Below are 115,343 nucleotides of genomic sequence, written 5' to 3' on the forward strand. Positions count from 1 at the left end.
ATCGAAAGCGGACGCTTGGTGGATAACGAGGAAAAACAATCACTTACCGGCGTATTGAAAATCGCCAAAATACACAAAGGGGATTTTCGGATTACCGCGAACCAAAACCTCATCGTGGCGAATGTGGCGGAAAAAGACAAAGCCAAAATCGAAAAAATCGCCCGTCAGTACGGCTTAATTCACGAAGGCATCAGCAAATTACGGGAAAATTCCATGTCCTGCGTCTCCTTCCCGACCTGCCCGCTCGCCATGGCGGAAGCGGAACGGATTCTGCCGGGCTTTATCGACGAATTGGATAAAGTGATGGAAAAACATCATGTCGCCGACGATTACATCGTCACCCGCATCACCGGCTGCCCGAACGGCTGCGGACGTGCCATGTTGGCGGAAATCGGCTTGGTCGGCAAAGCAGTGGGACGCTACAACCTGCACATCGGCGGCGACCGCGAAGGCATACGCATCCCACGTTTATACAAAGAAAACATCACGCTACCGGAAATCGTCAGCGAACTGGACGGTTTAATCGGCAGATGGGCAACGGAACGCCACGCCAACGAAGGCTTCGGCGATTTCGTCATCCGCACCGACATCATCAAACCGGTAGTCAACGCCCCGGTAGATTTCTGGGACGCAAGTAAAATCATCATGCAGACGGCGGCTTAGTCTGCCCATCAATGAAAAAGTGCGGTTGAAATTTGTAATGAATTTCAACCGCACTTTCCTCCAAACCACCTAATGCACCGCGCTCACCACCACATTTATGGTTGTTCTGTGGCCCTGCTCATCGGCGGCAGTAATTTGGTAGTTTCCGCTTTTGGCAGGTCGCCATAAGAACGTTTTCGATGAAGGGCTTTCGCCTAAATAAGCGTTATTGACGAACCAATAAAGACGTTGGATCTCGCCCGAGGTTGTCGCCGTCAGCGGGATGGGATTTTCCGCACTGTTCGGGTTGAAGTAATAAGTACGGTTTTCCAACGGTGACGTAATCTTCAGCGGGTTATGGGTAATTTGTTGTAGCGACTGATTTTGTTGCTCATAAGGGCATTCCGGGTTCACCATCGGATTGCGTTTCATAATGCCCGCCTGAGCGAACAATTTCTGGTAGTCGCTGCTCCAAATTTCGTAAATTTTTTGTTCCGTTTGCTCGTTCGGATCACTTGCGCAAGCCAAAATATCCGAGCCTTTACGCACACGTAACTGCTGATAAATATTGCTTACCTGAATCGGTGATTTGCCGGGAATAAAGAGCGTATTGGTGAGCTGTTGGCAATATTTATTCGGCAAATTACCGTCAGCGGCGCAAACCGGCACGTCCCTCAGTGTTAACTTCTCACGGCTAAGCGGATCGTTCATGTTCGGGTATTGCGCAATAATGGCGTCCGCCAGTTGTAAAAATAACGGCGCGGCGAGGCGGCGACCGATAAAGTGCGGGTTACTTTTATTGTTAAAATTGCCGAGCCACACCACCAGCGTGTAATTGCCGAAATAACCCGCCGTCCAGGCATCGCGCAAACCGTTGGAGGTCCCGGTTTTCCAATAAATCGGCAATTTGGTTTTGATGGATTTGTTATAAATATCCGTGCGAATGTTTTGCGACAATATATCGCCTAACATATAACTGCTTTCCGGGCTTAATAACGTCGTGCTTTGCGTGGCTGGTGTATTTTTCAGCCATTGTAACAGCTGCCATTTCCCGCCGTTAGCAAGGGCGGCGTATAAACCTGCCAGTTGTTGCATGGAAAGCTCCGCTCCGCCCAAAACTAAGGACAAGCCATAATGGGCTTTTTCCTTCGGCAACACAATCTTCGCCAGCTTGAGCAAATCGTAAAGATCGGGATATTTCAAGCGCTGCGCCATTTCCACCGCAGGAATATTGCGACTTTGCAGCAACGCCTGCGTAACGCTCACCGGGCCAAGAAAATTGCCCTCGTAATTTTCCGGCTGATAATCGGCAAAATGCGTCGGAAGATCTTTTAAAATCGTTTTGGGGTGAGCCAAACCTTGATCGAACGCCAAGCCATAAATAAACGGCTTCAAGGTTGAACCATAAGAACGCTTTGCCAACGTGCCGTTAATTTGTCCGCTGATTTGCGAATTGAAATAATCGCCGGAACCCACCAACGCCTTAATCTGCATGGTACGGTTATCCACCAGCAACACCGCCAGATTGTTCACGCCATATTGTTTTTGTTGTTGCAGATAACGCTGGCTGATGCGCTCCACCAAACGTTGCAAGCCGCTATTCAGACTCGTCACGATCTGCCCGTGTTGAATCGCCTCACTTTCCGCATACTGTTGCAGCACTTGGTCGGTAAAGTGCGGTGCAAAAAACGGGAGTTTTTCAAGGGGGCGCAACGGATAATTTAATTTGAAATGGGATTGCCACTGACGATCTTTCGGATGACTTTCCACCCAGCGGGCATAGAGCTTATTGCGTGCGTTAAAGAGCTGCGGATTCAGCTGCTGATTATTCTGTTGAATATAACCGTTCGGGTTTTTCGGCAAAATCGCCAAGGTCATGGCTTCCGCCAAATTCAGATTTTTATTGGCGCGGTTAAAATAAATCAGGCTTGCCGTGCCGGCGCCTTCAATGTTCCGACCATAAGGCGCAAAGTTGAAATAGGCTTCCAAAATGTCATGCTTGGAATATTGCAACTCCAGCTGAACCGCGCGCAAAATCTGTTCCAGCTTCCCGCCGAGGGTACGGCTGTCAATATTCCACAATATCCGCGCCAGTTGCATAGTAATGGTGGAACCGCCCTGCGGCGAACCGCCGAACAAATAGGTTTGCGTCGCCCCACGCAGCAAACCGTAAGGATTCACACCGAAATGATAATAAAACCATTCGTCCTCCTGAAATAACACCGCGTCCACAAATTGCGGAGAAAGCGCCTCCAACGGCGTCCACAGGCGATATTTCTGATCTTTTGCCGTGGTCAACCGTAACAGATTTTGTTGCTCGTCATACACCGCAACAGAATAAGGAAAGCGTTGTTTCAGAGATTCATGAGGTAAAAAATGGATGAGTAACCCTATGCTGAGGAGAAGTAGTAAAAAAATAAAAAAATAGGTTCTTTTATGTAATCGGGGCATAAGGAATGAGGGAAAATAGGTTAAGTGATAGCGCATACCAAAAAGCTATGCGCTACCGATTGATTACGTCAAACTTTTATTTAAAACACTCAAAATTTTGACCGCACTTCATTAACGTTATCTAGCAATAGGATCACTGCCATCCAAAGCAACAGCTACCGGTTTACCACCTTTCAGTTTTGGTATAATGACCTGTGGCTGATCAAAGAAACATTTATTATCAGATAGCATATCACAAGGAATCGCACAAAGAGCAGGAACCGGAGTTGCCTCACAACTTGATCCTCCGCGTTTTCTACAATTCTCAACCGCCATCAATTTAGAGTGGTCAGGAATAATACTGGTACCAAATGAGTCAAACATACCGTTACTATTCTTTCCGGTCGCAAGCCCCAAGCACATATTACTAATAGCCATCATTAATTGACAATTTTGACCACCGTACTCTTTACATTGTTTCAACGCATCATTTTCAGCATCTCTAACATTTTTATAAGCAGCATCTGAAGCCCATAACATTTGATTTTGCTCAGGTGTACGAACAATAGCCGCCCATAAACGTGGTTTCATTTTACGTTTCTTTAAATCTGCAGGAGAAGCAATCGTGACAGCTTCCTGATATTCGCCACAGCCAAATTCTTTTTCAATATCACCAAAGCCGGTAGCATCTCGAATTGAGGTAATCTTATGATTCGCATCAGTAAAGACATAAGTCCATGTTACGCCTCCTGTATAAACCTTATCGGTTCTCAGGAAGATTGTTGTAGAATTGCGACCGACTTCATAAGTTTTTAAATCATAAAGTGCCAACCGATAAGCATGGATAAACTTAAGTTCATTATCTTTGATACAACGATACGATTCATCAGGAAGACGCTTACGGGCAAAAAATTCCGTATCTTCTCTTCCGTTCCAATAAATAGTATCTAACGGGTTATACATAGTTGAGCAAGCGGTTAAAAATAAAGTAAATATTAGTGAAAAAACTAACTTAAGTTTATTTGATAAGAACATTTAAATTCCCTATTTGTTAAGGTTGATATAAAAATAGAAGAAATATAGAGAATGAATCCCTATATTTCATTTCGTATTAACTATTGAACCACTTCAATATAACCTTTATCGGCAGACTGTGCGTTTACCGTGCGGTTATACATGTTTTCTGCGTAGGCGCGCGGAATTTGGAATTTCCCCGCGTTGACGGCTTTTAATTGATAGTTAATCACCGTGGTGGTGTCGCCTACCGAGCCGTAGCTCAACATACGGTCTTCGCGCAGGTCGCGATGCACAAAGTTAAACATGTAAATCACATCGCCTTCTTTCACATTCATGGTTTCGTCGCTGTTGCTATTCACCACTTCAAAACCTGCCGGATAGAGATCGGTAATCACCATGTTGTCTTGTTCGTTTTGTAATGAACGCACTTTAACCTGCACGTTAATCACCTCGCCGAGTTTCACAGAGGTCACCGGTTTGCCTTCTTTATCCAAATAAGTGCGGTCGATTTCCACACCGTTTTTAATGGCTTCGGCAGGCGGTTGTTGCACATAGCCGGATTGGCTGATGGCATACCAGGCCTTTTGCGTACTTTGGTTGACGAAATTGAGCTGTGCTTTGTCCGCTCGAATATCGGCTAACAGGAACGCGCCTTGCACACCGCCGAGATTTTGTCCATCTTGTTGAATATGCAAATTCGCAATTTGTTCAGGATGTTGCTTGCCGTAATCATCCAACGCCAGTAATACCATGGCGGAAGATAAGGTGTTATAACGGTTGTCGTTCAAATCCTGCACGATGCTGTTTAACAACGTATCGGACACTTGTGCCGCCTGTTCAGGGAAGTGACGGGACAACACATAAAACACAGAACTCTTCTCAATTAACGGATCCAAATAATCGCGGTAGAACCATTCGGTTTTCGGTTGCGAATTATTGAATTTCGCCATCACGTTGCTAATCAGACTATCCGCGTCTTCTTCCTGTTTCACTAATTGATAAGCCCCCGCCAACCAAGCGACAGTGAGATCCGATTGCCATTCTTCCGCTTTGAAATTGCGTTCCAACAGACTACGGATTGACATCAAGCTGTCACTCGGCACTTGACCTAAGCGCGCCAATAAATAAGTGGCATAAGCGCGTTGACGCAACATGGCTAAATCATCTTCACTTTCAGGACGACTTAGACGTTCTAACGCCGTGATGGATTTATTAAACAAGCCGTTTGGTGCAGTCCAAGCTGCCGGTAATTGTACGCCGTGCTCTTGCGCTTCAATTAAGAAGTGCGCCACATACGCCGTTAAGAACTCGCTGTCCTCCTCCAAACCGGACCACAAACCAAACCCTTCATTCACGGTTTGACGCGCCGGCAACAAGCTAAAGACACGATTCAAATTACCTTGGATTTGCTGCTTATTGGCTTGAATCGCTTGGTTATCGCCCGCTTGTGACAAGACCCCGAGCAGGCTTTGATATTCCGGATTATTGGCAAACAGCAGATTCGGCATGGCGGCGCTAATAATTTGCTCCGTGCACAGGTTGTCGTAATTGCCCAGATAGCTTGTGATACCTTGCGCCAAGGCTAACGGCGCAGGTGACATCAATGCGGCTTGCTCACGACGCTGCGGGAACAACAGATTCGGCAATTCGCTTTTAACCTGTTGATTTGCCGCCACTTCACCCACTTTGATGAACTGCTGTTTCGCCGTCAGCGGGCGAACGGAAATGCCGTATTTGCGCTCCACTTGCGCCGGTTGTTGCTGTTCATCCAAATAAGCGGCGGTGAAATATAAAATACCGCTGCCAAGAACATCCGTGGCTTTCAGTTTGAAGTCCACCACGCCCTCGCTCATCGGTTCCAACATGATTGAGGTTTGCGCATTGCTCAACACTTGGAATTGCGGTGCGACATTAAGCAGAACCAACACGTTTTGCTTGTTTTTCGTGTTATTGGAAACCGTTAAGCTGACGTTGGTTTCATCATTCGGCGCCAAGGTAATCGGTGCGCTCGGTGACAAAATCATATCGTCACGCACCAAGGTTTCCGTTTGTCCGATGTTCATTTGGGAACCGTCGTTGGTGACGGCAATCGCCATCACTTTGAGGTTGCCGTTAAAGCCTTGCGGAATTTGGTAAGTCACGGTTTTGCTGCCGTCCACATCCACGATATTCGACCAGAACACCGCCGGTTTATCGGTTTTCCGTTTAAACGGATTGGTATTCGCCGCAATGGCTTTTTCTAACGCAGCCGCTTCTTCCGAGTCACCACCGGTTTGGGCGAACTGCAACACTTTACGGAATTCCGGCAAAATCAAATCCAGAATTTGTAAGGTTTCCACTTGTAAGGCATATTTCGGGAAGAAGAACTTCAACGGATCTTCCTGTTTATGCCCCGCCACTTGCAAGATGCCTTCATTCACCGCATAAATGACCGCTTTGCTTGGCTTATCGGCAGATAGGGTAAATTGCACTTTCTCGCCGGATTTCACTTGTTGCGGTGCGGTTAAATTCACGTTCAAGCGGTGGTTATCCACATTCACGCTGAACGGTGCGACACCATAACTTAACGGGCTGGTGAAAATATCATCGGATTGCATATCGCGGGAGAATTGCACGTTAATGTAACCGCTACCTTCAAAATTCTCAGGGATTCTGATTTTTTGCACGGAACGGTTGGTGGTGGATTTAAACCATTGGTGGGCATATACGCGCTCACGTTCGATGGTGATTAAACCGCTACCCGCATAAGGCGCGTTAATCGCCACTTCGATTTCTTCACCCGGCATAAATTGTTTTTTATTCAAATTCAATTTCAGTTCGGTGTTTTTATCCATCGCGACCGTCACATTGCGGTTGCCGATCACCGTGTAAGGAATACGGTTCACAGTTTCGCCGTATTGGTTGTTGATCACCAGTACAAAATCACCGCTACGTTCGGTATTCAAGGCAAAATCCGAACCGTTTTGATCGATATTCAACGGTTTTTCATCCAGTTGGCTTTCTACCATTTTGGATTCGTATTTATACGCACCGGAACGTTGTTCAGTCAGCACGGAGACATATTTGCGCTCCATTAAGACCGCACTTAATCCCTGCACGGAAGTTTTTTGCAGACTTGGATTAATGGCGATTAAATTTACTTTGCTCTCGCCGTTCTCTCTTAAATAATTTAAATCCTGTGCACTGCTATAACCTACCAGCCAAGGTTGCGCGGAAACCAACACCGATTGCACCTTAGACACGCCGCGACCGCTGTTATTTTCATAACCGTCCGCTGTGAAATACAACATTTGTACGGTATTTTCCGCTTCTTGTGCCAAATTCAAGGCAAAAACCGCATTGCCGTTGTTATCCGTGGTTTGATCCTGTAATTCGGTTTCCAACAAAATGGCGTTTTTATTACGTTGATTATCATAGAACTGATAATTTTTGTATTGCGGGAAGCTCGGGAAGATGGAATGCAACATGATGTTTGCACTCACCCGACGTTTTTGCGCCGGCGTGCCGAACAAATTGGTTAAATGCACGGTGGCATTTAAATCCTGCGGTGAAACCCAGCCTAATTGCGGGCTGTTATTAAACATGGTATTGATTTTTAAAGTATCCGGTTCAAATTCCTGCACTTGGAATGTCATGGATCCCACGTCAATTTGCTCTTGCTGCTGCGCGATAGAAATATGCGCCGACCATTCGCCGGTTTCCGCATTTTCCGATAACGGATAGGTCAGATCATTAAAGCCGCTTTCGCTCACGCGAATATTTTTTTGCCATTGGGTCTTGCCGGATGGGGAGGTAATTTCCAAGGTCAACGGTACATTTGCCAGCGATTTTTTCCAATCTAGGGCTTTGCTGATCATGCCGATATACACGGATTCCCCCGGACGATAAATGCCGCGATCGTTAAATAGGAAGGTTTTAATGGCATTTTGTTCCTGCGATATTTCCTGTCCGCGAATATCAAAGCGGGAGAAATCTAAGGTGCGATCCGCTTTATCAATCGGCAGGAAAGACTGATCCTGCCCGCGCGTCACCAAATACATCACCGGCTCAAGTTCCTGTTTGTAATTCTCTAAAGACGGCAACTGAGCGACACCCTGTTTATTGGTGTATTGGCTGGCAATCACTGTGTTATTGCGGGAAATCACTTTCACCAAGGCACTGGAAACAGGCGCACCGCCGGCAATGGATTGCACAAACACGGATTGCGTGCCGTCCGCCGCTTTTTTCGCGATGATGCCTAAATCCGTTAACACAATTAAACGGTAATCGCTTTTTTGTGAATCCGGATCAGAATCAAAGTCGTCATACTCACCGTTATTGTCTTTTAAACTATCGCCTTCAGATTCATCGCTAGAATTGACCGCACTTGCCTTCACCCAGAAGATCCCCTGTTTCGGCAAGCCTTTTTGTGTCAAGTCCACGCTGAGGTAATCGGATTTGCGCGGATCACGATTATTCACGTTTAAGGTTTCTGTTTTGAAGGTCGCAATATCATCAAATTTCAAATTGCCCAAATCCGGTTTTTGGAAGCTGTTACCGTTTAAATTTGCCACATGGCGAAGTTGCTCGCCCTGCACGCGACCAATATCCAATTGCACGCTGTCCGCATTGCGCACGGCAAGGGTCACTTTGCCGTCGCCATATTGCGACAATAAAGATCCTTTGCCCACAAAGCTCACATAGGTCGGATAATTCGGCGCACATTCCAGGCTGCCGATGGCTTTTTTCAATTGGTAACCGCCTAATGCGGTGAATTTATTATCCAATTGCAAATACAGACAACGCCCTTCCGGAATATTAAAACGGAAAGATTGATTAGCAGCATAAGGATGTTCGCTAGGAATGAGTTCCGGTTGAATGCGTTCGCCACGTTTCACCACCGCTTCGGTTAAATTATCCGTTTCCCAGCTTTTACCTTCCGGCGGCTCGGGCAATAACACCGCCGTTAAATTATCGGCGATGTCTTTGCCTTTCACACCGTAATTGAAGTTAAAGGTTAGCACCTGCTCCGCTTCATTTTGTTGATTATTAATGATTTTGAAGCTGTTATAAGAATTTTGCAGACTGTATTTCGACGGCACTTGCACCAGCTTGGTGATCTCTTTTTCTAAAGTATTTACGCCGGTTTTCGCACGCAATGCCTGACTGATTTTGGTTTGTACGAACTGATTCGGTTGGGTCGATAAAGACAGTTCGTCGGAACTGATCCAGGCTTCCAATTTATTGTCGGAATAACGAATTTTGAATTTCAGCGGATTAATCAGATTCAGAGACTGATCCTGATTTTTGTGCACCAAATTTACTTCAACCGCTTTTTCCAGTTCCTTTGGGTCCACCGGATTGGAAAACACCAGATGAGTTAAGGAATGGCGAATATGGGATAAATTTGGATCCTGATAAAACTCCGCGTCGGATTCCACCAAGCTGAAAGGTTGGGTTTTCACGGAATGCGTGCCGGTAACGGATTTCGCATAGGTTAAACTCGGGTTTAACGCGCTTTTGTCCAAGGTGATTTTATATTCTTGCCCCGTCGGCCAATCTTGTGCGGGTGTAAAGGTCAGCAAATAATCACTGGTCCAAACCCACTTCCCTTCAATTGCCGGCTCCATTTTGATGCCTTGGGTAATTTCGCTTTTCACCTTATCAATCGGTGCCGCCGCGCCGCTGAACTCCACATTTAACGGATAAACCGTATTTGTCGCCGCTTGGCTGCCGTAACCTTGACCATAATAGGTTTGCTCAATCGGGTTAAATTTCACTTTAACCGCATTACTTTCATCACTTTTTTGATGTTGATACCAATAAGCGCCGCCTGCTGCCGCTGCAATCACAAGCGCGCCAAGTACCGAAAATTTTATTTTGCCCTGCATAGGACTTCTCCGTTCCTAAAAATCTCTTTTGCTAATCAATTTAACGTCATCGTTAATTCGTCCCGCCTACGGTAATTCGGTCGATTTTCAACGCCGGCTGCCCCACGCCGACCGGCACGCTTTGACCTTCTTTACCGCAAGTGCCCACGCCATGATCCAATTCCACTTCGTCGGCGACCATGGACACATTTTGCATCACTTCAATGCCGCTGCCGATTAAGGTGGCGCCTTTCACCGGTTTGGTAATCTTGCCTTTTTCGATTAAATAAGCCTCGGAGGTAGAAAACACAAATTTGCCGGACGTAATATCCACTTGTCCGCCGCCAAAGTGCGGTGCAAAAATCCCGTGTTCTACGGAAGCCACCAAATCGTCAAATTTATCTTTGCCCGCCAGCATATACGTATTGGTCATGCGCGGCATCGGCAAATGCGCGTAAGACTCACGGCGCCCGTTGCCCGTCGGCTGCACGCCCATCAAACGGGCATTCATTTTATCCTGCATATATTTTTGCAAAATACCGTCTTTAATTAACACGTTATGTTGGCTCGGCACGCCTTCGTCATCCACCGTGACCGAACCGCGACGATCCATTAACGTGCCGTCGTCCACAATGGTACATAGCGGTGATGTCACCAATTCGCCGATTTTGCCGGTGAACAGGGAGCTTTCTTTACGGTTGAAATCCCCTTCCAAACCATGCCCCACCGCTTCATGCAACAACACGCCCGGCCAGCCTGCGCCCAACACCACCGGCATTAAACCCGCCGGCGCCGCCACCGCGCCTAAATTCACCAACGCCTGACGCACAGATTCTTTAGCAAAATAGACCGCTCTTTGCTCGCCTTTATAGCTTTCAAAGAACCACTCCAAACCGAAACGACCGCCCGCACCCGCACTGCCGCGTTCACGCTTGCCGTCCTGCTCCACCAACACGGAAACGGACAAGCGAATTAACGGGCGAATATCCGCCGCCAACGTGCCGTCCGTTGCCGCTACCAGCATTTCTTCATATACCATGCTTAACCCGGCATTCACCTGCACCACGCGCGGATCTTCTGCGCGCGCGGTGCTGTCCACCAAGCGCAATAATTCGATTTTTTGCTCTTGGCTTAAACTGTGTAAAGGATTAATCGGCTGATAACGCAACGGCGCGTCCACCGGGTTAAACTTCACCGGCAGAATAAAATTACATTGGGAAGGTTGCGCAATGCCCCGCACTGCCTGCGCGCATTGCTGCAAATTGGCTAAATTAATTTGATCGGAATAGGCAAAACCGGTTTTCTCACCGCTGACGGCACGTACGCCGACGCCGCGATCAATATGAAACCCGCCTTCCTTAATAATCCCGTCTTCCAAGACCCAACTCTCGTCCCGGCTGAGCTGAAAATACAAATCCGCATAATCCACATTGCGCTGCGCCAAGGTATCAAACACATTCGGCAAATCCGCCAGCGTCAAATGACTCTGCGCCAATAAACTTTCGGTTACTTTTTTTAACATGTAAATCCCGGTTATTTTATCGATAAAAAATTATGCGGAATTATAACGCATTTCCCGCCGAAACCGAAAAGGAAAGTGCGTCAAAACTGCCGATAAGTTTGATGTTTTTTGAGGGAAAAGAGAGGATTAGGCGTAGATTATTTAGGGTATAGATTTAACTTATATTCAAGCATAAAAAACTCCTTACCGAGTTGGTAAGGAGTTTTTTAATAATAATGATGTTGTTAGGATTTTTTAATATCCAGTTTTTTTATTTCATCTAGATTTTCTGTAATGACATCCAATAAGGGTTTCCATAAATCGAAAATTTGATCAGCTAATTCACTATTTGGAATTTTTCTTAAAATTTCAGCATCCCAATTCAATAGATTACTATCTAACCATTTCCACATAGCCCAACGTCTACTGTATCTAAAATTAGATCTTAATTTTGCCTCATCAAAAATACTTCCTAGGAAATCATATAATTCTTCATATTGATTCTTATTACAATACACTCCATAATACCCATCTCTGAAGTGACTAGCCCCAAATTCAATACCAATTCCCCAATAAATATCGTCCTGATCAAAATAAATACCAAATTCTTTAGCTGTAACATCACCAGCAGAATTACATTTCCACCCATAATTCTTTAATTGTTTATAATTACGTTCAAAACGTTCTTGTAATTGCTCTATTAGAGTTTTCACAAGACTTTCATATAGTTTTTCAGTTGAATCAATAATATTCAATGCTGAGTATAAGGCGTCATTATTCTCCATTAAATAATTAACTAACTCATTACTCTTTTCCATATTCCCCATAAGTTCCTCACTTAAAAATTTTTTAAAATCCTGACAAAATTGTTTAACTGCCGGTGCTACAATTAGTGTGTTATCCAGCCAGCCAATTAAGTCGTTGGCTGACAGTAATATAGCCTTTTTTTTACTGATTAGATCTTCCCACTCATTTTTCCGAATAGAGTTTCCGGAGGGAGGTTCTTTAAAGACTGGAAGATAAATAAGACAGTATTCGGCTTCTTTATATTTCTCCAAATCATCACGATAATCTTTTAACTGCTCTTCTTGGTCAGAAGCAAATCTTAGCTTATTTTCAATTGAAACTATCCAACGGCGTACATTATTTAAGAAACCCTCAATAAAAATATCATGACGACGATTTTTACTTGTCGCTTTTTCTACACTTACCTGAATGCTGTCGTATGCTAAAAAATTATGTTTTCCAATAAATTTCAAAAAACTATTTAAAAATAGATCCCCTTGCCCATGGGCTTCTTTTGGATCTAACAGAAAGGCAAGAATTTTTGACAAACCCATTTCATCCGTTCGCATAAACTGAAAGGGATTAAAACGATTCGAATCGTACAGTTCGGTTTTTTCGCGTTGTAATCGAAAATTTTCGATCACTTGGCTGATAGAAATTAAAGAATCGACAATCTGATTGATATTATTTGCCATAGTGGTTCCTTAGTTTAATCAAAATGCGCAGATGATAATCATCCCACCACAAAGATCTACCACAAAAGTGCGGTTGTTTTTCTAAGTGTTTTTCACTTCCCCTAATAATTCCGCCACCACTTGTGGCACGCCTTCGCCTGCCTTCATTTTAACGACCTTGACTCTATGGCGAATAAAGCCTGTGTTCGGGTTGGGGTCGATAAGGTAAATTCGGGCGTTTTTCGGTGCTTCGTTGACTAAACCGTTGGCGGGGTAAACCTGCAATGAGGTGCCGATGAGCAGCACGACGTCTGCTTGTGCGACCAAATTGATTGCCGGTTCCAGCATAGGGACGTTTTCACCGAAAAAGACGATGTGCGGGCGCATGGGGTGTCCGTTCGGGTCTTTGTCCTCCACGGATTGATCGCCCAAGCAAGGCACGATGTAATCGGGGTCAAAACTGCTGCGGGCTTTGGTTAATTCGCCGTGTAAATGCAACACATTGGCACTGCCTGCGCGTTCGTGCAGATCATCCACATTTTGCGTGATAATTTGCACGTTGTAGCCCCATTCTAATTCCACCAACGCCTTATGCGCCGCGTTGGGTTGAGCTTCGGCGCAATTACGGCGCCGTTCGTTGTAAAAATCCAGCACTTTTTTGCGGTTGCGTCGCAGGGCTTCCGGCGTACAGACTTCTTCAATTTTATGTCCCGCCCATAAACCATCTTCCGCGCGGTAAGTCGGAATACCGCTTTCGGCACTAATGCCCGCGCCGCTTAACACGACACAAAGGGGTTTCATGTTTGCCTCCTGAATTAAATCGCCTTCTCCCAATACAACGGCACGTTGCTCCGGCGTGACATCACTTCCACATAAGCTTTCACTTTCGGCGGGAAGTTGATTCCTTTAACGCAGGTGAGGTTGCGCAGGATCGGGAAGACGAGGATATCTTCTAAGGAAAGGGTGCCGTTAAGTGCGGTGTCTTTTTGGATTAAATCGGCAAGTTGGGTTAAATCGGGTGCGAGGCGGGCAAGATAGGTTTCGGTGTTTGCCAGATTTTCGGCGAAATTACCGATGGATTTTTTTTTATTTTCGGTGAAATAATTGACCGCACTTTGGGTGGCGTATTCGGCTAAGCCGAGGCGGGTAAAGCGTGGGATCACCAAATGGTTTTGATAGCCACCCACTTGTTTTAGCCAAACTTCAATTTCCGGACGAACCGTTTCCGATAACACTTTTTCGCCGTAGTTTTCATCAATATAGCGCACGATATCTAAACTTTCCGGCATGGCTTCGCCGTTTTCTTTGACTAAAATCGGCACGACTTTTTTGCCTACCAGACGGGTCGGCGTTTCCACGTCGTCATTTAGGATGGTCACCAATTCCACCGGTACATTTTTCAAGCCGAAAATCATGCGAGCGCGTACGCAAAACGGGCAATGGTCGTAAACGTAGAGTTTCATAAGGTCTCCTTTTGTTGTTGCTGTCGGGAAAGTGCGGTGGGTTTTGTGGGTGTTTTTCAAATATCACACTCCTTCTTCCGCCATCCTTTACGCTATCGAGCGATGTATAAGATTTAGACTTCCCCTCCCCCGTTTACGGGAGAGGGTGGAGAAAATCCGGAGGATTTTCGGAGGGAGAGGGGAATAAACTACAAGCTCCCCTCTCTCTGACGAAAATTGCTGAACGCAATTTCCGTCTGTCTCTCTCCCGCAAGCGGGCGAGAGGAAAAAAACAGCATTCGATCACACTAAGATGTAAAAAACACCGCCAAAACCCACCGCACTTTTTACATCACCACCACATCAAACTGCTCTTGGGTGTAGAACACCTCAGTTTTGACTTGGATTTGTTTGCCGATAAACACTTCCAATTCCGCCAGTAAGCCGTGGGATTCTTCGTTAATCAGGTAGTCGGCGACGGCGTGGGAGGCGTAAACCACAAATTGCTCGCTGGCGAAAACGTGATGCACGCGAATGATTTCGCGCATGATTTCGTAGCACACGGTTTCCACGGTTTTCACCCGTCCGCGCCCTTGGCAGGCGGGGCAATCGTCGCACAGAATGTGTTCTAAGCTTTCGCGCGTACGTTTGCGGGTCATTTCCACCAAGCCAAGTTGAGTGAAGCCGTTGACGTTGGTTTTCACCGGGTCGGAGGCGAGGGCTTCGCGCAAGGATTCCAGCACGCGATTACGGTGCTCTTCTTTTTGCATATCGATGAAATCGATAATGATAATGCCGCCGAGGTTGCGTAGTTGAAGCTGTTGGGCGATGGCTTTGGTGGCTTCGATGTTGGTGTTGAAAATGGTTTCTTCCAGATTGCGATGCCCCACGAACGCGCCGGTGTTGATATCGATAGTGGTCATGGCTTCCGTTTGTTCGATGATCAGGTAACCGCCGGATTTGAGGTTCACCCGCTTATCCAAGGCATTGTGAATGCCGTTTTCCACGCTGTACACATCAAAGAGCGGTTGATTTCCCGAGTATAAAATCAGTTTGTCGGTGAGGTTTGGAATAAATTCTTCGGTGAATTGTTTCACTTCGTTGAAACACAGTCGGGAGTCGATGTGAATACGGTCTAATTTGGCGCCAATAAAATCGCGCAAAATGCGTTGGGTGAGCGCCAGTTCGCCGTAAAGCATGGAGCGGGTCGGGTATTTAGCGCGACGCTCCAACACCTTACGCCATAAGCGTTTTAAAAACTCCGCATCTTGTTGCAAATCCAGCTCGCTGGCGCCTTCGGCGGCGGTGCGAATAATAAAGCCGCCCAGTTCATCACACAACGGCAGTACTAATTCTTTCAAACGGACACGTTCTTCTTCGCTTTCAATGCGTTGCGACACGCCCACATGGCTGTTTTCCGGCATGAACACCAGATAACGGGACGGCAAGGTAATGTCCGTGGTCAGGCGCGCGCCTTTGGTGCCGAGCGGATCTTTCACTACCTGCACAACGATGTCCTGCCCCTCGTGCACCAACTGGGCGATGTCTTTCACCACGAATTGCTTTTGTTCGTTTTCGTCCACACATTCGGTGTGCGAGACGATGTCCGAGGCGTGCAAAAAAGCGGCTTTTTCCAAGCCGATGTCCACAAACGCCGATTGCATCCCCGGCAGCACGCGGGTGACGCGTCCTTTGTAAATATTCCCCACAATGCCGCGTTTGCCTTGGCGTTCAATATGGACTTCTTTTAATAAACCTGTTTCTACGAGGGCAATGCGCGTTTCGTTAGGCGTCACATTGACCAATAATTCAACCGAATCCATAACTTCCCTGATGTTAAAGTTTGATAATTGTCTTGTCGGCTGATTAGTCTAACGAAAAGGAAAATAGAATAATAGGGGCAAATGCGGTAAAATGCGCCTCTTTTCACATTTTTAAAAAGTCTATGTACTAAGTATGTACTAAGGTTGGAACGATGTTTGGGTTAGATCCAACAATTGTCACATTTGTCATTTATATCGTCGGCATGCTCGGTATCGGGATTGCCGCTTACTACTACACCAAAAACTTCTCCGATTACATTCTCGGCGGACGCCGCTTAGGCAGCTTTGTCACCGCCATGTCCGCCGGCGCTTCCGATATGTCGGGCTGGTTATTGATGGGCTTACCCGGCGTTGTGTACCTTTCCGGATTAGTTGAAGGCTGGATCGCCATCGGTTTAACGCTCGGCGCTTACTTAAACTGGTTATTTATCGCAGGACGATTGCGCGTTTACACCGAATTCAACAACAACGCTTTAACCCTGCCCGAATATTTTCATCATCGCTTTGGCACGTCACATAATTTGTTAAAAATCGTATCCGCCACCATTATTTTGGTGTTTTTCACGATTTATTGCGCTTCCGGTGTCGTCGCCAGCGCGAAATTATTCCAGAATCTATTTTCAATCGAATATTCCACCGCACTTTGGTACGGCGCCCTTGCCACTATCGCCTACACTTTCATCGGCGGCTTTCTCGCCGTAAGCTGGACGGACACCATTCAAGCCACTTTAATGATTTTCGCCTTATTGCTCACGCCGATCTTTGTGGTGATCTCCATCGGCGGTGCGGATGAACTGCAAAATGTGTTACAACAGGCGGAAGCCGCCGCGCAAAAAGACTTTACCGATTTATTTCGCGGCACAACTACCATCGGCGTATTAAGCCTTGCCGCTTGGGGATTGGGCTATTTCGGACAACCACACATTCTCGCCCGTTTCATGGCGGCGGATTCCGTGCGCTCACTGAATAACGCACGCAAAATCAGCATGACTTGGATGGTGCTTTGTTTGGTCGGTGCTATCGCGATCGGCTTCTTCGGCATGGTATATTTTTATGCTAACGCAGATACCGCCTCCGCCGCGCTGGTCAACAAAGAACCGGAGCAGGTGTTTATCGAGCTATCCCGCATTTTGTTTAACCCGTGGATTGCCGGCGTGTTGCTGTCCGCCATTCTTGCCGCGGTGATGAGCACCCTAAGCGCGCAATTATTGATTTCCTCCACCGCCATTACAGAAGATTTTTATAAAGGCTTCATTCGCCCGAAAGCTTCCGAGAAAGAACTTATTTGGCTTGGTCGCGCCATGGTGTTGGTGATTGCAGGCATCGCCATTTGGATCGCGCAGGATGAAAAAAGCCAAGTGCTCAAACTGGTGGAATTCGCCTGGGCAGGCTTCGGTAGCGCATTCGGTCCGGTCGTATTATTTTCCTTATTTTGGAAACGCATGACCTCCACCGGTGCTATGGCGGGCATGCTGACCGGCGCAGTGACTGTGGTTGCTTGGAAAAAAGGACTGCCGGCAGACAGCAGTTGGGCACAGGTGTACGAAATGATCCCGGGCTTTTTGTTTGCCGCCCTAGCCATTGTGACAGTTTCCCTGCTCTCTAAAAAGCCTGATGCGGAAATTGCCGAAACCTTTGATAAAGCCCACAAAGCCTATAAAGACGCCTTATCACCGAGAGAATAACATGATTGATTTTCGCCCGTTTTACCAACAAATCGCCACCACCAACCTTTCACCGTGGCTGGAAACCCTGCCGTTACAAATAAAACAATGGCAACAACAAACTCACGGGGAATATGCCAAGTGGGCAAAAGTCTTGGAATTCCTACCGCACTTGAGCGCCGATCGTATCGAACTAAAAAGTGCGGTCAAATCCGAGCGGGATTCTGCGCTTTCCGACGGCGAAAAACAGCGCATTATTTATCACCTGAAACAGCTTATGCCGTGGCGCAAAGGCCCCTATGATTTGCTTGGTATTCATGTAGATTGCGAATGGCGTTCCGATTTCAAATGGGATCGCGTGCTCCCGCATCTTGCGCCGTTGCAGGATCGCACCATTTTAGATGTGGGTTGCGGCAGCGGATACCACATGTGGCGCATGGTGGGCGAAGGCGCAAAAATGGTGGTAGGCATTGACCCGACGGAATTGTTTTTGTGCCAATTTGAAGCGGTACGCAAACTGTTAAACGACGATCGCCGCGCCAATCTGATTCCGCTCGGCATCGAACAAATGCAACCGCTGGCGGCGTTTGATACGGTGTTTTCTATGGGGGTGTTATACCATCGAAAATCGCCGTTAGATCACCTCTCCCAACTGCGTGCGCAACTGGTTAACGGCGGTGAATTGGTGCTCGAAACCTTGGTGGTGGACGGCGACGAAAACACCGTGTTAGTACCGATGGATCGCTACGCCAAAATGAAAAACGTCTATTTTATTCCGTCTGTCGCCGCGCTGATTCATTGGTTACAAAAAACCGGCTTTAAAAACGTGCGTTGCGTGGATGTGGCGGTGACCTCCTTGGAAGAACAACGCAAAACCGACTGGTTGGAAAATGAATCTTTAATTGATTTTCTTGACTCGACGGATCACAGCAAAACCATCGAAGGCTATCCTGCGCCGAAAAGAGCGGTCATTTTGGCGAATAAATAAAGGAATTGCATTGAGATTCCAAGCCGAAAATAGTAAAGTAAGCAACCGTTGATTTTTATAACCTCAAGCTAAAAAAGGCGGAAAATTATGGGTAAAAGTGTTGTCGTTCTCGGCGCTCAATGGGGCGATGAAGGGAAAGGTAAAATCGTTGACCTGCTCACCGATCGCGTGAAATATGTGGTGCGCTACCAAGGCGGCCATAACGCCGGTCACACCTTAATCATCAACGGTGAAAAAACCGTTCTACGTTTAATTCCATCAGGCATCTTGCGCGATAACGTCACCTGCTTAATCGGTAACGGCGTGGTGCTTTCCCCTGCGGCACTCATGCAGGAAATGGGCGAATTGGAAAATCGCGGCGTAAATGTGCGCGACCGTTTGTTAATTTCCGAAGCCTGTCCGTTAATTCTGCCTTACCACGTTGCCATGGATCACGCCCGTGAAGCGGCGTTAGGCAAAAAAGCCATCGGCACCACCGGTCGCGGTATCGGGCCTGCCTATGAAGACAAAGTAGCACGTCGCGGTTTACGCGTAGGCGATTTATTTGATCGCGAACTGTTCGCCGAAAAACTCAAAAATATCCTCGACTACTACAACTTCCAATTAGTCAACTACTACAAAGTCGAACCTGTCGATTATCAAAAAACCTTAGATGACGTGTTCGCCGTTGCCGACATTATCACCGGCATGGTCGCCGACATCACCACCATCTTAGATACCGCCCGCAAAAACGGCGACAACATTTTATTTGAAGGTGCACAAGGCACCATGTTGGACATCGACCACGGTACCTATCCGTATGTGACCAGTTCCAACACCACCGCCGGCGGCGTGGCGACAGGTTCCGGTTTCGGTCCGCGCAATTTAGATTATGTGTTGGGTATCATCAAAGCCTACTGCACCCGTGTAGGCGGCGGTCCGTTCACAACCGAATTATTCGATGAAACAGGCGCAGAAATCGCCCGTAAAGGAAACGAATTCGGTGCGGTAACTGGCCGTCCGCGTCGTTGCGGTTGGTTTGACGCCGTGGCAATTCGTCGCGCCATTCAACTGAACTCCATTTCCGGTTTCTGCATGACCAAATTAGACGTGTTGGACGGTTTCGATGAAGTGAAAATCTGCGTGGGTTACAAAATGCCGAACGGCGACATCGTAGAATACGCGCCGCTTGCCGCGAAAGACTGGGAAGGCGTCGAGCCGATTTACGAAACCCTGCCGGGCTGGAAAGAAAACACTTTCGGCGTGACCGATGTAAACCAATTGCCGCAAACCTGCCGTAATTACATCAAACGTATTGAAGAAGTCACCGGCGTGCCGGTTGCCATCCTTTCCACAGGGCCGGATCGCGTACAAACCATGATTTTGCAAGATCCCTTTGCCGCGTAAAAACGCATGAGAAAATGACCGCACTTTTGAGCCATCAAAGTGCGGTTCTTTTTTGGAGAGTTTTTTTATGAATGAACAGGAAAAGAACGTCGTCGCCTATTTGACCGAACACCCCGATTTTTTCACGACACACACCGATTTGCTCGCCAAACTTTCAGTCGTGCATCCGCAAAAAGGCACGCTGTCGTTAGTGGAAGCCCAACTAGAACAGCAACGCCAACAAATCCACACCCTCACCGCATTCTTAGAAAAATTTCATCAACTCGCTTATCAGGAAGCGGACATTTTCTACGCGCTCATGCCGTTACAAAAGAAATTATTTCAGGCGGAAGATTTCCAACGCGGTGAAGAAAAACTCAGACAATGGGCGCAATCCTACGAACTGGACGGCGCGAAGATCTTGCTGTTTAGCGATGAATGGCAAAAAAACGAAGCCATTCCCGAGCAATATTGGATCGACCGCAAGGCGTTTGAACTCATCCGCTTGGAACGCCTCGGCTTACGCCAATTTTATTTGGGCGATTTAAGCAACAAAGAAAAACACCTGATGTTCCTGCCGGAAGAATTCCCCATCGGTTCCGTGGCAATCTGCCTGCTCGGCACCAAAACCACCCACAAACCCACCGCACTTTTACTCTTCACGTCCCGAGACACCACCCGCTTCCACAACGGACAAGACACCACATTCTTGAAACACATCGTGGATATTGTGGAGTTGCATTTGGGGCGGTGGGTATAAAAACCCCAAAAAATAAAGGCCACATAACGTGACCTTAAAAAAACACTGCTAAAACTAACCGCACTTTTAACCGTAATAGCGGTGGAAATAGTCGTCTTTGGTAGAGGCTTGGGCTTTGAGTCCGTTGAGGATCATGCCTTTTACCTGTACGCCAGCGTTGGCGAAACGTTGGCGGGAGACGTCGATTTCTTTTGGCGTGGTGTGGTCAAAGCGTGCGATGAGCAAGACCGTTCCCATGTGTTGCGCGATGACGGCGGCATCAGTGACGGCAAGTATCGGCGGTGCGGAAACGATCACCATGTCATAATTTGCCGATGCCCAATCCAATAGCTGCGCGAAACGGACGGAAGACAGCAATTCCGACGGGTTTTGCGGCGCTGTGCCACGGGTGATGACATGGAGGTAATCATTGGCAACCTGTACCGTTTGATCAAACGCCGTACCTTGGCTTAACACGTCCGCTAAACCGCTTTGGTTATCGAGGCGCAATAGCTTGTGCAAATAACCTCGACGTAAATCCGCGTCAATGAGCAGCACTTTTTTGTGGGTTTGAGCCATTAAATTAGCAAGGTTACCGGAAATAAAGCCTTTCCCCGCATTGGCAGTGACGCCGGAGAACATAACGCGGTTATTTTTAGCTTGGCTCAACAGATAATTGAGGTCGGTTCTTAGCCCTCGCAGGGCTTCGGCGGCTAAATCGTCAGGGAAGCGTTCCGATAACAAAATGGAGACATCACTGACTTTTTTCGACGACAGTTTGCGGGATAAAGCGTTTTGTTTATGGGCGTAAGGCACGGTGGCATAGACGTTTAAGCCGAGATCGGCAATCTCTTCCGTTCCTTTAATGCCTTTATTGGAGAAACTTTTCAGGATAACGATGGCACAACCTGCCATGCCGCCTAAGATGATGGAGAATATCAAAATCAGTAACTTACGCGGCGCAATCGGATCCGGCATCACTTGCGCCTGATCCAGAATGCGTACGTTGCTCACTGCACCGGCACGGATGACGTCAAGTTCCTGAATTTTATTTTGTAACTGAACGTAAATCTCTTGGTCGGATTCAAAATCGCGGGTTAAACGCACCACTTCTTTTTGTGTTTCCGGCAAGTTTTCCATGTCTTTGGTGAGACGGGCTTTTTCTTTCAATAAGACTTTACGTTGTTCCAGCAATGCAACGTAAGTCGGGTGGTTACGTTTGAAGCGTTGGGAAATTTCACTTTCTTTAATGGTCAACGCATTTAAATCTTCTTCCAGTTGGACCATGGTATCCAACATGGATTTGGCTTCTAAACCTAAATCTAACGAGGTGGTTTTTTGACGATATTGGTTTAATGCATTTTCCGATTGCGCCAAGCGCTCACGTACTTCCGGTAAGCGATTCTTCAAGAACTCCAGGCTTTTTTCCGCTTCGGCGGAGTTGCGCGCGGTGCTGTGACGAATATAACTTGCGGTGATGGCGCGTAATACGTCGTAAATATACTCTTTATCTTCGCCGTTCAGACTTAATGTGATAACGCCCGTGAGCTTACCCTGCTCTTCTACGGAAAGTTTTTTCTGTAACTCGGTGACGATTTTGAGTTCGTCTAATTTTTCCAAGGAAAAACGTTTACCCGGCTCGCCTTTTAAGTGTGTAACTTCAATATTCACGTCATCAGTATCATAGGTTTGACCGATTTTGCCTTCCAAAACCAATTTGCCGTCGTCATCAAACAAGCGGTATTCATCGGTGTTCGGGCCGATTTCCAACACAGCATTCTCCAATTCTTTACGTTTCGGAATAAAGCGGGAGGTGGTCAGTTCCGGCGTTTCACCGGTGAGCTTTTCCCAGCCTTTGCTGAAAAACGGGATGGTGTATTTAGGGGTGATTTGAGTGGAAAGATTTAAGTCTTCCGCTGCGCCCGTTAAAATCGCTCTGGATTTAATCACGGCGATTTCGGTGCCTGCGGAAGATTCCTGCTCAAACATGGTAGAAAGATCTTTCAACGCCCCGCCGGTGTATTTTGCTTCCACTTGAACGGACGCATTCGCCGTGTAAATCGACGGTGCCAATAAAGCATAAACTACCCCCAACACCACGAAGATGAAGGTGGTGTAAATAATAGTTCCCTTCCGATCCCAAAAGACGGCTAGCAGTTTACTCAGATCAATTACGTCATTCTGTTTTTTACTCATCATAAAACCCTTTGTTCGGCTTTTTTAATACCGGAAAACGGTAACTGTTACAAAAAAGCATTGATGGAAGAAATACCGCACAAATTCTCTCGGTATTTCATTCCTGATTAATCAAATTCGGACTATCGTCCCCATGTTCTGATTCTTAACGTACCCTCGGTTAAGTCGTTGTAACCGCTGATTGTCGGTACCACTTGTGAAATCACGCGGTTCCAGCGGGTAATTGGTGCGGTGGTGACATACACCACATCATGCGGACGTAAGTAGAATTCCGTCCCTAAGATATAAGCGGTCGGGTTGGTCACATCTAACTGATAGATATTCGCCACTTTTTCCACTTGCTCGCCCTTGTCGGTTTTCACCATTTCACGTGCACCGCGCTGACCACGAATGACGAAGATCCCCGTTGCGTCGGAAGACAGTTTGTCAATACCGCCACTGGCACTAATGGCTTCCGTTAAGGTCATACCGTTACGTCCGATGGTAAGGAATTGCGGTTGCACTACTTCGCCCACCACAAAGATTTTCATGGTGTCGTTGCGCGGAATATGCACGATGTCACCGTTAGTCAATAAGCGGTTTTGGGTTAAATCGCCACGTTGAATTAACGCTTCCACGGAAACCGTTTCATCTCTGCCGTTACGGGTGATTTTCACATTATGCCAGTCGGCATGATCGGATAAGCCCCCCGCTTTGTTGATGGCATCCAACAATGTCAGAGGCACATTGCTGATGAATTGTTGCCCCGGCGATTTCACCTCACCGGTCACGTAGGCTTTTTGTGATTTAAAGGCGGCAACATTTACTTCTACCTGCGGATCAGCGATGTAACCGGCTAAAGATTTGGTTAAGCGATCGCGAATTTGCTGTACGGTTAAACCGGCAACTTTCACGGAACCCACATAAGGATAGAACATTGTACCGTTGGCATGCACTTGGTTACCTGCTTCGGAGGCGGAACGATAAGAACCTGCCGGCGTGGTTAATTCCGGATGATCCCACACAGTGACATTTAACACATCGCCCGGACCGACGCGATATTGATACCCTTTCACGGCGCTATCTAAGCGGGTGTTAGAACGGGCGGAGGCATTCACCGGAGAAAGTTGGCGCAATAATTGCGGCGTAATCAAATAAGCATCCACGGCTTTTGCATAATCCACTTTTTCACCGACGACTTCGGCTTTTTTGGTCATTGGTGAACCTGAACTTGGCAACAAAACGGAACAGGCCGAAAGTGAAAACACGGCACCGACCAAAAAGAGAGATTTACTGAGTTTTTTCATAATTTCAATCGTTATAGTATGGGCTTGTGAAACGTCAAGCCGAGGTTAATCATTCGAATTTTGTTGTCTTGTCCAGACAAAATCCGCCAGTTCACTGACAGGGTGATAACCTGTCGGCGCGTTTAATAATAGACGGCGAATTTCTTCGCAATCATTATTATCGCAAGCTTTTTCCAGCTGACTAATCAGCGAGTTCAACTCATTTAACGGCAAATACACTTCTCTTGCCGTCATGATTCGTTCATGATAGGTCGGTTCGACATTGTCATCACCAATCAAAAGCTCTTCATAAAGCTTCTCCCCGGGTCTTAAACCGGTAAAACGAATTTCGATTTCACCCTCAGGATGTTCTTCATCACGAATGCTGAAGCCTGAAAGTTTAATCAGGTTGCGGGCTAAATCCACGATTTTTACCGGTTCGCCCATGTCTAAAATAAACACATCACCACCTTTCGCCATCGCCCCGGCCTGAATCACCAGCTGTGCAGCTTCCGGAATGGTCATAAAGTAACGAATAATGCGTTTATCGGTCACTGTGATCGGCCCGCCCTGTTCAATTTGTTTCTTGAACAACGGGATAACGGAACCGGAAGAACCCAATACGTTGCCGAAACGCACCATAGAGAATAGGGTGTCGTGGGATTTACCTTTTTCCTTCGCCAACGCCTGCAAGCAAAGTTCGGCAATGCGCTTGGTGCTGCCCATGACGTTAGTCGGACGCACCGCTTTATCGGTGGAAATCAAGACGAAAGATTTTACGCCCGCCGCAATCGCCGCTTTTGCCGTGTTGTAAGTACCGAAAATATTGTTCTGCACCCCTTCGACCACGTTATATTCCACCATCGGCACATGTTTATATGCCGCCGCGTGGTAAACGGTTTCCACTTGGAAAGTCTGCATGATGTCCGTCAAACGTTGGGTATTTTGTACACTACCCAATAACGGGAAAATGATTACATCCTGAATTCCTTCCTTACGCATGATGTCTTTCAAATCCTGCTCAATGGCATACAACCCATATTCGGAAATTTCAAACAACAGCAACAGTTTCGGACGATTACGGATAATCTGACGACATAATTCGGAACCAATCGAACCACCTGCGCCTGTCACCATGACAATCTGCCCACGAATATTTTTACTGAACAGTTCCGGCACCGGATCAACAGGATCGCGACCCAATAAATCAATAATATTGATTTCTTTCATGTCTGCGATATTAATTTTGCCGTCCACCAATTCCGTTAAGCCCGGCAACTCCATAATGCGCAAATGGGATTGGGACAAAAACTCGACAATTTCATTTTTTCTGGCTCGGCTGACTGACGGTAAAGCAATCAGTATTTCATCGATTTCGTAACGTTTTAACGCCTCTAACCCGGCTTCCGCAGAATAAATTTTCAATCTGCCCGCACGGCGGTTGATTAAATTTTTATCGTCATCAATGAAAAATAACGGCACATGCTCGTCGGAATTCACCAACGTCTGCGCGATTTGCTGACCTGCCGCACCCGCACCGTAAATGGCAATACGCTTACTGACCTTGCTGGAACTTAAAATGTTACGCACCAATAGACGAATAATGGTTCGACTGAGTAAAACCCACAGGAACATCATAAAACCGAACATCAGAATGACCGATGTCGGAATAAAGGTATTTGTCCAATTTTTCAGTAAAAATAACGCGATAACGGTCATTGCCGTGGCGATAATCAATCTGAAAATCAGGTTTTCATTAAATGTGCGAATGACAAAATGGTAAATTCGACAAATAAATAAACATGCCACCGCAAGTACCGCAATCCACACTTCGCTTAAATAAATTTGCGGCACGATGTAATAGATGGAAACATCAAATAGGCGTAGGGAATAGCACATCCACAACAAAATCGGAAAAACCAACAGATCCATTAACATCAGACCCGCTACTTTTGCCCACATGGATGCAATCACCAACCTTGCAATAAAAGACTTTATCACGATATATCGCCTCTTAATTACGCCTCGTCGGCCAATTGTTTGATCACGCTTTTAATCGCTTGGCGGCAACGTTCAAGACTTTGCTCGCTTAAGGTTGGGTGCACTAGGAACATCAAGCTTTCCTCGCCTAATTTCACCGCATTTTTTAACCGCACTTCTGGTCGCCATGGTGTACCGTCAAAGGCTTTTTCTAAATACACTTCGGAGCAAGAACCGCTGTAACAAGGCACATTCTGATCATTAATCGCCTGCATAATACGATCTCTCGACCAACCAGCCGGCAACGCATCAGAATTCACTTGCACATAGCATTTGTAGGCGGCGTGCAGATAATCCTGATTCGGTTTATGTACGGTAAAATACGGGCTGCCTTCAAACGCGTCTAAAACCAATGCCATATTGGCATTGCGTTTTGCCGTCCAATCCGCCATACGTTTTAACTGAATTCGCCCAAGCACCGCCTGCACTTCCATCATGCGCCAGTTGGTGCCGAAAGAATCGTGCAACCAGCGGAATCCCGGCGGATGTTGTTTGTTATATACGGTGTCGTAATCTTTACCGTGATCTTTGTACGACCACATTTTTTTCCACAGCGCTTCATCATTGGTCGTCACCATACCGCCTTCACCGCCGGTGGTCATGATTTTGTCCTGACAGAACGACCAAGCGCCAATGTGTCCGATAGACCCTGCCGGTTTACCTTTATACTTCGCGCCATGCGCCTGCGCGCAGTCTTCGAACACATATAAGCCTTTTTCTTGCGCCAACGCCATAATCGGATCCATATCGCACATCCAGCCCGCCAAATGCACGCAAATAATGGCTTTCGTGTTCGGTGTTAATACGGCTTCAATGGTGCGACGGGAAATATTTTGCGAATCTAATTCCACATCGGCAAAAATCGGATTGGCGCCTGCGGTCACAATAGAGCTGGCAGAAGCTAAAAAGGTGCGGGATGTCACGATCACATCATCGCCCGGGCCGATATTCAGCACTTTTAACGCCACATCCAACGCCACCGTGCCGTTCATCAACGCCACCGCGTATTTGGTTTGACAATAGGCGGCAAATTCCTTTTCAAACTCACGACATTCTGTGCCCGTCCAGTAGTTTACTTTATTGGATAAAATCACCTGCGAAACGGCATCCGCTTCTTCTTGGGTAAATGACGGCCAAGGTTCAAAAGACGTATTAAGCATAATTATTCCTTACTAACAAAAGGTTAAAGCACAGATATTAATTCTGACCATTCAGAAATATAAAAGTGCGGTAGAAATTCCGAGTGAATATTAAAGTCCTGTTTATGGATATTGTTGCCTTTATCCCGTAAACAAATGGTTTCCCAGCCAAGTTTATTCGGCGTCACAAAATCTTTTTTCGGGTTGTCGCCGATATAAATATATTTTTCACATTGAAGAGCATCTTGTACGCTCAGAAAATTTTTCGGATCCGGTTTTTCACTGCCGATTTCTTCAGAAATCACCACAAAATCCAATTTATTTTCTAACTCCAACGCTTTTAACTTATTACGCTGAGTAATGGATCGCCCGTCGGTAATCACCGCCAATTTATAATCCTTACTCAACTTCGTTAATATTTCCTGCGTATTATTGAATAATTTAATTTCCGGTTGATGATGGCGATACCAATCCAATAATGTCGTTAATTCAACCTGATATTTATCGGTTAAATATTGGAAGGCATTTTCACCGTGGTGATATAACTTGACTAAATGATCGAATAAAGGCTTCCAATCTTCCGGTTCCAATCGCATGGCAATATGTTTATAGCCGGAATATAAAAAATCGATTTCCGCATAGAGCGTGTCATCCAAATCTAAAACCAAGGCTTTATTTTTCATAGTGATGCACCAACACTTCTGCGTCATAACGCAACATTAAGAGGTTATCTTCCCAATCACCGAATACCGGAATTGCTTCATTAAAGAAATATTCTTTAATCAACCACTGCGGATAATTCGCGCGCGCCAAATAACTTAAGGGATAACCGCCGCCAAAACGCGGGTTAATTTCAATGCCTAATACGTTAAACTGCGTTTTATGATAAAAAACCTGCACCGTAATACAGCCGCGTGCGCCTTTTAAATGGGAAAGTTTTTCCGTTAATACATCAATAATTTGATTTTTCTTGGTGACGCCTTTATTAATTTCACCGGCGCGCACAAAAATACGTTTTCTCGGCACGACACACTTTAAGACGGAGTGTTTATCGAAATAACAATCCACCGTATATTCGTCATACTCTTCCGGTGAAATGTATTGCATGAATAACAATTCCGGATTATTTAAATTTTCTTCCGTTAAATCGACCGCACTTTTTGCCACAAAAATGCCTTTACTTAGGCTACCGTTATAGGGTTTGGCAAATAAGGGGAATTGCAAATTATCACGATCAAATTGTTTTGGAATATCAATGCCGTATTCGGTAAATAGATCATGGGTTAAGCGTTTATCGCGGCATTTTCTAATCAATTCGGCATCGCTAATGGAAATGGCAATACCATGATTTTTAAATAATTCATGATGCTCGCTTAAAATTAACAGCTCCGTATCAATGGTCGGCACAATTAACTTAATCTGATTTTCAAGACAAATTTGCAACAAGGTGTCGATGTAGTTTTTATCCGTCACACGTGGCACTTGGAAATAGCCGTCCGCTACATGACAAGCCGGCGCAAGAATCGGATTTAAATCCACGGTTAACACTTTGCCGTTCGGTACTAATTTTGTCAGTTCGGTTTGAAATGCCTGAACCAAAGAAACGCGTTGTCCCGCTGATGTAATTAGAATATTCATGATTTTTTATTTCCCTCAAATTTAGGCATTGTGGCGTCATTCACCGCATTGATATCGTCTTTTGCGATAACTTTTTGCACGGTTTTAAACAAAATTTTTAAATCCAGCCAAAAGGATTGATTCTCCACATACCAAGTGTCCAGCTCGAATTTTTGTTCCCAACTGATAGCATTACGTCCGTTAACTTGCGCGTAGCCCGTAATACCGGGTTTCACATCATGGCGTTTGGCTTGTTTTTCGTTATAGAGCGGTAAATATTCCATTAATAAGGGACGCGGACCAACCAAACTCATCTCGCCTTTTAACACGTTCCAAAGCTCCGGCAGTTCGTCCAAACTGGTAGCGCGTAGCATTTTACCGAAAGGGGTTAAACGATCCGCATCAGGCAAGGGATTGCCTTCTGCATCCACGGCATCTTTCATGGTACGGAATTTAATCATCTCAAAAGGTTTGCCATGCAAGCCCGGACGGGTTTGTTTAAACAACACCGGTGAACCTAAATTCTTCTTCACTTTGTAAGCAACAAGGAAATAAACAGGCGAAAGCACCAACAGCGCCAACGCGGAAACAACAATATCAAAAATGCGTTTTAACATAATGACTTACCTATTATTCTTAGCAAATACGTCATGCTTATTCAGGATCATATCGATTAACACCAAAAACATCGGATACCACACCAACGGTAGCCTGAAAATGGATGATGGCACCCAAACAATCCAACAGAAATTGGCGATCATGAATAAAATAAAAATCTTTTCTTTACAGCTTAATGCACCGCTGTTCAGCACATAAAATGCAGAGAACAGCAAAAAACCGATAAAACAAACAAAGGCGAAAATACCGAACGCCAAATACACTTCAATAAAGAAACTGTGCGGGTTGGTGTAACCAAGCGGGAAACTGAGTTTAATTTGATCGAAATAATGAATGTAATCACGTGGACCATAACCTAACCAGAGCACCTTAAAGTTGTCGATAAAAGTGGTGTAAATTTCGGTACGATAGCCTACGGATTTATCGTCATTCATGGAGAAAATCGCCAAGGAGAAACGCTCGATAGGACGTTCCAACCATTCGATACGGGATAACTGAATGAAGACTTCCTGCAACCAAGACAGATTAAAAATAAACAGCATAATCACGCAGCCAAGTAAAACATACACGGCTTTGAAATACACCGAGGCATTGAGGAAAAGCAACAACATCAACATTAGCAAATAACTTGCCAATACGCTTCGGGAGGCACTGACTACCACCACAATACCCATCATGAATAACAACGCATAGCCGATGGCTTTTAATTTAAGACTTGTCCCGCGAATGATAAAAAAGAAGCCCACGGCAGCTGCAAGGGAAACAATGACCACCGCTTGGTCGTTGGTGTTGAAGAAGAACCCTTTAAATGCTTTATCGGTCACGGTTAATTCTTCGTTACCCGACACCAACTGAATGCCCAGCCCCGCTTCAATGAAGAAACCTAACAAGACGAATAAGGAAATCCCTAACAACAGGAATCTCATGTCATTTTCTCCGTTACGATGACGGAAGGCGAGGAAGGAATAGTGGAAGGTGAAAATTACAATCCCGAAGAAGAATAAGTCCACCAGCTTTTCCGTAGAAAAGGAACTCAACACCGATAAGAAACCGAAAAAGAAAATACCATATAAGGGCATCAAGAATTTCAGAAAGTCCGTTTCAATTTTGTGTGCAAATAAGGCGATCCCCGACAAAATAAAGAAAACCGACCCTAACGCACTGTCCAAACGCGGCAGTCCGGCAAGATTAGACAGCGCGGGCGATAACACGGTCAGCCCTACGCTGAATAATAAGAGTAATTTAAATACGTCGGTACGTTGAATCTTCATCTAAATAACTTTCTTTATAAGTTGCATAATGTTTTGGTACGAATGTTCCCGTAAAAAACGCTCTTGCGCCAAACGTTGGTTGATCACAGACATATGTTCCAATCGTCTCGGGTCCTGCGCCAATTGATTTAACAAATCGGCAAGTTGCTCATAATTACCCGCCAAATATTGAATTCCACCGCCTTCACCAAGCAGTTTTTCCACTTCCGGCTGTTCCTGACAGCTTAAAATCGGCAAACCACAGCAAATGTAATCGGATAATTTATTGGTAATACTGCCTTGCGATGTCGCTTTAATGGCGTTTAACGCCACATCGGAGTTCGCCAATATATCCATGGCATCGTCATAGCTATGGACCCCAAGAAACGACACATAGCCACCCAATTCTTCATTTAATTCCCGCAAAGCAGGTTCGTGCGGTCCGGTACCGATAAACTGAATCTTGACCTGTTCATGACAAAGCGGTGCGGCGCGGACAATGGTTTCCAAATCATAACTGCCCGCCATCGTGCCTAAATAAGTGGCAACCAATTTTTCTGTGGTTTTGTTTTTATTCTCACGATAGAACAAAGCATCACCGCCGATATACACGGCAGTTTTTAAATCCGACGGCAGATTTTTTACATCCGCCCGTTGTAAGTAAGTTTCGGACACTGCCACCAGCGCATCAGCATGAGCATAGGTTTCGTTGGCATAAAGCGTGATCGGATACATCAGGGTTTTGCCCAACGCGCCCGATAAAAAAGAAACCGGCCCGGCAATGGCTTCAGGCCATACGTCTTGCACATCGATAATTAATTTGTAGCCTTTTTCCGCTTTGTATTTACCCAAAATATAATTGGTGCGGATGAGCGGATAAGCAGAATATGCCACATCAATTTTTTTCTCATAATTACGCAAAAAGGTTTCAAAATGGCGACAAAATTGATGATGGCTTAGCAAACGTTGAACACTAACATTTTTGGCATAGCCCGGTTCATCCAATAACACCACTTCCACACCCTCAAAGTGCGGTCGATTTTCGCGGTGTTTTTTCAAGAAATGGCAATATTTGCTGGTGACTAACGTCACATCAAATTCCTTGGCAAGCAATTTGGCAAGGTAAATAAACCGATTCATCCCCATTTCATCGGGAAAGGTCACATAAGGCGCAACCAATAAAATATGCTTTTTATCTTGCATTTCTTCTTATTCCTTTGACAAAACCGAACATCATTTTAAAGTCCGACCATTTCGGCACGATGTTCATAAATGCACCGCTGTGCGTAACCTGATCGAAAGCCTTCAAACGTAAAACCAAATCCATTGTGTAAGCGACGGTGGTTGCTAATGAAGCGCCGATTAAACCGAACAGTGGCACTAAACATAAACTTAAGGTTGCATTAATGCCGAAAACCCAATAGGAGTTTTTCAAATTCAGTTCGGCAAATCCGCGGGCGGCAAGATCGTTGGCTAAAATGCGCGATGGCGTCCACGCCAAAATCCCCGGCAACAGCAACAACACCACATAAACCGCTTGGTTGTAGGCTTCACCGAATAATAAATCCACCACAACAGGGGCGACGACGGCAAAAGCAACACCGATAATTAACGTCACCAATAAAGTCATTCTTGCGCTGTCTAAGGTCAGTTTTGCCACTTCTTTGGCATCGCTACCCTCGCCTAATTTATTGGATAAGCGCGGTAATAACACGGTGCTCACTGCTTGCGACGGCAACCAAAGTTTTTCCGCCAACTGCATTCCCACGGAATAAATCCCCACCACTACCGGCGTGGTGAAATAGCCGAGAATCAACAGCGAAGAACGGTAATTCAGCAACGTAATAATGTTACTTAAATGGGATTTCAGTCCGTAACCGATAAATTCACGCAAGAACTTAAAAATCGGATAAGTTTCGATTTTGATGAGCTTCAAAATGATCCGCATCAAAATGATAAAACTCAGCCAATGGCTCACTACATAAGCAATCAGTACGGATTCCACATTATTCGACAGCAACACCGCAATGAGTGAAATAACGAAAATCATCGCCGGTTGCGCTACACATAAGATGTTGAACCATTTAAAATTCTGCATTGCCTGCACGAGGGACGGCAACACAGTGAAAAAAGTTTGCGGCAACAGTGAAGCAATAGATAAATACAGCAACATTACCGGTACGTCTTTAAAGAAATAGGCGCCGAAATAATGCACCACTACCGTTAAAACTAACGCGGTCAGCAGTGAAATCAAGGTTAACAACACCAAATTGGCATATAACGCCTGTCTTTCATTCACAATTTTTCTGCCGATGGCGTAAATGTTGACGCTTTGCAAACCGAAGGTAATCATTTGCGAGAACAACGTCGGCAATAAAATCGCTAAGGTGTATTGCCCCATTTGTTCCGTGCCAAGACCTCTGGCGATAATAATCAGGGTCACGACTTGTAACACGCCGACTAAAATTTGTCTGACAAAAACCATCGATATCAAATTAATCATAGTGTTATTTATTCTTTAAAATAGCTTCATAAATCCCGTGCAATCTGCGCACAAACGCCGATTCGGAATAGGTGGCGATACAACGGGTTTTGATCGATTCATGATCAAACTTATCCCGATTCGCCAATAAATCTAAAATACCTTGCGCCAAGGCGCTTTTATCATTCACCGGAACAAACAAACCATCCTGCTCCGTTAAAATCGACTCCGGCCCACCACATAAGGTCGCCACCACCGGTGTGCCTTGCGACAAGGCTTCAATCACCACCACACCGAAAGTTTCAATATGGCTGGACAGCACAAAGGCTTGGCTTTCTTGCATTAAACGACGCACCTCGGGGCGAGTCTGTGCACCGAGTAACACCACATTATTTTGTAATCCAAGTTGCGTAATTAATGAGGATAAATTGGCTTTTTCCGGACCGTCGCCGGCAATCATTAAACGCAAGTGCGGGTGCGTTTTCAACACGATCACAAAGGCATTAATCAGTACATCAAAACCTTTCTTTTGATGCAAAAAACCCACGGCACAAAGCTGTTCTTTTCTGGCAACATCAACACCGTTTTGCTCAATAAACACGTTATCCAGCAGATTCGGGAACACTTCCCAATCTTTGCCGTTTAACATCGCTTTTAAAATATCCGCTAAACTTTTGCTGACCGCCAACAATTTTCCTGCGCCCTGTTCGGCACGTTTTAATTGTGGTAATTCCCAATTTTGCACCAAGCCTCGACCATACACGGTGCTGTGTTCGGTGACACAATAAGGAATGTTGTATTTGTCATGAATGGCAACGGCTAAAGGCCCTGCGTGTAACAAACTATGCACGTGCAATACATCAGGTTTGCCTTGCTCTTTCACATAGCGTTCAAATAACGCAAGACCGGCATTTACCCAGCGTTTGCTGTCCACATAAGGCACTTTGGGGAACCACGCCACGCCGTGTTTGAAATAAGTGGCGACGTCACCGTCTTGCCATAATTCTTCATCATATCTGCCGAACACCGCGCGTTTGCCTAAACGCAAAGAACGCAACTGCGGTACGATAACGCCGACTTTGTCCCCGCTACGCGCCAACGCCTGCGCCTGTTCTCGAAAGAAACAGCCGTTTAAATCGTTTTGATGTAACGGATACCAAGAAGGCAACAGCAAAATATGCATTACAATTCCTTATACAAACGTAACAGTTTTTGCGCGTATTCTTTCGGTTCGCACTCGCGAATAATCAAATCGTAGGCATTTTTGACCGCACTTTCTGTCTGATTTTTCTCATCGAGGGTTTTAATCACCGCTTCCGCCATGGCAGGAATATCTCGCGGTTCAATCAAATGCCCCGTTTGGTCATTAATAACGATTTCTTCAATACCGGCAGCACGGAAGGCACACACCGGCACTTTCATGATCATAGCTTCGACGATGGAATTGGACAGTCCTGCACCGGTATCACCGTCCACCACTAAGGGACTAACGAATACGTCGATGTCATCCATAAAGGTGGCGACATCGGTAATTCTGCCTAAAAATTGCACCTGCTGATCGATACCTAAATCCACCGCCAGTGTTTCCAATGTGGCGCGATGATTACCGTCACCGCCAATAACAAAACGGAGTTGTCGATCCGCATTGTTTTTCAGCATGTATTTGGCTAATTCCAAAAACAGTTCCACGCTACGTCCTTCACGCAAGGCGGATAAAGTACCGATAGTGAAATTCTCTTTGTCTAGCGATTTCATCGGCTTGTCCGTCGGCGTTAAACGATAGGCGTTATACACATAGTCGGTTTGTGCTGCCGGATAGCCATAACGAATCAGTTTTTGCTGTTCCAACTTGCAATTACCTAAACCACGCACGCCCATTTTGCTGAAAAACGGCACGACTTTTTGATAAGTTTCATGATCCAAGCCACGGGATGTCCAGAAAATCTTCACGTTTTTATTTTTGAAGCATTTCTTTGCCAACCAGATAAACGGCAACGGACGCGCCATTTGGGCATGAATCACATCAATTCGATTGTCGTTGACGGTTTTCACCAGCTTAAACACATAATCAAGGAGTTTAAGCGGATTTTTGGTGTGACAATCTGCGTTAATTTGCTGCACGCCAAGTTTTTCGATACGTTCAAATAACGGGCCTGTTTTGCCAAATACCCCAACGAATTCCACCAATGGCGTTAATTCCGTGGCGGCAATCAGCGTGGCAATTTCCGTGCCGCCGATATGCCCCATATCACTTACCAGCAATACGCGTAAATTTTCTCGCTCCATCAATCAATCCTACGCCAACGCCTCAACGATGATTTGCTGTTCTTCTAAAGTCATATACGGATGCATCGGCAAGCTCATAACACGTTCTGCGATCTTATCGCCAATCGGTAAATTCGATTGCGCATCGGCAACTGCCGGTTGTTTATTTAGCGGAATCGGATAATGCACGGCAGTCGGAATACCTTGTGCTTTCAGTTTTTCCTGCACTTCGGCACGGTTATCTACTTGAATCGTATATTGCGCCCAAGCACTACGGTTATGTTCTTCCACGAACGGTGTGGAGGTAATGCCTGCGGCTTGGAATAAATCGTTGTAGTTTGCAGCTACGACCTGACGGGCAAGGATTTCATCTTCTAAGATTTCCAATTTCGGCAATAAAATGGCTGCCTGCAAGGTATCCAAACGACTGTTTACGCCCACACGAATATGATGGTAACGACGATCTTGTCCATGACGCGCAATTTGACGAATCACGGTTGCTAATGTTTCATCGTTAGTGAAAATCGCCCCGCCGTCGCCGTAGCAACCCAAAGGTTTGCTCGGGAAAAAGCTGGTGCAAGAAATGGTAGATAAATTACCGCTCTTACGGCCTTTATAGGTTGCACCGAAACTTTGCGCCGCATCTTCAATCACCGGCAGGTTGTATTTTTGCGCAACCTGATTAATAGCATCAAAATCAGCACATTGACCGTACAAACTCACCGGAATAATCGCTTTGGTGCGTGGCGTAATCGCTGCTTCCAATTTCGCGACATCAAGATTGTAGGTTTTAGGATCGACGTCCACATAAACCGGTTTCGCACCTAATAGCGCCACAGTTTCTGCAGTAGCGATATAAGTAAAGCCTGGGGTAATCACTTCATCGCCCACACCAATCCCCAATGCCATTTGCGCAATTTGCAAGGCATCGGTGCCGTTGGCACAAGTAATGCAATATTTTGCGCCTGTGTAAGCTGCTAGCTTTTCTTCCAGCTCGGTCACTTCCGGCCCTAAAATATATTTTCCGTGGGTTAATACTTTCTGAATGCCCGCATCAATTTTGGCTTTAATGCGTGCTTGCTGTGCGTTTAAATCAATAAATTCCATCTTGCTTCCCCATTTACAATTTCGTCACTTTGTTACCGTCTAAGCGATAAATCGCACCCGTATGTTCACAACGGGCTTCGCCTTGACCTTCCAAAGGCAAATCAAGCTGTTCGCCGTATTCGCTCATCCAACCGATTTGTTTCGCCGGCACGCCGACCATCAGGGCATAATCCGGTACATCACGATTAATCACCGCACCGGCGCCGATAAAGGCATAAGCACCAATGGTCACGCCACACACAATGGTGGAATTGGCACCAAGGGTCGCGCCTTTTTTCACAAGGGTATCGCGATATTCGCTTTTTCGTTCAATCAGAGAACGCGGGTTATAAACGTTGGTAAATACCATGCTTGGCCCGCAAAATACGCCCTCTTCCAAATGCACGTTGTCATACACGGAAACGTTATTTTGCACTTTGCATTTATCCCCGATGGTGACTTTGTTGCCGACAAACACATTTTGTCCCAGTGACACGCCTTTGCCGATTTTGGCGCCGCCGCAAACGTGAGCGAAATGCCAAATACGCGAACCTTCGCCGATTTGCGCGCCTTCATCAATGATCGCGGTTTCGTGTTGATAGTAATCCATCGCTTTTTTATCCGTTGTGAAAAACATTTAAAAAATCGACCGCACTTTTGACGTTATCCGCCCAAAGCGCAGTCGATATCCTTATACAAAATTTCCTATTTCAATACTTTCGCTAAGAACGGATGCGGGTGTGCTGGGTTCTTAATGATGTCTGCCGTACGAATGTGTTCTACGGTTTCAATGGCGGTGCGGTTTTCTTCCAAACCATAGCCTTTGCCTTCCAACACTAATTGATAGTTTTGGGTGTGCAAATCCGTAAAGCCACCGGAAAATTCCAGTTCTTCGTTTTCGATGGTAATGCTGCGGTAAGTGAGTTTTTCACCTTGTATCGCATTTGGTGGGAGATTATTGGCATCAATGGATAAGAACCAACGCACGCGCGCACGTTCATATTCCAAATAGCCGGAAACGGTTTTTTCATCGCGGTAATACACTTCGTTTTTGACCACTTTGCCGAAAATGAAATGCAACATATCGTAGAAATGCACGCCGATATTGGTTGCTACACCGCCGGATTTTTCATCGAAACCTTTCCAAGATTTCAAATACCATTTTCCGCGTGAAGTGAGATAGGTTAAATCAACGTCAAACACTTTATCTGCCGGAGCGGCAGCCACTTTGTCGCGTAATGCAATAATGGATGGATGCAGTCGTAATTGCAGAATAGAATTGACTTTGGCGCCGTATTTCTTTTCGTACTGACTTAACATATCCAAATCGGAAGAATTCAACACCAACGGTTTTTCACAAATTACATCAATGCCGTTTTTCAGTGCGAATTTCATGTGTGGTGCGTGTAAGTAGTTTGGCGAGCAAATGGCAACGTAGTCCAACTTTTCACCTTTTAATTTTTGATCTTCCACAAAGGCTTCGAATTCTTCAAACTCGGTGAAAAATTCCGCTTCAGGGAAGTGGCTGTCCATGATCCCGACAGAATCATTCACGTCCATCGCCACCACCAGGGTATTGCCGGTATCTTTAATTGCTCTTAAATGTCGGGGGGCGATGTAACCGCCCGCACCGATTAATGCAAATTTTTTCATATTCTGCTTTCCTTAAAATTTATAAACGGAACACGCTGAAACCTTGCTCTGCCAAGGTGTCGCGATTAAAGAGACTTTTCACGTCCGCCAATACCGGTTTTTCGGTGCGAACATAAGAACGCAAGGTTTTAGAATCCAAATCACGGAATTCTTTATGCCCCACGGCAACCACCAAGGTATCCACCGGGTGTTTGGCATCAATGGAAGCGAGTTCTAAACCGTATTCTTCCTTCACTTCCTCTGCGTCTGCCCAAGGGTCGGCAATCACCACTTCCACGCCCCAGTTTTCAAATTCTTTGATCATATTCACCACTTTACTGTTGCGAATATCCGGGCAGTTTTCTTTGAAAGTCACACCTAAAATACCCACTTTGGCACGCGCCACATCAATATTGTTATTGATCATCATTTTAATGGTGCTTTGAGCTACATAATTCGCCATATCGTCATTAATACGACGACCGGCTAAAATCACTTGCGGGTTATAGCCTACTTCTTCCGCTTTATGGGTAAGATAATAAGGATCCACACCGATACAGTGTCCACCCACTAAGCCCGGACGGAATGGCAAGAAGTTCCATTTACTGCCGGCAGCTTCCAACACATCTAAGGTATCAATGCCGATACGCTCAAAAATAATGGATAGCTCATTGATTAACGCAATATTCAAATCGCGTTGGGTGTTTTCAATCACTTTCGCCGCTTCCGCCACTTTAATGCTAGACGCTTTATGGGTGCCTGCTGTGATGATGCTTCCGTAAATTGCATCCACAATATCTGCAATTTCCGGTGTGCTACCGCTGGTGATTTTCTTAATTTTGGTTAACGTATTAACTTTATCGCCCGGGTTAATGCGCTCAGGGCTGTATCCAACAAAGAAATCCTCATTGAATTTCAAACCGGAAACCTGCTCTAAAATCGGCACGCACACTTCTTCGGTTGCACCCGGGTAAACTGTGGATTCATATACCACAATGTCACCTTTTTTCAGCACTTGACCGACGGTTTTGCTCGCTTTTTGTAATGGAGTGAGATCAGGACGATTGACATCGTCGATAGGGGTTGGCACAGTCACAATAAAGAAATTACATTCTTTTAACTTCGCCAAATCTGCGGTATAGGAAAGATGCGTTGCGGCCTTTAAATCTGCCGGTGCCACTTCCAATGTGCGATCTTTACCTGATGTTAATTCCTCAATTCGCTCCTGATTAATATCAAAACCTACAGTTGCGATTTTTTTGCCAAACTCGACGGCTAAAGGTAAACCTACATAACCCAAGCCAACGACGCCGATTTTATAATTTTTAAGATCCATAGATGACATCTCTGTGTATTTAACTTAATGGCTTGAATTTATCTTTACATACTTGAAAAATCCCGCCACCCATAAAAAATCCCGATAAATATTATTTAATAGAACTAGATGTGATACAGCTAGGACTTTAAATCGATAAAAATAGTTCATAAAGAAAATCTGGTCTAACCACTAAACAAAATTAAAAAAACCGATAATAAAAAACAGCAATAAAATCGCAACAGATTGATATATAACCAAATTTCATTATAAACACAAAAACAAAACCTATCCAAATAGGATTTTAAAAATAATATTAGAATATAAAAATAAAAGGAAAATACACTTCTAAAAATATAAAAACAGAGAATAAATTAGCAATAAAAATAAAATGCAAAAATTCAGGTAAAACTTTTTTATAAAAACATCACAAAAAAAACATTTAAATGATATTTTTTAAAATAAAAACAATTAACATATAAACCTATAGAATATAAAAGCCCAAAAAATACAGCAACCAAAGCAATGATAACAAAAGAAAAAAAACAAGTTAAAACAGAACTAACATAGAGGAGAAAAGTAAAAGTCAGGAATAAAAAAACAAAATAAAATAAAAAGAATAAATAAAACAAATCAGAAAACCTGTCTTCTTTATACAGAGAAAGAAATGCTTACATTATTGACACAAGAATCACAATTGCTTACACAAAACTTACAAAGCAATCAAAAATAAAACCGCACTTTTAATAAAAAGTGCGGTGGATTTTTCAGGTATTTTATTAACGATCGTTTAACAATGAAATCGGTCTGGTTTGTTTACGCAACTCCTCCACTTCATCCAACAACTGCATAATCAAGCTTAACGCCGGCATGCTGGCATCAAAATCATGACTCAAACGATGTGCCCGACGCACGCGCGCCATTTGGAATCCGCTGAATACTGCGTGCTCCGGATGTCCTTCCACAGAAATAATACCTTCATCAATCAACGCCAGCAGCCATTGACGCTCACCGGCACACACATTTAACATTTCACTAAAACTCAGTTTAATATCAATATCTTGATTCATCATATTAAGTCCTTATTCTTCCATTATGCCTTGTTCTTCGCTACAAAATGCGCGCTCAATTGTTCCCATGCGGCACGATCCGCGTCGTTTTCCACAGTCGGCACCACAATACGAATATTCAAATATAAATCCCCCGCTTCTTTCGCCGGAATCCCTTTGCCTTTTAAGCGAATGCTTTTGCCGCTTTGACTGTTTGCCGGTAAGTTAATTTGCAATGTTCCGCCGATGGTAGAAACCACGGTTTTACCGCCCAGCGCCGCCTGCCATGGGAAAATATCGATGGTTTGGTAAACGTCTTTTTTGTTTTTTACATAAAGATCAGGCTGTTCGTGAAAACGGATTTTCAAATACAAATCGCCGTTTGAACCGCCGTTAATGCCCGGCAACCCTTGTCCTGATAAGCGAATTTGTTGCCCTTCGGCAATGCCTTTCGGGATTTTCACATTCAAGGTTTTCGCTTGGTGCGTAATTCGTCCGTAGTCGTCAATGGTCGGCACGTTCAAGCTCAAAGAACGCTCCGCACCGTGATATGCCGCCGAAATATCAATACTTAATTCGGCATGTTGATCTTCCCCTTTCATCGGTCCCGTTTGTCGGCCATGTGGTTGTTGCTGTCCGCGACGACCGAAAGCGGAAAATAAATCTTCAAAATGGAAATCGCCCTGCCCGAACGGTTCGCCGTCCGCACCACTATGAAATTCATAATGGCGGAAACCGTTGCCGTCGCCATACGCCCCTTCAAACGGGTTGCCTTGACGAGCGCCGCCGAACGGATTGCCTTGTCCTGCATGGCCAAACGGGTTGGCGAGCATTTCATCATATTCCGCCCGTTTTTGCGTATCTTTCAGGGTTTCATACGCTTCGTTCACTTCGGCGGTTTTCTGCACCGCGTCGGGATCTTTGCTCACATCGGGGTGATATTTCCGCACCAATTTACGGTACGCTTTTTTAATTGCGTCGAGATCGGCATTTTTGTCCACGCCTAATATCTCGTAATAAGTTTGTTTTGCCATAGTTATCCTTATTTCTTTAAATGTTTAAATCGTATTATTCGGTTTGATTTACCACTAAATTCTGAACTGCTTAGGGCAATTTGATGACTTGATCAGAGGAACAGTATAAATTTTCGTCTATTTAATATAATGCCAACCTCGAATTTTTAAAGTGATTTTTTGAAATAAATTATCACGCTGAAGCCTTGTCATTTCTCATCATGGCTAAAATCCGCTATAATGCCTGCCATTTTTCAAGTGCCGATGTCAATACTCCCGTGGCACATTCATTTATAAGAGGTTTTTATGACAACTCCCGTAGTTGCCTTGGTCGGTCGTCCGAATGTGGGTAAATCCACCCTATTCAATCGCCTGACCCGCACCCGCGACGCCCTTGTCGCCGATTTCCCCGGTTTAACCCGCGACCGCAAATACGGTCACGCCCACCTTGCCGGGCACGATTTTATCGTCATTGATACGGGCGGTATCGACGGCACGGAAGAAGGCGTGGAAGAAAAAATGGCGGAGCAATCACTTCTCGCCATTGAAGAAGCGGATATCGTTTTATTCTTAGTCGATGCCCGTGCAGGTCTCACTTCGGCAGATATCGGCATCGCCAATTATTTGCGCCAACGACAAAACAAAACCACTGTGGTGGTTGCCAACAAAGTGGACGGCATCGATGCCGATTCCCACTGCGCGGAATTCTATCAATTAGGCTTGGGTGACATCGCCCAAATCGCCGCCTCCCAAGGGCGCGGTATCGTCAGTCTGATGGAACAGGTGTTAAGCCCGCTGGCGGAACAACTGGCAGACGAAACGAAAGAAAGTGCGGTGGAAAATTCCGACGTTTCTTCTGACATCTCCGAATCTGCCGAATTTGACGAATGGGACGAAGATTTCGATTTTTCCAACGAAGAAGACACCGCACTTTTAGACGAAGAACTGGCGCACGAACAAACGCCCGATAAGAAAAACATCAAAATCGCCATTGTGGGGCGCCCGAACGTGGGCAAATCCACGCTGACCAACCGTATTTTAGGCGAAGATCGCGTGGTGGTTTACGACCTGCCGGGCACCACCCGCGACAGCATTTATATTCCGATGGAACGCGACGGGCAGGAATACACCTTAATCGACACCGCCGGCGTGCGTAAACGCGGCAAGGTGCATTTAGCGGTGGAAAAATTCTCCGTGATCAAAACCTTGCAAGCCATTCAAGATGCCAACGTCGTGCTGTTGGTGATTGACGCGCGGGAAAACATTTCCGATCAGGATTTATCCCTGCTCGGCTTTATTTTGAACGCCGGCCGCTCTCTTGTGATTGTGGTGAATAAATGGGACGGCTTGGATTCGGACGTGAAAGATCGGGTGAAATCCGAACTGGATCGCCGTTTGGATTTTATTGATTTCGCCCGCGTGCATTTTATTTCCGCCCTGCACGGCAGCGGTGTCGGCAATTTGTTTGACTCCGTCAAAGAAGCCTATGAATGCGCCACGCAGAAAATGACCACCTCCATGCTCACCCGCATTCTGCAAATTGCGGTGGACGAGCACCAGCCGCCGATGATTAGCGGTCGCCGCGTGAAACTCAAATACGCCCACCCGGGCGGCTATAACCCGCCGATTATTGTGATTCACGGCAACCAAGTGGATAAACTGCCGGATTCTTACAAGCGTTATTTATCCAATCATTTCCGCCGTAGCCTAAAAATCATCGGCTCACCGATTCGTCTGCAATTCCAAGAAGGCAACAATCCGTTTGCCGGCAGACGCAATAAACTCACGCCAAACCAATTGCGTAAACGTAAGCGTTTGATGAAGTTTATTAAAAAAGCGAAAAGATAAAAGCAAAGAAAGATAAAAAAAGTGCGGTGAAAAATCACCGCACTTTTTTGTCATTAATTATTTTGATAAAACGCCGTCAATGGATAACCGTTTGAAAGCATAGCCTTTATATTCACCCCTTTCCACATATTCAATACCAAAATCCTCAAACAAAATCACGGTATCGTTTATCACTACATAAGGTTTACCCCCTTTCGTTAATACCTCTAATTCATTCTCAGTGTATTTCTTGTGAATATCCAAATTGTGCTGCACGAATAAATCCCGCAGATAGGCGTCAAGATTCCATATGACGTATTCTTCGCTATTTTTCTGCTGAATTTTTAACAGAAAATCAGGTGGATTATTATTACGCAGGAAATTATCACATTCCGCATAAACATCATTTACCTCCCCCTCAAAATTAATCACCGTTTCCAGCTGAATGCGGCATGGTTCCTGCGAGTTACTGACAAGATAACGTTCTGCCATGGCGCCATTAACCCAAAGGAATTGATTGTAACCTTGAATATTTATGGTCTGCTGTTTTCTATTCTGAATGAGAAAATAATCCGTTAAACGATTTTTATACGCTCTACTCTCCACGGAGTCCGGCATCCATTTATAAGCGCCTTCCTCTTTCGGAATGCCATACCGCTGCTTAAATTCAGCCTCCCGTTTTTCGCCGCTATTCAACAACACGGCATAATGTAGTTCACGAAATTCGTCAATGAGCTTGGAAGATTCACCGTCTTTATTTTTTTCGACCCATTGGTTAATGCGTTCTTCCGATAATTTGCCGTTGCTATCTAATAATTGCTGGGTTTTCACGAAATTATCAAAACGCACTAATTGATCTTGGTAAGCGATTTGCTTAGCATCAATCACAAAAACATTGCTCAATAACACCACCAACAACACGCCCGCCAGAAGACGATATTGTCTGATTTTCGGCACGAGCAAAATGAGATGCCATAATACAAGTATCACGGCGCCCATGACTAAGTACACGCGTTCCTGAGTAAAGCCGTAATGATGGATGCGAATAGAGACGGCATACCACAACATTGCCAACGGCAATAGACTCAACCACGGCAACAGACGATAGAATTTTTGCCATTTTTCTTTATCTAACAGCACTTGCACGGTATAAAGCGTAATGCCGATCATCAAATAAGGAAACGCTACATTGGCGATCATGCCTTCCGGCATTTTGCCTTGAACCAGAATCGTCACCGCATAAGCATAAATAATCAGGGTGTAAATCACCAACGCCGGTGATAAAAACCAATTCAGCAAGATTTTAGCTAATTCATTAAAACGTACCCCGGTTAAGTTCGCGCGTTGTGACAAACTTAAATATGACAGCGGGAAAACCCACCACCACGCGGCGAGCCAAATGCGGGAATACACGTCAAAGGAATACAGACGAACATGAAATAATGCTTCAATGGCTGCCACCAATCCGCTACCGGCTCCGCCAAATACGGAAGCCAACAACAGTGCAAACACGAGATTCAGGATTTTATGCAGAAGCTCACTCATAAAAGTGCGGTTGTTTTTTGCCGCGTTTTCACATAAGAAAATCGCTAATACGGCAAGGTTTAAAATACCGAAACGCGCACTTTGTATGAAATCGGTAAGATCAACGAATTTCGCCAGCAACACAAAAGCGATAGGAATGAAAATACTCAAGCGATAATACTTGCTTCCATGGGTCAGATTCACCAGCATAAACGCCATCAATGCCCACACCAAAAAGTCGGCATAACGCTCCATCATTGCATGAGGATCCGACGCAAAAATCGGAATTGCGCCGCAAATCGCCACCAATAAAAGCTCAACAGGATGTCGAATCAAGGCTTGTTTTGCCAGTTGTACAAATTGTGAAAGCCATTTTTTCATAAAGTGTCCTTCTTTTTGTTAGAGAGAATTTCCGCTATTGGCTTTTCCATAGCGAAAATGAATAAATATAAACAACATCATCCCAACTGCCGCAAACACCGCGCCGTAGAAGCCGATATTGGCAAGCCCAATGTATTGCATAACTTGATTACCCAATAGTGCGCCACCGCCGATGCCGATATTATACAGCCCGGAGAAAATCGCCATCGCCACATCCGTGGCATCGGGCGCCAGTTGCAACACGCGCACCTGCAAGCTCAGACCGATACCGGAAATGCCGATGCCCCACACGAATGCCAGCAGAAACATAGAGGTTTGGCTGTGGCTGAGTGGCAATAGCAACAACAGGGAAAGCATTAAAATAGACATCGCACTTAACAAAAATTTTGCCGGCGCAAAGCGGTGAAAGCGGTTAAATAACAAGCTGGCGGTAATGCCCGATAAACCGAAAATCAGCAAAATCGCCGTGGCGGTGCTGTCGCTCATTTCACCGATACGCACGATAAAAGGCTCAATGTAACTGTATGCGGTGAAATGCGCCGAAATAATAAGAATGGTCAGCACATATAAGCCCACCAACAGCGGGCGTTTGAACAGCAACGGCACGGATTTTAACGAACCGGCATTACGGCTCGCCAAGTGCGGTAGGAAGCGATAAAGCAACACAAGCACGGCAAACGCCAAAAACGCAATAATGCCGAACGCCTCGCGCCAGCCGAAATATTGCCCGATAATCCGCCCCAGCGGCAATCCGAGCACCATTGCCAAGGCGCTCCCCATCGCCAACAATCCGATCGCCTGCGCTTTTTTATCTTTCGGCGCCACCCGTACCGCCAGAGAGGTGGTAATCGACCAGAAAATCGCATGTGTAAACGCCACGCCGATACGGGATAACAGCAGGATCCAAAAATCCCACGCCAATACCGATAAGATATGGCTGGCGACAAAGACGATAAATAAGGTGATCAACAGCTTACGCCGTTCCAATTTTGCCGTCATCAGCATAAACGGCAGCGACATCAGGGAAACAATCCAGGCATAAACGGTAATCATCAAGCCGGCTTGCTGTACGGGGATTTGGAAACTTTGCGCAATGTCGGACAACAGCGCAACAGGTAAGAATTCCGTAGTATTGAAAATAAACGCGGCAAATGCCAACAAAACGACGCGAAAAAATTTCAGACGTCGTACAATTTTTAAAGAAACCATATTATTGTTTTAATTTACGTCGAATCAGATCTTTGATTTTATTGCGAAAGTCTTTGTCTAATTGCACTTCATACTGTGGTGAATAGCAACTATCAAAGAAGCGAATAGGTAAAACGAACTCCGCATATTTGTCATTCATCAGTCTAAGGTTAAGGAGAATGTTACATTGCATAGATTGTAAATCCACCCGACCATTGCCCTCGCCTAAAAGTGCGGTGGTTTTTAAGGTCATTTTTTCAATGTCAAGTTGATGTTCCTGTAAACGGAAGCGGCTAATCACCTGTTCATATTTGGTATTAATGCCATCTTTATCTTTTAACTTGATTTCATCCCAATTAATCGGTAAAAACTGCCCTGCCAGATCTAACAGGTTCAGGCCCAGTAATTCGCCGTTTCTCGCATCAAAATAAAACTGACCGTCAATAATTTTGGAATGCGCAAACTGCACGGCAATTTCCACATCGGCGTTGCCGGTAATGGTTTTCGGGAAAGTCAGCCAAGTGAGCAGGCGCTCCATGGGATAATTTTTAGCGGAAAAACCGACCGCACTTTTTTCCGGTTCGCTTACATAATTCAAGCGTGCGGTGCAAGGTGAATCCGGCGAACAATAAGAATCAATATCGGCGGTCAGGTGTTTGGTGTATTGGGATAAGTCCAGCTCCGCTTTAATAAAGCCCAATTTCGCTTCATTCAACACAACATGATCAAAATATGTTACAAGCTTTCTTTCATCGCTACGTTGAATCCCGCCTTTGATAAAGCTGAAATGAAAAACTCTATTGTTGCCATAAAGCGGTTTTGCCAATTCAACAACAACCTGATTTTCACCGCTCAACGTAATCTTGTCGGGAGTGATGTTATCCAAGGAAAAATCAGAAAAGCGCATTTGGATGTTTGCCGAGTTTTGCGCGTTTTCAGAGAGCTTGACGTTTTGAATGTCGACTTCCTGCAATTTAACATCGCCGGAAAATAATGCCGACAAGGGGAACTTGCCCGTCAGTTTTGCAATACTGATTTGGTTGTGCTTAACATTTTCAAATGCAAGATAAGGCTGTGGGAAAACACCCACTTTAAATTGTCGGAAACTCGTTTCGTGTTGCGCCAATTTAGCGGTCACGACGGTTTCCAGTTTCTGAATTTGGACGTAAAAAAAGGCAAAGATCGCAACAAGCACGACCACCGCAATCATTGCGATCTTTTTCATTTATTTGTCCTCGTCAATGCGGCTGGCAACGGCATTTTGTTGGTTTTTGTATTTGGCATCTTTACGGCTGCTATAAGGGCGCGCCGCCGGGCCGCTTAACACTTCAAAGCTCAGGGCGCCGATGATCATATTCGGGCGCAGCGCAAGAGGCAATTTGCCGGAGTTGTAAAATTCCAATACGATTTTGCCTTCCCAACCCGGATCGATACGATGGGCGGTAACGTGCACCATTAAACCCAGACGCGCCAAGGAAGAGCGACCGTCCAGCCAGCCGATAATATTCGCCGGCAGTTTGACGGATTCCAAGGTCGTGGCAAGCGCCAACACGCCGGGGTGCAAGAAAAAGGCTTCGTCGTCACCGATAATGATTTCATCGCTCATCACCGATTCCAACTGCGCCGACACTTCTTCTTTCGGCCCGCTTAAATCAATGTAAGGCGCGGAATGCTCACGAAATACGCGGAAGGAATTGCCCAGACGCACGTCAATGGTAGCGCCGTTAATTTTATCGTTAGACGGGCGTGGATTCAGGGAAATCAAACCGTCGTCCAGATAACGTTCGATGTCGGTATCACATAATCTCATGGGCAGCTCCTATTTTTTGCTTAACAACTGCATGATTTGCGCTTTTAACATATTAATCGCAATGCGGTTTTTGCCGCCGCGCGGAATGACAATGTCGGCGTGCTGTTTGGACGGCTCGATAAATTGCAGGAACATCGGACGCACGGTAGCGCGATATTGATCGATCACCGATTGTAGCGAACGCCCTCGTTCTTCCATGTCACGTTGTAAACGACGAATAAAGCAGATATCCAGCGGTGTATCTACGAACACCGAAATATCCGCCAATTGGCGCACACGCTCATCGGTTAATAATAAAATGCCTTCTAAAATAACAATGCGTTTCGGGGTGAAATGGGTGACGTCATCGGTGCGGGTGTGATCAACATAGCTATAAACGGGAATATCCACGGCGTTGCCGGCTTTTAACGCTTTCAAATGTTGAATAAGCAAGTCGCGATCCATGGAATTAGGATGGTCATAATTGGTTTTCACCCGCACGGACATATCCAAATGGCTTTGATCTTTGTAATAACTATCTTCCGCAATAATGCCGATTTCTTCGCAACCTAATTCATTACACAACTCTTTGTGCACGGTGGAAGCGATGGAGCTTTTACCGGAGGCGGAAGCCCCCGCAATAGCGATAATAATACAAGATGAATGTTGCGTGTCTGACATACCGATTTCCTTCCCTTTTGACCTGTGATGCGCGGGTAAATAAATGCGCCAAATTATAAAGAAAAAAATCCTATTTTTATAGAGTGCCCGCCCATAATTCGACAGGCTTTATCGCCAATTGATAAACAAAATTTCTCCAATCAAAAGCTGAAACGATAAATTCACTCCATAAAATTATTATTTTTGTGAGAATTCTCACATTAATTTTTAAAAAATTTCGTTAATATTCCCAGCAACCTAAAACCAAATGCCAACGCAGGTTGGCATTAAATTTTTATATCTCATGGACAATTAAGAGGTTATTCGTATGAAATTAAAATCACTTTCTCTCGCCATTTCCACCGCACTTGTCGCCGGCGGATTACTTGCCTCCCAAGCGGCTACCGCCAAAGGACGCTTAGTGGTTTATTGTAGCGCCACTAACATTTTATGTGAAACCACTACCAAAGCCTTCGGCGAAAAATATGATGTCAAAACCTCCTTTATTCGTAACGGTTCCGGCAGTACTTTCGCCAAAGTAGAAGCGGAAAAAAATAACCCGCAAGCGGACGTTTGGTTCGGCGGCACTTTTGACCCGCAAGCTCAAGCTGCCGAACTGGGGTTGGTTGAACCATACAAATCCAAACACATTGATGAAATCGTAGAACGCTTCCGCGACCCGGCAAAAACCAAAGGTCACTACGTTTCTGCCATTTACATGGGGATTTTAGGCTTCGGTGTGAACACCGAACGTCTTGAAAAATTAGGCATTAAAGAGGTGCCGAAATGCTGGAAAGACTTAACTGATCCACGCTTAAAAGGCGAAGTCCAAGTTGCCGATCCACAAAGTGCGGGAACAGCTTACACCGCCCTTGCCACCTTCGTGCAACTTTGGGGCGAAGACAACGCCTTTGAATTCTTAAAAGCCTTACACCCGAACGTTTCCCAATACACCAAATCCGGCGTTACCCCATCCCGTAACGCGGCGCGCGGCGAGGCGGCGGTCGGTATCGGTTTCTTACACGATTACGCCCTTGAAAAACGCAACGGCGCTCCGTTGGAATTGGTCGTGCCGTGCGAAGGTACCGGCTATGAATTAGGCGGTGTGAGCATCTTAAAAGGCGCCCGCAACCTCGACAACGCCAAATTATTTGTGGATTGGGCGTTATCCAAAGAAGGTCAAGAACTTGCTTGGAAACAAGGGGATTCCTTACAAATTTTAACCAACACCACCGCAGAACAATCCCCAACCGCATTCGATCCGAACAAATTGAACCTGATCAATTATGACTTTGAAAAATATGGTGCCACCGAACAACGCAAAGCCTTAATTGAAAAATGGGTACAAGAGGTGAAATTAGCGAAATAACGCAAAAAGTGCGGTCGAAAATTGAATTGTTTTTTTGACCGCACTTTTATTTCTGTATTATCTTGCCTTCCCCTGCTTGCGGGGGGACAAAACGCAAAGCGTTTTGAGCGTTGGCTTTGCCAACGACCCTAAAGGGGTGAGCAAGTAAGCTGTGCGAACTTGCGAATAACGTGCCCGCAGGGCGGAAGGGGGCATAATCCCCCCCTCAGCCTTCGGCAGCTCCCCCCGTAAACGGAGGGAGCCAAAGAACATAGCGTAAAAATTATAACGGAGTCATAAAATGAAACTCTCAAAAATTGCGTTAGCGCTTTCAGGTGTTGTATTAAGTGGGGTGTTATTGAGCGGCAATGCCACTGCCAAAGGACGTTTGGTGATTTATTGCAGCGCACAAAATACCATGTGCGAACAGGAAGCCATGGCGTTCGAGAAAAAATATGATGTGAAAACCAGTTTTATTCGTGGCGGTACCGGCACCATTTTAGCCAAAATTGAGGCGGAAAAAGAGAATCCGCAAGGGGACGTTTGGTATGGCGGCACCATGGATCCGCATTCTCAAGCGGGTGAAATGGGCTTGTTAGAACCTTATAAATCACCGAATTTACCGCAAATTGTGGAACAATTTCGCGATCCGGCAAAAATGAAAGGCAATTACTCCTCCGCCATTTATCTTGGCGTGCTGGGTTTTGGTGTAAATCCTGAACGCTTGCAAAAGCTCAATTTGCCGATACCAAAATGCTGGAAAGATTTAACCGACCCGATGTATCGCAATGAAATTCAGGCGGCGGATCCGCAAAGTTCGGGCACAGGCTACACTCAATTAGCCACTTATATGCAGCTTTGGGGCGAAGAGGAAGCGTTTAACTACCTTAAAGCCTTGAATAAAAACGTATCCCAATACACCAAATCCGGCAACACGGCGACCCGTAATACTGCCCGTGGCGAAACGGCAATCGGTATCGGCTTTTTACACGAATATTCTTTAGAGAAAGCCAAAGGCGCGCCGGTAGAATTGGTGGTTCCATGTGAAGGAACGGGCTATGAAATCGGCGGTGTAAGCGTCATCAAAGGTGCCCGTAATCTTGAAAACGCCAAACTTTTCGTGGATTGGGCGTTATCTAAAGAAGCGCAGGAGTTAACCTGGCAAAAAGGCGAAGCCTATTCCATTTTAACCAACACCACCGCGCAACAATCGCCTTATGCGTTGGATTTTAAATCCGTTAATTTAATTAACTATGATTTTGACAAATACGGCGCCACCGATTTACGTAAACGCCTGATCACCAAATGGGTGGATGACGTCAAATTAGCCAAATAAACCATGAATTAGAAAAAAAGCGATGCGCCGTTGCATTGCTTCTCCTTTCTACTTATGCGAGGTTGTATGAACGCAAATAAACTTCCGATAACACATTCTGCCAATTTTTGGATAATTTTATCCTTAATTGCATTTTTGGTTTTACCTTCCCATGCTTTGGATTACGGCTTGTTCGACAGCACTGCCGACGAATTCTATGATGCCATGGGTTGGTCTTCTTTTGATATTACCGTTTTTTGGTTCCTGCCGGTGATTTTGTACGGTTTGTTGCCGTGGCTGAAATTACCCGTCAACACCCAAGCCAAAGCGGAACTTTACTTACTGGCAATCGCCACGCTGTTTACCTTTATTAGCGCCAGCATGTTGAAAATCAGCATGGGCTATTCGGTGATCGTTTTACTCATCGGTTACACCGCACTTGCCACGCTATCCCTTGCCAAATTGAAAATTATGCAGGGCGATAAATTCATCATCGCGTCCCTGCTTTGCATTATTTTGCTGATTTTCTTCTTTATCGTTTACCCGACATTGGCGATTTTCGTCTCCATGTTCTACGACGGCGAAACCTTTGCGCCGCAACAAGTGATGCGTATCTTGACGCAAAGCTACATTGTGCGCGTGATCAGTAACTCGCTGTTCTTATCCGGTTTTGTGGGTATTGTTTCCACGGTATTCGGTTTGGCATTTGCCCTTTATACCACCCGTATCGCGCGCCGCACGGCATTTATCGGTAAGATTTTTTCTATTTTGCCTATCGTCACGCCGCCGTTCGTGGTGGGTTTAGGGGTCACTTTAATGCTGGGTCGTTCCGGTTATGTGACCGAATTTTTATCCACTTATTTCGGTTTCACCAACCACAACTGGTTATACGGTTTTAACGGTATCGCCATTGCGCAAATTTTGGCGTTCGCACCGATTTCCTTCATGATTTTAGACGGCGCGTTAAAATCCGTGCATCCGTCCATTGAGGAGGCGTCATACACCTTGCGCGCCAACCGTTACCAAACCTTTTATAACATCATTTTTCCGTTATTGCGTCCGGCATTGGCAAACTCGTTCTTAATCGTGTTTATCCAATCCTTGGCGGACTTCAGTAACCCGTTGGTGTTGGGCGGTAGCTTCGACGTGATCGCGACGCAAATTTACTTCTACATTGCCGGCTCACAATTAGATTACGCCTCCGCCAGTACCCTCGGCTCCATGTTGCTCATCTTCTCTCTGGCGATTTTCATCATTCAATACTTGTGGATCGGCAACCGCTCTTATGTGACCGTTTCCGGTAAATCTTATCGCGGCGACGTGCAGGATCTGCCGACGGGCTTGAAATACACCATTATCTTCATGCTCGGCTTCTGGGTGATCTTCAACCTCGCCTTATACGGCAGCATTTTCTACGGTAGCTTCACCGTGAACTGGGGCGTAGATTACACCTTAACCCTGAAAAACTACGCCATGTTGTTCGGTCAAGGATTAAGTGACGGCGCATGGCCTTCTTTAATCAACACCTTAATTTACGCCGGTATCGCCGCACCGCTCACCGCCATTTTTGGCTTATTAATCGCCTACATTGTGGTACGCAAAGATTTCCAAGGGAAAAAATCTCTTGAATTCTTAACCATGCTCTGTTTTGCCGTACCGGGCACGGTCGCCGGGGTATCTTATATTCTCGCCTTTAACAATGCACCGATGTACATCACCGGCACCAGTATTATCGTGGTGATTTCTATGGTCATGCGTGACTTGCCAATCGGTATGCGGGCGGCAATTGCGGGCTTGGGGCAACTGGATAAATCCCTGGATGAAGCCTCTCTTTCCTTGAAAGGTAGCTCATGGAAAACCCTGTGGTATATCGTCCTGCCATTGTTAAAACCGGCATTGTTGTCCGCCTTGGTTACCAGCTTCGTGCGTGCCATGACCACCGTAAGCGCCATCATCTTCTTGGTCACCGCCGACACCCGCGTGGCGACGGCATACATCCTCAACCGTGTAGAAGACGGCGAATACGGCATTGCCATTGCATACGGTTCCATCTTAATCGTGGTAATGATGGCGATTATTTTATTCTTCGACTGGATTGTCGGTGACACCCGCATTTCCCGTTCTAAAGCGAAAAAAATGAATTAAGTTGTAGGTAAAAAATATGAGTAATGATTTCTTAGTATTAAAAAATGTCACCAAAGCCTTTGGTAAATCTGTCGTGATTGATGACTTGGATTTAAACATTAAACGCGGCACCATGGTGACGCTGCTTGGCCCGTCCGGTTGCGGTAAAACCACGGTTTTGCGTTTAGTGGCGGGGTTGGAAAACCCGACTTCCGGTCAAATTTTCATTGACGGCGAAGATGTCACCAAATCTTCCATTCAAAACCGCGATATTTGTATCGTGTTCCAGTCTTACGCCCTGTTCCCGCACATGAGTATCGGCGACAACGTGGGCTACGGCTTGCGTATGCAAAACGTAAGCAAGGAAGAGCGCAAACAACGTGTCAAAGAAGCCTTGGAATTGGTTGACTTGGCAGGGTTTGAAGATCGCTATGTGGACCAAATCTCCGGCGGTCAGCAACAACGTGTGGCGCTGGCGCGTGCGCTGGTATTAAAGCCGAAAGTGCTATTGTTCGATGAGCCGTTGAGTAACTTGGATGCCAACCTGCGCCGTGCCATGCGGGAAAAAATCCGTGAGTTGCAACAAAGCCTCGGGATTACCTCTCTTTATGTGACCCACGACCAAACGGAAGCCTTCGCGGTGTCCGACGAAGTTATCGTGATGAACAAAGGGAAAATCATGCAAAAAGCGCCGGCAAAAGATCTGTATCAACGCCCAAACTCGCTGTTTCTTGCCAACTTCATGGGCGAATCCAGCATTTTCCCGGCGAAATTGCAAGGCAATACGGTTAACATTGACGGCTACGAAATCACCTTAAAAGACGCCGCCCAATTTCATTTACCGGACGGCGATTGCTTGGTCGGGATTCGTCCGGAAGCGGTTTACCTGAATGAAAGCGGCAGTGAGGCACAACGCTGCACCATTAAAAGTGCGGTGTATATGGGCAATCATTGGGAAGTGGTGGCGCAATGGCACGGCAAAGATTTGCTGATTAACTGCCGCCCTGAACAGTTCAACCCGGCATCACAAGAAGCCTATGTTCAGCTTTCCGAACAAGGGGTTTTCCTGCTGAAAAAAGAATAAAAGTTAAAAATAATTGAAATTTTAACCGCACTTTGTATTCAAAAGATTAAAGTGCGGTTATTATTTACGGCGTTTTGGAAACTGCCATGGGTAATAAATTCCCCATGGTTAGGCATAGGCGTTCCCCTTTGGGGAACCGATAAAATTCAAACTTGAGGACAACATGAGCAAAAAGAAAAAAATCACATTGACCCTTGCTGCGATTATCGTTGCCATTGGTGGTGGCGCGCAGATTTATACTAATCAGCAAGTAGATCGGGTTTTACAAAAATTCCCTTATTCTTTGGATAACCAACTTAGCCTTAATGTCACCGAAACAGGTAACAACTTTTTCAGTCGTGATTTAATCTTTAGCCTTGAAAATGGCGACGGCAAACACACCGATGTGATTTCCACCAAGCTCACCGCCCTACCGTTTTTTATTACGGCGGAGTCCAAACTTTCCGATCAGTTGGTGCGTCAATTAAACAAAAATCTCAATATCACCATTGATAAAAACACTATTAACAGCAAATTTTCACCGGTGGGCGACTATCTGCAATCGGACGTGCTCACCGAATTCCGCGATTTCACCAATAAACCACAAAACCTTTCCGTTACTTTGAATTTCAATGCGGAAAATAAAAACGTGAATATTAAAACCAACTTAAGCGGATTTAATTACGATAAAAACAGTAAATTGGAACAGATTAACGGACAGCTTAAGTTTGTTCCTGTAGGCGACAATCAATATGATATTTCGTCCCTTGAATTGAATGCAAAAAATGCCGAATTGGATTTAATGAACGGCGAAAATACCAAAATTCAGCTTAAAAACGCCAAATATCAGTTTGACGTTAAAAAAGATGAAGAAGCGCAACAACGGGATTTAACCACTAAATTTAACAGTGACGCACTACGTATCGCCAACAAAGAACGTACCACGGAGGAAAACCAAACCACCATTAACGGCTTGTCGCTCAATATTGAGCAAAAAGGCGTGCAAAGTGCGGTCAATTTTGCCGATGAATTTAGAAAACAACTTGGTGATGCGCAAAGTATCAAAAATGCAGTGAGTTTTTTGGTTGCCGTGTTAACACAAAATCAGGCATTTAACGGTTCGCTTTCCGTTAAATCCGTTGAAGCGCCGAAAAATCAAAAACCTTATTTCAATTTAAACGACACGACCTTTAGCCTCAAACTGGCGAATGAAGATCTCACCAAAGCCGATATTGATCTTCAGCTCAATGTCGGCGGTATGAAACAAACACCGGAAGACCAAAGCAAACAATGGCAGGCAAAAGGCGCCAAAATTGTTTATCACTTAGAAGATTACAATTTGGAAAATGAATTGGCGTTTATCCCTTTTTATTTGGATTCCTTCGCGGTAAAAAACCCGCCGAAAGAAAACAATAAGGCATTGTTAACACTGAAAGACAAATGGGCGAAAGAATCTAGCGGCAACGGCTATTCGGAAATTACCTTACAATCTTTTAATTATGGTGACACCGCCCTTGAGTCCTTAGCAGTGAAAAGCGAAACGAAGGATGAAAACGGGCAATATATCGGCAATTCAACCTTTGCCTTGAAAAAACTGAGTCTGCCTGAAGCACAGTTGCAACTGGAAGATTTCAAAATTGACATGCCGCTTGTTTTAAAAGACTATGCAAAATTCGCCGAGTCACAGTTCTGTTCAAGTATGTACGGCATTTTATGTTATGCCTACTTCACAGAAGATACTCTCCGTAACGCCTTAGAAAATCAGTGGAAAAATCTCAATCTAACGACCAAGAATACAAGCTTGGAGGTTAATTTAAATACCTATCCCGCAACTAAGGCTTATCCCGTTAAGCTAAGCGTACAAGGCGCAATTGCGCCACAAAAAGACAGCCTAACGCAGTTAGATGTTTTCACTAAAAACACGAAAGGCACATTCAGCCTTGCGCTTGATAAGCACTTAATCGACGACACAAACGAAGCAAGCCTGAAAATCAAAAATGAATCGCCGTTCTGGCAATATCTACGCATGAGCATCAAACCGGAAGGTAAACTTTCGCCGATTTTCGCCGAAGACAAAGACAACTACGCCGTTAAACTGGAAAAAACAGATAAAGGCACGTTTATCAACGGCAAAACCGAGGAAGAAATTCAGCAGGAGATACTGAACCGGACGGAGGAAAGCGAGACTCAAGAGGAGATATCGGAGGAGGCTCAGCCGCCGCAACAGGTTGATCCTCAATCAGAGACTCAAAAACAAGACGCAGTTGAACCGAACACAACGGAAAAAACAACGAAATAAAAACGCCAAAGAAAAGAACCGCACTTCAACAAAGTGCGGTCCTTTTTTATGTTATTTTAAATCCTCGGCAATGTGCGGTTGGATTTTATTCAGGATCTCTTTTAACACACGCGGTGCAGCCGCAACAATATGGCTGCATTTCAAATAAGCATGGCCGGCGTTGAAATCACTGACGATACCGCCCGCCTCACGCACGATTAAATCGCCCGCCGCGACATCCCAAGCTTTGATACCGTATTCAAAATAACCATCAACACGGCCTGCCGCCACATAGCAAAGATCCAACGCGGCGGAGCCGGTGCGACGGAAATCCGCTACGTCTGTAATAAGGCTTTGCATCATATTGAATTGCATCGGCATGTATTTGGTTTGTTTGAACGGGAAGCCGGTAGCTAAAATCGCACCGTTTAAGTCACGTTTGTTTTCAACGCGTAAACGTAATTCGTTTAATTTTGCGCCTTCGCCGCGTACGGCAGTAAACAGTTCGTTCAAGATGGGATCATAGACCACACCCACTTCGGTGCGACCTTTGACTCGAATAGCGATGGATACGGCAAAGTGCGGTAAGCCTTTGACGAAATTAGTGGTGCCATCCAGCGGATCAATGACCCATTGTACATCATTATCGCTTCCTTCGAGCGCACCGCTTTCTTCGGTGATGATGGTATGCTCGGGATAGGATTTTTTAATGACCTCGATAATCGCCGCTTCGGAGGCTTTATCGACATTCGTCACATAATCGTTTTTACTTTTTTCCATCGTTTCGATATCGTCACGACGCTCATAGTTTTTCGCAATAATATTGCCCGCTTTTCGTGCTGCACGAATTGCGATATTTAACATTGGATTCATAGATTCCACCAGATTTTAAAGAACAGTCAGGTATGAAATTATAAGCAGTTTAGAAGGAAATAGCTATCAGAAAAATTTTTAGAATTGTTGACTAAAAGCAAGGGGTATTATGGTAGAATAGCCCGCGTTTTAAATTACATAATAAAAATAATGTTAAAGAATATTCGGATTGTTTTAATTGAAACCTCGCACAGCGGCAACATCGGTTCCGCCGCGCGGGCAATGAAAACAATGGGTTTAACGGATTTGGTGTTGGTTGCGCCGAAACAAGGCGTGGATGAGCAAGCAATCGCCCTTTCCGCCGGCGCGGAAGATGTGGTGAAAAGTGCGGTCGTTGTGAAGAGCTTTTCTCAAGCGGTCGCCGATTGCTCTTTGGTCATCGGCACCAGTGCCAGATTGCGCCATTTGCAAAATTCTCTCATTGAGCCTCGGGAATGCGGTGAAAAAGCCGTTACCCATGCAGCAAACGGAAAAGTCGCCATTGTGTTTGGTCGCGAACGCGTGGGCTTAACCAACGAAGAATTGCTCAAATGCCACTATCATGTGACCATTCCTGCCAACCCCGAATATGCCTCGCTCAATCTTGCCATGGCGGTACAACTTATCGCTTATGAAGTCAGAATGGCATATTTAGCCTATCATTCGGAATCAGCGACGAAAAATACGTCCAATGAAGGGAATATTTATCCGTCGATGCAGGAATTAGAATATTTTTTCAGCCACACGGAGCAGCTTTATCAATCACTTGGTTTCATTCAAAATCAAGGTGTTATGCAAAAGCTACGACGTTTATATAGTCGCACAGGGATAGAAAAAACAGAACTGAATATTCTGCTTGGGGTGTTAAGTGCGGTCGAAAAAAAACTAAAATCTTCACAAGGATAATAGTTGACTAAAGAAGTCAACAATGTAAAGATTTTGGCAGTAATAACTTTATTAGGAACACAAAAAGATGAAATTAACCTCCAAAGGTCGTTATGCGGTAACCGCAATTTTGGACATTGCTCTTTACGCCAATGATGGGCCGGTGAGTTTGTCTGATATTTCCGAACGACAACATATTTCCTTATCTTATTTAGAACAATTGTTTGCCAAACTGCGCCGCCAAAATCTGGTAAAAAGCGTGCGCGGGCCGGGCGGCGGTTACAAACTAGGCTTTGCGCCGAGCGAAATTTCCATCGGTATGATCATTTCCGCCGTCAATGAAAATATTGAAACCACCGGTTGTCTTGGTCGCGGCAACTGCAAAAACGGCTCCGAATGCCTGACCCATTCCTTATGGGAAAAATTAAGCCAGCGCATTGAAGATTTCTTAAATGACATTACGTTAGAAGAGTTGGTTATCCAACAAAAAGACAGACAACGTGGCGTCGCCTCTCATACAAAACATCAGGATTTTGAAAATTTAGTCGTGATGAACGGCTAACGACCGACACAATATACAAAGTGCGGTCGAAAATATGACTATTTATTTAGGAGTGAAAATGAAATTACCCATTTATTTAGATTATGCGGCAACCTGCCCGGTTGATGAGCGCGTAGCGAAAAAAATGATGGAATACCTCACCATCGACGGCGTTTTCGGCAACCCGGCTTCCCGTTCCCATAAATTCGGCTGGCAAGCGGAAGAAGCGGTTGATGTCGCGCGTAATCAAATCGCCGATTTAATCGGTGCCGATTCTCGCGAAATCGTGTTTACCTCCGGCGCCACGGAATCCGACAACCTCGCCATCAAAGGCGCAGCGCATTTTTACCAAACCAAGGGTAAGCACATTATCACTTGCAAAACCGAACACAAAGCCGTGCTTGATACCTGCCGTCAATTAGAACGCGAAGGTTTTGAAGTCACTTATTTGGAACCGGAGTCCGACGGTTTAATCGACTTGGAAAAATTCAAAGCGGCGTTGCGTCCGGATACGATTTTAGCCTCCATCATGCACGTCAATAACGAAATCGGCGTGATTCAGGACATCAAAGCCCTCGGCGAATTATGCCGTGCTAACAAAACCATTTTCCATGTAGACGCCACCCAAAGCGTAGGTAAAGTGGACATCAACCTTGCCGAATTGCCGGTGGATTTAATGTCCATGTCCAGCCACAAATTATACGGGCCGAAAGGCATCGGTGCCTTATATGTTCGCCGTAAACCGCGCATTCGTTTAGAGGCCATCATTCACGGCGGCGGTCATGAGCGCGGCATGCGTTCCGGTACATTACCGGTGCACCAAATCGTCGGCATGGGCGAAGCCTATCGTATTGCCAAAGAAGAAATGGCAACGGAAATTCCGCGCATTAAAGCCTTGCGCGATTGCCTGTACAACGGCCTAAAAGACATTGAAGAAACCTATGTGAACGGCTCTATGGAACATCGCGTCGCCAACAACCTCAACATCAGTTTCAACTATGTGGAAGGTGAATCCTTGATGATGGCATTGCGTGACATCGCGGTCTCTTCCGGCTCCGCCTGTACCTCCGCCAGCCTTGAGCCGTCTTATGTATTGCGCGCTTTAGGTCGTAACGACGAATTGGCACACAGTTCCATCCGTTTCACCTTAGGTCGTTTCACCACCGAAGAAGAAATCGACTACACCATCAGCCTGATGAAAGGCGCGGTGGAAAAATTACGCGCCTTATCCCCGCTTTGGGATATGTTCAAAGAAGGCATCGACTTAAACACCATTGAGTGGTCAGCCCACTAATTCGACGGGCGATGGAATCCGCCCGATAAGCTCATTATTTTAGGAAAGGAACAGAAAAATGGCATACAGCGACAAAGTTATCGATCATTATGAAAACCCGCGTAACGTGGGTTCTATGGACAAAAAAGACAGTGCCGTCGGCACCGGCATGGTGGGCGCACCGGCATGCGGCGATGTCATGCAATTACAAATCCGCGTGAACGACGACGGCATTATTGAAGACGCCAAATTCAAAACTTACGGCTGCGGCTCCGCCATCGCCTCCAGCTCCTTAATCACCGAATGGGTGAAAGGCAAATCCTTGGAAGAAGCGGGCGCCATCAAAAACAGCCAAATCGCCGAAGAACTGGAATTACCGCCGGTAAAAGTGCACTGCTCTATTTTAGCGGAAGACGCCATTAAAGCCGCCATCGCCGATTACAAAGCGAAAAAAGGTTCTTAATACGATAAAAGTGCGGTCGTTTTTCCGAGTGTTTTTTAAAACGCCGTGAAAATCCACCGCACTTATCCGTTATAAAATAATAAAAATGACCACAGAAAAGAAATTTGCCATTGCTGCGGTGTTGATCGGTATTTTGGTTCCGCTGATTTATACCGTCTATGTCACACCGTCATTTTTTGGCGAATTAGAATTAACCTTTCTGAATTTACTGTATTACTGGGGTTGTCTGTTTGTTGCGACCATTTTTTATACACGGGTTCGTGCTGCGGCGGTAACCGGTTCGGCGTTAGCGATCACAGCGCTTTTCATGCTTTTCGCTTATTGGTCAGTCACTAGCGGCGATCCTAAAGGCGGATCGGCAATGTGGGCAATTTATCTTGTATGGAGTCTTGCTGCCGGTTTCGTTTCTATTTTTCCGGCACTATTTAAGCCGCAATTTATTCAAAAATCTTGGCTACATGCGACAATTTGCAGCGTATTATTGACTTATTCGTCTTTTATCGTTGGTCTTGTAGGATTTAAGTTATTTGATCAATAAAAACGACTGCACGTTTACTTAGAAATATCAGAGGAATGATTATGTCAGTCACATTAACCGAAAGCGCGGCAAATCGCGTGAAAACATTTTTAGAAAAACGTGGGAAAGGGATCGGATTACGTTTAGGTATCAAAACCTCCGGCTGTTCCGGCTTATCCTATATGCTGGAATTTGTGGACACGTTAAACGAAGACGATCAGGTGTTTGAGCAACATGGCGTGAAAGTCATCGTGGACACCAAAAGTCTGGTTTATTTAGACGGCACTCAACTGGATTTCGCCAAAGAAGGCTTAAACGAAGGTTTTAAATTCGCCAACCCGAACGTGAAAGACGAATGCGGTTGCGGTGAAAGTTTTAACGTGTAATCGAGACAATGATGAACAATCCTTTTGCTTTATTTGATTTACCCGTTGCGTTTCAGGTGGATTCCGCATTATTAAACGAACGTTATCTGGCGTTACAAAAATCCCTTCATCCGGATAATTTTTCCGCCGCGTCCGCTCAAGACCAACGTCTTGCCATGCAAAAATCGGCGGAAATTAACGATGCCTTGCGAATTTTAAAGGATCCCATCGCACGCGCCGACAGTATTATCAACATTAACACCGGTGAAACAGAAAACGTAGAAGAAAAAAGCACGCACGATGTGAGCTTTTTAATGCAGCAACTGGAATGGCGGGAAACGCTGGAAAATATCGAAAATAACAAAAACAGCGACGAACTGACCGCATTCGGCAAAGAGATTGCCCAAACCCGCAACGGCATTTTAACGGAATTATCCACCGCACTTGATGAGCAACAATGGCAAACGGCGCGGGCGATTACGGATAAACTCCGGTTTATTCAAAAACTCCAAGCCGAAATTGAGCGGGTTGAAGAACATTTATTGGATCTATAATAAAGAATATCGAGATATTACATGGCATTACTTCAAATTGCAGAGCCCGGTCAAAGCGCCGCACCGCACCAACATAAATTAGCGGTAGGCATCGATCTCGGCACCACCAATTCCCTCATCGCCTCCGTGCGTAACGGTCACAGCGAAATTTTATCCGATCAACAAGATCGACCGCTGTTGCCGTCCGTCGTGCATTTCAGTGCCGATGACAACATTATTGTGGGCTATGAAGCTGCCGAACTTGCGGCACAAGATCCGCAAAATACCGTAATTTCCGTCAAACGTTTAATCGGTCGCAGTTTGGCGGACATTCAACAACGTTATCCGAATTTACCTTATCAATTTATCGCCAGCGAAAACGGTTTGCCTTTATTGCAAACGGCACAAGGCACCCGAAGCCCCATTGAAATCTCCGCAGAAATACTGAAAAAATTGACCGCACTTGGCGAACAACGCTTAGGCGGAAGTTTGGTTGGCGCAGTAATTACCGTGCCCGCCTATTTTGACGACGCACAACGCCAAAGCACCAAAGACGCGGCGAAACTTGCCGGTTTAAATGTACTGCGTTTACTCAACGAGCCCACCGCCGCAGCCATCGCTTACGGCTTGGACAGCGGACAAGAAGGCGTAATCGCAGTGTATGACTTAGGCGGCGGCACCTTTGATATTTCCATTTTGCGCCTTTCCCGTGGCGTATTTGAAGTGCTGGCGACCGGCGGTGACACCGCATTGGGAGGCGATGATTTCGATTTATTATTAGCGGATTGGATTATCGAACAATCAGCGGTAAAACCGGAAAACGACAGCCAATACCGTGAGCTTATCGAGTTAGCCAATCAAATTAAGCTAAAACTCACCAATACAACAGAAGCGCCAATTCATTACCGTAACTGGCTCGGCAACATTACCCGCGAGCAATTTAACGAACTGATTCAGCCGTTGGTGAAACGCTCCTTGTTAGCCTGCCGCCGCGCCTTAAAAGATGCCGGTGTGGAAGCGGAAGAGGTGCATGAAGTGGTGATGGTGGGCGGTTCCACCCGCGTGCCTTATGTGCGTGAACAAGTGGGCGAATTTTTCCAAAAACAACCGCTAACGTCTATCGATCCTGATAAAGTCGTCGCACTTGGCGCAGCCATTCAAGCGGATATTCTCGCCGGCAACAAACCGGATTCCGATTTATTATTATTGGACGTCATCCCGCTCTCCCTCGGCATTGAAACCATGGGTGGCTTGGTGGAAAAAATCATTCCGCGTAACACCACCATTCCCGTGGCGCGCGCGCAGGAATTTACCACCTTCAAAGACGGACAAACCGCCATGTCGGTACACATTGTGCAAGGGGAACGGGAAATGGTCGCCGACTGTCGCTCCCTCGCCCGTTTCACCTTGCGCGGCATTCCGCCGATGGCCGCCGGCGCGGCGCACGTTCGTGTCACCTATCAAGTGGATGCAGACGGTTTATTAAGCGTCACCGCCATGGAAAAAACCACCGGCGTGCAATCCTCCATTCAGGTGAAACCCTCTTACGGTTTAACGGACGATGAAATCGCCAATATGTTAAAAGCCTCCATGGAAAACGCCAAAGAAGACATTCAGGCTCGCTTATTGGCGGAACAACGGGTAGAAGCGGAACGCGTACTGGAAAGCGTACGCTCGGCGCTTGCGCAGGATTACGATTTATTAGATGACGACGAATTAAGTGCGGTCAAAAACGCGATTATTTCGTTGGAACAGTTAAAACAACAGGACGATTCCCTTGCCATTAAACAAGGGATCAAAGCATTAGATCTGGCAACCCAGGATTTTGCCGCACGCCGCATGGATAAATCCATTCGAGCCGCCTTAGCGGGGCAATCCGTTGAAGATATTGTAGGAAAGTAAGGAAGTTTAGTATGCCAAAAGTGATTTTTTTACCCAATGAAGAATTTTGCCCGGAAGGCATGGTGGTTGACGCCGCCGCCGGTGACAATTTATTAGACGTCGCCCATAACGCCGGGGTGGAAATCCACCACGCCTGCGACGGTTCCTGCGCCTGCACCACCTGTCATGTGGTAGTGCGTGAAGGCGGCGATTCTTTAAACGAACCGAGCGATCAGGAAGAAGATATGTTAGACAAAGCCTGGGGCTTGGAAATGGACAGCCGTTTATCCTGCCAATGTATCATCGGCGACGAAGACTTGGTGGTGGAAATCCCGAAATATAACATCAATCACGCAAACGAGGCGGCACATTAATGAAATGGAGCGACACCCAGCAAATTGCCGAAGCCTTGTATGACAATAATCCGGAACTGGATCCGAAAACCGTGCGCTTTACCGATCTGCACCGTTGGATTTGTGAACTGGAGGATTTCGACGACGATCCGCAAAAATCTAACGAACCGATTTTAGAAGCCATTTTGCTGAAGTGGTTGGAAGAGTACGAGTAGAAATTCGCTCGGGAAAACAACCGCACTTTGTCTATACGTAGGGGCGGGTCCTGTGCCCGCCCTAATTTCAACAGGATGCCATGGGCGGGCACAGGACCCGCCCCTACATTTTATAATATCTACTTCACCTGCATTCCCGCCGTCACGCCTTCGTCGGCAGACAACAAGAATAAATCGGCACCGCCGGTTCCCGCACTCAAAATCATGCCTTCGGACACACCGAATTTCATTTTACGCGGAGCAAGGTTCGCCACCATAATCACAAAGCGACCTTCCAGTTCTTCCGGTTTGTCATAAGCGGCTTTAATGCCGGAGAACACTTGGCGTGTGTGATCGCCTAAATCCAATTCAAAGCGCAATAATTTGTTGGATTCCGGCACGGCTTCGCATTTCAATACTTTCGCTACGCGTAAATCCAATTTCGCGAAATCATCAATGGTGATGGTTTCGGCAATAGGCTCAACGCCACCCGCAGATTCACTTGAATTTTTATTCATAAGCTCACTCGTTCGCTTATTCACCCCTGAAGGGGCCGTTGGCGAAGCCAACGTTGAAAAAGCGTTGCTTTTTTTAACCGCACTTTTTGTGGCAGGCGCAGCGTTTACTTGTGCATTTTCCGCTTTAGACGCCTCAATCATGGCTTCGATTTGTTTGGCCTCTAAGCGGGAGAATAAGGCTTTGAATGGTGCGATTTGGTGGTTTAACAACGGCTGCGCTAAATTTGCCCAAGTTAATTCCGATTGCAGGAAAGCTTCCGCCCGCTCCGCCAGTTTCGGTAATACCGGTTTTAAATAGCCCATGAGCACGCGGAATAACTGAATCCCCATAGAACACACTGCTTGCAGTTCCGCCTCTTTGCCTTCTTCTTTTGCAATCACCCAAGGGGCTTTGTCGTCGATGTATTTATTGGCTTTATCGGTTAATGCCATGATTTCGCGAATAGCTTTGCCGAATTCACGATTTTCATAATAGGCGGCGATTTGCGCCGATTGTGCGGTAAATTCGTCGAATAAAGTTTGATCGTCTAACGTCGCCGCCAATTTGCCGTCAAAACGTTTTTGGATAAAGCCGGCGTTGCGGGAAGCCAAATTCACCAGTTTATTCACCAAATCCGTATTCACGCGTTGCACGAAATCGTCCAAATTCAAATCCAAATCGTCAATACGATTGCCCAGTTTTGCCGCATAGTAATAACGTAAACATTCCGGATCCAGGTGTTTCAAATAGGTTGCCGCCTGAATGAACGTGCCTCGGGATTTCGACATTTTTTCACCGTTCACCGTTACATAACCGTGCACGAAGATGTTGCTCGGTTTGCGCAACTCTGCGCCTTCCAACATTGCCGGCCAGAATAGGCTGTGGAAATACATGATGTCTTTGCCGATGAAGTGATACAGTTCCGCATCGCTGTCTTTGCGCCAGAAACTGTCGAAATCAATGTGGCTTTCGCGTTTGCACAGATTCTTGAAAGACGCCATGTAGCCGATAGGCGCGTCCAGCCAGACATAGAAATATTTGCCTTCCGCATTCGGGATTTGGAAGCCGAAATACGGTGCGTCACGGGAAATATCCCATTGTTGCAGACCGGCTTCAAACCATTCCTGCATTTTGTTAACCACTTCCGATTGCAAGGCGCCGGCGCCCAACCAATTTTTCAACATGCCTTCAAAACTTGGCAAATCAAAGAAGAAATGCTCGGAATCTTTCATCACCGGTGTGGCACCGGACACGACGGAACGCGGATTAATCAGTTCCGTCGGGCTGTAGGTTGCCGCGCACACTTCACAGTTGTCGCCGTATTGGTCGGGCGATTTACATTTCGGGCAAGTGCCTTTCACGAAACGATCAGGCAGGAACATACCTTTTTCCGGGTCGTATAATTGAGAGATCGTGCGGCTTTTAATAAAACCGTTGGCTTTTAATTTATGGTAAATGGCTTCCGACAACTCGCGATTTTCTTCGCTGTGGGTGGAATGGTAATTATCAAAACTGATGTTAAAACCGGCAAAATCCGCCATGTGTTTTTGACGCACGTCGTCGATTAATTGCTCCGGCGTAATGCCCATTTGGTCAGCTTTTAACATAATCGGCGTGCCGTGGGCGTCATCGGCGCACACAAAGTGAATTTCGTTGCCGCGCATTCTTTGAAAACGCACCCAAATATCCGCTTGGATGTGCTCAAGCATGTGACCCAAATGAATCGGACCGTTGGCATACGGCAAAGCACAGGTAACTAAAATTTTACGCTTGGAATTCGACATAATATTGACCTTAAAAATTCGTAGGAAACGGAGAAAAAATTGGCGCTTATGTTACCTTATTGAGGGTATTTTTTCTAGTTTAATCATGGTTTAGGCATTTTTAACTTAACAGATAAAAGCAGGCGTGATTAAATATAGCCAACGAATTTACCACATTAGAAAGGACGGCATTATGGCGACGTTATTTTCAGACAATTTAACGGAACAACAAAAGGAACACATTGTTCGGTTATTCAAAGATTTTCAACACCCTACCCTACAAAAAGATCTCATTTTCCTTAACACATTGAAAAAAGTTGAAAAAGGTGGCGACACCTTGCGCATTGAGCTTACCATGCCCTTTGCTTGGAACACCGCCTTTGCAGAACTAAAAACCGCCTTGACCGAGCCGTTAAAACAGGCGGCGGGCGCGGAAAACGTGAAATGGCAGCTTAACTACCAAATCGCCACCCTCAAACGCGCCAACAATCACCCGGCGGTGAAAGGCGTGAAAAACATTATCGCCGTGAGCTCCGGCAAGGGCGGCGTGGGCAAATCCACCATTTCCGTAAACCTTGCCATCGCCCTGCAACAACAAGGCGCACGCGTGGGGATTTTAGACGCGGATATTTACGGCCCGTCCATTCCGCATATGCTCGGCGCGCCGCACCAACGCCCGACTTCGCCCGATAACAAACACATCACACCAATCCAAGCGCACGGGTTATACGCCAACTCCATCGGCTTTTTGATGGACGAAGACAACGCCACCATTTGGCGCGGCCCAATGGCAAGTAGCGCGTTAAGTCAATTATTGCAGGAAACGCTGTGGCCTGATTTGGATTATCTTGTGATCGATATGCCTCCGGGCACCGGTGACATCCAACTCACCCTGTCCCAACAAATTCCGGTAACGGGCGCCGTTGTCGTCACCACACCGCAAGACATCGCTTTACTGGACGCGGTGAAAGGTATCGCCATGTTTGAACGGGTTTCCGTGCCGGTGTTGGGCATTGTGGAAAATATGTCCATGCACATTTGCAGCAACTGCGGTCATCAAGAAGCCATTTTCGGCACCGGCGGCGCCGCACGCATTGCGGATAAATACAACATCAAAGTATTAGGTCAACAACCGCTGCACATCCGCCTGCGTCAAGACTTGGATCGCGGCGAACCCACCGTCATCGCCGCCCCGGATAGCGAAATCGCCCACAGTTTCCTGCAACTGGCGGAAAAAGTGGCAAGCGAACTTTACTGGCAAGGCTCCGTGATCCCGAGCGAAATTATGTTCCGTGAAGTGAATTAAAAATCAGGATGGAAAAATAAAAAGTGCGGTTGGTTTGAAAAACGTTTTTTAAACCGACCGCACTTTTGGTATCACCCCATTATCAATGGAGAATTTTCGTAGGGACAGACTTTATGTCTTTCCCATAATCATGATGGCGCGCGTTTCCCAACGCGTGCCTTTTAACATCAATAGACTACAAGCACACGCTGTGAAGCTGACGCTATCAAGAGTGAACACACATTTCTTTTTATCTCACAGAATATCTTAAAATTGTTTTCAACTTAGCTTCCGCTGTTTTGTTTTTATTACTTAAATATATTTCTCTATGAGAACAATTAGTTCTAACCAATCCCAACTCCTTTGTTAATTCATTCATTTTTTCAAAAGAAATAGGTTCATTATCATAGCTTCCGACATGTAATATTTGAATTGCTTTACCATCATTTATACAACCAAAATTTATCTCATCATATAACGCGTTTAGCTTTTTCTTTTGAATGTTCTCAAGTGCATTTATAAATATTTCCTGTGTAATAAAATCAGGCTGCTTAATCATAAGTGTATATTTCAGCTTATCTTTATCTAACACTTCCCCTTCAGCTTTTTCCCAAATACCTTCTAACGGATACACCGAAAAATCTTTAATGACATCATCAGATTCATTTTTCATAATGGATTTGAATAGCATTTTAATTGAATAAGCAAGTGAATACAGAGCTGATACTCTGTCTGAAAAATCTGCTTCATTAGGATTACCTGAGCCCTGTATCATGATAAAGTTTTGGCTCGGCACAGCGATAAGTTCAGGTTTTTGTTTCACACCATAAAGATTTTTCTCAATTTTTTTCCATTCGTACTTCATTTTACTTTTCTCCTCTGTAACTTTACTGACGTCATTATAGGAGAGAAAACTTGACACCATTTGTCATGTTTTATATTTTTCTGCTATTTTATTTGCTACTTCTTTAATCCTGATTCGAATCTCTTCAGGTTCTAATATTTCTGCACTGTCTCCAAATGAAAATATATAGCTATAGAGTGTATAGTCACTGGGCATTTCTATTTCTGTGTATAAATTCCCTTCATCATCTTCCGTAATCTCTTCATGAATTTCATCATACACTCTAAATGCAACATTACGCTCAAACTTCACTTTTATGCGTACCCTGTCATCAGATTTTATGTCTTTTTTCAGATTTATATCATTAAAATTGTCTTCAAAATGTAATGATAGTATTTCTAAATTTTTAATTCGTGAAAGCTTGAAATATCGAAAATCATTTCTTAGTAAACAAAAAGCATATAAATACCAATCTTGACCTTTGAATAGTAAGCGGACAGGCTTTACTGTTCGGTATAATTTTTCTTGATTAGTACCGAAGTATAAAAAAGAAATAATATTTCTATTTAAAATAGCAGACTTTAATGCATTAAAGGTTTTCTCATATATCTCGCTGTTTTGCCAATTATTGAAATCAATTTCTATCCAATTTTGATTTTTTATCTTGAAAAGCGCGGATAACTTCGTTAGCAGCTCATCTTCATATAATTTACTTGTATTCTCAAAACTCTGAAGAGCTGCCATTATTTGTGTTTTTTCATTTTGGCTCAGTAAAGATTTGCTTAAAATAAACTCTTGAGCAATCTCTATTCCACCACCTTTCCCTTGAATAGCATAGATTGGAATACCGGCGCTACTTATAGAATCTATATCTCTATAAATCGTTCTAATTGATACCTCAAATTTATCTGCAAGTTCATGTGCTGTAACTTTGCCTTTTTCTAAGATGTAATACAGCATCCTAAATAGTCTGGTATCTTTCATAGCAAGAATATTTCTCCATCGCTGGTGTGCCTTTCCCGACGCGTGCCCTGTTTAAAATTCAGCACGCGTCGGGAGACGCGCGCTATCCGCTATCAAAGTGCGGTCATCTTTCCAAACGTTTTTCACTTGTCCCCGTTCGTCTTCCGAATCACCGCCTCTAATAAACCTTTCGTATCTTTCTGGATTGTTTCGCTTTTCAGGCTTTTGGCATCTTCACCCCAAATGGATAGTGCCGCGCCGGCGATGTCATGGGCGTTTTGCACGCGGTTTTGCGTATTCTGTCCGTCCCACACGCCAAGATCCCAATTGGTTAAAAGGTCTTTTGTGGCAAACGCGGTGTCTTGCGGCAAGGTGGAGGAGGCTTTCGGGTTGATGTAAAGATAATAAGAATTGTAGTTCAACACGGTAAAGCCTTTTGCCAGTAATTCCGGTAGGCTGACGCGCATATCACGGCGCTTGGTGGCTTCGCGCTTGTCTTGCGTGTCGCCGTCATAGCTCCAATAGGTGATTTCAATGTTCGGGTTGAGTCGCTCAAAGGTGCTTTTAATTAAGCCGTCGTTCCACATTCGGGTTTTCCGCCCTTTTTGCGCTAAAAAATCGGACAGTCGGTTGGCATAGGTAATAAATTCATGATTACTCTCCTCATCATAACCAAATTCATCACCGCCGATATGAACGTGCTTGCTGTCACCAAAGGTTTCAATCACTTCGTCAAACAGCGATTCCATGAACGCAATGCTGTCGGGATTGGTAATACTAATTTCGTCCTCCGCCTGCGGAGATTTCAGACTTTGCAAGTACAGCTCGCCTCTTTCTTTTTGTAACAGCTTAAAAATCGCCGTCATGTGATTCGGGCTGTCCAGTTCTGGAACCAGCTCAATGCCCTTGGTCTTGGCATAGGCTTTGATGTCGTCAAGCTGCTGATAGGTCAGGAAAGGTTTGTTGGTATAAGGATTAATGTAGATCCCGTCTTTACCCTGCACGGCATTTTCCGCCCGTTGATTGAGCAAACGGCTTTCTATGGCGTAGTTTTCATGATCGGAAAAATGCAAATGCAAAAATGTGCCGCCGGAAAGGCTGATGGTGTCAATAAAGGATTTGATCACCTCCGGCGGATAAAAATGGCGGGCGATGTCGAGCATTAAACCGCTTTGTTTGGCGCTTGTTTTTTGCGTGACGTTAATTTCCGCACAACAAGTTAAGGCGCCAAGCAGCCCTAAGGATAAAATAAAGAAAAGGATTTTTTTCATTTTTGTCATGGTGATCAATTATTGTTAAAGGCACGCGTTGGGAAACGCGCGCCATCGTTTATCGTTGAAGGAATACAAAAAACATCGCAAAAAATGACCGCACTTTTTAATCAAGACGGTCATTGAAGGTATTACACAAGCTCACCAAGCGACATTTCCGTCTATGTAATGACAACAAAAAAGCCATTCTGTTTTCACAAAATGGCTTTTACGCTTAAATATTAATGATCACAAATTTCATCACTTACGAAGAAATAAGCGATTTCGCGGGCGGCGCTTTCCGGGCTGTCGGAGCCGTGCACGGAGTTTTCCCGTTGGCTTAAGGCAAAATCGCGACGAATCGTGCCTTCGGCGGCGGTTTCCGGGTTGGTGCTGCCGATCAACGTGCGGTAATCCTGCACGGCGTTTTCTTTTTCCAGCACACTGACGAACACCGGCGCGGACGTCATGTATTCTACCAAAGGCGCAAAAAACGGTTTGCCCTGATGTTCGGCGTAAAAACCTTCTGCTTGCTCTTGGGTGAAATGCACCATTTTTGCGGCGATCACTTTAAAGCCTTGCTGTTCAAACCGCGCCAAAATCGCGCCGATTAAGTTGCGTTTCACCGCGTCCGGTTTAATGATGGATAAGGTTCGTTGTAAGCTCATTTATGTCCTCTTATGCTTGATTGGCTTTAGCTAATAACAAATTGGCAAGGGTTTGCACACCGATGCCGGTGGCGCCGGTCGCCCATAAATCGCTCGGGCTTTTGCGATAAGTGGCGGAGCAATCGATATGTAGCCAATGTTGTTGATAATTTTTCACGAAATAGGATAAAAATGCCGTGGCGGTACTGGCGCCTGCGCCCACGGGAACCGTGCCCGTATTGGCGATGTCGGCGAAGGCGGTTTTAATTTGTCCGCGATGGAACTCGGCGAACGGCAAGCGCCAGAAAGGCTCCTGCTCTTGTTCGGCGGAACGGAATAAATCGGCGACCAAGGCATCATCCATCGATAATACACTATGATAATCGTTGCCCACCGCCACTTTCGCCGCGCCCGTTAAGGTGGCGCAGTCCACGATAAATTGCGGTTGTTGCGCGTCGGCGTCGATTAAACCGTCCGCCAACACCAAGCGCCCTTCCGCGTCAGTGTTGAGAATTTCCACGGTCACGCCGTTGCGATATTGAATAATGTCGCCCAATTTGAAGGCGCGGCTGCTGACCAAGTTTTCCGCGCAGCAAAGGAATAATTTCACCCGTTGATGTAACCCGCTCAAAATCGCCAAGCCCAAGGCGCCCGTCAATAACGCCGCGCCGCCCATGTCGGTACGCATGGTGCTCATGCCGTCGCTCGGTTTAATGCTGTAACCGCCGCTATCGAAAGTAATCCCTTTGCCCACCAAACACGCCAACACCGGTGCGTCCGCGTTGCCCGTCGGGTTGAAATCCAACTGCAACATCGCCGGCAGATTTTGCGAGCCTTTGCCCACCTGCCATAAGCCGTGATAGCCGCGTTCAAGCAGTTCCTCACGAGAAACGATGGAAAAACCGACCGCACTTTGTTTGCCCTGTTGCTCCGCCGTTTGACCGATAAACTTCGCGGCGCGTTGGGCAAGCTCTTCCGGGGTTAAAATGGCGGCAGGTAAGTTAATGATTTCACGCACGAAATCACTGCATTGAATGCGATGATTCAATTCTTGTTGTGCTTGTTCGGATAAAGTCGGAAAGTGAAGTTTAAAACGCTTTTTGGCGTTGTAAAAACCTTGATAAAACGCCCAACAGCTTTCCAATTGCCAATGTTCTCCGCTTAGAGAAACATCGGAAATGCCCTGATTTTGTAATTTGCGGGCGGCTTTTTGCACAGAAGTGCGGTCGGAAAAATCGGTTAAATGAATCGTGGCTTTATCTTCGTTGAAACTAATTAATGCTTTTTCGCCCCATGCGGCGGACGCCGGTTGGTTCGAAAGCCAAATTTGCATAGACATAATGTCTCCCTTTGGAATGGATGATAATCGTTTGTAATATATCAGTTTTAACGGCATTTCTCACCATCAATCAAAGAAAAAACCGATTCCTGCGGGCTTCCTGTTTAAAAAACTTTCTTGCCATCAACAAAAACGGTATAATCCGCACCGACTTTTTGTACAAGATTCCGCCAACGGAAGCCGGCGGAAAAACGATTAATTATTTTAGAGGATCAAATGGCAAAAGAAGATTCCATTGAAATGCAGGGTACAATTTTAGAAACCTTGCCAAACACCATGTTTCGCGTTGAGTTGGAAAACGGTCATGTGGTAACCGCTCACATTTCCGGCAAAATGCGCAAAAACTACATTCGTATTTTAACCGGTGATAAAGTCACCGTGGAAATGACCCCTTACGATTTAAGCAAAGGCCGCATCGTTTTCCGCAGCCGTTAATTTCAGGTTTAATAGCACAAAAAAACACCGGATAACTTCCGGTGTTTTTGTTTTTAGCGTTTAGTCTTTTCTCACCTTTCTTAGCATCACCCGCTGAAGCCACATACCTACAAAATGCAGCAAGAAAAATACCGCACTTAAAACATATAACGGCACATCGCCAAACACGCTATATGGCGTTTTGCCTGTTGTCGGCGCGATGTTATGGCTTAACGTCGTTTCCACAAATTGCGGCGCCTGCGCCACGATCTTGCCCTGCGCGTCAATAAATGCCGTCACGCCGGTATTGGTGGCGCGAATCACCGGCTTGCCGAACTCCAGCGCACGCATTTGCGCCATTTGCAAATGTTGCCACGGGCCGATGGAATTGCCGAACCAGGCATCGTTGGAAACGGTAACGATAAAATCGCTGTTTGTCGTGAGATTTTGTTGTAACTGCGCGCCGAGAATAATCTCGTAACAAATCGCCGCCGTGAAATTCAGTTTTTTCGCCTTTAACGGTTGTTGCACCGCCTCGCCGCTTTGGAAGGCGGACATCGGCAAATTAAACACCGAGCCGAGCGGGCGCAGAATACTTTCCAACGGCACATATTCGCCGAAAGGCACGAGATGATGTTTGCTATAACGATTGGCGGTTTGCATATGGTAAGGTGCGCTTTTATCACCTAAAACGACAATAGAGTTCAGCAATTTGCCGACGCCTTCGTCCTGATAAATCGTCCCTATCATCACTTCCGTACCGGCTTTTTCCGCCAACGATTGCAGAGATTGGAAAAACGGCTGAATGTCATTTTCATAGATCGGAAACGCTGCTTCCGGCAGGATAATCAAATCCGTTTTGCCCAGATTCGCGCCGATTAATCGTCCGTAATTTTCCATGGTTTGATATAAATAATTCGGATCCCATTTCAGATTTTGCTCGATATTGCCTTGCACCAACGTCACATTCAGGGCTTTTTCGGGATTTTCTTTCACGTAGTTAATTTGCGAGGTATAAGCCGCAACGCTGCCGATGACCGCCAAAATCAGCGCATTTGCCACAGCGACATTGACTTTTCTCGGCGGATTCAGCAACGCAGAAACGCCGTTAAAAACGACCACACTTATGAACATTACGAAGAAGGTTAAGCCCGTGACACCGAAGATCGGCGCAATGCCGACAAAAGGGCTGTCCATTTGCGTATAGCCGAATTGCAACCAAGGAAAACCGGTAAAAATCCAACCGCGTAGGAATTCGGTAAAAGTCCACAACACGGGGAAAAGCACCGCCCGTTGCACCTGCAAACGGCGCACTAAATAGGCGAACAGAAGCGGATACAAAGACAAATACGCCGCCAGCAAGACCACCAGAAAATAGCTCACCGCCAAAGGCGCACCGCCGAATTGGTGAATGCTGACGTGCAACCAGTTCACACCAAAGGTGAAAAAGCTCAAGCCCCATAAAAAGGCGGACAAAAGTGCGGTGGATTTTTGCGGCGTTTTCACCACCCAAATCAAACCGAACAGGGAAACGTAGGACAACGCCCAATAATTAAAGGGCGCAAAGGCGAAAACGCCGATAATGCCGGAAATGATGGCGATGAGATAAGTTAAGTATTTGTTCATAAAAGGGATGGCGAGCGTTTCGCGACGCAAACTCCTAATTTTTCGTTATTTAATGAAAGAAACGGCACGCGTCGGGAGACGCGCGCCATCGTTAAGCTTTCCCTAAAAAGAGATATTTGAGGTGCGCATTGGAAAATGCACGCCGTCAATAAATCTATTCTGCAACCGCTTCCTCTTTCTCCATCTCCGGCAAATGCTCGTCCGGGACGGTGACGCGGAGTTGGATAATACGGCGGCTGTCGGCGGAGGTGACTTTAAACTGTAAATTTTCCAATGTGATTTCTTCGCCGCGTTTCGGCAAATAACCGAATGCCTGCATCACCAAACCGCCGATGGTGTCTACTTCTTCGTCAGCGAATCGGGTATTAAATTGTTGATTGAAATCTTCAATGTCGGTTAATGCCCGCACGGCGTAAGTGTGGCGTGAAAGTTGACGAATATCCGCCACCTCTTCTTCATCAAATTCGTCTTCAATGTCTCCGACGATCTGTTCCAACACATCTTCAATGGTCACCAAGCCCGACACCGCGCCGAATTCATCCACCACAATCGCCATGTGGAAGCGTTCGGAACGGAAGTCTTTCAACATTCTGTCCACGCGCTTGCTTTCCGGCACGATCATCGTCGGGCGAATCATGTTCAACAGATTAAATTCTTCCGCATTGGCGCGCAGGTATTTCAACAAATCCTTGGCATGCAAAATCCCCACGATATTATCGCGATCGTCAGCGTCGGCAATCACCGGGAAACGGGAGTGGGCGGACTCGATGATGGTATCCAAACAGGAATCCAAATCCTGATCGGTTTCGATGAACACGATTTGAGAGCGCGGGATCATAATGTCACGCACGCGCAATTCGGCGATTTCCATCACGCCTTCAATCATTTCACGGGTATTTTGGTCGATTAAATCGTTTTGTTCGGAATCTCGGATCACTTCCACTAAATCGTCGCGATTTTTAAGCTCGCCTTGAAAGAAACGTCCGAAAAGGGATTGGAAGAAAGATTTTTTAGTAACTTCAGCTTGGTTGGTCGAGTGTTCTTCGTTCATAAAATTAAAAATATTACCGTCGGATTGACAGGCGAAAAGTATCATATTTGCCGTGAAAGCGCAAAAGGAAGCGCAAAGTGCGGTCGTTTTTTTCCGTGAATTTTGTGTTGCGTCACAAAATCCGCCTTAAAAAAGAAAATCAAAATAAAATTGAGCAAAATCAACAATACTCCTTTTGTGTTAGCAAAAACGGTTAAACTCAAGTAAAATACGCCCACTTTTTTCGTTTTTTATCGGAGGGCAAAATGCAGTTTGAGCGAATCGCAACGTCGCACAAAGATCTTGGCGCCATCCGAGCCTTTTTAGCCAAAAACGAACTGGGGCTGGATGCGCAAATCGAGTATTTCATCGTGGGCTACGACGAAAATCAAAACATCGTCGTCTGCGGAGGATTGGCGGGCAACATCATCAAATGCGTCGCCATCGACGAATCCCAACGCGGCAACGGTGTCGCCTTGCAGCTTGGTACCGAATTAGTCAATCTCGCCTACGAACTCAATCGTCCTCACCTCTTTATTTACACCAAACCCGAATACGAAAAACTCTTCAACGCCTGTGGCTTCTACACTATCTCCGATGCTTATCCTTATGTCGTGCTGCTGGAAAACAGCGCCACCCGCCTACAAAAACAATGCGAAAAATGGCGCGCCATGCGGGTGCCGGGGAAACACATCGGCGCTATCGTCATGAATGCCAACCCGTTCACCTTGGGGCATCGGTATTTGATCGAACAGGCGTTGCAACAGTGCGATCATTTGCATTTATTTGCCGTAGGCGAAGATGCCTCGCAGTTTTCTTATGAAGCACGTTTTTCACTTATCCGACAAGGCATTGCCGATTTAAATAATATTACTCTTCATTCCGGCTCCGATTACATTATTTCCCGAGCTACCTTTCCCGATTATTTCCTAAAAGACCAAAAAGTTACCGACGACAGCTATTTTGCCGTAGATTTAAAATTATTCCGCCGTTATATCGCTCCCGCACTGGGCATCAACCGACGCTTTGTGGGCACCGAACCGACCTGCGCCGTCACGGCGGAATACAACCGCCAAATGTTCCACTGGCTGATGGAAGCCGACATGGATGCACCGAACATCGAGGTCATCGAAATTCCGCGTAAGACCGTGAACGGGCAAGCCATTTCCGCTTCTCTCGTCAGAAAATTGCTCGTTGAAAAAAATTGGACGGCATTGGCGGATTTGGTACCGACCACGACGTTGGATTATTTGCAAAAGTGCGGTCGTTTTTGAGGGCGTTTTAGCAATTCTTTCCTTCCCCTGCTTGCGGGGGAAGGTGCCCGAAGGGCGGAAGGGGGCTTCCTCCCCCTCAGGGCTTCGCCCAGCTCCCCCCGTAAACGGGTGGGAGCCAAGCAAAAGTTTTTTAACTATCACTCAATAGAAGGAAAAACCTATGAAGATAACCAAAGCAGCCGTTGCCGGCACGCTGGAATCCAGTGACGCGCAAGTGCGGATCCAGCCTTTTGATACCTTGGATATTGAAATCAACAGCTCCGTTGCCAAGCAATTCGGCGAGCAAATCGACGCCACCGTGCGCGCGGTGTTAAACAAATTGAACGTGACGGCGGCGCAAGTGATTATTGAAGACAAAGGCGCGCTGGATTGCGTGTTGCAGGCACGGGTGAAAGCGGCAGTGTTACGTGCTACAGATGAAAATATTAACTGGGAGGCGGTGCTATGAAATTAAGAAGAAGTATGCTGTTCGTGCCGGGTTCAAATGCGGCAATGTTAAGTAACAGTTTTATTTATAAACCGGACTCCATCATGTTTGACCTGGAAGATGCGGTGGCATTGAAAGAAAAAGACAGCGCCCGTTTATTGGTGGCGCACGCCTTGCAACATCCGCTCTATAAAGAAATCGAAACCGTGGTGCGGGTCAATCCGCTGGATTCCGAGTTCGGCGTGGCGGATTTAAACGCTGTAGTGCGCGCCGGGGTGGATGTCGTGCGGATGCCGAAAACCGAAACCGCACAGGATGTAATCGATATGGATCGCGAAATCACCGAAATCGAAAAAGCCTGCGGACGTGAAGTGGGCTCCACCAAAATGCTCGCCGCCATCGAATCACCATTAGGTATCACGCAAGCAAACCAAATCGCCACCGCCTCCAAACGGTTAATCGGCATCGCTCTAGGTGCGGAAGACTATGTGCGTAACCTGAAAACCGAACGCTCACCGGAAGGCATCGAATTGCTTTTCGCCCGTTGTTCCATTTTGCAGGCAGCGCGTGCAGCCGGCATTCAAGCCTTTGACACCGTGTATTCCAACGCCAACAACGAAGAAGGTTTCTTAAACGAAGCGGCGTTAATTAAACAGCTCGGCTTTGACGGCAAATCCCTGATCAATCCGCGTCAAATCGAATTGTTGCACAACCTGTTTGCGCCGACACAAAAAGATGTAGATCAGGCAAAACGCATTATCGAAGCGGCGGAAGAAGCGGAAAGACAAGGTTCCGGTGTAGTTTCATTAAACGGCAAAATGATTGATGCGCCTATTATTGATCGTGCGAAACTCGTGTTAGAACGCGCGAAATCAGGCATTCGTGAAGAGTAAGGGAGATAAAAAAATGACAACAAGAGAACAACGTGTTGAAAAATACAATGCAGGACGCCCGACTTATCAGGCAGTACCGAAAGCAGAATCCCTTGCCCGCACGGCGAAAGATCGCAAACTCTGCGCAAATCTTGAAGAAGCCATTAAACGTTCAGGCTTAAAAGACGGCATGACCGTATCCTTCCACCACGCTTTCCGCGCGGGGGATTTCGTGGTGAACATGGTGATGGACAAAATCGCGGAAATGGGCTTCAAAAATTTAACGCTGGCGTCCAGCTCACTCATCGACAGCCACTCGCCGATTATTGAACACATCAAAAACGGTGTAGTCACCAAAATTTATTCCTCCGGTTTACGCGGTCAATTAGCGGAAGAAATTTCTCGCGGTTTATTAAACGAACCGGTCAACATTCACTCCCACGGCGGACGCGTGCACTTGGTGAAATCCGGCGAATTGAAAATCGACGTTGCCTTTTTAGGCGTGCCTTGCTGCGACAAATTCGGTAACGCCAACGGCTTCAGCGGCAAGAGCAAATGCGGCTCCCTCGGCTATGCCCGCGTGGACGCGGAATTTGCCGACAAAGTGGTGCTTTTAACCGAAGAATTCGCCGACTACCCGCACCACCCGATTAGCATCGGACAAGACCAAGTGGATCTTATCGTGCAAGTGGATGCCGTGGGCGATCCGAAAAAAATCGGCGGCGGCGCCACCCGTATGACCACCAACCCGCGCGAATTGCTAATCGCCCGCAAATGTGCCGAAGTGATTTTCGCCAGCGGTTATTTTAAAGACGGCTTTTCCTTACAAACCGGTACCGGCGGTGCATCCCTTGCGGTGACTCGTTTCTTAGAAGAAAAAATGGTGCGCGACGGCATTAAAGCCGGCTTCGCCCTCGGTGGCATCACTGCCAGCATGGTGGATCTGCACGAAAAAGGATTAATCAAAAAACTCATCGACGTGCAAAGTTTCGACGCCGTGGCGGCAGAATCTCTCGCCCGCAACCCGAATCACATTGAAGTGTCCGCCAACCAATACGCCAATTACAGCTCCAAAGGTGCTTCCGTAGAGCGTTTGGACGTAGTGATTCTTTCCGCGCTGGAAATCGACACCAAATTTAACGTGAACGTGCTTACCGGCTCCGACGGCGTGATTCGCGGCGCGTCCGGCGGCCACTGCGACACCGCCTCTTCCGCGCAAGTGGCGATTATCGTGGCGCCGTTGGTACGCGGACGCATTCCGACCGTCGTGGAAAACGTAATTACCTGCGTCACCCCGGGCGAAAATATCGATATTTTAGTCACTGACCACGGTGTCGCGGTGAACCCGAAACGTCCTGATTTAATCGAAGCCTTAAGCAACGCGGGCATTCCGTTATTCACCATCGAACAACTGTGCGAACGCGCTTACAGCCTGACCGGCAAACCGAAAGAAATCGAGTTTACCGACAAACCGGTGGCGGTTGTTCGTTATCGGGACGGAACGGTAATTGATACGGTTTATCAAGTGAAAGAGTAAATTGCTCACCTTGATAGCGCGCGTCTCCCGACGCGTGCTGATAAAAATAAGATAAGAAAGTACGCGTCGGGAGGCGCGTGCCATTGTAATAATCAACAAAAGTGCTGTCGTTTTTACAAACGTTTTTATAACAACATGGCAATTTCTCTAAACCATTTTTCCACCGCCGGAACCGAAGTTTCCCTTGGGCAGCTGTTAGCCGCGCGGGAGGAACGGGCGTTGTTGCAACAAAAACTGCTAACGCAATACGGACAAAGTCTGCTTTGTGTGACGCTGACCGCCGTGGGCGGGGTGAAGAAAAATGCGTTGCTGGATTATGTCTTTGCAAAAACGCGGGAAAAACTCACCGCACTTTTTACGCAGTTAGCCGTAACGCCGAGCGCGGAAATCATCCGTCTGCCGGAAACGGGGCATGAGGCATATTTTGTGTTGCCGATAGATGCCAAGGCGTTAAAAGCGGCGATGATTGAGCTGGAAGAAAGCCTGCCCCTTGCCCGCCTGTGGGATTTGGACGTATTTGATCATACGGGCAAGTTGCTCAGTCGAAAGGATTTCGGTATGCCGCCGCGTGCTTGTTTGGTGTGCGGTGCGGATGCCAAAACCTGCGCCCGTTCGCGTGCTCATGCCGTGACGGAGATTGTGGCGGAAATGCAAAAGCGGGTGCAACAACATGATCTGGCGGAGCAAATCGGCAATGCGGTGTATCAAGCGTTGATTCAAGAAGCGCGTTTGTCGCCGAAACCAGGCTTAGTGGACAGCCTCAATAATGGGGCGCACAAAGACATGAACCTGCAAACTTTCGAGCAAAGTGCGGTCAGTTTACAGCCCTTTTTTACGTTGTTCGTGTTAAAAGGCATGCAAACGGCGCATTTGCCCGCATCGCAAATCTTGGCGCAGGTTCGCCCGCTGGGTGTACTTGCCGAAAAAGCGATGTTCAAGGCGACGCACGGGGTGAATACGCACAAAGGGGCGATTTTTTCCTTCGGCTTGGTATGCACCGCTATCGGACGCTTGTTACAGACGCAAGATGTATCCAAAAGTGCGGTCATTTTTGAGATTAAATCCATCTGCGATTTGACGGCGCAATTTACGCAAGGCTTAACCGCCGAACTGAAACATTACCCCGACTATTTGCCCGTCACCGCCGGCGTGAGGTTATTCCGCCAATTCGGTTTAACCGGTGCGCGCGGCGAAGCGGAAAGCGGTTTTCAACAAATTCAGGCACTGTTGCCGCTGTTGGATGAGGTTCATCAACAAGACAGGGAACATGGCTTATTACTTGCTTTGTTGCATTTAATGGCAACCAATGCCGATACCAATGTGGTGCATCGCGGCGGTATGGAAGGGTTACATTTTGTGCAACAAACGGCAAACGATCTGCTTGCGGATCAAACCCTTGTGTCGGACAAAGCCAAACTGACGCAAGCCTTAGTAAAATTTGATGCCGCCTGCATTGCGCGGAATTTAAGCGCGGGCGGCAGCGCCGATTTATTGGCGTTGATGATTTTCTTTCAAACTTTAAGAGGTAATTCACATGGCATTATCTAAAAATGCAAAACTGGCGATCTTGGTAGCCATACCGTTGGTCACCTTTATATTGCCGGCGCCGGAGGGGCTCTCTCTGATCGCCTGGCGTTTACTTGGGGTTTATATCGCCACCATCGTCGGTTTGGTGTTAAAACCTTACGGCGAGCCGGTCATTTTGCTGGCGGCAGTGGCGGTTTCCGGTGCGATTATCGGTAACACCGCAGGCGCTGGCGATTTCCTCAAACAAGGGGACATTCTAAACGGTTACAAATCAGGCACTACCTGGCTGATTTTCACCGCCTTTACTTTGAGCTCCGCGTTTGTGATTACCGGGCTCGGTAAGCGTATCGCCTATCACATGATCGGCGCCATGGGCAGCACCACCTTGCGTTTAGGCTATGTGACCATGTTCCTGGATTTGCTCCTCTCCCCTGCAACGCCATCCAATACGGCGCGTTCCGGCGGGATCATTTTCCCGATCATCAACAGCGTAGCGGTGGCATTGGGTTCCGATCCGGATAAAAGCCCGAAAAAAGCCGGTCGCTATTTGATGATGAACGTATACATGGTGGTAAAAACCACGTCCTACATTTTCTTAACCGCCATGGCACCGAACGCATTGGCGCTGTCCCTCATGGCGCCGATCCTCGGGTTCAACATCGACTGGCTACATTGGTTCCTTGCTGCCTCCGTGCCGGGCTTGCTGTGCTTGTTCGTCATTCCGTTAATCTGCTACTGGGTTTCTCCGCCGGAAATGAAAGAGGTGGATAACAAAGCCATCGCGAAAAAAGGCTTGGAAGAACTTGGTCCGATGTCATTCCGCGAAAAAGCCTTGATCGTGTTATTCATCATCGCCCTGTTTGGCTGGATTTTCTCCTCCGCCTTGAACGTTAACGCAACTATCGTGGCATTAATCGTCATGGTGTGCTGTATCGTGCTCAACATCGTCGCGTGGGACGACATCTTAAAAAGCAAAGGCGGCTGGAACACCTTAATTTGGTACGGCGGTATCATCGGTATGTCCGGTTTGCTGGAAAAAGCGAAATTCTTTGACTGGTTAGCCGAATCCTTAAAAGCCGTCTTACAATTTGAAGGGCAAGGCACACTGGCGTTAATCGTCATCCTAACCCTCAGCGTTGCCGTGCGTTACCTGTTCGCCTCCGGCGGTGCTTACGTTGCCGCCATGGTGCCGGTATTCGCCACCGTCGGCCATGTTGCCGGCGCCCCTGCGGAATTACTCGCGCTCGGCTTATTGTTCGCCAATTCCTACGGTGGTTCCGTCACCCACTACGGCGGCGGCCCGGGCCCAATCGCCTTTGGTGCGGGCTATAACGACATCAAATCCTGGTGGACCGCCGGCGCCATCATCGCGTTCGGCAGCTTAATCGTTCACTTAACCATCGGTATGGCATGGTGGGAATTCTTAATTAACTTAGGCTGGTTATAATTCTGCGCTAAATAACGACAAAGGGTGTTTCAAACACCCTTTTGTTTTATTTCTAAGAAATCGTTATAGTAACTTCCTTCCGTTAAGTTTCATTTCATCAGAAAAAACAACCGCACTTTCGGGGATTTTTAAGCCTTAATTAACGATTTTTCCCAACAATTGAACTCAAAATAAAGGAAAAACGAATGCCTATTACGATTAGAAAAGCGCAACGCGAAGACAGCCCCAACGTCTGGCGTTTAATGCGCGAACTGGCGATTTTCGAGCGTTATATCGACAGTTTCGCCATTACGCCGGACATTGTGGAACAATGCGGATTCGACAAAAGTCCGCCGGATTTTCATTGCCTTGTGGCGGCGGACGGCGAGCACATTGCCGGCATTGCGGTGTATTATTTTCTGCCCTTCACTGCACAAAATCGCCCTGCCATCTACTTGAAAGAATTGTATGTGGACACACCTTATCGCGGGCAGCACATCGGCGAGCAATTAATGTTGGCATTGAAAGCGGAAGCCGAAGCGCATCATTGCCTGCAAATTAAATGGACGGTCGCCCCGTGGAATGAAGGCGGGAAACATTTTTACGCCAAATTGGGCGCGCAACAAAACAACGAATGGTTAAATTACGAATGGCACATCAATTCACGTTAAGAACACTTTCCGTCGCGGATATTCAGACGCTGAAACGCCTCGGCGAAAAAACCTTTTTCGACACCTTTGTCGGCACCTGCAGCGACAAGGATATGCAACGTTATCTTGAGCGTAATTTCAACGTGGCGCAGCTGGAAAGCGAGTTAAATCATCCCGGCATGCTATTTTACGGCGCGGAAAGCAGGGGTGAACTCATCGGTTACATGAAACTCAATTTTGCCGAAGCGCAAACCGAACTACAGGATCCAAGTGCGGTGGAAATTCAACGCATTTATGTGCTGGATTCCCACCATGGCACGGGCGTGGGACAGGCCTTATACCGCCAAGCGTTAACTGTTGCCGAACAACGGCAAGCCGATTATATTTGGCTCGGCGTGTGGGAACACAACCACAAAGCGCAACGCTTCTATGCAAAAAACGGCTTTGTTGTGTTTGATCAACATGTCTTTATGATGGGCGACGAAGCACAGACAGACATTATGATGAAGAAAATATTGAAATAACAAAAGCGGAATGAGAAGCCTCTCATTTTCCCAAACAAAACGGCGCAGACCTTCATGATCTGCGCCGTTTTCAATTTGGTGTCCGCGACAGGACTTGAACCTGCACACCGGTTAGGGCATTAGGACCTGAACCTAACGTGTCTACCAATTCCACCACACGGACTTTTTCAAGCGTTTATCACAACGCGTTAAAACGTTGCCAATTATACAGAAAAAATATCGTTAAGCAAAAAAACACTTGGCATTTTCACCGCACTTTTTGCCATTCAATGACAATTTTTAGCAAAATATAGATTTTCCACAGTAAAACAAAAAAACGCCCCCCTTAGTGCAGAGTGTTTTACCAGTAGTTATCGGCTGAAAATATGGATTTTTTAGCTATAAATCCATAGTGTGATCACGATCAAATTTTTTTCTGAATAAACCTTATAGGATGAATTTTGCCGTAAAAGCAAATCTCATCATCAATAGTTATATTTTATTGATTAATCTAAAGAATTTATTTTCAAAGGGGCGTCAGTATGAAATTAACGAAAAGAACTTTCCTTAAATCTTTGGTTGCAACATCTGTCTTTTTTGCTGCCGGACTTCATTCAAACTTAGTATATTCCAGCTCTTCCGAGCCAATTAAATTGGGCTATTTGGTCAAACAACCGGAAGAGCCATGGTTCCAAACGGAATGGGCGTTTGCCGATAAAGCCGCAAAAGATCTCGGCGATGTACAAATCATTAAAATGGCGATACCGGACGGCGAAAAAACGTTGAATGCCATTGATAACCTGGCTGCCAGCGGTGCAAAAGGCTTTGTGATTTGTACACCGGATCCGCGTTTAGGTCCTGCCATTATGGCGAAAGCCCGTTCCTATGATTTGAAAGTAATTGCCGTTGACGACCAATTTTTAAATGCTGCCGGCGAACCAATGACGAAAGTGCCTTTAATTATGATGGCGGCGACGGAAATCGGTGAGCGTCAAGGACAGGAATTGTATAAAGAAATGCAAAATCGGGGTTGGGATGTGAAAGATACTGCCGTGTTGGCTATTACCGCCGATGAACTGGATACCGCCCGCAGACGTACCGAAGGCTCCATTTCAGCACTGATCAAAGCCGGCTTCCCGGAAAAACAAATCTATAAATCTCCGACCAAGAGTAACGATATTCCGGGCGCGTTAGATGCGGCTAACTCTATGTTGGTTCAACATCCTGAGGTGAAACATTGGTTGATTGTCGGCATGAACGACAATACGGTGCTGGGTGGCGTACGTGCCACGGAAGGACAAGGTTTCAAACCGGAAAATGTGGTGGGTATCGGCATTAACGGTGTGGATGCGGTAAACGAACTTTCCAAACCGAATGCCACCGGCTTCTTGGGGTCGCTATTGCCAAGCCCGGACGTTCACGGTTATCGCAGCACCGAAATGTTATATAAATGGGTGAAAGACGGTATTGAGCCTGAAAAATACGTTGCGGTAAAAGATGTTGTCCTGTTAAAACGTGATAACTTCAAAGAAGAACTCGCGAAAAAAGGCTTGTAACCACCACATTGTCCTTATTGTTGGTATTCGATTTATCGAATACCAACATCCCATCCAAAATCATCTGAAAAGAGGTGCGCAATATGCAGATTCCCTATTTAGAGTTTGACGATATCAGCAAAACCTTTCCCGGCGTTAAGGCCTTACAGCACGTCTCATTTAAATGCTATGAAGGTAAAGTCCATGCATTAATGGGGGAAAATGGCGCGGGTAAATCCACACTGCTCAAAATTTTAAGCGGCAACTATCTGCCGACGGAAGGCAAATTGTCTATCGGCGGACGAATGATGACCTTCAAAAACACAAAAGAGGCCCTGCTTGCCGGCATTGCGATTATTTATCAGGAACTCAATATCGTGCCGGAAATGACCGTTGCCGAAAATCTTTGTCTGGGTCAACTACCGAATGCATTCGGTGTGGTGGATAAAAAGGAATTAATCGCCAGAACGCAACGTTATTTAGATAAATTGGAACTGAATATCTCGCCGAATACGCCATTAAAAGAACTTTCTATCGGGCAATGGCAAATGATTGAAATCGCCAAAGCGTTAAGTCGCGGCGCCAAAATTATCGCCTTTGACGAACCGACCAGTAGTCTTTCTGCCCCGGAAATTGAAAAATTATTTACCGTCATCAATGAATTAAGACAAGAAGGCAAAGTGATTCTTTATGTTTCTCACCGCATGGAAGAAATTTTCCGTATCAGCGATGAAATCACCGTACTGAAAGACGGGCAATTTGTGGAAACCTTCTCCGATTTAAGCAAAATTGATAACGACGTGCTTGTACGAAGCATGGTGGGTAGAAATCTCGGCGATATTTATAACTACCGCCCACGTGAGATTGGAAAAACGCGGTTAAAAACCACCGCACTTTCCGGCACCAAACTGAAGGGCAATTTTAATTTGGAAGTGCGTGCAGGTGAGATTCTAGGATTATTTGGTTTGGTCGGCGCCGGCCGTTCCGAATTACTCAAAGTCATTTTCGGGGCGGATCCAATGAGCGCCGGCACTATTGAATTAGATGGCACCCCCGTCAAAATCAATAAACCAAAAGATGCCATTGAACAAGGTATCGTGCTTTGCCCTGAAGATCGTAAAAAAGAAGGCATCATTCCAACTGCCTCTGTAGGAGAAAACATCAATATCAGTGCCCGTCGTTCCCATAATTTCTTGAAATTCGTCATTAACGAAAAATGGGAAAAGGAAAATGCGGAAAAACAACGTCACCAAATGAACGTAAAAACACCGTCCATTGAACAACTCATTGTTAACTTATCCGGTGGTAATCAACAAAAAGCCATTCTCGGGCGTTGGTTGTCAGAAGACATTAAAGTCTTGTTACTGGACGAACCGACACGTGGGATCGACGTAGGCGCAAAATCCGAAATCTATGACTTAATTTTCAAATTAGCCGATGAAAAACTGGCAATTATTGTGGTTTCCAGTGACTTACCGGAGGTCATCGGACTGTCGGATCGCATTATGGTGATGCGTGCCCAACAAATTATGGGCATCGTAGAACGGCAGGACGCCACCGAAGAGAATATCTTGAAGCTGGCAATGGTCGAAAGCAAAGCCGCTTAATTTATAAACGTTTTATTTGGGAGATGTCATATGAGCACAGCAAAATCAACAGACAAACACGATGTCAGCGTATTAAATAAGATCTGGAACTCTTATGGAATGCTGCTGATTTTCTTTGTGATTTTTGTCGCTTCCTGTATTTTTATTCCGAATTTTGCCACCGTCATCAACATGAAGGGGTTGGGGCTGGCAATCTCGATGAGCGGCATGGTTGCGTGCGGAATGTTATTCTGTCTTGCCGCCGGTGAAATTGACCTATCTGTGGCTTCCGTTATCGCCTGCGCGGGCGTGGTCACCGCTGTGGTATTAAACCAAACACAAAATATTTTCTTCGGTGTTTCCGCAGGTCTTGGTTTAGGTGCATTAATCGGTTTAATCAATGGCTTGGTCATTGCCAAACTGAAAATCAATTCCCTCATTACGACCCTTGCCACCATGCAGATCGCGCGCGGTTTAGGTTACATTATCTCGGACGGTAAAGCGGTCGGAATCACCACCGAAGAATTCTTTGACATTGGTTATGAATCCGTGCTCGGCATTCCGCTACCGATTATCTTCACCATCATTTGTATCGCCATTTTCGGTTTCCTTTTAAGCAAAACTACCTATGGACGTAACACCTTAGCCATCGGCGGTAATGAAGAAGCCTCCCGTTTGGCGGGGATTAACGTCGATCGCACCAAATTGATTATTTTTGTGGTGTCAGGTTTAGTCTCCGCACTCGCCGGCGTCATTCTTGCCGCACGGATGACCAGTGGACAACCGATGACCTCTATCGGATTTGAATTGGTTGCCATCTCGGCTTGTGTACTTGGCGGCGTTTCTTTAAACGGGGGCGTGGCAAAAATTTCCTTTATTATTGCCGGGGTGTTGATTTTGGGAACAATTGAGAACGCGATGAACTTATTAAATATCTCGCCGTTTGCACAGTATGTGGTGCGTGGATTAATTTTGCTTATCGCGGTAATTTTTGATAAATATAAACAGAAATTTATCAAAGCATAGTAATGTCAATATGAAACAACATGAGATGAATAAGCAACCCAACCCGCTACTTCCCGGCTACAATTTTGGCGCTTATCTGGTGGCGGGTTGTACCCCAATCAAAAAAGGCGAAGAACTGGATTTTGCCATTAATCGCCCAAACGGTATGAAAGGTTACATTATTAATCTCACCATTAAAGGTCAAGGCACGATTTTCAGCGGAAAAAGTGCCTTTGATTGTTCTGTCGGCGACTTATTGCTATTTCCGCCCAATGCCGTGCATTACTACCATCGTGCCGATAATGCCAACGAATGGCATCACCAATGGATCTATTTTCGTCCCCGCGCCCTCTGGTTGGACTGGTTAAACTGGACGGACACCTTTCATCATGTAGGCAGGCTAACCATACCCGGACCACAAACTTATCAGGAAATTCTTTCGCTATTTCAACAAATTGAGCGGGAATATAACTCAGGCGATTTATTCAGTGAAGCCATGTCCATGTGTTTGTTGGAACAACTGCTCATCAAATGCTTCAAGCTGGATCCGTCAAACAAGCAACGTATGTTAGATACCCGTATTCTCTCCACCTGCCATTTCATTACCGATAATTTAGATAAAAATCATAAAATTGCGGATATCGCCGCACACATTCACATGTCTCCCTCACGTCTGGCACACTTATTTGCCAAACAAATCGGCACGGGAATCATCAAATGGCGGGAAGAACAACGCATGATTAAAGCTCAACATCTACTCCACACATCCGGCGCACCGATTTACCATATCGCCCGTCAACTCGGTTACGATGATCAACTGTATTTTTCCCGTTTATTTAAACGCTACACCGGATTAAATCCATCGGAATACCGCAATTCCAGATAAGAATCCTCTTGATTTATAAAATAAAATAATTTCATCTTTTGATATTATCCAACGTCAATTATTTTTCTTACTCCTAAAAGGATGCTCTACTTCACAGATTAAAAAGCGTAGCTATTTTATCCATATATATAGCCTTTTACGCTCTAACATCTTTTATGAAGCGCGATTACTATTTCCTCTGATTTCACGTCATTGGCATAACGTATTCTCTAAAATTATTCAGGAGGAAATATGCAGTCAAACAAAGATCTCATCCTCAACGGCAACATTTCTATCGGCATTGAATTTGGATCCACCCGAATAAAAGCGGTGCTTATCGATCCGCTAGGTAATATTCTGGCAAGCGGCGGATTTAACTGGGAAAATCAGTTGGTTGACGGTATTTGGACTTACTCGCAGGAAGCCATTTGGCAAGGATTGCAAAATGCTTATCAAGCGTTGGCACAATCGGTAAAAGAAAAATACGGCGTCCCTATTATCACAGCGCAAGCCATTGGGTTCAGCGGTATGATGCATGGCTACATTCCTTTCGATAGTCAAAAAAATCAACTCGTGCCGTTTCGGACCTGGCGCAACAACTTCACAGAAAATTCATCAAAAAAACTGACCGCACTTTTTCACTACAATATCCCGCAACGCTGGAGTATCGCCCATCTTTACCAAGCCATTCTGAATGAGGAAAAACACGTTGAGCAAATTGATTATCTCACCACATTAAGTGGCTATGTGCATTGGATGTTAAGCGGCGAAAAAGTGCTTGGTATCGGAGAAGCCTCCGGTATGTTCCCAATCGATCAACAAACACAATCCTATGATACGTCGATGTTAAATGCCTTCGATCAGCTGATTGCAGAAAAATACTACCCTTGGAAAATTGCCGATATTCTGCCAAAAGTGTTACCTGCAGGAAAATGTGCCGGTTATTTAACGGAAGAAGGCGCCCGATTATTGGATCCAAGCGGACAACTACAAGCAGGAATCAAAATGTGTCCGCCGGAAGGCGATGCCGGGACAGGCATGGTCGCCACCAACAGCATTAAGGCAACCACCGGCAATATTTCCGCCGGCACTTCCGCCTTTGCCATGATTGTATTGGAAAAAATGCTTTCCAAAGTCTATGAACAGCTCGATATGGTAACCACGCCGGACGGTAAATTAGTGGCAATGGCGCATGCTAATAATTGCAGCACGGACATTAATGCCTGGGTGCAGATTTTCAGTGAATGCCTAACGTTATTCGGTATCAAACAAAATACGGATAACCTTTATGAAACCCTTTTCCGACATGCACTAAATGGTGATGAAAACTGCGGCAATTTGCTCTCCTATGGATTTTATTCGGGAGAGCACGGCGTAGGTTTAGCAGAAGGTTGCCCATTATTTATTCACCCAACAGGCAGTCAATTTAATCTTGCCAACCTGATTCGCATGCTTCTGTACAGTGCGTTCGGTGCAATGAAACTCGGCATGGATATTCTGATGAACGAAGAAAAAGTCGCGATAACACAAATTCTGGCGCACGGCGGTATTTTCAAAACCCCAAATGTCGCCTCGAAAATCCTTGCCTCTGCGTTGGATGTACCTATTGCCGTCATGGATACGGCTTCCGAAGGCGGAGCCTGGGGTATTGCTTTACTTGCTAATTACCTGGCATACGCACCAAAGCAATCCCTAGAACAATACCTGCAAGAAACAATCTTTAAAAACACCGCACTTTCGATTAGCGACCCTGAGCCATCAATGAAACAGGGATATGCACAATTCATACAACGCTACAAACAAGGCATTCCGATTGCGAAAGCGGCGGCGGAATTTGGTTCAAATAAACACTAAATGTATTCAATCCACACAAGGAGTTACACATGGAATTTATCAAAAAACTTGAAGTTTGGTTCGTGGTCGGCAGCCAACATCTCTATGGCCCGGAAGCATTGCAACAAGTGAAAAAAAATGCCGAGCAAATCACCACTTATCTGAATCAACAAAATCCGTTTATTCAAATTAAGTTAAAAGCATTGGCAACCACACCCGATGAAATTCTTGCGGTCTGCCAAGAAGCCAACAACACAGACCAATGTGCCGGTTTGATTGCTTGGATGCACACTTTTTCCCCGGCAAAAATGTGGATTGCGGGCTTAACCCAACTCACCAAGCCGTTGTTACAATTCCATACCCAATTCAATCAAAACATTCCTTGGAATGACATTGATATGGATTACATGAACCTGCACCAAACCGCCCACGGCGACCGTGAATTCGGCTTTATGGCGGCGCGTTTGCGCAGACCGAGAACCATTGTGGTCGGTCACTGGCAAAGCGCAACGGTGCAACAAAAGCTGGATCGTTGGATGCGTGTCATTGCCGCCATTTATGACCAAAAACATTTAAAGATCGCCCGTTTTGGCGACAATATGCGACAAGTTGCGGTAACCGAAGGTGATAAAGTAGAAGCACAAATCAAATTCGGCTACAGCGTTAACGGTTATGGGGTATATGAATTAGTCAATGCCATTGAGCAAGTCAAAGAAGACGCCGTCACCGCCTTAGTTAAAGAATATGAAGCAACCTATCAAGTAGTTGATAACCTAAAAGAAACAGGTGAAAAACGCACCGCACTTTTCGACAGCGCACGCATTGAACTCGGACTAAAAGCCTTCTTGGAAAAAGGTGGTTTCAACGCCTTTACCGATACCTTTGAAAATCTCAACGGCTTAAAACAACTGCCGGGGCTGCCTGTTCAGCGCTTAATGCAACAAGGTTACGGTTTTGGGGCAGAAGGTGACTGGAAAACCGCCGCATTGGTTCGCGCGGTCAAAGTCATGAGCTACGGCTTACCGAAAGGCTCTTCCTTTATGGAGGACTACACCTATAACTTAGATGAAAACGACGAAGTCGTTTTAGGCGCGCACATGCTGGAAGTTTGCCCGTCTATCGCGCAAGAAAAACCGATACTGGACATTAAGCCGCTAGGCATCGGCGGTAAAGAAGATCCGACCCGTTTGATTTTCACATCTAAGGCGGGCGCCGCAGTCAACGCAACCATCGTTGATATGGGCAACCGTTTCCGCATGATCGTTGCAGACATTGACGCCATTGATAAACCCCATGACATGCCGAATTTACCGGTGGGTCACGCCTTCTGGAAATTACAGCCGAATTTCGATGTGGGCACACAAGCCTGGATTCTTGCCGGTGGCGCGCATCACAGTGCATTCAGTCTGGATATTGATGCGGAAATGCTACGCACTTTTGCGGAGTTTTTCGGCATTGAGTTTATCCACATCAACCGCAACACCGAACTTGGCGCGTTAAAAAATGAATTGCGTTGGAATGAGGTGGCGTATAAATAACGCACATTAACGTCTATTGATAAAAAAGTGCGGTGACAAAAAACAATGTTTTTTCACCGCACTTTTTTTGCTTATTCACATCCCTTAAAGCGATATTCCGTCCATTGATAATATTCCTCACCCGCTTTTACGATGCCGCCGTAGTTTTGCCATTCGGGGTGATTTGGGGTATCAGGGAGACATTGGGTTTCCAACGCAATACCGCTGTAATCGGCGTATTCCTTCCCTTCACGGGTTGGCGTACCGGCGAGGAAATTGCCGGTGTAAACCTGTAACGCCGCTTGGGATGTCAGCACCTCCAACGGCAAATCGCCATTAGGTGAACTCAACAAAACACAAGGTTTTTGCCAGGCTTTGTTGACGATAAAGGAATGGTCGTAGCCTTTGGTGGCAAGCTGTTCGCCCTGAAGAAAATCCTGTTGAATCGGCTTGGCGATGCGGAAATCAAAACTCGTGCCCACAACGTGTTTTAACGGTGAATTAGGAATACCTTCGCTGTCAACGGGCAGGTAAAAATCAGCGTTAAGGCGTAAACTGTGATGACGCACATCCGTGCCTTGTGTGGCATTTTCCAAGTTGAAATACGCGTGATTGGTTAAATTCAGCGCGGTGTCTTGATCGCTGAGCCCCGCATATTCAATTTTCAGCGAATTTTCGTCCGTTAAAGTGTAAGTCACGGAGACATCCAGGTTGCCGGGAAAACCCTGATCGCCGTCGGCAGAATGCAGTGAAAAACACACAAAATTTTCACCGCACTTTTCTAACGCCCAGCGGCGTTTGTCAAAACCGTTTCCACCGTGTAACTGGTGTTTGCCTTGGTTGGCGGTTAAGGTCACGATTTGGTCATTGAGCGGAAATTGCGCGTTGGCAATGCGGTTGGCATAACGCCCCACGCTTACGCCCAAATAAGCTTGTTGCACGGGGTAATCTTCCAATTTGCAGCCGAGCAACACTTCGCGCAATTCACCGTTCACCGGCACGCGGCAAGATGTCCAGGTCGCGCCCCAATCGGTAAATTGCACGCGCATTCCCTGCGCATTTTGCAAGGTGAAAACCTGAAACGGCAAACCGTCCGGCGCAATGTCTTGAGCATGCTGTTCTAACATACGTGCACTCCTTGCGAAGCGGTACAAACGTAGAAATCTTCTTTCAAGCCCGTTTGTTTTTCGTAGTTATCGGTAATAATTTTGCGCACCGCTTCCACTTTGTCATGCGGCGCAAGGGCGACGATACAACCGCCGAAACCGCCGCCGGTCATACGCGCACCGCCGCTTTTGCCGATAACCAATTGCGCCAATTCCACCAAATAATCAATTTGCGGCACGGTGATTTCAAAATCGTCGCGCATGGAATCGTGGGACTGCCCCATTAATTCACCTAAGCGGGTTAAGTCGTTCCGTTGCAAGGCATCCACCGCATCCAGCACCCGTTGGTTTTCCGTCACGATATGTCTGGCACGTTTTGCAACTAACGGATCAAGAGCGGTCAATTCCGCTTCTTTTTCCTTAAATTGCGCCACGGACACATCCCGCAAGGCTTTCACGCCAAAGAATGCTGCCGCACGTTCACATTGTTGACGGCGGGTGTTGTATTCGCCGGTCACCAAATCGTGCGGCACGTTGGAATTCACGATAATCACCGCCACATCCTGCGGCACGGGCGTTGGTTTGGTTTCAAGGCTACGGCAGTCAATCATCAGCAAGTGATCCTGCTGCCCAAGGGCGGAAATCAGTTGATCCATATTGCCGCAATTAGCACCGACGAATTTGTTTTCCGCTTTTTGCCCGATGAGCGCAATGTCCGTATGACTTAACGGCAAATCGCCCAATTGCTGACAGAATTTCCCCGTCGCCACTTCCAACGCCGCCGAAGAACTCAAACCGGAAGAATGCGGCACATTGCCGGAAATCACCAAATCTGCGCCCTGCTTGAAATCCGGGCAACGTTCTTGAATGAATTTCACCACCCCGCGCACATAATTCGCCCATTTTTGTTCACTTTGCATAAGAGAATCATCGAGCGAAAACTCATCGGATAAATCCAAATCGGCGGCATACACGTTCCAAATATGATCGTTGCGTTTCGCCCCGGCAATCGCCGTGCCGTAATTAATGGCGCACGGCATGACGAAACCGTCGTTGTAATCGGTGTGCTCGCCGATAATATTAACGCGACCAGGTGCATACACGGTGAGTTCCGGTTGTTTGTTATGTTTTTGGGTGAAAATGTGTTGGGATTTTTGGATTGGGGTCATATTATTTCCTTCCGAAATACCTAGGGTAACGCGTTACCCTAGGTTAATTATCAGCTTACCCCGTTGGGGTAAAAATTGCAGGTTCCCCAAAGGGGAACGACTATGCCTAACCGTGGATATACTTACCCACGGGCAATGCGATTATCTTTCTTTATAATGCACTTCACTCAACGCACGCAATCTTTCTGCCGCCTGTTCCGCCGTTAAATCACGCTGGCTTTCGCCGAGCATTTCGTAGCCCACCATAAACTTACGCACGGTGGCGGAACGCAACAACGGCGGGTAGAAATGGGCGTGGAGCTGCCAATGGTCGTTTGCTTCGCCGTTAAACGGTGCGGCGTGGAAGCCCATGGAGTACGGGAAAGAGGTTTCAAACAGGTTGTCGTATTTAGTCGTGAGTTTTTTCAAAATCACCGCTAAATCCTTGGCTTGTGCGTCACTTAATTCCGTTAAGCGTTTAACATGCGCTTTCGGCAACAACAAGGTTTCAAACGGCCACACCGCCCAATAAGGCACTACGGCAACCCAATGTGCCGTTTCCACCACGATCCGTTCTTTTCGGGCAAGTTCCTGTTGAACATAATCCACCAACAGCACGGAGCCGTGTTTTTCATAATATTGACGTTGTGCTTTGTCTTCCCGCGCTACTTCGTTCGGCAGGAAGCTGTTAGCCCAGATTTGCCCGTGCGGGTGCGGGTTGGAACAACCCATCGCCGCGCCTTTATTTTCAAAGATTTGTACCCATTGGTATTTTTGACCGAGTTCGCGCAACTGCTCCTGCCAAACTTTAATCACGTCTTCGATCTCAAGTGCGGTCAATAATGGTAGCGTTTTGCTATGGTCGGGGGAAAAGCAAATGACACGACTTTCCCCACGGGCTTGTGAGCTTTGAAACAGCGGATTGTCGTTGTATTGCGGGGCGGGCGTGTCTTCCAACAACGCGGAAAAATCGTTTTTGAACACGTAGGGTTTGTGATAATCGGGATTCGGCTCGCCGGTAATGCGTTTATTACGCGGGCAAAGATAACAATTCGGATCGTGACTCGGTTTTTGCTCTTCGCTGACTTTTTCCTGTTGCCCTTGCCATGGGCGTTTGGCGCGATGCGGAGAAACAAGAACCCATTGGTCAATCAATGGGTTATATCTGCGGTGAGGATGTTCTGTGGGGTCAAAAACGGTTGTCATCATGCGCCTCCTGATTCGGTTTTGTCGGTTATAGCTGACTTATGAAAACGATTACAAAAAATATGGCATAACATAGCATATTTAGCAAAATAAACTGTTACCGAGATCACAAAAATGGATTTCACCTGCACTTTTATCATCAAAATGCCTCAAGAAAGACAAAAATTTGTGACGAACCCGTCAATTTTGAAAGTAAACGTTTTCAAATAGAAACATTTAGACTTATGATTTGGCAAATTTCAACGGAATCTAAAAAGGTATTCTATGGTCACGATTCGAGATGTCGCCAATCAGGCGGGCGTATCTGTCGCAACGGTCTCCAGAGTATTAAATAACCACCCTTCCACCAAAGACAAAACCCGCCATTTGGTGTTAAACGCCATTGAGCTGTTGGGTTATCGCCCTAACGCCAATGCACAGGCGCTGGCGTCGCAAAGTTCCGATACCCTCGGCGTGGTGGTTACCGACGTGACGGATTCCTTTTTTGCAATTTTAGTCAAAGCCGTGGATCACGTAGCAATGGAGCACGGCAAAAATATTTTGATCGGCATGGGCTACCATCAGGCGGAAAAAGAACGGGATGCCATTGATACCCTGTTACGCAAACGCTGTAATTGTTTGGTGGTGCATTCCAAAGCATTGGATGATGAAACACTGGCGGGTTATTTGGACTCCGTGCCGGGTATGGTGATTATCAATCGTTGCATTAAAGGTTATGAGTCCCGCTGTGTCAGTCTGGACAACCAGAAAGGCACGTTTATTGCCACCAACACTTTAATTCAGGCAGGGCATCGACATATCGGCTATATCGGTTCCAATCATAAAATTATTGATGAAGTTGAACGCAAACAAGGCTATTTAAACGCTTTGACCGAACACCATATTCCTATCGTAGAAAATGCTATCGTGCATAATTCACCGGATTTTGAAGGCGGTGAGGAAGCGATGATCAATTTATTAAGTTATAACGATAACCTCACCGCCGTAGTCGCCTATAACGATTCCATGGCGGCAGGCGCGTTATCCGTGCTCAATGAAAACAATATCAAAGTGCCGAAACAATTTTCCATTATCGGTTTTGACGATATGCCCATTGCCCGTTATTTAGTACCGAAACTCACCACTATTCGTTATCCTATTGATCTCATGGCAAATTATGCGGCAAAACTGGCGCTCAGTCTGGTAGAGAAGGACGTAAATCTGCCAATCAATCCACAATTTAACCCGACATTAGTTCGACGCTTTTCAGTAGAAAACGCCCATCACATAGGAGAAAAACGCTAAATTTGTCATATTTTTTACATTAAAGATGTAATCGTTTTCATAAATGTGAATATGATCACAGTCTTGAAACATAAAAAACGCTATTCTACGCCCAATTACCTGAGTAGCGATTGCAGTGTAAAAAGGTAAGAATTGATAATAATGTCTTAAAAATTATCACGTTAAATACCTCTTCCAATTTTAAAACAGTCAATGGAGAACAGGCAGTATGAAAAAAACAGTATTAAGTGCGGTTGCTTTAGCAGTAGCTTTTGGTGCCGGCATCAGTGCGGCGCAAGCGGAAACCCGTATCGGTGTAACCATTTACAAATATGATGACAACTTCATGTCTTTAATGCGTAAAGAAATTCAAAAAGATGCAGAACAGTTACAAGATGTGAAATTGCTCATGAACGACTCTCAAAACGCGCAATCCATCCAAAACGACCAAGTTGACGTATTGCTGTCAAAAGGCGTCAAAGCCCTTGCCATCAACTTGGTTGACCCGTCTGCCGCACCGACCATTATCGGCAAAGCAAAACCGGATAATATCCCTGTGGTGTTCTTCAATAAAGATCCGGGCGCCAAAGCCATCGGTAGCTATGAAAACGCTTATTATGTGGGCACTGATCCAAAAGAATCCGGCTTAATCCAAGGCGACTTAATCGCCAAACAATGGAAGGCCATGCCGGCATTTGACTTAAATAAAGACGGCAAAATCCAATACGTCTTATTAAAAGGCGAACCGGGCCACCCTGATGCAGAAGCACGTACCAAATATGTGATTGAGCAATTAAACGCACAAGGCATCCAAACCGAACAACTCTTCATCGATACCGGTATGTGGGATGCGGCAATGGCGAAAGACAAAGTGGATGCTTGGTTATCCAGTTCCAAAGCCAATGACATCGAAGTCATTATTTCCAACAACGACGGTATGGCGATGGGCGCATTGGAAGCGACCAAAGCACACGGCAAAAAATTACCGATTTTCGGTGTAGATGCGCTGCCTGAAGTATTGCAACTCATCAAAAAAGGTGACATTGCCGGTACGGTCTTGAACGACGGCGCCGGTCAAGGTAAAGCGGTTGTGGACTTGTCCAATAACTTGGCAAACGGCAAACCTGCCACCGAAGGCACCAAATGGGAACTTAAAGATCGCGTTGTGCGTATTCCTTATGTCGGTGTAGATAAAGACAATTTGTCTCAATTCTTAAAATAAATCATTTGTTTTAAATTCAAGGGGAAGCCATAGACAACCATAACGTCTCTTCCCCTTTTTTGTGAGGTTGGATATGACAGAACAACATCAACGTCCGCGTGAGAGCCAAAGCCTAGAGGGAGAAGTGCTGCTCACGATGACCAATGTCAGCAAATCCTTTCCGGGTGTAAAAGCCTTAGATCATGCAAACCTAACTGTCCGTTCACATTCTGTACACGCATTGATGGGGGAAAACGGTGCGGGTAAATCCACGTTATTAAAATGTTTATTTGGTATTTATGCTAAAGATGAAGGTGATATTTTATTTTTAGGCAAACCCGTCAACTTTAAAACCTCCAAAGAAGCCTTGGAAAACGGCATTTCTATGGTGCACCAAGAATTGAACCTGGTGCGTCAAACCAGCGTGATGGATAACCTGTGGTTAGGGCGTTATCCGTTGAAGGGTCCTTTTGTTGATCACGCCAAAATGTACCGTGACACCAAAGCCATTTTTGACGAATTGGATATTGACATTGATCCGAAAGAAAAAGTGGCGAAACTTTCCGTTTCTCAAATGCAGATGATCGAAATTGCGAAAGCGTTTTCTTATAACGCCAAAATCGTGATTATGGATGAACCCACATCCTCCCTTTCCGAAAAAGAAGTGGAGCATCTGTTTAAAATCATTCAAAAACTAAAAGATCGCGGCTGCGGTATTATTTATATTTCCCACAAAATGGATGAAATTTTCAAAATTTGTGACGAAATTACTATTCTGCGCGACGGCAAATGGATCAACACCGTGCCGGTGAAAGGCTCTACCATGGAGCAAATCGTCTCCATGATGGTAGGTCGCGAACTCACCCAACGCTTCCCGGAAAAAACCAATACGCCGAAGGAAGTGATTTTAACGGTGGAAAATCTGACCGCACTTAACCAACCGTCTATTCAGGATGTGTCCTTCGATTTACGCAAAGGGGAAATTCTCGGCATCGCAGGCTTGGTAGGCGCCAAACGTACGGACGTGGTGGAAGCCATTTTCGGTGTGCGCGAACTGAAAAGCGGCAAAATTACATTGCACGGAAAAACAGTGAAAAATCACACCGCACTTGAAGCAATCAATAACGGCTTTGCGCTGGTAACCGAAGAGCGTCGCTCCACGGGGATTTATTCCAATTTAAGCATTGAATTCAACTCGTTGATTTCCAACATGAAATCTTACCTCACCCCATGGAAATTGCTGAGCAACAAAAAAATGCGCAGCGACACCCAATGGGTTATTGATTCAATGAACGTAAAAACCCCATCCCACAAAACCACCATCGGTTCCCTCTCCGGCGGTAACCAACAAAAAGTGATTATCGGGCGCTGGTTATTAACCCAACCGGAAATCCTCATGCTAGACGAACCGACCCGAGGCATCGACATCGGCGCCAAATTCGAAATTTACCAACTCATTCAAAAACTTGCCAAAAAAGACAAAGGCATCATCATGATTTCCTCCGAAATGCCGGAATTGCTTGGTGTGACCGACCGAATTTTGGTGATGAGTAACGGTAAAGTCGCCGGTATTGTGGAAACCGCGAAAACCTCACAAGAAGAAATTTTGCAACTTGCGGCAAAATATTTATAAATAAGAAAGGAATACATTATGAGTGCTTTAGAAAAAAATAAATCCTTTGATTTTCTGAAACAGAATGCGATTTATTTTGTGTTGTTGATTTTACTTGGCATCATCATCGCACAAGATCCGTCATTTCTTAACTTAATGAACTTCAGTAACATTCTCACCCAATCTTCCGTGCGTTTAATCATCGCCCTCGGTGTTGCCGGCTTGTTGGTGACACAAGGTACCGACTTGTCCGCCGGTCGTCAGGTGGGCTTGGCTGCGGTGATTTCCGCCACGATGTTGCAATCCATGGAAAACATGAACCGCGTGTTCCCTGATTTAGGCGAAATTCCGATTCCGGTGGTGATTCTGGCGGTCTGTGCCGTGGGCGCTGTAATCGGTTTGGTGAACGGTTTGGTCATTGCGTATTTAAACGTCACACCGTTTATCGCCACCATGGGCACCATGATCATCGTGTACGGCTTCAACTCACTTTATTACGATGCTGTGGGCGGCTCGCCGATTGCAGGCTTCAGCGAAAACTTCTCCACATTCGCTCAAGGCTTCTTCCGTATCGGTTCGTTTAAGCTTTCCTACATCACGATCTACGCCGCCGTTTGCGCTTTCTTAGTTTGGGTGATGTGGAACAAAACCCGCTTCGGTAAAAACATCTTCGCCATCGGCGGCAACCCTGAAGCGGCAAAAGTGTCCGGCGTCAACGTGGCACGCAACCTTGTGGTAATCTACATCATCGCCGGGATGTTCTATGCCTTCGGCGGGATGTTGGAAGCCGGCCGTATCGGCTCCGCCACCAACAACCTCGGCTTCATGTACGAATTGGACGCTATCGCAGCCTGCGTGGTGGGCGGCGTTTCCTTCGCCGGCGGCGTGGGCACGGTTATCGGCGTCATCACCGGGGTGATTATCTTCACCGTGATCAACTACGGCTTAACCTACATCGGCGTCAACCCATACTGGCAATACATCATCAAAGGCAGCATCATCATCCTCGCCGTTGCTATTGACTCCTTGAAATACGCGAAGAAAAAATAATCTTCCGTCTGAAAAACGCCATGAAAAACGACCGCACTTTATTAAGTGCGGTCGTTGTTTTTTCTTCTAGGTAACAAGTTACCCTAGGTTAAGCAGCCATTCCCCGTTGGGGAATTTAAAATAGCGTTGAACGCATTTGACGGTTCAAGCATCCACGCTTGGAGCAAATCAGCGGGTATCAGACAGACGTAAAGTCGGCCCTCAAAAACCAAAAACCTCAAGTGCGGTCGGTCTTTCCCACATTTTTTCTATTCATACTCACCCAACCATTCCCGCAATTTCGCTACATCCGTTTGCCATTCAGCCGCCAGCATATCCACCCAACCCGCAATATTGCCCGGCCAGTTTTCCGTGTCGCCATTCTGTGCCAGCGCGGCGATCTGTTGCAGGCGTTTTAGTCCGACGGACGCCAGTGCGCCTTTGATTTTATGAGCAATGGAAAGCACATTCCCTTGCGTTTGCGGGTCGGCTAAATAGGTTTGGTAGGCGTGTTGCAGTTCGGCAATATAATCCGTCATGGTTTGTTCAAATAAGGTGAGGTTATTTTTCACGAAATCCACACCGAGCATTTCCACCAGTTCCGCAAGCATTTTTGTATCCAGATCCACGGAATCTTGCAGCGGTTTATTGTTCGGCAAACTAAACTGACTCAACTCTTCGCCGAAATAATCATGCAGGCAATGTCGGAGTTCCTCCAGTGATAACGGCTTGTGAATCACGTCATCCATGCCTTGTGCCAGATATGCCTGTTTTTTCTGAACCACATTGGCGGTCAGCGCAATGAGCGGCGGCAAGAAATCATACACGCCGTTTTCGTAGTTTTTGCGCAGGTGTGCGGCAATGTCAAAGCCCGACATATCGGGCAGCTGAATGTCCAGAAAAACTAAATCGTAGTAATTTTGTTCAAATTTACGAATGGCTTCCGCGCCGGTCATGGCGACGTCAATTTGATAGCCGAGTTTTTCTAACATAGATTTCGCCACCACCACGTTCACTTCAATGTCTTCCACCAGCAAAATGTTTAATTTCAACGGCAAATGTTCGTTTTGATCTGTCGGTTTAATGGCTTGTTGGGCTTTGAAAGTAAATAAGAACGTGGAGCCTTTACCAACCTGGCTGGTGACGGTTAAATCGCCGTCCATCAGCTGCGCAATGGCTTTTGACACGGATAACCCGATGCCGCTACCCAAAGATTTATTGGCATCGGAACCTGCCTGATAATACAAATCGAAAATCTTCTGCAAATCCTGCTCGGCAATGCCGATGCCGGTGTCGGTGACGCGCAAAGCAAATTCATCTTCAGCCGTTTGTTCGACGGACAAGGTGATACTGCCCTGCCGGGTAAATTTCACCGCGTTATTAATCAAATTCCACAACACCTGACTCAACCGCACACCGTCCAACATCAGCCAATTCGGTAGGGTCGGCGGGCAAATAAGATGAAATTGCAGATGCTTTTCTTCCGTCATGAGCAGGGCAAAGTTAGAAATGTCGTTGAGTAATTCGTATAGATCCGTTTCTTTGCGATTCAAATCAATACGTTTTGCGTCGATTTTCTCTAAATCAATGATATCGCCGAAAATATGCGCGAGAGAGGTGGCGCTGCTGTTGATGGTTTTGAGGTAGTTTTGTTGGCGTTCAGTGGGTTTTTCTTCCAATAAAATGCGGCTCAAGCCGATAATGCCGTTTAACGGAGTGCGCAATTCGTGGCTGATGGTGGTCATCAGTGTCGTTTTATCACGGTTGATTTTTTCTAAATTATCCAAGGCCTCCGATAATTTCTTTTCCGCCGAAACCCGCTCCTGCACTTCTTTGCGCAATTCTTGCACGGAACGGGAAAGCGCCTGGCGGGAATGCTCCAGTTTTTCCACCAACACCGTGAAAAAATAAATCACGAAAGGCGCGGAAATCAAACCGAACACGATGGAACGCGCCACATCTGCCCAATGAATTTCCCCCACCACCAACAAACTGAGCAAAATCTGCGTGCAAAGCGCCAGCACCGCCAACACCATGACGCCAAGCAGAGAAAAGCGAATGCGCCCGAGACGGATCACCCAATCTACATAGCGTCGAACAAAGTCTTTAAGATTTTTCATAGCATTCCGTGACAAAAGAAAAATGATGGCTATTGTACCTTATGGCAAATAGGCGGAGAAGTTTTGCGGGGACAAAAAAAGTGCGGTCGAAAAACACATTGAATTTCGACCGCACTTTTAAGGGAAATTAACCTGAAAGATTAACCGTTGTAACGTTTAAAAACTAAGGTGGCGTTGGTGCCGCCGAAACCGAAGCTGTTGGACATCACAGTTTGTAAACCGGCGTTTTCCACAGTTTCGGTCACAATGTTACAACCTTGCGCCTGCTCGTCTAAGGTTTCGATGTTAATGCTCGGTGCGATGAAATCGTTGTGCAACATTAACAAGGTGTAAATGGCTTCGTGCGCACCTGCTGCCCCTAAGGAGTGGCCTGTCATGGATTTAGTGGAAGAAATCGCCGGGATTTTATCGCCGAATACGTTTTTAATCGCGCCCAGTTCTTTCACGTCGCCCACAGGAGTGGATGTACCGTGTACGTTGATATAATCGATCGGCGCATCTAAACCTGCCATGGCTTGTTTCATGCAGCGTTCCGCGCCTTCACCGCTCGGTGCGACCATGTCGTAGCCGTCGGAAGTGGCGCCGTAGCCTACAATTTCCGCGTAAATTTTCGCACCGCGCGCAAGAGCGTGTTCCAACTCTTCTACCACCACAACCGCACCGCCGCCGGCGATCACGAAGCCGTCACGGTTAGCATCATAAGCACGGGAGGCTTTAGTCGGAGTGTCGTTATATTTGGTAGAAACCGCGCCCATAGCGTCGAATTCGGTAGCGCATTCCCAAGACAATTCTTCCGCACCGCCGGCGAAAACGACATCTTGTTTACCTAATTGAATTAATTCGTAAGCGTTACCGATACAGTGTGCGGAAGTGGCGCAAGCGGAGCTGATACTGTAACTCACACCTTTGATTTTGTATGGTGTCGCCAAACAGGCGGATACGCTGGATGCCATGGTTTTGGTTACCGCATAAGGACCGATGGCTTTCACACCACGCGGACCGCGCACGGCATCACAGGCGACTAATTGGTTGTGGGCGGAACCGGTACCGGCGCCGATGACCAAACCGGTGCGTTCGTTGGAGACTTGTTCTTCTGTTAAGCCTGCATCTTCGATAGCCTCTTTCATGGAAAGATAAGCATAGGCGGCGGCGTCACCCATGAAACGATAAATTTTGCGATCGATTAACTCGCTCGGATTGAGTTTCACCGTGCCAGCCACATGGCTACGCATTTTCATTTCGATAAACTCAGGAACCACTTCAATACCGGATTTACCGGCTTTTAACGAAGCCAAGACTTCTTCTTTATTGTTACCAATACTAGAAATGATGCCAAATCCGGTAATTACGACTCTTTTCATTCTTTATTCCTTAATGGGTTGGGGAAAACAATTTCGACTTACATTTGTTAGCTGAAAGGCAATTTACTATGAAATCAAAATATTGCAAGCATTAATTATAACGTTAGACCAGTTAGGCAAAATCGGCGTATCATATAAGCCACATTGAAACGAACAAAGGAAATCAAGCCCAATGCGCGTCATCACTCACGCCGACATCACCTTCAACCCGGAAAACACGCCAGTCTCCAACCAATTCGACGATGTGTATTTTTCTAACCAAGACGGTTTGGAAGAAAGCCGCTACGTTTTCCAACAGGGCAATCATTTATGGCAACGCTGGCAACAACACCAACAGGCGCATTTCGTCATTGCGGAAACCGGCTTCGGCACGGGATTGAATTTTTCCGCCGTGACCACGCTTTTTCGTCAATTTTGCAGCGAATTTCCGCAATCTCCGCTCAAACGCTTATTTTTTATTTCCTTTGAAAAATACCCGCTAACTGTAGAGGCCTTAACGCTCGCCCATCAACATTACCCGCAATTTGCCGCCCTCGCCGAACAATTGCAGGCATATTGGCTGGAGCCTATCGAAGGATGCTATCGTTTTCATTTTGCAGAAACCACGCTGGATTTGTGGTTCGGCGACATTCACGACAATTTGCCGCAACTGGGCGATTACATGCGCGACAAAATTGACGCTTGGTTTTTAGACGGCTTCGCGCCAAGCAAAAACCCTGACATGTGGAACGACGAACTCTACGAGCAAATGTATCGCTACACCAAACCGCTAGGCACTTTCGCCACCTTTACGGCGGCAAGTTCGGTGCGTAAGGGCTTAGAGAAGGCAGGCTTCAACGTGCAAAAACGGAAAGGCTACGGCAAGAAACGGGAGTGTTTGGCGGGCGAAAAAACACTTGAAAAACCGACCGCACTTTTTACCCCTTGGTATCTGCCGCAACCCGCCCAATTTCAAGGCGTGACGGACGTTGCCATTGTGGGCGGCGGCGTGGCGTCTCTGTTTACCGCGCTTGCGTTAATGCAACGGGGCGCCAACGTCACGCTGTATTGCGAAGATCCTCAGCCGGCAATGAACGCCTCCGGCAACAAACAAGGCGCGTTTTATCCGCAACTGAGCGATGATGACGAACGCAACATTCGCTTTTACATTCACGCCTTCGCTTACGGCTTACAACTGTTACACGAAGCGGAAAAACATATTGCCTTTGAACATGAATTTTGCGGCGTGGCACTGTGCGGATATAACGAAAAAAGTGCGGTCAAATTACAAAAAGTTTCGCAACTTCAGCTGCCTGAAAGCCTGTATCAAACCTTAACACAGGCAGAATTAAGCGAAAAAGTCGGCTTGCCGCTACCTTGCGGCGGCGGATTTATTCCGCAAGGCGCTTGGCTCGCGCCGCAGCAGTTCGTACAAAATTTGTTCGCTTATTTGCAACAACAGGGCTTAATCTTAAAAACGCAGGAAAAAATCACCGCACTTTTATGGCGGGAAAATCTCTGGCAGCTGACAAATGAGCAAGGCGAGCAATATCAACACAGCATTGTGGTGCTGGCGAACGGGCATCGGCTCCATCAATTCCCGCAAACGCAGCATTTGCCGCTCTATGCCGTGCGCGGGCAAGTCAGCCAGATTCCCACCTCGGAAAATCTGCTGAAACTGAAATCCGTACTCTGTTATGACGGCTACCTCACGCCTGCCGATCAGGCAAAAACCGGCCATTGCATCGGTGCCAGCCATGTGCGCGATTGTACCGACCGAACCTTTAGCGAACAGGAACAACGGGAAAATCAGGAAAAAATCCAAAAGAATTTAGCTGAAATGCCTTGGGTGAAAGACGTGGATACCTCCGCCAATTTGGCGCGAATCGGCGTGCGCTGCGCCGTGCGGGATCGTATTCCGATGATGGGCAATGTGCCGAATTTCGAACAGCAATGTGCCGATTACAAAAACCTGTTTAACCTGCGCCGTCGCAAACAACCGATTCCGCTCGCCGCCGTGTTCCCGAACCTCTACCTCATCGGCGCGCTCGGCTCACGCGGTTTAACCTCCGCGCCGATACTGGGCGAAACCTTGGCATCGTTAATTTACAACGAACCGCTCCCGCTTGGCGAAGACTTAATTCACCACCTGACAGCAAGTCGTAGTTGGATACGAAAGTTTCTGAAGGGCACGTCTCCGGCGGATCTTTAACGATTCAAAGCAACAAAAAAGGAGAAGCTCATCACTTCTCCTTTTTCTTTTTCTGAAAAGCGCGGTGGGTTTTAAAAACGTTTTTCAAAACGACCGCACTTTTTAACTTTCAGCTTAACTTACGCCGCCACCATCACCATTGCCGGGCGAATGATGCGTCCATTAAGCAAATAACCTTTTTGCAATACGGCGGTGATTTGGTTGCTTTCAAAACCTTCTGCCGGTTGCATGGAAATGGCTTGGTGTAAATCCGGATTAAAAGTTTCACCAACTACGCCGACCGGCTCAATACCGAAACGGGCAACGGTCGCCAATAATTCTTTTAAGGTCAATTCAACGCCGTCGAATAAGGCTTTTACGCTTTCATCCTGCATATTTGCCGGGGTGGCGAGGGCGCGTTCAAGGTTATCAATGGTGTTTAAAATGTCTTTGGCAAATTTTTCTAACGCAAATTTATGCGCTTTTTCAATGTCTTGTTCGGTGCGGCGACGGATATTGTCAATTTCGGCACGGGTGCGCAACAATAAATCCTGTTCTTTTTTTGAGGTTTCGGCAAGTTGCGCTTCTAATTCCTGCACACGGGCAATGGCTTCTTCCAGCGGATCTTCGCTTTGCGCTTGCACTTCATCAACAAGTTCTTCTTGTTCCAATTCGTGCTGATTGTCCGCGCGTTGTTGGTCTGTCATTATCATTTCTCCTTGAATAAAACTTGGGCGATTATAGCAAAAAATCTTAAACTTACCATGTCTGTTTGCTGGCAAGCAAAGGGGGTCTGTTGTAATATAATGCCCAATTTTTCGAATTCAAGTTAATCTCAAGATAAATATGGATACCTTAAATGCGGCAAAACCGCAAACGTTACACACGTCATTTCAAACCATCGGTTTGGTGGGAAAACCGAGAAATGACTTAACTCTGCAAATGCATAAAAACCTGTTTTTTTGGCTGTTGGAGCACGGTTATCATGTTCTGGTGGAACGGGAAATCGGGGAGAAAATCGAACTTCCGCCGAAACATTTGGCTTCGGTGGATGAAATCGGCAGCCAGGCACAGCTTGCTATCGTGATTGGCGGTGACGGCAATATGTTAAGTCGTGCACGCATTTTAGCCAAATACAACATTCCGTTGATTGGAATTAATCGGGGTCATCTTGGCTTTTTAACGGACATCGACCCGAAAAATGCTTACGCGCAACTCCAAGCCTGTCTGGAACACGGCGAATTTTTTGTAGAAGAACGCTTTTTGCTACAAGCCTCCATCGAGCGTGACAATGAAATTGTCGCAAGCGGAATTGCCGTAAATGAAGCGGTGATTCACCCGGCAAAAATCGCCCACATGATTGATTTCCATGTACATATCAACGATCAATTTGCCTTTTCCCAACGCTCCGACGGCTTAATTATTTCCACGCCGACCGGCTCCACCGCCTATTCCTTATCTGCCGGCGGCCCGATTCTGACGCCGAAACTGGATGCTATCGCCTTAGTGCCGATGTTTCCGCACACCTTAACTTCCCGCCCGTTGGTGATTGACGGCAACAGCAAAATTTCCATGCGTTTCGCCGAATACAACACCTCCCAACTGGAAGTGGGTTGCGACAGCCAAATCGCCATGCCTTTCTCCCCTTACGATGTGGTACATATTCAAAAAAGCGAGCACACGTTGCGTTTACTTCACTTAAAAAACTATAATTATTACAAAGTATTAAGCTCTAAGCTGGGCTGGCTAAGAAATAAATCCTAGCGCCATAAAAATCCGCTTTACTGTATATTAGAACAGTATTATACTGACAAACATACAGTAAAGAGGATTGTTTATGTTAACCCAACTCACTATCAATAATTTTGCTATCGTACGCCACTTAAACATTGAATTAATGCAAGGTATGTCGGTCATTACCGGCGAAACCGGTGCCGGCAAATCCATTGCCATCGACGCATTGGGTGTGTGTTTAGGGCAACGCACGGAAGCCTCTATGTTACGCGAAGGTCAGGATCGCGCCGACATTTGCGCCACCTTCCACATCAATAAAAGCAATCCCGCCTATCAATTTCTGCTGGAACAGGAATTACAGGATCAGGACAATCCCGAAGAATGTATTTTACGCCGCATCATAAATCATGACGGACGTTCCAAAGGGTTTATTAACGGCATTCCCGTCTCTGCCGCGCAACTCAAAGAAATCGGGCAACACCTGATTCAAATCAGCGGACAACACGCCTCACAATTGTTATTAAAAAACGAGTATCAACTACAACTGGTCGATAGTTTCTGCCATCATCCCGCACTTTTACAGCAAATGCAGGCGGATTATCAAAGTTGGCGCGATCTGCAACAGCAAGTGAAAACTTTCCAACAAAAATGCGCGGAAAATGAAGCCAGAAAACAACTCTTACAATACCAAGTGAGCGAATTGGATGAATTCAATCTGAAACCCGATGAATATGCGGAACTGGAGGCGGATCACAGCCGTTTGTCCAACAGCGAAGCATTGACGCAATTGTCTCAATCGGTGTTACAACTGTTAAGCGAAAATGAAACGGTCAGCGTGGACTCCCTACTCTATCGCGCCACCCAACATTTAGACGAGCTTTGTGAGTTGGATAACCGTTACGCAGACGTGCAGAGCTTGTTAAACGAAGCATTGATTCAAGTACAGGAAGCCACCAATGAAATCCAAGCGCTAAGCAGTAATATCGAACAGGATCCGGCATTATTGGCGGATATTGAACAACGGATGGGGCTGGCGGTGCAACTGGCGCACAAGCACAATGTGAAGCCGCAGGAGTTGGTGGCTTTTCATCATCAATTAAAAGCGGAATTAAACGAATTGGTGGATTTTTCCGGCAGTGAAGAAGCTCTCATCAAACTGGCGCAAGCGGCACATGAAAAAATGCTCGCCACCGCTACCGCACTTCACCAAAGTCGGCAATTAGGCGCACAAAAACTGGCGCAACAGGTCACAAAATCCATTAAGCAACTTGCCATGGAACACGCGGAATTCTTTATTACACTAAATACGGATTATGACAAAATCGGTTCCAACGGCGCGGATTTCATCACTTTCACGCTACAAAGTAACCTAGGACAGACACCACAACCGCTTGCCAAAATCGCTTCCGGCGGTGAACTTTCCCGTATTGCGTTGGCAATTCAGGTGCAAGCCTCCAACCAAACGGCGATTCCAACCTTAATCTTCGATGAAATTGATGTGGGGATCAGCGGTGCAACCGCCAACGTAGTCGGAAAATTATTAAGAAAACTGAGCGAAAAATGCCAAGTAATTTGTGTCACCCATTTGCCGCAGGTTGCCTGCCATGGGACACATCATTTTTCCGTGGAAAAATCTACAGTGGAAAATAAAACGGAGACAAAAATGACCGTACTTTCTCCGTCACAACGAGTGAAAGCCCTCGCGAAATTGCTGGGCGGCAGCAAAATCACCGATACCGTCCTTGCCAACGCACAAGAAATGTTAGACGCGGCGGCTTAATTTCAGAGAAATGCCTTAAAGTGCGGTAAAAAATTCGGGTATTTTGATCAGAGAAATAAATTGATAAGCAGTTTTTTTGTGCTTTTCTGTTTAAAGCCAGTATAATTAGGCACTTTCTTTGAGCTTAAATTGAGTCTGTTAAATGCCCATAAACTTTACCCAAATTATTCGAGACAGCTGGAATTTTATCCGAAATGAAAAGCGCATGGTGATTACCCTTTCCCTGCTTTTTTTCGTGGCGAATTTTTGTATTGCGCTTTTTACTTCTTCACTTCTGCCGGAAGAAACCATCACCATAACCATGGATAGCAACGGTATGCCAAACATTCCGGAGGAAATGGTAAGCGGTTTAATCGGCGCATTTACGATTAAGCAGTTGGGTTATATCTTCCTTTCGGCGTGGTTTGTCGTGATTATTCACCAAATCAGTCAGCGCCGTTTTATGGGGTTATCCGACTGTTTTCTTGCCGCATTAAAACGTATTATTGGCGTAACTATCCTATTTGTGGCAATTTTGATTCCCATGCTGATCGGTCTGCTTGAGTCTCTGATCGCAGTACAACAAAAAACCGAACCTTCCATCATTTCCGTCCTTGCCATTATTTTCGGCATAGGCTTATATGTGCGTTTATGTTTAAGCCCGATCCATTATTTGCTGACCAACGCCTCCATTGGTAGCAGTCTGCAAACCGTTTTGCGTGCCGGCAGCGAGCGGGCTTCACAGCTATTCATTTTATGCCTGCTGATTTATGTCGTGTTGCCCATGGGCGAAGCTTTTTTATTGCGCCTTTCCGCCAATATTTTTATGTCGATTCTGATGGGCATGTTCGATGCCTTTCTCAATGTTTTTGCGCTGATTATTATTTATCGTTTTTACACCCTATTTGTTCCGAGAGATGAAAACTGATGAAACAACTCCTTGAATTTATTCCGTTAATTTTATTTTTTGCCGTATATAAGCTGGTGGGAATTCGCGAAGCGGCAATAACGCTGGTCGTTGCCACTATCGTGCAATTTATTATTTTGAAAGTAAAATACGGCAAAATCGAAACCCAGCAAAAATTTGTTGCGGGCGCCGTGGTTTTCTTCGGTACGCTCACCGCCTACTTTAACGATCTTGAATTTTTAAAATGGAAAGTCACGATTATCTATGCGCTTTTTGCATTAGTGTTACTCATCGCACAATTCGGCTTCAAAAAATTGCTGATTAAACAATTGCTCGGCAAAGAAATCGAATTGCCGGAAGCCGCATGGAAAAATTTGAACCTCGGCTGGAGCGGCTTCTTCATTTTATGTATGCTGGTAAACATTTATATCAGCCAATACCTCTCCGATGATATTTGGGTTGATTTTAAATCTTTCGGCATTATCGGCATGACGTTTGTTGCCACCATTGTTAGCGGCATTTATATTTATCGCTATTTACCTAAAAACGAACAGGAACAAACAAAGGAATAAACTATGGCACATCAATCAGTTGATCCAAGAAACGCGCAACCGCACGGTACTTTATTGTTAAGAACCCTGGCTATGCCTTCCGATACTAATGCCAACGGAGATATTTTCGGTGGTTGGATTATGTCCCAAATGGATATGGGCGGTGCGATTCTCGCCAAAGAAATCGCCCACGGGCGTGTGGTCACCGTGGCAGTAGAAAGTATGAACTTCATCCGCCCGGTCACTGTCGGAGATGTTGTATGCTGTTACGGACGCTGTTTGCATGTGGGACGCAGTTCCCTCAAAATCAAAGTGGAAGTCTGGGTGAAAAAAGTCGCCAGCGAACCTATCGGCGAACGTTATTGCGTTACCGAGGCGGTGTTTACCTTTGTCGCCGTGAATAACGAAGGCAAATCCAGAGCCATCCCTCGCGAAAACAATCACGAATTGGATAACGCCTTGGCACAAATTCAAGCGAATCAAACGGAGAAATAAAATGTATTATGTCATTTTTGCGCAAGATAAACCGAATACGCTGGCACAACGTTTGAGCGTACGTGAGCAACATCTTGCCCGTTTAACACAATTACAATCGGAAGGTCGTCTGCTCACCGCCGGTCCGAATCCGGCAATTGACGATGAAAATCCGGGCGAAGCGGGTTTTACCGGTTCCACGGTTATCGCTCAATTTGCCAGCCTGCAAGCGGCAAAAGACTGGGCGGCGCAAGATCCTTATGTGGAAGCCGGCGTCTATGGCGATGTCATCGTCAAACCGTTTAAAAAGGTGTTTTGATTTTCAAGAAAGATTGACTATCAATTTTTAACTAATTTTCCAAAGGCGGATTCACACTCCGCCTTTCCCATATTCAAAGCAGGAAAATGACTATGCGATTTTTGAAACAAACCTCCATTTCACTGTTAATTTTGACCGCACTTTCCGCCACCGCCTTTGCCAATCAGCACAAGGATCGCCACGGGCACAAGGCGAATGCGGCATATGAACACGCAAAATGGGCACAACAACAGCACAGTTCGGAACTGAATCTGCTCAAACAGCGTGCGACCTTTCTTCAACTGGAAAGCCTGCTAAAAAGTGCGGTCAAAAATAACGGCGTTTCTACCAACCAAGCCGTGTTCCTGAAATTAATTGAAGATCTGAAAGATTATCCGTTGCAAGAAGACGCCATAGCGGCATATTTTGACGCGCGGATTAAGAGCACGAATCTTGAGACACCGAAAGACGAAGTGAAGGTGCTAAAACAGGAAATCGAACAATTTATCAAACAGCACCCAACACATTTTCTTCGGGAAAAATTAGCGCAAAGCATTTTCACTTTGTTAACAAATGTCGACGATCTTGAGGACTTGGTGAACTATTCACAAACCGTTAAGCCGAAAACCCTAGAAATGCAGCTTGCCGTGCTGAATGCGGAATATCAGCTGGCGCGTCAGCGTAACGAGGCGAATAAAAACCCCAATGCCAATCCTGACGAAATGCCGAAGATCCTCGCCCGTTACGAACAGCTTTGGTTAAACAACGGCGAGTTACCGAATGATGCGCAGTTATGGGCTAAATGGTATTCCGACGGCGGCAGAACAGCAGCGAAAATTTATCAAAAAGCCGAAAATCTCTTTACTAAAAACGATGAAAAAGGCTTGGCGTTATTGGCGACGGAATTAAACAAAGTAGATGGCGCCAAAGAAGATGAAATGGTTGCTGCGCGCTTACAACAGCTACAAAAATTACTCAAAAATCCGGCCGGTTTACCGGAATTAGCGGGAAGATTGCCGCTCATGGAAAATAACAAAATCACCATGAAATTCGCCGTGCTGCAAAGTTTCGCCCGTTATTTGCGCACATTGCCGGAAAATATGAAAGAGCCCGGCTTTGCTTCTTATGCGCAGTGGGCGAAAGATTGGCAACTGAACGAGGCGGAAATCCGTGAGTGGAAAATGGCTTTTCTCGGGCGATTCTTTGATAACGAAAGCCCGTTATTCCAGCAATGGCGCGATGTGGAAATTGCTAAACTTAACGCCGATAACCTGACCGAGCGCCGTTTGCGCATGGCAATCTGGCAAAAAACCGAGCTAACACCGTGGCTTAATGCCCTTTCGGCGGAAGGTAAGCAAAAACAGGAATGGCGTTATTGGATAGCCAAAAACATGGAAAAAAGCGATAGCAAAAAAACGCGCGAAATGTTGACCGCACTTTCTCAGGAGCGCGGCTTTTATCCCATGTTAGCGGCGGCAAAACTGGATCCGAAAAACCGTGGCAGCGGTTACGACTTCGGACAACCTGAATTACTGATGGCGCCAAGCATCACCGATGAATATTGGATTGAGACCTACAAAAAACTAAAACCCGCACTGGATGAAATTGCCGAATTACGCCAACTGGATCGCCTCGGTGCAGCAAAACAACGTTGGCGTTTTTTATTGGAAAATCAGTCCGGCGAGGAAAAAAAATGGAAACAAGTCGCCTTGAGCCAATATGCCAATCAACAAAATTGGTTTGATTTAGGCGTGGACGGCTCCATTATGGCAAAAGCCTTTGATTATATTCAGCTGCGCCTGCCAAATGCCTATAGCGATTATTTTGATATTGCGCTTAGCCCACGATTTATCGGTAATAAACCGCAGGCAATGGTAAACAACAACGTGACCAAAACGTTTGCCATGGCAATCGCCCGCCAGGAAAGCGCATGGAATCCGCAGGCGC

95 protein-coding genes and 1 tRNA gene (2 of these 96 running past the window's edge) are annotated in these 115,343 nt (G+C 46.0%); 49 read left to right on the forward strand and 47 right to left on the reverse strand.

Going from position 1 to position 115,343, the window contains the following annotated elements:
- Nucleotides 1–663, forward strand: the final stretch of a protein-coding gene (gene cysI / locus DK430_RS00785) for an assimilatory sulfite reductase (NADPH) hemoprotein subunit (protein WP_109077218.1). Its footprint begins 1,104 nt before the window's first position; 663 of the gene's 1,767 nt are visible here — the last part of the coding sequence; its start codon lies off the left edge, out of view; its stop codon occupies nucleotides 661–663.
- A gap of 69 nt (nucleotides 664–732) precedes the next feature.
- Here cysI and pbpC read toward each other — a convergent pair whose 3' ends face one another.
- From pbpC to rng, 8 genes are all read right to left on the reverse strand, one after another.
- Nucleotides 733–3,093: a penicillin-binding protein 1C gene (gene pbpC / locus DK430_RS00790; RefSeq protein ID WP_109077219.1), complete on the reverse strand. Its 2,361-nt coding sequence runs from the start codon at nucleotides 3,091–3,093 to the stop codon at nucleotides 733–735.
- Nucleotides 3,094–3,210: 117 nt separating this feature from the next.
- A complete protein-coding gene (locus DK430_RS00795; protein ID WP_239496768.1) occupies nucleotides 3,211–4,107 on the reverse strand; it encodes a DUF4189 domain-containing protein in 897 nt (298 codons plus the stop codon).
- Nucleotides 4,108–4,187: 80 nt separating this feature from the next.
- Nucleotides 4,188–9,959, reverse strand: coding sequence for an MG2 domain-containing protein (locus tag DK430_RS00800; protein WP_109077220.1), 5,772 nt, complete (start codon nucleotides 9,957–9,959; stop codon nucleotides 4,188–4,190).
- A 52-nt stretch (nucleotides 9,960–10,011) separates the two neighbouring features.
- The gene (gene tldD, locus DK430_RS00805; protein WP_109077221.1) at nucleotides 10,012–11,460 is read right to left on the reverse strand and encodes a metalloprotease TldD; all 1,449 of its coding nucleotides are present in this window, start codon (nucleotides 11,458–11,460) and stop codon (nucleotides 10,012–10,014) included.
- A gap of 224 nt (nucleotides 11,461–11,684) precedes the next feature.
- Complete coding sequence (locus DK430_RS00810; protein WP_109077222.1) at nucleotides 11,685–12,920, reverse strand: PDDEXK-like family protein; 1,236 nt, start codon at nucleotides 12,918–12,920, stop codon at nucleotides 11,685–11,687.
- An 81-nt stretch (nucleotides 12,921–13,001) separates the two neighbouring features.
- Complete coding sequence (locus DK430_RS00815; protein ID WP_109077223.1) at nucleotides 13,002–13,700, reverse strand: SIR2 family NAD-dependent protein deacylase; 699 nt, start codon at nucleotides 13,698–13,700, stop codon at nucleotides 13,002–13,004.
- A gap of 14 nt (nucleotides 13,701–13,714) precedes the next feature.
- Nucleotides 13,715–14,362, reverse strand: coding sequence for a glutaredoxin 2 (gene grxB, locus DK430_RS00820; protein ID WP_109077224.1), 648 nt, complete (start codon nucleotides 14,360–14,362; stop codon nucleotides 13,715–13,717).
- 326 nt (nucleotides 14,363–14,688) lie between these two features.
- Entirely contained in the window at nucleotides 14,689–16,164 is a 1,476-nt protein-coding gene (gene rng, locus DK430_RS00825) for a ribonuclease G (protein WP_109077225.1), read from the reverse strand.
- A 152-nt stretch (nucleotides 16,165–16,316) separates the two neighbouring features.
- Between rng and putP the strand changes: the two genes are divergently transcribed.
- The 4 genes from putP (at nucleotide 16,317) to DK430_RS00845 (ending at nucleotide 20,941) form a co-directional block, all read left to right on the forward strand.
- Nucleotides 16,317–17,849, forward strand: a complete 1,533-nt coding sequence (putP, locus tag DK430_RS00830; RefSeq protein WP_109077226.1) for a sodium/proline symporter PutP — start codon at nucleotides 16,317–16,319, stop codon at nucleotides 17,847–17,849.
- A gap of 1 nt (nucleotide 17,850) precedes the next feature.
- Nucleotides 17,851–18,816 (forward strand): tRNA 5-methoxyuridine(34)/uridine 5-oxyacetic acid(34) synthase CmoB, encoded by a 966-nt coding sequence (cmoB, locus tag DK430_RS00835; protein ID WP_109077227.1) that lies wholly within the window; start codon nucleotides 17,851–17,853, stop codon nucleotides 18,814–18,816.
- A gap of 87 nt (nucleotides 18,817–18,903) precedes the next feature.
- The gene (purA, locus tag DK430_RS00840; protein WP_109077228.1) at nucleotides 18,904–20,202 is read left to right on the forward strand and encodes an adenylosuccinate synthase; all 1,299 of its coding nucleotides are present in this window, start codon (nucleotides 18,904–18,906) and stop codon (nucleotides 20,200–20,202) included.
- 67 nt (nucleotides 20,203–20,269) lie between these two features.
- Nucleotides 20,270–20,941: a DUF484 domain-containing protein gene (locus tag DK430_RS00845; RefSeq protein ID WP_109077229.1), complete on the forward strand. Its 672-nt coding sequence runs from the start codon at nucleotides 20,270–20,272 to the stop codon at nucleotides 20,939–20,941.
- A gap of 66 nt (nucleotides 20,942–21,007) precedes the next feature.
- Here DK430_RS00845 and DK430_RS00850 read toward each other — a convergent pair whose 3' ends face one another.
- The 18 genes from DK430_RS00850 to DK430_RS00935 form a co-directional block, all read right to left on the reverse strand.
- Entirely contained in the window at nucleotides 21,008–23,119 is a 2,112-nt protein-coding gene (locus DK430_RS00850) for a polysaccharide biosynthesis tyrosine autokinase (protein WP_239496769.1), read from the reverse strand.
- A gap of 119 nt (nucleotides 23,120–23,238) precedes the next feature.
- Complete coding sequence (locus tag DK430_RS00855) at nucleotides 23,239–24,402, reverse strand: polysaccharide export protein (protein ID WP_109077231.1); 1,164 nt, start codon at nucleotides 24,400–24,402, stop codon at nucleotides 23,239–23,241.
- Between the two features lie 45 nt (nucleotides 24,403–24,447).
- A complete protein-coding gene (locus DK430_RS00860) occupies nucleotides 24,448–26,379 on the reverse strand; it encodes a polysaccharide biosynthesis protein (RefSeq protein ID WP_109077336.1) in 1,932 nt (643 codons plus the stop codon).
- Nucleotides 26,380–26,399: 20 nt separating this feature from the next.
- A complete protein-coding gene (locus DK430_RS00865; RefSeq protein WP_109077232.1) occupies nucleotides 26,400–27,581 on the reverse strand; it encodes a DegT/DnrJ/EryC1/StrS family aminotransferase in 1,182 nt (393 codons plus the stop codon).
- A gap of 23 nt (nucleotides 27,582–27,604) precedes the next feature.
- Nucleotides 27,605–28,243 carry an HAD family hydrolase gene (locus tag DK430_RS00870; RefSeq protein ID WP_109077233.1) on the reverse strand — a complete coding sequence of 213 codons (639 nt, stop codon included), beginning with the start codon at nucleotides 28,241–28,243 and terminating at the stop codon, nucleotides 27,605–27,607.
- A complete protein-coding gene (locus DK430_RS00875) occupies nucleotides 28,233–29,198 on the reverse strand; it encodes an ATP-grasp domain-containing protein (protein WP_109077234.1) in 966 nt (321 codons plus the stop codon). Before DK430_RS00875 ends, DK430_RS00870 begins: the two co-directional genes overlap by 11 nt.
- The gene (locus DK430_RS00880; protein ID WP_109077235.1) at nucleotides 29,195–29,794 is read right to left on the reverse strand and encodes a sugar transferase; all 600 of its coding nucleotides are present in this window, start codon (nucleotides 29,792–29,794) and stop codon (nucleotides 29,195–29,197) included. The genes DK430_RS00875 and DK430_RS00880 overlap by 4 nt, the downstream gene beginning before the upstream one ends.
- Nucleotides 29,795–29,800: 6 nt before the next feature.
- Nucleotides 29,801–31,066, reverse strand: a complete 1,266-nt coding sequence (locus tag DK430_RS00885) for an O-antigen ligase family protein (protein ID WP_109077236.1) — start codon at nucleotides 31,064–31,066, stop codon at nucleotides 29,801–29,803.
- Nucleotides 31,067–32,248 (reverse strand): glycosyltransferase family protein, encoded by a 1,182-nt coding sequence (locus DK430_RS00890; protein WP_109077237.1) that lies wholly within the window; start codon nucleotides 32,246–32,248, stop codon nucleotides 31,067–31,069.
- Nucleotides 32,238–33,548 (reverse strand): flippase, encoded by a 1,311-nt coding sequence (locus DK430_RS00895; protein ID WP_109077238.1) that lies wholly within the window; start codon nucleotides 33,546–33,548, stop codon nucleotides 32,238–32,240. The genes DK430_RS00890 and DK430_RS00895 overlap by 11 nt, the downstream gene beginning before the upstream one ends.
- 4 nt (nucleotides 33,549–33,552) lie before the next feature.
- Entirely contained in the window at nucleotides 33,553–34,710 is a 1,158-nt protein-coding gene (locus DK430_RS00900; RefSeq protein ID WP_109077239.1) for a glycosyltransferase, read from the reverse strand.
- On the reverse strand, nucleotides 34,710–35,813 hold the full coding sequence (locus DK430_RS00905; protein ID WP_109077240.1) for a glycosyltransferase: 1,104 nt from the start codon (nucleotides 35,811–35,813) through the stop codon (nucleotides 34,710–34,712). Before DK430_RS00905 ends, DK430_RS00900 begins: the two co-directional genes overlap by 1 nt.
- Before the next feature lie 9 nt (nucleotides 35,814–35,822).
- Nucleotides 35,823–36,899: a DegT/DnrJ/EryC1/StrS family aminotransferase gene (locus tag DK430_RS00910; protein ID WP_109077241.1), complete on the reverse strand. Its 1,077-nt coding sequence runs from the start codon at nucleotides 36,897–36,899 to the stop codon at nucleotides 35,823–35,825.
- A gap of 13 nt (nucleotides 36,900–36,912) precedes the next feature.
- Nucleotides 36,913–37,488 (reverse strand): acyltransferase, encoded by a 576-nt coding sequence (locus tag DK430_RS00915; RefSeq protein WP_109077337.1) that lies wholly within the window; start codon nucleotides 37,486–37,488, stop codon nucleotides 36,913–36,915.
- Nucleotides 37,489–37,583: 95 nt separating this feature from the next.
- Nucleotides 37,584–38,531: a Gfo/Idh/MocA family protein gene (locus DK430_RS00920; RefSeq protein WP_109077242.1), complete on the reverse strand. Its 948-nt coding sequence runs from the start codon at nucleotides 38,529–38,531 to the stop codon at nucleotides 37,584–37,586.
- A 19-nt stretch (nucleotides 38,532–38,550) separates the two neighbouring features.
- On the reverse strand, nucleotides 38,551–39,846 hold the full coding sequence (gene tviB / locus DK430_RS00925) for a Vi polysaccharide biosynthesis UDP-N-acetylglucosamine C-6 dehydrogenase TviB (RefSeq protein ID WP_109077243.1): 1,296 nt from the start codon (nucleotides 39,844–39,846) through the stop codon (nucleotides 38,551–38,553).
- Nucleotides 39,847–40,604: 758 nt separating this feature from the next.
- The gene (locus DK430_RS00930) at nucleotides 40,605–40,895 is read right to left on the reverse strand and encodes a chaperone modulator CbpM (protein ID WP_109077338.1); all 291 of its coding nucleotides are present in this window, start codon (nucleotides 40,893–40,895) and stop codon (nucleotides 40,605–40,607) included.
- A gap of 23 nt (nucleotides 40,896–40,918) precedes the next feature.
- Entirely contained in the window at nucleotides 40,919–41,908 is a 990-nt protein-coding gene (locus DK430_RS00935; RefSeq protein ID WP_109077244.1) for a DnaJ C-terminal domain-containing protein, read from the reverse strand.
- Between the two features lie 285 nt (nucleotides 41,909–42,193).
- On the opposite strand from DK430_RS00935, the gene der reads away from it, so the two are divergent.
- A complete protein-coding gene (der, locus tag DK430_RS00940) occupies nucleotides 42,194–43,735 on the forward strand; it encodes a ribosome biogenesis GTPase Der (RefSeq protein ID WP_109077245.1) in 1,542 nt (513 codons plus the stop codon).
- A gap of 57 nt (nucleotides 43,736–43,792) precedes the next feature.
- Here der and DK430_RS00945 read toward each other — a convergent pair whose 3' ends face one another.
- The 5 genes from DK430_RS00945 to udk are packed head-to-tail and all read right to left on the reverse strand — an operon-like array spanning nucleotide 43,793 to nucleotide 49,277.
- Nucleotides 43,793–45,619, reverse strand: a complete 1,827-nt coding sequence (locus DK430_RS00945; RefSeq protein WP_109077246.1) for a DUF4153 domain-containing protein — start codon at nucleotides 45,617–45,619, stop codon at nucleotides 43,793–43,795.
- Nucleotides 45,620–45,637: 18 nt separating this feature from the next.
- Entirely contained in the window at nucleotides 45,638–46,828 is a 1,191-nt protein-coding gene (locus tag DK430_RS00950; RefSeq protein ID WP_109077247.1) for a sugar transporter, read from the reverse strand.
- 1 nt (nucleotide 46,829) lies between these two features.
- Nucleotides 46,830–48,032: an AsmA family protein gene (locus DK430_RS00955; protein WP_109077248.1), complete on the reverse strand. Its 1,203-nt coding sequence runs from the start codon at nucleotides 48,030–48,032 to the stop codon at nucleotides 46,830–46,832.
- The gene (gene dcd, locus DK430_RS00960; RefSeq protein ID WP_109077249.1) at nucleotides 48,033–48,617 is read right to left on the reverse strand and encodes a dCTP deaminase; all 585 of its coding nucleotides are present in this window, start codon (nucleotides 48,615–48,617) and stop codon (nucleotides 48,033–48,035) included. It abuts the gene before it with no gap.
- 9 nt (nucleotides 48,618–48,626) lie between these two features.
- Nucleotides 48,627–49,277, reverse strand: coding sequence for a uridine kinase (gene udk / locus DK430_RS00965; RefSeq protein ID WP_109077250.1), 651 nt, complete (start codon nucleotides 49,275–49,277; stop codon nucleotides 48,627–48,629).
- A gap of 307 nt (nucleotides 49,278–49,584) precedes the next feature.
- Here udk and DK430_RS00970 point away from each other — a divergent pair, with 307 nt between their 5' ends.
- From DK430_RS00970 to DK430_RS00990, 5 genes are all read left to right on the forward strand, one after another.
- A complete protein-coding gene (locus tag DK430_RS00970) occupies nucleotides 49,585–50,625 on the forward strand; it encodes an ABC transporter substrate-binding protein (RefSeq protein WP_109077251.1) in 1,041 nt (346 codons plus the stop codon).
- A gap of 280 nt (nucleotides 50,626–50,905) precedes the next feature.
- Nucleotides 50,906–51,940, forward strand: coding sequence for an ABC transporter substrate-binding protein (locus DK430_RS00975; RefSeq protein ID WP_109077252.1), 1,035 nt, complete (start codon nucleotides 50,906–50,908; stop codon nucleotides 51,938–51,940).
- Between the two features lie 66 nt (nucleotides 51,941–52,006).
- Nucleotides 52,007–54,064 (forward strand): ABC transporter permease, encoded by a 2,058-nt coding sequence (locus DK430_RS00980; RefSeq protein ID WP_162616793.1) that lies wholly within the window; start codon nucleotides 52,007–52,009, stop codon nucleotides 54,062–54,064.
- Between the two features lie 16 nt (nucleotides 54,065–54,080).
- Nucleotides 54,081–55,127 (forward strand): ferric ABC transporter ATP-binding protein, encoded by a 1,047-nt coding sequence (gene fbpC / locus DK430_RS00985; protein WP_109077253.1) that lies wholly within the window; start codon nucleotides 54,081–54,083, stop codon nucleotides 55,125–55,127.
- 163 nt (nucleotides 55,128–55,290) lie between these two features.
- Nucleotides 55,291–57,405 carry a YdgA family protein gene (locus DK430_RS00990; RefSeq protein ID WP_109077254.1) on the forward strand — a complete coding sequence of 705 codons (2,115 nt, stop codon included), beginning with the start codon at nucleotides 55,291–55,293 and terminating at the stop codon, nucleotides 57,403–57,405.
- Between the two features lie 51 nt (nucleotides 57,406–57,456).
- On the opposite strand, the gene suhB is transcribed toward DK430_RS00990, so the two are convergent.
- Nucleotides 57,457–58,257, reverse strand: coding sequence for an inositol-1-monophosphatase (suhB, locus tag DK430_RS00995; protein ID WP_109077255.1), 801 nt, complete (start codon nucleotides 58,255–58,257; stop codon nucleotides 57,457–57,459).
- Nucleotides 58,258–58,407: 150 nt separating this feature from the next.
- Here suhB and trmJ point away from each other — a divergent pair, with 150 nt between their 5' ends.
- The 10 genes from trmJ (at nucleotide 58,408) to iscX (ending at nucleotide 65,262) form a co-directional block, all read left to right on the forward strand.
- Nucleotides 58,408–59,142, forward strand: coding sequence for a tRNA (cytosine(32)/uridine(32)-2'-O)-methyltransferase TrmJ (gene trmJ / locus DK430_RS01000; RefSeq protein ID WP_109077256.1), 735 nt, complete (start codon nucleotides 58,408–58,410; stop codon nucleotides 59,140–59,142).
- Nucleotides 59,143–59,209: 67 nt separating this feature from the next.
- The gene (iscR, locus tag DK430_RS01005) at nucleotides 59,210–59,683 is read left to right on the forward strand and encodes a Fe-S cluster assembly transcriptional regulator IscR (protein ID WP_109077257.1); all 474 of its coding nucleotides are present in this window, start codon (nucleotides 59,210–59,212) and stop codon (nucleotides 59,681–59,683) included.
- A gap of 58 nt (nucleotides 59,684–59,741) precedes the next feature.
- Nucleotides 59,742–60,956, forward strand: a complete 1,215-nt coding sequence (locus DK430_RS01010; RefSeq protein WP_109077258.1) for an IscS subfamily cysteine desulfurase — start codon at nucleotides 59,742–59,744, stop codon at nucleotides 60,954–60,956.
- Nucleotides 60,957–61,014: 58 nt separating this feature from the next.
- Nucleotides 61,015–61,398, forward strand: coding sequence for a Fe-S cluster assembly scaffold IscU (gene iscU, locus DK430_RS01015; RefSeq protein WP_109077259.1), 384 nt, complete (start codon nucleotides 61,015–61,017; stop codon nucleotides 61,396–61,398).
- A gap of 85 nt (nucleotides 61,399–61,483) precedes the next feature.
- Nucleotides 61,484–61,936, forward strand: a complete 453-nt coding sequence (locus DK430_RS01020) for a hypothetical protein (RefSeq protein ID WP_109077260.1) — start codon at nucleotides 61,484–61,486, stop codon at nucleotides 61,934–61,936.
- Between the two features lie 41 nt (nucleotides 61,937–61,977).
- On the forward strand, nucleotides 61,978–62,301 hold the full coding sequence (iscA, locus tag DK430_RS01025) for an iron-sulfur cluster assembly protein IscA (protein ID WP_109077261.1): 324 nt from the start codon (nucleotides 61,978–61,980) through the stop codon (nucleotides 62,299–62,301).
- 11 nt (nucleotides 62,302–62,312) lie between these two features.
- The gene (gene hscB / locus DK430_RS01030; RefSeq protein WP_109077262.1) at nucleotides 62,313–62,834 is read left to right on the forward strand and encodes a Fe-S protein assembly co-chaperone HscB; all 522 of its coding nucleotides are present in this window, start codon (nucleotides 62,313–62,315) and stop codon (nucleotides 62,832–62,834) included.
- A gap of 21 nt (nucleotides 62,835–62,855) precedes the next feature.
- Nucleotides 62,856–64,715 carry a Fe-S protein assembly chaperone HscA gene (hscA, locus tag DK430_RS01035; protein WP_109077263.1) on the forward strand — a complete coding sequence of 620 codons (1,860 nt, stop codon included), beginning with the start codon at nucleotides 62,856–62,858 and terminating at the stop codon, nucleotides 64,713–64,715.
- An 11-nt stretch (nucleotides 64,716–64,726) separates the two neighbouring features.
- On the forward strand, nucleotides 64,727–65,068 hold the full coding sequence (gene fdx / locus DK430_RS01040; RefSeq protein ID WP_109077264.1) for an ISC system 2Fe-2S type ferredoxin: 342 nt from the start codon (nucleotides 64,727–64,729) through the stop codon (nucleotides 65,066–65,068).
- On the forward strand, nucleotides 65,068–65,262 hold the full coding sequence (iscX, locus tag DK430_RS01045) for a Fe-S cluster assembly protein IscX (RefSeq protein WP_109077265.1): 195 nt from the start codon (nucleotides 65,068–65,070) through the stop codon (nucleotides 65,260–65,262). The genes fdx and iscX overlap by 1 nt, the downstream gene beginning before the upstream one ends.
- Nucleotides 65,263–65,381: 119 nt before the next feature.
- Here the strand turns inward: iscX and metG are convergent, their stop codons facing one another.
- The gene (gene metG / locus DK430_RS01050) at nucleotides 65,382–67,523 is read right to left on the reverse strand and encodes a methionine--tRNA ligase (protein WP_109077266.1); all 2,142 of its coding nucleotides are present in this window, start codon (nucleotides 67,521–67,523) and stop codon (nucleotides 65,382–65,384) included.
- 172 nt (nucleotides 67,524–67,695) lie between these two features.
- Between metG and apbC the strand changes: the two genes are divergently transcribed.
- Nucleotides 67,696–68,808: an iron-sulfur cluster carrier protein ApbC gene (gene apbC / locus DK430_RS01055; RefSeq protein WP_109077267.1), complete on the forward strand. Its 1,113-nt coding sequence runs from the start codon at nucleotides 67,696–67,698 to the stop codon at nucleotides 68,806–68,808.
- 229 nt (nucleotides 68,809–69,037) lie between these two features.
- On the opposite strand, the gene DK430_RS01060 is transcribed toward apbC, so the two are convergent.
- The 5 genes from DK430_RS01060 to pepB all read right to left on the reverse strand — a co-directional run bounded on the left by DK430_RS01060 (nucleotide 69,038) and on the right by pepB (nucleotide 73,824).
- Entirely contained in the window at nucleotides 69,038–69,652 is a 615-nt protein-coding gene (locus tag DK430_RS01060; protein ID WP_109077268.1) for a GyrI-like domain-containing protein, read from the reverse strand.
- Between the two features lie 63 nt (nucleotides 69,653–69,715).
- Nucleotides 69,716–70,615, reverse strand: a complete 900-nt coding sequence (locus DK430_RS01065; protein WP_109077269.1) for a helix-turn-helix transcriptional regulator — start codon at nucleotides 70,613–70,615, stop codon at nucleotides 69,716–69,718.
- A 122-nt stretch (nucleotides 70,616–70,737) separates the two neighbouring features.
- Nucleotides 70,738–71,865 (reverse strand): family 20 glycosylhydrolase, encoded by a 1,128-nt coding sequence (locus DK430_RS01070; RefSeq protein ID WP_429696954.1) that lies wholly within the window; start codon nucleotides 71,863–71,865, stop codon nucleotides 70,738–70,740.
- A gap of 221 nt (nucleotides 71,866–72,086) precedes the next feature.
- A complete protein-coding gene (ndk, locus tag DK430_RS01075) occupies nucleotides 72,087–72,512 on the reverse strand; it encodes a nucleoside-diphosphate kinase (RefSeq protein ID WP_109077271.1) in 426 nt (141 codons plus the stop codon).
- Between the two features lie 10 nt (nucleotides 72,513–72,522).
- Nucleotides 72,523–73,824, reverse strand: coding sequence for an aminopeptidase PepB (gene pepB / locus DK430_RS01080; protein ID WP_479745921.1), 1,302 nt, complete (start codon nucleotides 73,822–73,824; stop codon nucleotides 72,523–72,525).
- Nucleotides 73,825–74,046: 222 nt separating this feature from the next.
- Here pepB and infA point away from each other — a divergent pair, with 222 nt between their 5' ends.
- Nucleotides 74,047–74,265 (forward strand): translation initiation factor IF-1, encoded by a 219-nt coding sequence (gene infA, locus DK430_RS01085; RefSeq protein ID WP_013746899.1) that lies wholly within the window; start codon nucleotides 74,047–74,049, stop codon nucleotides 74,263–74,265.
- 60 nt (nucleotides 74,266–74,325) lie between these two features.
- On the opposite strand, the gene lnt is transcribed toward infA, so the two are convergent.
- Both lnt and corC read right to left on the reverse strand, forming a co-directional pair.
- Entirely contained in the window at nucleotides 74,326–75,870 is a 1,545-nt protein-coding gene (gene lnt, locus DK430_RS01090; protein WP_109077273.1) for an apolipoprotein N-acyltransferase, read from the reverse strand.
- A gap of 154 nt (nucleotides 75,871–76,024) precedes the next feature.
- Entirely contained in the window at nucleotides 76,025–76,921 is an 897-nt protein-coding gene (corC, locus tag DK430_RS01095; protein ID WP_109077339.1) for a CNNM family magnesium/cobalt transport protein CorC, read from the reverse strand.
- 245 nt (nucleotides 76,922–77,166) lie between these two features.
- Between corC and citC the strand changes: the two genes are divergently transcribed.
- From citC to DK430_RS01135, 8 genes are all read left to right on the forward strand, one after another.
- Nucleotides 77,167–78,174 (forward strand): [citrate (pro-3S)-lyase] ligase, encoded by a 1,008-nt coding sequence (gene citC / locus DK430_RS01100; RefSeq protein WP_109077274.1) that lies wholly within the window; start codon nucleotides 77,167–77,169, stop codon nucleotides 78,172–78,174.
- Nucleotides 78,175–78,334: 160 nt separating this feature from the next.
- Entirely contained in the window at nucleotides 78,335–78,622 is a 288-nt protein-coding gene (gene citD / locus DK430_RS01105) for a citrate lyase acyl carrier protein (RefSeq protein WP_109077275.1), read from the forward strand.
- Nucleotides 78,619–79,494 (forward strand): citrate (pro-3S)-lyase subunit beta, encoded by an 876-nt coding sequence (citE, locus tag DK430_RS01110; RefSeq protein ID WP_162616794.1) that lies wholly within the window; start codon nucleotides 78,619–78,621, stop codon nucleotides 79,492–79,494. Before citD ends, citE begins: the two co-directional genes overlap by 4 nt.
- Nucleotides 79,495–79,507: 13 nt before the next feature.
- Nucleotides 79,508–81,010 (forward strand): citrate lyase subunit alpha, encoded by a 1,503-nt coding sequence (citF, locus tag DK430_RS01115; protein WP_109077276.1) that lies wholly within the window; start codon nucleotides 79,508–79,510, stop codon nucleotides 81,008–81,010.
- Nucleotides 81,011–81,145: 135 nt separating this feature from the next.
- Nucleotides 81,146–82,558: a triphosphoribosyl-dephospho-CoA synthase CitG gene (gene citG, locus DK430_RS01120; protein ID WP_109077277.1), complete on the forward strand. Its 1,413-nt coding sequence runs from the start codon at nucleotides 81,146–81,148 to the stop codon at nucleotides 82,556–82,558.
- The gene (locus tag DK430_RS01125) at nucleotides 82,545–83,984 is read left to right on the forward strand and encodes an anion permease (RefSeq protein ID WP_109077278.1); all 1,440 of its coding nucleotides are present in this window, start codon (nucleotides 82,545–82,547) and stop codon (nucleotides 83,982–83,984) included. Before citG ends, DK430_RS01125 begins: the two co-directional genes overlap by 14 nt.
- Before the next feature lie 185 nt (nucleotides 83,985–84,169).
- Nucleotides 84,170–84,634, forward strand: coding sequence for a GNAT family N-acetyltransferase (locus DK430_RS01130; protein WP_109077279.1), 465 nt, complete (start codon nucleotides 84,170–84,172; stop codon nucleotides 84,632–84,634).
- Nucleotides 84,598–85,137: a GNAT family N-acetyltransferase gene (locus DK430_RS01135; RefSeq protein ID WP_239496770.1), complete on the forward strand. Its 540-nt coding sequence runs from the start codon at nucleotides 84,598–84,600 to the stop codon at nucleotides 85,135–85,137. Before DK430_RS01130 ends, DK430_RS01135 begins: the two co-directional genes overlap by 37 nt.
- A 76-nt stretch (nucleotides 85,138–85,213) precedes the next feature.
- On the opposite strand, the gene DK430_RS01140 is transcribed toward DK430_RS01135, so the two are convergent.
- Nucleotides 85,214–85,300 (reverse strand) — tRNA-Leu (locus tag DK430_RS01140).
- 358 nt (nucleotides 85,301–85,658) lie between these two features.
- Between DK430_RS01140 and DK430_RS01145 the strand changes: the two genes are divergently transcribed.
- The 6 genes from DK430_RS01145 to araA all read left to right on the forward strand — a co-directional run bounded on the left by DK430_RS01145 (nucleotide 85,659) and on the right by araA (nucleotide 93,478).
- Nucleotides 85,659–86,672 (forward strand): arabinose ABC transporter substrate-binding protein, encoded by a 1,014-nt coding sequence (locus DK430_RS01145; RefSeq protein WP_109077281.1) that lies wholly within the window; start codon nucleotides 85,659–85,661, stop codon nucleotides 86,670–86,672.
- Nucleotides 86,673–86,755: 83 nt separating this feature from the next.
- Entirely contained in the window at nucleotides 86,756–88,258 is a 1,503-nt protein-coding gene (araG, locus tag DK430_RS01150; RefSeq protein WP_109077282.1) for an L-arabinose ABC transporter ATP-binding protein AraG, read from the forward strand.
- 30 nt (nucleotides 88,259–88,288) lie between these two features.
- Nucleotides 88,289–89,263: an L-arabinose ABC transporter permease AraH gene (araH, locus tag DK430_RS01155; RefSeq protein ID WP_109077283.1), complete on the forward strand. Its 975-nt coding sequence runs from the start codon at nucleotides 88,289–88,291 to the stop codon at nucleotides 89,261–89,263.
- 10 nt (nucleotides 89,264–89,273) lie between these two features.
- Nucleotides 89,274–90,128, forward strand: coding sequence for an arabinose operon transcriptional regulator AraC (gene araC / locus DK430_RS01160; RefSeq protein WP_109077284.1), 855 nt, complete (start codon nucleotides 89,274–89,276; stop codon nucleotides 90,126–90,128).
- 231 nt (nucleotides 90,129–90,359) lie between these two features.
- The gene (locus DK430_RS01165) at nucleotides 90,360–91,961 is read left to right on the forward strand and encodes a xylulokinase (RefSeq protein WP_109077285.1); all 1,602 of its coding nucleotides are present in this window, start codon (nucleotides 90,360–90,362) and stop codon (nucleotides 91,959–91,961) included.
- A 29-nt stretch (nucleotides 91,962–91,990) separates the two neighbouring features.
- Complete coding sequence (gene araA, locus DK430_RS01170) at nucleotides 91,991–93,478, forward strand: L-arabinose isomerase (RefSeq protein ID WP_109077286.1); 1,488 nt, start codon at nucleotides 91,991–91,993, stop codon at nucleotides 93,476–93,478.
- A 71-nt stretch (nucleotides 93,479–93,549) separates the two neighbouring features.
- Here araA and galM read toward each other — a convergent pair whose 3' ends face one another.
- The 3 genes from galM to galT all read right to left on the reverse strand — a co-directional run bounded on the left by galM (nucleotide 93,550) and on the right by galT (nucleotide 96,917).
- A complete protein-coding gene (gene galM, locus DK430_RS01175; RefSeq protein WP_109077287.1) occupies nucleotides 93,550–94,584 on the reverse strand; it encodes a galactose-1-epimerase in 1,035 nt (344 codons plus the stop codon).
- Nucleotides 94,578–95,732 carry a galactokinase gene (gene galK / locus DK430_RS01180; RefSeq protein WP_109077288.1) on the reverse strand — a complete coding sequence of 385 codons (1,155 nt, stop codon included), beginning with the start codon at nucleotides 95,730–95,732 and terminating at the stop codon, nucleotides 94,578–94,580. The genes galM and galK overlap by 7 nt, the downstream gene beginning before the upstream one ends.
- A 141-nt stretch (nucleotides 95,733–95,873) precedes the next feature.
- Nucleotides 95,874–96,917 carry a galactose-1-phosphate uridylyltransferase gene (gene galT, locus DK430_RS01185; protein WP_109077289.1) on the reverse strand — a complete coding sequence of 348 codons (1,044 nt, stop codon included), beginning with the start codon at nucleotides 96,915–96,917 and terminating at the stop codon, nucleotides 95,874–95,876.
- Nucleotides 96,918–97,181: 264 nt separating this feature from the next.
- Between galT and DK430_RS01190 the strand changes: the two genes are divergently transcribed.
- From DK430_RS01190 to mglC, 4 genes are all read left to right on the forward strand, one after another.
- A complete protein-coding gene (locus DK430_RS01190; protein ID WP_109077290.1) occupies nucleotides 97,182–98,201 on the forward strand; it encodes a substrate-binding domain-containing protein in 1,020 nt (339 codons plus the stop codon).
- A gap of 208 nt (nucleotides 98,202–98,409) precedes the next feature.
- Nucleotides 98,410–99,402, forward strand: a complete 993-nt coding sequence (gene mglB, locus DK430_RS01195) for a galactose/glucose ABC transporter substrate-binding protein MglB (RefSeq protein WP_109077291.1) — start codon at nucleotides 98,410–98,412, stop codon at nucleotides 99,400–99,402.
- Between the two features lie 73 nt (nucleotides 99,403–99,475).
- On the forward strand, nucleotides 99,476–101,014 hold the full coding sequence (gene mglA / locus DK430_RS01200; protein WP_109077292.1) for a galactose/methyl galactoside ABC transporter ATP-binding protein MglA: 1,539 nt from the start codon (nucleotides 99,476–99,478) through the stop codon (nucleotides 101,012–101,014).
- Nucleotides 101,015–101,032: 18 nt separating this feature from the next.
- A complete protein-coding gene (mglC, locus tag DK430_RS01205) occupies nucleotides 101,033–102,043 on the forward strand; it encodes a galactose/methyl galactoside ABC transporter permease MglC (RefSeq protein ID WP_109077293.1) in 1,011 nt (336 codons plus the stop codon).
- 248 nt (nucleotides 102,044–102,291) lie between these two features.
- Here the strand turns inward: mglC and DK430_RS01210 are convergent, their stop codons facing one another.
- Entirely contained in the window at nucleotides 102,292–104,142 is a 1,851-nt protein-coding gene (locus tag DK430_RS01210; RefSeq protein ID WP_109077294.1) for an ATP-binding protein, read from the reverse strand.
- Nucleotides 104,143–104,282: 140 nt separating this feature from the next.
- Complete coding sequence (fabB, locus tag DK430_RS01215) at nucleotides 104,283–105,503, reverse strand: beta-ketoacyl-ACP synthase I (protein WP_109077295.1); 1,221 nt, start codon at nucleotides 105,501–105,503, stop codon at nucleotides 104,283–104,285.
- Nucleotides 105,504–105,675: 172 nt separating this feature from the next.
- On the opposite strand from fabB, the gene mnmC reads away from it, so the two are divergent.
- Nucleotides 105,676–107,694 (forward strand): bifunctional tRNA (5-methylaminomethyl-2-thiouridine)(34)-methyltransferase MnmC2/FAD-dependent 5-carboxymethylaminomethyl-2-thiouridine(34) oxidoreductase MnmC1, encoded by a 2,019-nt coding sequence (mnmC, locus tag DK430_RS01220; protein ID WP_109077296.1) that lies wholly within the window; start codon nucleotides 105,676–105,678, stop codon nucleotides 107,692–107,694.
- 119 nt (nucleotides 107,695–107,813) lie between these two features.
- Here mnmC and grpE read toward each other — a convergent pair whose 3' ends face one another.
- Nucleotides 107,814–108,380 (reverse strand): nucleotide exchange factor GrpE, encoded by a 567-nt coding sequence (gene grpE / locus DK430_RS01225; protein ID WP_109077297.1) that lies wholly within the window; start codon nucleotides 108,378–108,380, stop codon nucleotides 107,814–107,816.
- A gap of 139 nt (nucleotides 108,381–108,519) precedes the next feature.
- On the opposite strand from grpE, the gene DK430_RS01230 reads away from it, so the two are divergent.
- The 7 genes from DK430_RS01230 to DK430_RS01260 form a co-directional block, all read left to right on the forward strand.
- Entirely contained in the window at nucleotides 108,520–109,437 is a 918-nt protein-coding gene (locus DK430_RS01230; protein WP_109077298.1) for an NAD(+) kinase, read from the forward strand.
- Between the two features lie 73 nt (nucleotides 109,438–109,510).
- Nucleotides 109,511–111,187 (forward strand): DNA repair protein RecN, encoded by a 1,677-nt coding sequence (gene recN, locus DK430_RS01235; protein ID WP_109077299.1) that lies wholly within the window; start codon nucleotides 109,511–109,513, stop codon nucleotides 111,185–111,187.
- A gap of 142 nt (nucleotides 111,188–111,329) precedes the next feature.
- Complete coding sequence (locus tag DK430_RS01240; protein WP_109077300.1) at nucleotides 111,330–112,094, forward strand: beta-methylgalactoside transporter; 765 nt, start codon at nucleotides 111,330–111,332, stop codon at nucleotides 112,092–112,094.
- Nucleotides 112,094–112,645, forward strand: coding sequence for a septation protein A (locus DK430_RS01245; protein ID WP_109077301.1), 552 nt, complete (start codon nucleotides 112,094–112,096; stop codon nucleotides 112,643–112,645). Before DK430_RS01240 ends, DK430_RS01245 begins: the two co-directional genes overlap by 1 nt.
- 3 nt (nucleotides 112,646–112,648) lie before the next feature.
- On the forward strand, nucleotides 112,649–113,119 hold the full coding sequence (yciA, locus tag DK430_RS01250; RefSeq protein WP_109077302.1) for an acyl-CoA thioester hydrolase YciA: 471 nt from the start codon (nucleotides 112,649–112,651) through the stop codon (nucleotides 113,117–113,119).
- Nucleotide 113,120: 1 nt separating this feature from the next.
- Nucleotides 113,121–113,417 (forward strand): YciI family protein, encoded by a 297-nt coding sequence (locus DK430_RS01255; RefSeq protein ID WP_109077303.1) that lies wholly within the window; start codon nucleotides 113,121–113,123, stop codon nucleotides 113,415–113,417.
- 92 nt (nucleotides 113,418–113,509) lie between these two features.
- Nucleotides 113,510–115,343 carry the 5' portion of a transglycosylase SLT domain-containing protein gene (locus DK430_RS01260; protein ID WP_109077304.1) on the forward strand. Its footprint extends 401 nt past the window's final position, so the window shows 1,834 of its 2,235 coding nt (coding positions 1–1,834); it begins with the start codon at nucleotides 113,510–113,512; its stop codon lies beyond the right edge, outside the window.

It is taken from the genome of Aggregatibacter kilianii (assembly GCF_003129965.1).
GTDB lineage: Bacteria > Pseudomonadota > Gammaproteobacteria > Enterobacterales > Pasteurellaceae > Aggregatibacter > Aggregatibacter kilianii_A.

What these genes read in the sequence shown, in the direction of transcription:
- pbpC (WP_109077219.1), bottom strand. Translation starts at nt 3,093, where the DNA reads ATGCCCCGATTACATAAAAGAACCTATTTTTTTATTTTTTTACTACTT.
- DK430_RS00795 (WP_239496768.1), bottom strand. Translation starts at nt 4,107, where the DNA reads ATGTTCTTATCAAATAAACTTAAGTTAGTTTTTTCACTAATATTTACT.
- DK430_RS00800 (WP_109077220.1), bottom strand. Translation starts at nt 9,959, where the DNA reads ATGCAGGGCAAAATAAAATTTTCGGTACTTGGCGCGCTTGTGATTGCA.
- tldD (WP_109077221.1), bottom strand. Translation starts at nt 11,460, where the DNA reads ATGTTAAAAAAAGTAACCGAAAGTTTATTGGCGCAGAGTCATTTGACG.
- DK430_RS00810 (WP_109077222.1), bottom strand. Translation starts at nt 12,920, where the DNA reads ATGGCAAATAATATCAATCAGATTGTCGATTCTTTAATTTCTATCAGC.
- DK430_RS00815 (WP_109077223.1), bottom strand. Translation starts at nt 13,700, where the DNA reads ATGAAACCCCTTTGTGTCGTGTTAAGCGGCGCGGGCATTAGTGCCGAA.
- grxB (WP_109077224.1), bottom strand. Translation starts at nt 14,362, where the DNA reads ATGAAACTCTACGTTTACGACCATTGCCCGTTTTGCGTACGCGCTCGC.
- rng (WP_109077225.1), bottom strand. Translation starts at nt 16,164, where the DNA reads ATGGATTCGGTTGAATTATTGGTCAATGTGACGCCTAACGAAACGCGC.
- putP (WP_109077226.1), top strand. Translation starts at nt 16,317, where the DNA reads ATGTTTGGGTTAGATCCAACAATTGTCACATTTGTCATTTATATCGTC.
- cmoB (WP_109077227.1), top strand. Translation starts at nt 17,851, where the DNA reads ATGATTGATTTTCGCCCGTTTTACCAACAAATCGCCACCACCAACCTT.
- purA (WP_109077228.1), top strand. Translation starts at nt 18,904, where the DNA reads ATGGGTAAAAGTGTTGTCGTTCTCGGCGCTCAATGGGGCGATGAAGGG.
- DK430_RS00845 (WP_109077229.1), top strand. Translation starts at nt 20,270, where the DNA reads ATGAATGAACAGGAAAAGAACGTCGTCGCCTATTTGACCGAACACCCC.
- DK430_RS00850 (WP_239496769.1), bottom strand. Translation starts at nt 23,119, where the DNA reads ATGATGAGTAAAAAACAGAATGACGTAATTGATCTGAGTAAACTGCTA.
- DK430_RS00855 (WP_109077231.1), bottom strand. Translation starts at nt 24,402, where the DNA reads ATGAAAAAACTCAGTAAATCTCTCTTTTTGGTCGGTGCCGTGTTTTCA.
- DK430_RS00865 (WP_109077232.1), bottom strand. Translation starts at nt 27,581, where the DNA reads ATGCTTAATACGTCTTTTGAACCTTGGCCGTCATTTACCCAAGAAGAA.
- DK430_RS00870 (WP_109077233.1), bottom strand. Translation starts at nt 28,243, where the DNA reads ATGAAAAATAAAGCCTTGGTTTTAGATTTGGATGACACGCTCTATGCG.
- DK430_RS00875 (WP_109077234.1), bottom strand. Translation starts at nt 29,198, where the DNA reads ATGAATATTCTAATTACATCAGCGGGACAACGCGTTTCTTTGGTTCAG.
- DK430_RS00880 (WP_109077235.1), bottom strand. Translation starts at nt 29,794, where the DNA reads ATGTTAAAACGCATTTTTGATATTGTTGTTTCCGCGTTGGCGCTGTTG.
- DK430_RS00885 (WP_109077236.1), bottom strand. Translation starts at nt 31,066, where the DNA reads ATGAAGATTCAACGTACCGACGTATTTAAATTACTCTTATTATTCAGC.
- DK430_RS00890 (WP_109077237.1), bottom strand. Translation starts at nt 32,248, where the DNA reads ATGCAAGATAAAAAGCATATTTTATTGGTTGCGCCTTATGTGACCTTT.
- DK430_RS00895 (WP_109077238.1), bottom strand. Translation starts at nt 33,548, where the DNA reads ATGATTAATTTGATATCGATGGTTTTTGTCAGACAAATTTTAGTCGGC.
- DK430_RS00900 (WP_109077239.1), bottom strand. Translation starts at nt 34,710, where the DNA reads ATGCATATTTTGCTGTTGCCTTCTTGGTATCCGTTACATCAAAACGAT.
- DK430_RS00905 (WP_109077240.1), bottom strand. Translation starts at nt 35,813, where the DNA reads ATGGAGCGAGAAAATTTACGCGTATTGCTGGTAAGTGATATGGGGCAT.
- DK430_RS00910 (WP_109077241.1), bottom strand. Translation starts at nt 36,899, where the DNA reads ATGGAATTTATTGATTTAAACGCACAGCAAGCACGCATTAAAGCCAAA.
- DK430_RS00915 (WP_109077337.1), bottom strand. Translation starts at nt 37,488, where the DNA reads ATGGATTACTATCAACACGAAACCGCGATCATTGATGAAGGCGCGCAA.
- DK430_RS00920 (WP_109077242.1), bottom strand. Translation starts at nt 38,531, where the DNA reads ATGAAAAAATTTGCATTAATCGGTGCGGGCGGTTACATCGCCCCCCGA.
- tviB (WP_109077243.1), bottom strand. Translation starts at nt 39,846, where the DNA reads ATGGATCTTAAAAATTATAAAATCGGCGTCGTTGGCTTGGGTTATGTA.
- DK430_RS00930 (WP_109077338.1), bottom strand. Translation starts at nt 40,895, where the DNA reads ATGAATCAAGATATTGATATTAAACTGAGTTTTAGTGAAATGTTAAAT.
- DK430_RS00935 (WP_109077244.1), bottom strand. Translation starts at nt 41,908, where the DNA reads ATGGCAAAACAAACTTATTACGAGATATTAGGCGTGGACAAAAATGCC.
- der (WP_109077245.1), top strand. Translation starts at nt 42,194, where the DNA reads ATGACAACTCCCGTAGTTGCCTTGGTCGGTCGTCCGAATGTGGGTAAA.
- DK430_RS00945 (WP_109077246.1), bottom strand. Translation starts at nt 45,619, where the DNA reads ATGAAAAAATGGCTTTCACAATTTGTACAACTGGCAAAACAAGCCTTG.
- DK430_RS00950 (WP_109077247.1), bottom strand. Translation starts at nt 46,828, where the DNA reads ATGGTTTCTTTAAAAATTGTACGACGTCTGAAATTTTTTCGCGTCGTT.
- DK430_RS00955 (WP_109077248.1), bottom strand. Translation starts at nt 48,032, where the DNA reads ATGAAAAAGATCGCAATGATTGCGGTGGTCGTGCTTGTTGCGATCTTT.
- dcd (WP_109077249.1), bottom strand. Translation starts at nt 48,617, where the DNA reads ATGAGATTATGTGATACCGACATCGAACGTTATCTGGACGACGGTTTG.
- udk (WP_109077250.1), bottom strand. Translation starts at nt 49,277, where the DNA reads ATGTCAGACACGCAACATTCATCTTGTATTATTATCGCTATTGCGGGG.
- DK430_RS00970 (WP_109077251.1), top strand. Translation starts at nt 49,585, where the DNA reads ATGAAATTAAAATCACTTTCTCTCGCCATTTCCACCGCACTTGTCGCC.
- DK430_RS00975 (WP_109077252.1), top strand. Translation starts at nt 50,906, where the DNA reads ATGAAACTCTCAAAAATTGCGTTAGCGCTTTCAGGTGTTGTATTAAGT.
- DK430_RS00980 (WP_162616793.1), top strand. Translation starts at nt 52,007, where the DNA reads ATGAACGCAAATAAACTTCCGATAACACATTCTGCCAATTTTTGGATA.
- fbpC (WP_109077253.1), top strand. Translation starts at nt 54,081, where the DNA reads ATGAGTAATGATTTCTTAGTATTAAAAAATGTCACCAAAGCCTTTGGT.
- DK430_RS00990 (WP_109077254.1), top strand. Translation starts at nt 55,291, where the DNA reads ATGAGCAAAAAGAAAAAAATCACATTGACCCTTGCTGCGATTATCGTT.
- suhB (WP_109077255.1), bottom strand. Translation starts at nt 58,257, where the DNA reads ATGAATCCAATGTTAAATATCGCAATTCGTGCAGCACGAAAAGCGGGC.
- trmJ (WP_109077256.1), top strand. Translation starts at nt 58,408, where the DNA reads ATGTTAAAGAATATTCGGATTGTTTTAATTGAAACCTCGCACAGCGGC.
- iscR (WP_109077257.1), top strand. Translation starts at nt 59,210, where the DNA reads ATGAAATTAACCTCCAAAGGTCGTTATGCGGTAACCGCAATTTTGGAC.
- DK430_RS01010 (WP_109077258.1), top strand. Translation starts at nt 59,742, where the DNA reads ATGAAATTACCCATTTATTTAGATTATGCGGCAACCTGCCCGGTTGAT.
- iscU (WP_109077259.1), top strand. Translation starts at nt 61,015, where the DNA reads ATGGCATACAGCGACAAAGTTATCGATCATTATGAAAACCCGCGTAAC.
- DK430_RS01020 (WP_109077260.1), top strand. Translation starts at nt 61,484, where the DNA reads ATGACCACAGAAAAGAAATTTGCCATTGCTGCGGTGTTGATCGGTATT.
- iscA (WP_109077261.1), top strand. Translation starts at nt 61,978, where the DNA reads ATGTCAGTCACATTAACCGAAAGCGCGGCAAATCGCGTGAAAACATTT.
- hscB (WP_109077262.1), top strand. Translation starts at nt 62,313, where the DNA reads ATGAACAATCCTTTTGCTTTATTTGATTTACCCGTTGCGTTTCAGGTG.
- hscA (WP_109077263.1), top strand. Translation starts at nt 62,856, where the DNA reads ATGGCATTACTTCAAATTGCAGAGCCCGGTCAAAGCGCCGCACCGCAC.
- fdx (WP_109077264.1), top strand. Translation starts at nt 64,727, where the DNA reads ATGCCAAAAGTGATTTTTTTACCCAATGAAGAATTTTGCCCGGAAGGC.
- iscX (WP_109077265.1), top strand. Translation starts at nt 65,068, where the DNA reads ATGAAATGGAGCGACACCCAGCAAATTGCCGAAGCCTTGTATGACAAT.
- metG (WP_109077266.1), bottom strand. Translation starts at nt 67,523, where the DNA reads ATGTCGAATTCCAAGCGTAAAATTTTAGTTACCTGTGCTTTGCCGTAT.
- apbC (WP_109077267.1), top strand. Translation starts at nt 67,696, where the DNA reads ATGGCGACGTTATTTTCAGACAATTTAACGGAACAACAAAAGGAACAC.
- DK430_RS01060 (WP_109077268.1), bottom strand. Translation starts at nt 69,652, where the DNA reads ATGAAGTACGAATGGAAAAAAATTGAGAAAAATCTTTATGGTGTGAAA.
- DK430_RS01065 (WP_109077269.1), bottom strand. Translation starts at nt 70,615, where the DNA reads ATGAAAGATACCAGACTATTTAGGATGCTGTATTACATCTTAGAAAAA.
- DK430_RS01070 (WP_429696954.1), bottom strand. Translation starts at nt 71,865, where the DNA reads ATGAAAAAAATCCTTTTCTTTATTTTATCCTTAGGGCTGCTTGGCGCC.
- ndk (WP_109077271.1), bottom strand. Translation starts at nt 72,512, where the DNA reads ATGAGCTTACAACGAACCTTATCCATCATTAAACCGGACGCGGTGAAA.
- pepB (WP_479745921.1), bottom strand. Translation starts at nt 73,824, where the DNA reads ATGCAAATTTGGCTTTCGAACCAACCGGCGTCCGCCGCATGGGGCGAA.
- infA (WP_013746899.1), top strand. Translation starts at nt 74,047, where the DNA reads ATGGCAAAAGAAGATTCCATTGAAATGCAGGGTACAATTTTAGAAACC.
- lnt (WP_109077273.1), bottom strand. Translation starts at nt 75,870, where the DNA reads ATGAACAAATACTTAACTTATCTCATCGCCATCATTTCCGGCATTATC.
- corC (WP_109077339.1), bottom strand. Translation starts at nt 76,921, where the DNA reads ATGAACGAAGAACACTCGACCAACCAAGCTGAAGTTACTAAAAAATCT.
- citC (WP_109077274.1), top strand. Translation starts at nt 77,167, where the DNA reads ATGCAGTTTGAGCGAATCGCAACGTCGCACAAAGATCTTGGCGCCATC.
- citD (WP_109077275.1), top strand. Translation starts at nt 78,335, where the DNA reads ATGAAGATAACCAAAGCAGCCGTTGCCGGCACGCTGGAATCCAGTGAC.
- citE (WP_162616794.1), top strand. Translation starts at nt 78,619, where the DNA reads ATGAAATTAAGAAGAAGTATGCTGTTCGTGCCGGGTTCAAATGCGGCA.
- citF (WP_109077276.1), top strand. Translation starts at nt 79,508, where the DNA reads ATGACAACAAGAGAACAACGTGTTGAAAAATACAATGCAGGACGCCCG.
- citG (WP_109077277.1), top strand. Translation starts at nt 81,146, where the DNA reads ATGGCAATTTCTCTAAACCATTTTTCCACCGCCGGAACCGAAGTTTCC.
- DK430_RS01125 (WP_109077278.1), top strand. Translation starts at nt 82,545, where the DNA reads ATGGCATTATCTAAAAATGCAAAACTGGCGATCTTGGTAGCCATACCG.
- DK430_RS01130 (WP_109077279.1), top strand. Translation starts at nt 84,170, where the DNA reads ATGCCTATTACGATTAGAAAAGCGCAACGCGAAGACAGCCCCAACGTC.
- DK430_RS01135 (WP_239496770.1), top strand. Translation starts at nt 84,598, where the DNA reads ATGGTTAAATTACGAATGGCACATCAATTCACGTTAAGAACACTTTCC.
- DK430_RS01145 (WP_109077281.1), top strand. Translation starts at nt 85,659, where the DNA reads ATGAAATTAACGAAAAGAACTTTCCTTAAATCTTTGGTTGCAACATCT.
- araG (WP_109077282.1), top strand. Translation starts at nt 86,756, where the DNA reads ATGCAGATTCCCTATTTAGAGTTTGACGATATCAGCAAAACCTTTCCC.
- araH (WP_109077283.1), top strand. Translation starts at nt 88,289, where the DNA reads ATGAGCACAGCAAAATCAACAGACAAACACGATGTCAGCGTATTAAAT.
- araC (WP_109077284.1), top strand. Translation starts at nt 89,274, where the DNA reads ATGAAACAACATGAGATGAATAAGCAACCCAACCCGCTACTTCCCGGC.
- DK430_RS01165 (WP_109077285.1), top strand. Translation starts at nt 90,360, where the DNA reads ATGCAGTCAAACAAAGATCTCATCCTCAACGGCAACATTTCTATCGGC.
- araA (WP_109077286.1), top strand. Translation starts at nt 91,991, where the DNA reads ATGGAATTTATCAAAAAACTTGAAGTTTGGTTCGTGGTCGGCAGCCAA.
- galM (WP_109077287.1), bottom strand. Translation starts at nt 94,584, where the DNA reads ATGTTAGAACAGCATGCTCAAGACATTGCGCCGGACGGTTTGCCGTTT.
- galK (WP_109077288.1), bottom strand. Translation starts at nt 95,732, where the DNA reads ATGACCCCAATCCAAAAATCCCAACACATTTTCACCCAAAAACATAAC.
- galT (WP_109077289.1), bottom strand. Translation starts at nt 96,917, where the DNA reads ATGACAACCGTTTTTGACCCCACAGAACATCCTCACCGCAGATATAAC.
- DK430_RS01190 (WP_109077290.1), top strand. Translation starts at nt 97,182, where the DNA reads ATGGTCACGATTCGAGATGTCGCCAATCAGGCGGGCGTATCTGTCGCA.
- mglB (WP_109077291.1), top strand. Translation starts at nt 98,410, where the DNA reads ATGAAAAAAACAGTATTAAGTGCGGTTGCTTTAGCAGTAGCTTTTGGT.
- mglA (WP_109077292.1), top strand. Translation starts at nt 99,476, where the DNA reads ATGACAGAACAACATCAACGTCCGCGTGAGAGCCAAAGCCTAGAGGGA.
- mglC (WP_109077293.1), top strand. Translation starts at nt 101,033, where the DNA reads ATGAGTGCTTTAGAAAAAAATAAATCCTTTGATTTTCTGAAACAGAAT.
- DK430_RS01210 (WP_109077294.1), bottom strand. Translation starts at nt 104,142, where the DNA reads ATGAAAAATCTTAAAGACTTTGTTCGACGCTATGTAGATTGGGTGATC.
- fabB (WP_109077295.1), bottom strand. Translation starts at nt 105,503, where the DNA reads ATGAAAAGAGTCGTAATTACCGGATTTGGCATCATTTCTAGTATTGGT.
- mnmC (WP_109077296.1), top strand. Translation starts at nt 105,676, where the DNA reads ATGCGCGTCATCACTCACGCCGACATCACCTTCAACCCGGAAAACACG.
- grpE (WP_109077297.1), bottom strand. Translation starts at nt 108,380, where the DNA reads ATGACAGACCAACAACGCGCGGACAATCAGCACGAATTGGAACAAGAA.
- DK430_RS01230 (WP_109077298.1), top strand. Translation starts at nt 108,520, where the DNA reads ATGGATACCTTAAATGCGGCAAAACCGCAAACGTTACACACGTCATTT.
- recN (WP_109077299.1), top strand. Translation starts at nt 109,511, where the DNA reads ATGTTAACCCAACTCACTATCAATAATTTTGCTATCGTACGCCACTTA.
- DK430_RS01240 (WP_109077300.1), top strand. Translation starts at nt 111,330, where the DNA reads ATGCCCATAAACTTTACCCAAATTATTCGAGACAGCTGGAATTTTATC.
- DK430_RS01245 (WP_109077301.1), top strand. Translation starts at nt 112,094, where the DNA reads ATGAAACAACTCCTTGAATTTATTCCGTTAATTTTATTTTTTGCCGTA.
- yciA (WP_109077302.1), top strand. Translation starts at nt 112,649, where the DNA reads ATGGCACATCAATCAGTTGATCCAAGAAACGCGCAACCGCACGGTACT.
- DK430_RS01255 (WP_109077303.1), top strand. Translation starts at nt 113,121, where the DNA reads ATGTATTATGTCATTTTTGCGCAAGATAAACCGAATACGCTGGCACAA.